Below are 91,479 nucleotides of genomic sequence, written 5' to 3' on the forward strand. Positions count from 1 at the left end.
CGCCCACGAGCTGAACAACCCGGCCGCCGCGGTGGCCCGGGCGGCTCAGGAACTGGCCCCCGCCCTGGAGCGGCTCACCCGTACCGCCCAGGCCTGGGGCGCGGCCGCCACGGGCGCGGAGCGCTCGCTCCTCGACCGGGTCGCCGCCGAACTGGACGAGCTGCCGCCGCCGGCGACCACCGACCCGTTCGCCCAGGCCGACGCCGAGGAGGAGATCGCCGACTGGGCCGAGGAGGCGGGCACCGAACGCCCCGGCCTGCTCGGATCCGGGGTCGCGGACCTGGGACTGGAACTGGGCTGGCTGCGGGAGCGGCTGGCCGGCGTGGGGGAGTCGGCCCTCGCCCCGGCCCTGGACCACCTGGCGGCGCTGCTGGAGATCCGCTCGCTCGCGGCGGAGCTGCGGGCGGCGGGCCCCCGGATCTCCCAGCTCGTCTCCGCCACCCGCGATTACGCCAACCTCGACCGGGCGCCCGAACAGCGCTTCCCGGTGACCGACGGACTGGAGAACACGCTGGTCGTCCTGCGTGCCAAGCTCGCCGGCATCAGCATCGTGCGTGAGTACGAGTCCGGACTGCCCGAACTGACGGGCTATCCCAGCGAGTTGAATCAGGTGTGGACCAACCTGGTCGACAACGCTGCGGAGGCCATGGAGGGCTCCGGCGTCCTGACCCTGCGTGCCCGTGCCGAGGGCGTCTGCATGGTCGTGGAGGTCGCCGACACCGGCCGCGGCATCCCGGCGGAATCCCTGCCGCGGATCTTCGAACCCTTCTACACCACCAAGGACGTGGGCAAGGGAACGGGCCTGGGGCTGCACCTCAGCTACCGCATCGTGACCCAGCGCCACCACGGGTCGATCGCCGCCCGCTCGCGTCCCGGTGAGACCCGGATGGTGGTGCGGCTGCCCTTCGCCGGCAGCGCCCAATCCTGCGCCTCACCTGCGACAACACCCGAAACGGCACCCATCGTGGGCACCTCTCCCAGTTGAAACGGAGTCGACATGGCCAACTACGACATCTCCAAGCTGCACCCGGTGTTCGTCCGCCAGATGGAGGCGCTGGCCGCCCTGGACATCGAGGCGGTGATGAAGAACTACACCGACGACGCCGTGCTCCTGCGCTTCGAGGGGGTCTCGGTCGGCATCGAAGCGGTTCGCGAGACGTTCACCGGCTATCTCACGGTGAAGCCCACGCTCGTCGAACTCCAGGAGTACATCGAGACCGAGGACACCATCTTCTATCGGGCGATCATGAGCCTGAACGGTGAACCGGAGCACGCGTTCGGGACGCTTGTCGTCCGCGATGGCCGAATCTGGCGCCAGACCGCCGGATTCGGCAGCTGACGGCCGGAATCTGGGTAGCGTGTGCGGGGAGGGCGCCGCAGCGCCCTCCCCGTATGTGTGGGCCGGCCGCGGACGGCCGCCGAGTCGCATATATGCGAGGCGTGGTAAAGGGGAGGTCATGGAAAACGAAACCGGTCGGATCGAGGCATTCAGTGACGGCGTATTCGCCATCATCATCACGATCCTCGTTCTGGAATTAAAGGTTCCGGAAGAAACCGGGTCGGACTTCTGGCACGGAGTCCGGGAACAGTGGCCGCATTACGCCGCCTATGTGGTGAGTTTCCTCATCATCGGCGTCATGTGGGTGAATCACCACACCATCTTCAGCCACCTCAAGCGGGTCGACCGTCCGCTGTTGTTCCTGAATCTGATGGTGCTCATGGTGGTGTCGGTGATTCCGTACACCACCAACGTCCTGGCCGAGCACCTCACCGAGGAGGGCGACTCCGCCAGCCCGGCCGCGGTCCTCTACAGCGGCGTCACCGTGGCCTACGCCCTGGCGTTCCTGGCCTTCTGGTGGTACGTCACCCGGGTCGGTCACCTCTTCCACGAGCAGGTCGACAAGGAGGGCGCACGCGCCACACGGGTGCGCTTCGGCCTCGGCGCCATCGCCTACCCCCTCACCGTCCTGCTGGCCTTCTACTCCGCACCACTCACACTTGTCGCCCACTTTCTGATCGCGATCTACTATGCGGCGAACCAGATCCCCATCCCCCTCGTGGTAGAGGAAGAGCGGCTCGAAACTGCCAGCGACCTCAGGAAGTAGCCGCCGGGGCCTACGGCCGTTCTATGCGGTCAAGTAGGGTATTGGATCTAGCTGGTCGCGGGGGAGGCCCAGATGGCTCGCGTAGTCCTGCCGGAGGATTCCACGACGGAAATCTCCGAATTGATCGACGTCCTGATCTCTCTTCTCTTCGAATCATTACCCCGGCGGGACCAGCGAAACTGGGCCCGCGTTTATCTGAACGGCCTGGTGCGGACCGCCGGGAAGAAAACAATTCGTAACATCGCCGGAACAGGGGCCAGTTCCGTCGAGCAGAGCCTCCAGCAGTTCATCAGCAAGTCCCCCTGGGACTGGACCCCGGTCCGCCGCTCCCTCGCCCAGCACCTCGAACGCACCGCGCAGCGCCCCCTGGCCTGGGTGCTCCAACCCATGGTCATAGAGAAGGCGGGGGACCGCTCCGTCGGCGTCGGCCGGCAGTTCGTCCCCCAGCTCGGCCGCACCGCCAACTGCCAACAGGCGAGCGGGATCTGGCTCGCCTCCAGCGAGGCCAGCTTCCCGGTCGAGTGGACCCTCACCCTCCCCGGGCCCTGGACCAACGAACTCCTGCGCCGCCGCCGCGCCGGCATCCCCGACACGGCACGCTCCCTCACCCCCGCCCAGGACGCCGTACACGCCGTCCAGCGGATGGCCGCCGGCTGGCAACTCCAGCGCCGGCCCGTGGTGATGGAGGTCGCCAACGGCGATCTCCCGCAGAGCATCGAGTCCTTCACCCTCCAGGACATCCCCTTCGTCTTCAAGGTCGACGGCTCACTGCCCGTCTCCTTCGGCGGCGCCGGCCGCCACAAGCCCGGACCGCACACCGCCCCCGCCCGTGAGCTCATCGACTCCCTGCGCTCCCAGCGCCGCGTCGTCGAATGGACCCGCCACGGCCGCGCCGAGGGCGCCGTGACCCTGCTGACCTCGGCCTCGATCTTCGCCACCCCCTGCGAGGACCGCCCCGTACCCGCGCCGCCCACCCCGCTGCTGCTGGTCGGAGCCTGGACCGAAGCCGCCCTGCTGCCCTCCGAGTTCTGGATCACCAACATCGGAGACCGGCCGCTCGCCCAGCTGTTCCTGCTCGCCAAGCTCACCGACCGCGTCTCCCTCGACTTCGCCGAGACCTGCGAACCCGTGGGCATCCGGGACTTCGAGGGCCGTTCCTTCCGCGGCTGGCACCACCACGCCACCCTCGCCAGCGTCGCCCACGCCGCGAAGCTGCTCGGCGCGCGCCCGCGGCTCCCCGACGGCTACCCCGGCCCCACCCGGTCGGCCGCCGCCACCGTCGTACCGCCCCGACAGGCCACGGCCCGGCCGGCGACCCCGGCCGTCCTGCCGCCGCGCCCGCACCTGCCCGGACAGACCCCACGCCGCGAATACATCCGCTGATGCTCGACATCGCCGAGCAGCTACGCGCGTGGTGCGCCGCGCAGCGGGAATTCGCGCTGGCCACCGTCGTCGCCGTCACTGGGAGCGCTCCCCGCGGCCCCGGCGCCTCCCTCGCCGTCGACGCCGAGGGCACCGCGCTCGGCTCCATCTCCGGAGGCTGCGTGGAGTCCGCCGTGCACGCGCTGTGCCTCGACGCCATCGCCTCCGGCGAAGGCGGCCTGCACCGCTTCGGCTACAGCGACGACGACGCCTTCGCCGTGGGCCTGACCTGCGGCGGAGTCCTCGACGTCCTCGTCACCCCGGTGCGCGGGCTCGACCCGGTCCGACCCGTGCTCGGCTCGGTCCTCGACGCCGCCGCCGGGGGCACCCGGGCCGCGCTCGCCCGGGTCGTCTCCGGACCACCGCCCCAACTGGGTCGGGCGCTCGCCGTCCACGCCGACGGCTCCTACGAGGGCGGGCTCGCCGGCGGCCCCGACCTGGACCGGGCCGCCGCCCGCCGGGTACGGGCGCTGCTGCTGGCCGGACGCACCGGCACCGCCGAGCTCGGCACCGCCGGCGGGCTCTGCGGCCGGCCCCTGACCCTGCTCGTCGAATCGGCCGCCGAACCGCCCCGGCTGCTGGTCTACGGGGCCATCGACTTCGCCGCGGCCCTCGCCCGGATCGGCGCCTTCCTCGGCCACCGGGTCACCGTGTGCGACGCCCGGCCCGTCTTCGCGACCCCGGCCCGCTTCCCCGACGCCGACGAGGTGATCGTCGACTGGCCGCACCGGCACCTGGCCGCCGAGTGGGCCGCGGGCCGCCTGGACTCCCGTACCGCTGTCTGCGTCCTCACCCACGACGCCAAATTCGACATACCGCTGCTCGAACTGGCCCTGCGCCTGCCCCTGGGGTACGTGGGCGCCATGGGATCGCGGCGCACCCACGCCGAACGCGAGAGACGGTTGCGGGCCGAGGGCGTCACGGACGCCGCCCTGGCCCGCTTGCGCTCACCCATCGGACTCGACCTCGGCGGCGCCACCCCGGAGGAGACCGCGCTGGCCATAGCCGCCGAGTTCACGGCCGTCCGACACGGCGGATCGGTACTCCCGCTGGCCCGCCGCCACGGCCCCGTCCACCGCCGGGCACGGCCCTACGGGACCAAGGTCCCGTAGGAAAGGACCACCCGGCCCGGTATGTCCTGGACGATCAGCCCGGGCGGCGTGAACGCCAGGTCGTGGGAGAATGAAGTACGTGCGTTTCCTCGGCTGTCCTGCCGGGGCGTAGACGGATCCTTCGATCGACTGGGATGTTCAGCACGTGCGTTTCCTCAATGACCTGAAGCCGCCGTACGACCTGACGTACGACGATGTGTTCATGGTGCCGAGCCGCTCCGCGGTCGGTTCCCGTCAGGGTGTCGACCTGTCCTCGCCCGACGGCACCGGCACCACCATTCCCCTCGTCGTGGCCAACATGACCGCCATCGCGGGCCGCCGGATGGCCGAGACGGTCGCCCGCCGCGGCGGAATCGTCGTCATCCCGCAGGACATCCCGATCGAGGTCGTCACCGACGTCATCTCCTGGGTGAAGACCCGCCACCTCGTCCTCGACACCCCGATCACGCTGGCGCCCAGCCAGACGGTCGCCGACGCCCTGTCCCTGCTGCCCAAGCGCGCCCACGGCGCCGGTGTCGTCCTCGACGCCGAGGGCCGCCCGGTCGGCGTCGTCACCGAGCACGACCTGACCGGCGTCGACCGCTTCACCCAGCTCTCCGAGGTCATGTCGAAGGAGCTGCTGCTCATCGACGCCGACATGGACCCCCGCGAGGCCTTCAACCAGCTCGACGCCGGCCACCGCAAGCTGGCCCCGGCCGTCGACAAGGACGGCAAGCTCGTCGGCATCCTCACCCGCAAGGGCGCCCTGCGCGCGACGCTCTACACCCCCGCCACCGACGCGAACGGCAAGCTGCGCATCGCGGCCGCCGTCGGCATCAACGGCGACTTCGTGGCCAAGGCCAAGCAGCTGCTCGACGCGGGCGTGGACACGCTCGTCATCGACACCGCACACGGCCACCAGGAGTCGATGATCAACGCGATCAAGGCCATCCGCGCCCTGGACCCGCAGGTCCCGATCGTAGCCGGCAACATCGTCGCCGCCGAGGGCGTCAAGGACCTCATCGACGCCGGCGCGGACATCATCAAGGTCGGTGTGGGCCCCGGCGCCATGTGCACCACCCGCATGATGACCGGCGTCGGCCGCCCGCAGTTCTCCGCGGTGCTGGAGTGCGCGGCCGAGGCCAAGAAGTACGGCAAGCACGTGTGGGCCGACGGCGGTGTGCGGCACCCCCGCGACGTGGCGATGGCGCTCGCCGCCGGCGCTTCCAACGTGATGATCGGCTCCTGGTTCGCCGGTACGTACGAGTCCCCGGGCGACCTCCAGCAGTCCGCCGACGGGCGCCTCTACAAGGAGTCCTTCGGCATGGCCTCCGCCCGCGCGGTGCAGAACCGCACGAGCGAGGAGTCGGCCTACGACCGCGCCCGCAAGGGCCTGTTCGAGGAGGGCATCTCCACCTCGCGCATGTTCCTCGACCCGGCCCGCCCGGGCGTCGAGGACCTGATCGACTCGATCATCGCGGGCGTCCGCTCCTCCTGCACCTACGCCGGTGCCGGCTCCCTCGCGGAGTTCGAGGAGAAGGCCGTGGTCGGCATCCAGTCCGCCGCCGGCTACGCCGAGGGCAAGCCGCTGCACGCCAGCTGGAGCTAGAGCTGGATCCGGTACCGTCCCGCGACCCCGGACCGTCCTTGAGGGACGGTCCGGGGTCGCGGGCGTTCCCGGGGCGGGGCTCCGCCCGCCCTCAGGGCCGGGGAGGACGCTGTCCCGAGGGCGAACTGTGCACCCCCACCCGGTACTTCGGGATGCGCAAGGTGACCTTCATGCCGGCCCCGACGCCCGTCTCCATCACCGGACCGTAATCGTCCCCGTACACCTGCCGGATCCGCTCGTCGACATTGGGCAGCCCGATCCCGGAGGAACCCCCGTGCTCCCCGGCCAGGATCCGGCGCAGCAGGGCCGGATCCATCCCGACCCCGTTGTCCTCCACCGTGATCACCGCCTCCGCGCCCGCGTCCCGCGCCGTGATCGTGATCCTGCACTCCTCGGTGGAGTCCTCCAACCCGTGCTTGACGGCGTTCTCCACCAGGGGCTGCAGGCACAGGAACGGCAGCGCCACCGGCAGCACCTCCGGCGCCACCTGCAAGGTCACCTTCAACCGGTCGCCGAACCGGGCACCGGCCAGCGCCAGATACTGCTGGACCGACCGCAACTCGTCGGCGAGCGTGGTGAAATCACCGTGCCGCCGGAAGGAGTACCGGGTGAAGTCCGCGAACTCCAGCAGCAGCTCCCGGGCCCGCTCCGGATCCGTCCGGACGAACGAGGCGATCGCGGCCAGCGAGTTGAAGATGAAATGCGGGGAGATCTGTGCCCGCAACGCCTTGATCTCCGCCTCCATCAGCCGGGTCCGCGACCGGTCCAGCTCGGACAGCTCCAGCTGCACCGACACCCACCGCGCGACCTCCGTCGCGGCCCGCACCAGCACCGCGGACTCCCGCGAGCCGTACGCCACCAGCGCGCCCAGCACCCCGTCCTCACCGGTCAGCGGGGCCACCACCGCCCACTTCAGCGGACAGTCCGGCCGCTGGCACTCGGTCCGCACGCTCTGGCTGCGGCCCGACGCCAGCATCACCGCCACCCGGGCCATCGCCCGCCGCTGATGATGGTCCGCGCCCGGACCGTCCCAGGCCAGCACCGACTCCCGGTCGGTGAGGCACAGCGCCTCCGTGCCCAGCAGCGACCGCAGCCGCCGGGCCGCCTTGCGGGCGGCGTCCTCGGTCAGCCCGGCGCGCAGCGGCGGAGCGGCCAGCGAAGCCGTGTGCAGGGTGTGGAAGGTGGCCCGCTCCACCGGGGTCCCCAGATCCATGCCGGCCGCCCGCTCCCCGTGCCGGGCGTGCCGCATGCCCGCCGCCCAGCCCACGCCCAGCAGCAGCACCGCGCCCGCCACCGCCAGCACGGCCACGACCGCCGGGGCCACCCCGCTCACCGCGCACCCCCCGCGCGCTCCCCGGCCACGACCTCCGGCAGGTGCAGCCGCGCCAGGGTGGCCGCCGTGCCCGCCGGGATCCGCGACCGCGTCGCCAGCGACACCGCCACCATCGTCAGGAACCCCAGCGGCACCGACCACGCCGCCGGCCACGCCAGCAGCGTGTGCGTCCACCCCGGCGGTGCCAGCTCGGCCCGGGTCGCCAGCACGGCGCCCAGCGCCGCCCCGCCGCCCGTGACCAGCCCGGCCACCGCACCCGGCGGGGTCAGCCCGCGCCACCAGATGCCCAGCACCAGCAGCGGACAGAACGAGGACGCCGACACGGCGAAGGCCAGGCCCACCGCGTCCGCGACCGGCACCTCCGTCGCCACCGCGCTCCCGGCCAGCGGCACCAGGATCGCCACGACCGCCGCCGACCGGAAGCTGCGTATCCCGCGCGCCGGCAGCACGTCCTGGTGCAGCACCCCCGCCACCGCCATGGTCAGCCCCGACGCCGTCGACAGGAACGCGGCGAAGGCACCCCCGGCAAGCAGCGCGCCCAGCAGATCGCCGAGCGACCCGCCGAGCATCCGCTCGGGCAGCACCAGCACCGCCGCGTCCGCGTCACCGGTCAGGGCGAGCTCGGGCGTGTAGATCCGGCCCAGCGCCCCGTACACCGGCGGCAGCAGGTAGAAGACGCCGACCAGCGCGAGCACCACCAGCGTGGTGCGCCGCGCGCTCCGCCCGTCGGGGCTGGTGTAGAACCGCACCGCGACGTGCGGCAGGCCCATCGTGCCGAGGAAGGTCGCCAGGATCAGCCCGTACGTGGCGTACAGCCGGTACGCGCGCAGCCCGTCCGAGGTCGCCGCCGTCCAGGTGGACACACCGGGCCGCGCCTCGGCCAGGGTGTCCGGGACGGGCGTGTCCGGGGCGAACTCCAGCCGCGCGTGCGCCCGTACGACATGCTCACCGGCGGTCAGGGTCAGCGGCGCCGACAGGTGGTCGCGCCCGTCCACCCGCCCGGTCACCGTCACCGTCAGCGGATCGGCCACCGACAGCCGCACGTCCTGGGCCACCGTCACCGAGGTGTGCTCGCGGAAGACGGCCGGGGCGTCGAAGGTGGCCCGCGGCGCCCCGTCCCCGACCCAGGCCGCGATCAGGAAGAACGCCGGCACCAGCAGGGCCGTCAGCTTCAACCAGTACTGGAAGGCCTGGACGAAGGTGACCGAACGCATCCCGCCGCACCCCACCGCCACCGTCACCACGAACGCGACGACCAGCCCGCCGACCCAGTGCGGGGCCCCGGTCAGGATCTCCAACGTCAGCCCGGCGCCCTGCAACTGCGGCAGCAGGTACAGCCAGCCGACCCCGACCACGAACAGCACCGCGATCCGGCGCACCACCAGCGAGTCCAGTCGCGCCTGCGCGAAGTCGGGCAGCGTGTAGGCGCCCGAGCGGCGCAGCGGGGCCGCCACGAGCACGAGCAGCACCACGTACCCGGCGGTGTAGCCCACCGGGTACCAGAGCATCTCCGGCCCCTGGAGCAGCACCAGCCCCGCCACCCCGAGGAAGGACGCGGCGGACAGGTACTCGCCGCTGATGGCCGCCGCGTTCAGGCGGGGCCCCACCGTGCGTGAGGCGACGTAGAAATCGGAGGTGGTCCGCGACATCCGCAGGCCCAGCGCGCCGACCAGGATCGTCACCAGGACGACGACGGCGACCGCGGTCAGCGCGTACGTCTGGTTCACCGGGGCGGTCCTTCGGCAGGGGAGAGGTGACCGGAGTCTACGCACGCCCCTGACCGGGCGACAGACGCGATTCGGACCCACCGGAGCCGCCGGATCCGCCAGGCCGGACCAGCCCTGTCACAGTGCCGGGTCGCGGTGTTCCGCGCAGTCGCGCAGGGCGATCTCCAGCTCCACGTACGACTCCTCCGCCCGCCGGAACGCCAGCGTCAAGGCCGCTTCCGCGCGCGGCGGCACCTGCTCGCGGACGCCCTCGCGGGCCTCGTAGAGGATGTCGGCCCAGCGGGCGGCCGCACTGCGCAGTCGGGCCAGCAGCACCTCGGCCTCGGCGGGCCCGGCCGGCCGGGCCCGGGGCAGCCCGCTCAGAGCGTCGACCAGCGCCTGGATCTCGGACATCTCGCTCCTCCCGCGCCGGAAGATCCACGATACGAGAGGGGTGACGCGGCCGAGCGCCGATCGGAACGGCCGTGCGGCCGACGGTTCCGGCGGATCGCCGTACGCCCTTCCCGGCGCGACGAACGGCGCTCCCGAGCGCCGGACGGTCAGGGGTGAACGGCCCGAGGCGCCTGGGACGGCGGCCGGTTTCAGCCGGTCGCGTGCCGCATCAGCAGGTCCCGCAGCTCCCGCGCGTGTCTTCGGCTCACCTGGAGCTCCGCGGTTCCCACCCGGACACTGGTGGTCCCGGCCTCCAGCCGCAGTTCGTCGATCCGGGCCAACGCCACCAGATGACGGCGGTGGATCCGTACGAACCCGCGCGGCGCCCAACGCTCCTCAAGTGTGGACACCGGGATCCGCACCAGGTGGCTGCCCTCGTCGGTGTGCAGGCGGGCGTAGTCGCCCTGCGCCTCCACGTAGGAGATGTCCGCGATCGCCACGAAGCGGGTGACCCCGCCCAGTTCGACGGCGATCTGGTCCGACGCCCGGTCGGCGACGGTGACCTCGGTGACCGGGCGGCGCGGCGCGGGAACGGCCGGGCCACCCGCCGCCGGGGCGTCACCCGTCGGCATGCCCGCCGGGCCCTCCTCGGACCGGCCCAGCTGCGCGCAGGCCCGTCGGACGGCCTCGGCCAGTCGCTCCGGGCGCACGGGCTTGAGCACGTAGTCCACGGCCTTCAGGTCGAAGGCCTGTACGGCGAAGCCCTCGTGGGCGGTGACGAACACGATCAGCGGGGGCCGCGCGAACCCGGCCAGCAGCCGGGCGATGTCCAGCCCGGTCAGCCCGGCCATGTGGATGTCCAGGAACACCACGTCGATGGCGTCGGCCCCGTCCGGGCCGGACTCCAGCGCCCGGGTGACCCGACGCAGGGCCTCGGTGGCGTCCGAGGCACCCTCCGCGCTGCGCACCCGGGGGTCCGAGCGCAGCAGGTAGAGGAGTTCCTCCAGGAGCGGCTTCTCGTCGTCGACGGCCAGTACGCGCAGCATGCGGCCGAGTCTAGAGAGGACTTGCCGGGGGCGGAACGGGAACGGGCGCGGCCCCCGCCCAGGGGGGATGTGGGCGAGGGCCGCGCGAACGGGGTGGGGGGAGTGCGGGGACGGAGGGGAGGGGCGCCGGCTACTGGACGGTGATGAGCTTGCCGTCGGGGGACACGGCGTACCAGGTGCCGCCCACGCCCTGGCCGTTGACGTCGCCGGGCTTCTTGTCACCGGTGAAGGTGTAGACGGGCCAGCAGTCGACGCTCTGCTGCTTCTGGCCGTCCGGGCGGTTGAGCACCGTGTAGTTCTTCTCGACGATCCCCTTGTCCTTGGCCTTCTCCAGCGGTGCGACGACCGGCCACTTGGCGAGGCAGTCGCCCACGCACTTGGAGGTCATCGGCCACTGGGTGTCCGGCTTGAACCGGTAGACGGTCATGCCCTTGCCGTCGACGATGTGCTCGCCCAGCTTGGGGTCCTTGGCCACCGACAGCTTCCCGTCGGCCTCAGCGGCGCCACCCGCCGGAGCCTCGCCCCCGCCCTCGGCCGGGGCCGCGGGCGCCGGGGCCGCGGTCGGCGCCCCCTTCGCGGCCTTCTTGCCGTCCGCTCCGAGCGCGAACCACACGCCGCCGACGCCCTGGCCGTTGACGTCGCCCGCCTTGGTGTCCTTGCTGTAGCGGTACGCGGGCCAGCCACCCACCGTCAGCTGCTTGCTGCCGTCGGTGCGCACCACCTCGCCCAGCAGCGCCGGGTCCATGCCGGCGGCGGCGGTGACGTCACCGGCGGCGACCACCGGCCAGGTCTTCTCGCAGTCCCCGTCGCAGTTGGACTTCGGCGGCTTGGCGGTGTCCTTGTCGAAGCGGTAGAGGGTGAAGCCGGCGCTGTCGGTCAGGACCGGCCCGACCTTGTCGTTGGAGGCCATCGCGAGCTGTCCGGCCGGCTTGGCGTCCGTGGCGGGCGCGGCTCCGGAGCCTCCGCCCGCGGCGCCGTAGCCTCCGTCGGAGCCGTAGGCGCCGTCGGCGGCGGGCGGGGCCTTGCTGTCCTGAGCGGCTGCGGCGGCCCCGACCGGCTTGGTCGTGTCCGCGGCCTTGTCGTCCGTGGGGCCGCAGGCCGTCGCCGCGAGGACGACGACGATCGCGGCCGCGGCCAGGGTGGTTCCGCGCTTGATGCCCATCTTGATCTCTCCCACGTGTGGTGTCCGGTGTCCGCCACCGTGGTGGCGTCAACTGTGCTCAGGACACGCTCCGATGGGAGAGATCTGTTCACCCGGTCCGGTGTGGGGTGTTTCACTCACCCGACACCGAACCCGCTGCGCCGCAGAGCCGTGGCCACAGCGAGGCCGAGAACCTGATGTCCGCTGTCGTTGGGGTGCAGCCCGTCCGCCAGGTGCTCGGGACCGAGCAGGTCCCGGCCCGGGAGGACGGCCAACCGGTCGTCCCCGGCGGCGATCCGGTCCCGGGTGGCCCGCTCCATCGCGTCCCGCAGGGCGCCGAGGGTGGCGCCGAGCTTGTTCGGGGTGCGCTCGGCGTCGGGCCGTAGGACGGGCGAGACCAGCAGGATCGGGGTCCGCGGATGCCCCTGGCGGACCAGTTCGAGGAACGCGCGCGTGGTCTCGTACAGCAGGGGGGCCGAAAACGGCACCCGGGACCAGCAGTTGGTGCCGAAGGCCAGGGTGAGGACGTCGGCGGGCAGGCCCGCGAGCTGTTCGGCGGTGGTCAACTCGCCGCGCGCGGCCCCCGCGTAGCCGAGGTTGACGGTGTCCCAGCCGAGCGCCCGGCCGGTGACGGCGGGCCATCCGTGCGCGGGGCGGGTGGACCACCAGCCCTCGGTGATGGAGTCGCCGTGCACCACCCAGCGCGGCCCCGGCGGCGCCGGGGTGAGCGGGCCGCCGATCCCGCGCAGCCCGAGGATCAGCGGGGACTGGGTCTCGGGCGGGTGGAGGGTGAAGGGGCCGGTGCCGCCGCCCAGGTCGATCCGTACGACGGCTTCGGCGGCCGGGTCGGTGAACACCTCGGTGACCACCCCGTGCCGGTCCCACAGCGCGAAGCCGTGCGCGAGGTCGCGCAGCGCGTCGGTGGGGCCGGGCACGGTCGCCCGGTAGCGGACCTCCACCGCCCGCGCGGTCTCGGTGGTGAACTCCAGCCGGACGCCGATGGGCAGGGTGGAGCGCTCACCGGTGTCCCAGGGCAGCCGCATGGTGTCGGCCGGATCGGCGCGGACCGGCCGCCCCCGGTCCAACCAGGCGACCCCGCGCAGGAAGGGCAGCGCGTCCTGCCAGGGCGCCGGCTCGTCCGGATGGCGCTGCAGCCCGAGTACGGGCTCCGCCGGCAGTTCCGGTCCTGCCGGCACCGCTGGTCCCGGTGGTCTCACTGGTCGCCTCCGATCGTCGGGTAGGGGACTTCAGGCCGACCCCGCCGTCCACCACGAGCCTCTGCCCCGTGAGGTACGAGGGCCACGGCGAGGCGAGGAGGTGCGGGGCGGCCGCGATGTCCGCGGTCTCGGCGACCCGGCCCGGCGGGGCGTTCTCCGCGTCGCGCCACCGTCCCTCGGCGCCCGGCAGGGCGGCGACCCGCGGGGTCCGCACCACCCCCGGTGCCACCGCGTTCACCAGTACCCCGCTCGGACCCGGTTCCACCGCCGCGGAGCGCACCAATGCCATCGATGCGACCTCCGCGGCTCCGTACGCCGCGCGCCGGGGGCGTCCATCTCGTGGCGCACGTCCGGATCCATGGCGGCACGCTGCGGCAGATCTGACGAAGTGTCAAGAAAAGGGGTCGGGGGTGACCTGCGCAGCGATCGATCATCCCTACGCAACAAACGACTGTCCGTGACCGATCCGCGCAATGATCGTGCGCCAATGTGCAAGGATGGTCCATTACGGGCGGTATCACTCAGCTCGTAGGCTCACTCGCTGTACGTGGAGTGGCGCGGATCGCCTGCTCGGCGGTCCCCCATGAGCAGACCCTTCTTCCGATGGGCCCTGCCCTGCTCCGGATCGTCGCGGTCGACGCCTCCCCTGACCTCCCCGATCCGCAGTGACAAGGAGTCCCCTCGTGCTCGACCACGGCCAGGCGCCACCCCTCGCTTCCGAGGCCAAGAGGCCCGTCAACCCGCTGCTCCGCCGCAAGCCGGTGGAGCAGTTGGTCTCCGAGGGCGGCCAGGGTGAGGGCGGCGCGCTGAAGCGTTCGCTCACGATGTGGCAGCTGACCATGATCAGCATCGGCGCGACCCTGGGCACCGGCATCTTCGTCGTCCTCGGCGAAGCCACCCCGATCGCCGGCCCGGCCGTCTTCATCGCCTTCATCGTCGCGGGCCTGACCGCGCTGTTCTCGGCGCTCTCCTACGCCGAGCTCGCGGGCTCCATCCCCGTCTCCGGCTCCTCGTACTCCTACGCCTACGCCACGATGGGCGAGCTCATAGCCTGGATCTGCGGCTGGTGCCTCGTCCTGGAGTACGGCGTCTCCGTCGCGGCCGTCGCCGTCGGCTGGGGCCAGTACCTCAACGAGCTGCTCGACGGCACCCTCGGCATCACCATCCCCGAGGGCTTCTCCGCCCCGCTGGGCGAGGGCGGCTACATCAACATGCCCGCCCTGGTCGTCGTGATGCTCTGCATGGTCTTCCTGCTCCGCGGGGCCAAGGAGAGCGCCCGGATCAACTCGATCATGGTCGGCGTCAAGATCGTGACGCTGGCGCTCTTCATCGTCATCGGCTTCATGGGCATCAAGGCCGGCAACTACACCCCGCTGGCCCCGCTCGGCATCACCGCCATCAGCACCGCCGCGTCGATGCTCTTCTTCTCGTACATCGGCTTCGACGCCGCCTCCACCGCCGGTGAGGAAGCCAAGAACCCGAAGAAGGACCTGCCGCGCGCGATCATGCTCTCGCTCGGCATCGTCACCGTGATCTACTGCCTCGTCGCCCTGGTCGCCGTCGGCGCCATGCCGTGGCAGGAGTTCGAGGGCAGCGAGGCCGCCCTGGCCCAGATCATGGAGAACGTCACCGGACACTCCTTCTGGAGCGTCATCCTCGCCGCGGGCGCCGTCGTCGCCATCGCCAGCGTCGTCTTCGCCGTCCTCTACGGCCAGACCCGCATCCTGTTCGCCATGTCCCGCGACGGCCTGATGCCCAAGGCCTTCGCCAAGGTCGACCCGAAGTCCGGCACCCCGCGTGTCAACACGATCATCGTCTGCCTCTTCTGCGGACTGCTCGCCGCCTTCATCCCGCTGGGCGAGCTGGCGAACGCCACCAGCATCGGCACGCTCTTCGCGTTCGCCCTCGTCAACGTGGCCGTCATCATCCTGCGCCAGACCCGCCCCGAGATGAACCGCACCTTCAAGGTCGCGCTCTTCCCGGTCACCCCGATCGTGGGCTTCCTCCTCTGCGCCTACCTGATGACGGAGCTCCCCGGAATCACCTGGCTGGTCTTCGGTGGCTGGATGGCCGCCGGGCTCGTGATCTACTTCTTCTACGGCATGCGCCGCTCCAGCCTGGCCACTGTGGCCGCCTTGGCCGACACGGCCGAGGAGGTCGCTGAACAGAAGTGATTCACCCCCCGTGCGACTGAACGATCTCGACGAACGCATCGTGCACGCCCTCGCCGAGGACGCCCGCCGCTCCTACGCGGACATCGGCTCCGAGGTCGGGCTCTCCGCGCCCGCCGTCAAGCGGCGCGTGGACCGGCTACGCGCCGAAGGAGCCATCACCGGCTTCACCGTCCGCGTGGACCCGGCCGCCATGGGCTGGGAGACCGAGGGCTTCATCGAGATCTACTGTCGGCACAACACCTCGCCGGACGACATCCGGCGAGGACTGGAGCGATACCCCGAGGTGGTGTCCGCGTCGACCGTCACCGGCGACGCGGACGCCCTCGTCCAGATCTTCGCCTCCGACATGCGCCACTTCGAGCGGGTCCTGGAACGCATCGCCGGCGAGCCCTTCGTGGAACGCACCAAGTCGGTACTCGTCCTCTCCCCGCTCCTGCGCCGCTTCACCTCGGGCGCGCCCGCCTAGGGCCCTGGAGCTACGGCCGCGGGGTGCGCAGGCCCAGGAACAGGGGGCTGCGGCGCAGGGTGAAGCCCATCGCCTCGTAGAGCCGCACCGCCCCGGTGTTCGCCTCCGCCGCGTGCAGGAACGGGCGGTCCCCGCGCTCGCGGACCTCCGCCGCGACCGCGCGCACCAGCCGACCCGCCAGGCCCCGGCCCCGATGGTCCGGGTGCGTGCACACCGCGCTGATCTCCGACCAGCCCGTCGGCCGCATCCGCTCCCCGGCCATCGCGACCAGCCGGCCCTCGTGGCGGATCCCGAGGTACGTGCCCAGCTCCACCGTCCGGTCCAGGAACGGGCCGGGCCGGGTCAGCCCCACCAGCTCCAGCATGTCCTTCACATCGCCGGGCCCCAGCCGTATCGCCTCCGGCTCGGCCCCGGCCCGTACCGCCCGGCCGTCCAGCTGCACACCCGGCACGCTCACCTGCGTCTCCCACCCCGGCGGCGGGGTCAGCAACCCGGTCACCCACACCTCCTCCCCGGGACCGACCAGCGCGGCCAGATCCGCCCACGCCCGCGGATCCCGCGGATCGGCGAGCGCCGCGAACGGCGACGTGTCCAAGGTGTAGCGGGCCGCCAGACCCGCGGGCGCGAACTCGGCGAACTCGCGGTGCGGCCCCGTCAGCGCGGCCCAGACCGGATTGTCGAGTACCTCACTGCCGCACAGCGTGCCGCTCTCGGGGGACATCGGTGCGTGACTCCTTCCGTAAGGCGACGGCGTCCAGGTCGTGACCGCCTTCTTGACGACCCCCGGCGCCACCACGAAACTGCGGGGGACGGCCATGACGGACGACGCCCGCCACCGGAAGCCTAACCAGCACCGGACGGCGGCGGCCGAGGACGAGGGACGGGGGTGGGCGGCAGTGGACACGGCCCCGACGGCACACGCGGACAAGCACACGGACACGCGGGCCCGGACCCTACGGCGCTGGTGGCTCACCCGGCGCCTGCACATCGACCTCCTGCGGGTGTGCAGCGCATTCGGCCCGCGCGGCTGACCCCCCACAGAGACGAGTGACCCGGACCGGGCGCGCACCGCGCCGCCCGGGGCCCAGCCGTGTTGTCCTCCACCCCAGGAGAGTCATGTCGCACACCGTCCTGCCCCGCACCCCGCTGCCCCGCACCGGCCCGGCGCCCGCCCCGCGCGGCCGCATCGGAGCCGGCTTCTCCCCCGTACCGCACCGCTACCACCTCTACCTCCGCGTCGCCTGTCCCCACTCGCTGCGGATCACCGACACCCTCACCGAGCTGGGCCTGGCCCACACGATCACCGCCACCGTCCTCGGCACGGACCCCCGAGCCGCCGAGTACACCGCACTGCGCCTCGCCTACGAGGCCACCGGCCACCACTTCGAGGGCACCCTGACCGTCCCCGCCCTCGTCGACGGCTGGAGCGGCCGCGTCGTCTCCGACCACACCCCCGACATCCTCGACGACCTGCGCTTCCTGGCCGCCCACCCGGCCTTCCGCGCGAGCGCCTAGAGGAAGGCCGCGACAGGGGCCGCACAGGGCCCGTACGGGGTCCACGAGGGGGGCCCGGGGCGCCCGCGCAACGAATCGCCGCGTCGGTGGTGGAACACGCAACGAATCGATGCGCGGAGCGCAACGCTCACGGCTTGTCCGGGTCGAACGCGCGAACGTACCGTTTTATGACCCCCTCCCCGCCTGTCACAGAGGTAGCCCATGCCCCCGCTGCGCACCGCCCTCCTCCAGAGCTCCGGAGTTCTCGGCGACACCGCCGAGAACCTCAAGGCGCTCGACGAGGCAGCGGCGCGCGCCGCACAGAGCGGGGCCGGGCTCCTCGTGACCTCGGAGATGTTCCTGACCGGCTACGCGCTGGACCTCCAGGACATCCCCGGCCTCGCCGAACCGGCCGACGGAGCCAGTGCCCGGGCCATCGGCGAGATCGCCCGCCGCCACGGGATCGCCGTCCTGTACGGCTACCCGGAGGGCGCGGACGGCGTCGTCTACAACGCCGCCCAGCTCATCGGCCCCGACGGCGCGGCGCTGGCGAACTACCGCAAGACCCACCTCTTCGGCTGCTTCGAACAGGACGCCTTCACCCCCGGCGACACCCCCGTCGTCCAGGCGGACCTGAACGGCCTCCGCATCGGCATCATGATCTGCTACGACGTGGAGTTCCCCGAGAACGTCCGGGCGCACGCGCTCGCCGGCACCGACCTCCTCCTGGTGCCGACCGCGCAGATGCACCCGTTCCAGTTCGTCGCCGAACAGCTGGTCCCGGTAAGGGCCTTCGAGAACCAGATGTACATCGCGTACGTCAACCGCACCGGCCCGGAAGGCGAGTTCGAGTTCGTCGGACTCAGCTGCCTGGCGAGCCCCGACGGGGTCACCCGGACCCGGGCCGGACGCGGCGAGGAGCTGGTGTTCGGCGAGGCCGACCCCGAGCTGCTGTCCGCATCGCGCGAGAACAACCCGTACCTGCGCGACCGCCGCCCCGGGCTCTACGCCTCCCTCGTCTGAGTCCCCCTTCTTCCCCCAGCCCTGCCGCCCAGCCCTGCCGCAAGGAGACGTACCCCCATGACGTCCACGGTGCCCACCACCGCCGTCCCGCACAGCGACGGACAGCCGCCGATCACCATGTTCGGTCCGGACTTCCCGTACGCGTACGACGACTTCCTCGCCCACCCGGCGGGCCTCGGCCAGATACCGGCGACCGAGCTCGGCACCGAGGTCGCCGTCATCGGCGGCGGGCTCTCCGGCATCATCTCCGCCTACGAGCTGATGAAGATGGGCCTGAGGCCCGTCGTCTACGAGGCCGACCAGATCGGCGGCCGCCTGCGCACCGTCGGCTTCGAGGGCGCCGAGACCGAGGGCCTCACCGCGGAGATGGGCGCCATGCGCTTCCCGCCCTCCTCCACGGCCCTGCAGCACTACATCGACCTCGTCGGCCTGGTCACCGAGCCCTTCCCGAACCCGCTCGCCGAGGCCACCCCCTCGACGGTCGTCGACCTCAAGGGCGAGACGCACTACGCCGAGACGATCGCGGACCTCCCGCAGATCTACCGCGACGTCGCCGAGGCCTGGAACGCCTGCCTCGACGAGGGCGCCGACTTCTCCGACATGAACACCGCGATGCGCGAGCGGGACGTCCCGCGCATCCGCGAGATCTGGGCCAAGCTCGTCGAGAAGCTCGACGACGAGACCTTCTACGGCTTCCTCTGCAAGTCGGAGGCCTTCAAGTCCTTCCGCAAGCGCGAGATCTTCGGCCAGGTCGGCTTCGGCACGGGCGGCTGGGACACCGACTTCCCGAACTCCATCCTGGAGATCCTGCGCGTCGTCTACACCGAGGCCGACGACCACCACCGCGGCATCGTCGGCGGCTCGCAGCAGCTGCCGCTGCGCCTGTGGGAGCGCGAGCCCGAGAAGATCGTCCACTGGGCCCAGGGCACCTCGCTGTCCTCCCTGCACGACGGCACCCCGCGCCCGGCGGTCACCCGCCTGCACCGCACGGCCGGCAACCGCATCACGGTCACCGACTCCTCCGGCGACATCCGCACGTACCGCGCCGCGATCTTCACGGCCCAGTCCTGGATGCTGCTGTCGAAGATCGAGTGCGACGACACGCTGTTCCCGATCGACCACTGGACGGCGATCGAGCGCACCCACTACATGGAGTCGTCCAAGCTGTTCGTCCCCGTCGACCGGCCGTTCTGGCTGGACAAGGCCGTCGACGACAGTGGCGAGCCGACCGGCCGCGACGTCATGTCGATGACCCTCACGGACCGCATGACCCGCGGCACGTACCTGCTGGACAACGGCCCGGACAAGCCCGCCGTCATCTGCCTCTCGTACACCTGGTGCGACGACAGCCTCAAGTGGCTGCCGCTGTCCGCGAACGAGCGGATGGAGGTCATGCTGAAGTCCCTCGGCGAGATCTACCCCAAGGTCGACATCCGCCGCCACATCATCGGCAACCCGGTCACCGTGTCCTGGGAGGACGAGCCCTACTTCATGGGCGCGTTCAAGGCCAACCTCCCGGGCCACTACCGCTACCAGCGCCGCCTGTTCACGCACTTCATGCAGGAGCGCCTCCCCGAGGACAAGCGCGGCATCTTCCTCGCGGGCGACGACATCTCCTGGACGGCCGGCTGGGCCGAGGGCGCGGTCCAGACCGCCCTCAACGCCGTCTGGGGCGTCATGCACCACCTCGGTGGATCCACGGACTCCACCAACCCGGGCCCGGGCGACGTCTACGACGACATCGCCCCGGTCGAACTCCCCGAGGACTGATCCTCCGGGTACGCAAGGCCACGGGCCGTCCCCGCGTGAGCAGCGCGGGGACGGCCCGTTCTCAATGCCCCGGGCGTCCGCGCCCGGCGACGCGCCGCCCCGCCACGTGCCGTCCGGCGACACGCCGGCCGACGAGGTGCAGCCCGGCGACGTGCCGCTCGGGCTGCGCGATGTCGTGGAACACGTCGATCAGGTCCTCGATCTCCTGCCCGTGCGACGTCACCGCCCAGTTGTCGGTGAAACCGGTCCGCATCAGCTCGTCGGACAGGAAGTGCAGCATCGTCTCCGCGGCGTAGTCGTCCGGGACCGTGGCGGAGGTGGCGATCTCCGTCGCCTCCGGGTGCCACTCCGCCAGCTCCAGCAGGGACCGGTAAAGCTTCGTGTCGCCGCGAAACCAGTCGGGGACGGTGTGGTTCTGCTCGCTCATTCTTCCTGCCATCACGTAGCGCGTCATGGAACGGGGCCGTCCGCGGACCGTGATCAGCTCGGCCGCGGAGATGATCACCACCGTAGCCTTCTTTCGGCCGATGGCCCGATGCCGTCCGCGCCGCGCCTCAGCCCCGCGGGGTCAGCAGGCAGCGCCCCACCAGGCCCACGCCCGCGTCCAGGGAGTCCGTGAACTCCTCGGCCAGTTCCGGCGCCCGGCGCAGCGTCCACAGCAGGCGGGCCGCCGACCAGGCCCCGGCGCGAGCGCGCTCCAAGCTCCACGAGCCGACCAGGTGGGTCAGCGGGTCGGCGATCTCCAGCAGGTCCGGGCCGGGCATCAGATCCTCCCGGATGTGCTCCTCCAGGGAGACCAGCGTGTCGCCGACCCGGTCGAAGTCCGCCTCCAGGGCCCGCGGTTCACAGTTCAGCTCCCCGCACGTGGCCACCACCGCCAGCGCCAGGTCATGGCCGATGTGCGCGTTGATCCCGGCCAGCGCGTGCTGGAGCGGACGGATCCCGGGGTGCCGGCGGTACTGCAGCAGGGGCCGCCAGCAGGCCGGGGCCCGGTCCGCCTCGACCGCCGTCAGGTACCGCTCGGCGAACCGCACGCTGAGCGTCTCGGCCCGCCGGGGGGCGGGGAAACCGCCGTGCTCGATCCGCCGGTGCAAGGTCTCCGTCACGGTCAGGTAGACCCGGTTGAAGACGGCGACACCGTCCTGCGGCGGGAGCCGCTCCTCCAGGGCGCGCATCCGCGCCAGCACCGCATCCATGGGGGCAGAGTCGCAGGCACCGACGTGGATCCGGGGAACTTGGCCGTACGCTTCCCCGGTTCGGGCGAAACCCCGTCAACGGGGCTTGTCCTGGCCGTCCCCGGGCTCGTCGTAACCGGAGGTGCCCTCGTCGAGCAGGGGCTCCTGCTTGAGGTGCGCGGGCGCCATGAACCGCAGCGCGTGATAGCCGGTGATCACCACGATCGTGCCCAGCGCGATACCGCCCAGCTCGAAGGTGTCGGTGATCTGCAGCTTCACACCGCCGATGCCGATGATGATGCCCGCCGCGGCCGGCACCAGATTCAGCGGATTACGCAGGTCCACCCCGCCGTTGATCCAGATCTGGGCGCCGAGCAGGCCGATCATCCCGTACAGGATGACCGTGATGCCGCCGAGCACCCCGCCCGGGATCGCGGCGACGACCGCGCCGAACTTGGGGCACAGCCCGAAGAGCAGCGCGAAGCCCGCGGCCGCCCAGTAGGCCGCCGTGGAGTAGACCCGGGTGGCCGCCATGACACCGATGTTCTCGGAGTACGTGGTGTTCGGCGGGCCGCCGACCGCCGTGGACAGCATGGACGCCGCACCGTCCGCCGCGATCGCCGTACCCAGCTTGTCGTCGAGCGGGTCGCCGGTCATCTCGCCCACGGCCTTGATGTGCCCGGCGTTCTCCGCGATCAGCGCGATCACCACCGGCAGGGCGATCAGGATCGCCGACCACTCGAACGCGGGCGCGTGGAAGGACGGGAACCCGATCCAGTCGGCCTTCGCGACCGCCGACAGGTCCAGCCGCCAGTGGTCGACGGCCGCCTCCCCGCCCACCGTGGTGTGGATCTTCCCGAAGAGCAGGTCGGAGAGCCAGGAGATCCCGTACCCGAAGAGCAGCCCGAGGAAGATCGCGATGCGCGACCAGAACCCGCGCAGGCAGACCACGGCCGCCCCCGTGAACAACATGGTCAACAGCGCGGTCCACTGGTCCTGCGGCCAGTACGTGCTCGCCGTCACCGGCGCCAGGTTGAACCCGATCAGCATCACCACCGCGCCCGTCACGATCGGCGGCATCGCCGTGTGGATCACGCGGGCGCCGAACCTCTGGACCACCAGGCCCGCCAGGAACAGCGCCACGCCGACGACGAACACGGCGCCCGTGACCACCGCGCTGTCCCCGCCCGCGGCCCGGATCGCCGCCGCCACACCGACGAACGACAGCGAGCAGCCCAGGTACGACGGCACCCGGCCGCGCGTCGCGAGAAGGAAGATCACCGTCGCGACGCCGGACATCATGATGGCCAGGTTCGGGTCCAGCCCCATCAGCACCGGAGCGACGAAACTCGCGCCGAACATCGCCACGACGTGCTGCGCCCCCAGCCCGGCGGTCCGCGGCCACGACAGCCGCTCCTCCGGGCGGACCACCGCGCCGGGGGCGGGAGTCCGCCCGTCTCCGTGCAGGGTCCAGCCCACGCCGAGGCCCATGTTCCACTCCTCTGCTCCGGACGGCCGCCGCTCCGGCCGCTCACACATCGAGACCGCGGCGCACGGGCTACGTACCGCTGCGGGCGATCGACATGTTACGGGCGGGTTCGGGCCGGTTCGTCGAGGTCGGGGGAGCCGGCCTTCGCCGTCGCCCCGCCGAGATCGTCCCCACCCTGCCCCACCGGAGCCGCCGGGCGCAGTACCGCGGCGCCGGCGATCAGGGCGAACGCCAGCAGGGTCACCAGCCCGAAGGACACCACCAGCGAGGTCGCGTCCGCCACCGCACCGATCGCCGACGGCGCGATCAACCCCGAGGTGTACGTGATCGTCGCGACACCGGCGATGGCCTGCGCCGGGGCCGGGCCGCTGCGCCCCGCCGCCGCGAAGGCCAGCGGGACCACCACCGCGATACCCAGCCCGATCAGCCCGAACCCGGCCAGCGCACCCGCCGGATGCCGGACGCCGACCACGAGCAGCCCGCCCAGGGTGGCCACCACCCCGCCCGCCCGGACCGTGCGCACCGCCCCGAACCGGTCCACCACCCGGTCCCCGACCAGCCGGGCCACGGCCATCGTCAGGGCGAAGGCGGTGGTGGAGGCCGCCGCCAGGCCGGCGTCCGTGTGCAGCACGTCCCGCAGGTAGACGGCCGACCAGTCCAGGCTCGCGCCCTCGGCGAAGACCGCGCAGAAGCCGACGGCCCCGATCAGCAGCGCCGACTTCGGCGGCAGCGCGAAGTGCGGAGGTGCCGGCGCCTCCTGGTCGGCCCTCAGGTCCAGCACCCCTTGTACGGCGAACAGTCCGAACGCCGTGAGGACCAGCGCGGCGACCAGGTGGTGAAGCCGGGCGTCGGCCCCGGTGTGCGCGGCGACGGTACCCGCGGCCGAACCGAGCAGGGCGCCCACGCTCCACATGCCGTGCAGCGAGGACATGATCGAACGGCCCAGCCGGTTCTCCGTCTCCACGCCCAGCGCGTTCATCGCCACGTCCGACATGCCGGCGGTGGCGCCGTAGACGAAGAGCACGAAGCAGAGGGTGGGCAGGTTCGGGGCGAGGCTCGGCAGGATCAGCGAGAGGGTCCACAGCGAGAGCAGCACCCGCAGCGCGGTCCGGGCACCGAGCCAGTGGTTGATCCGGCCCGCCAGCGGCATCGCGAGAGCGGCGCCCACGGCGGGCGCGGCGAGGGCCAGGCCCAGGGTGCCCGCGCTGAGCTGCGCGTGCTCCTGGATCCACGGGATACGGGTGGCGAAGGAGCCGGTGACGGCACCGTGGGTGCAGAAGACGGCGGCGATGGAGTAGCGGGCATGGCGCAGGCGCGCCGGGCTGAGGTCGGTGTCCCCGGTCATGAGGATTAAACTATCAGGGACCCTGCCTGATAGATAATGGGCCCGACTCCCTAGGATGGGCGCCGTGACTCCCGCCCCCACCAGCACCCAGGTACCGGCCCCGGCCTCGCCCAGCACGGCCCGGGCCATCAACGACCGCCTCGCCCTGCAACTCCTCCAGGAATCCGGGCCACTGACGGCCACCCAGCTCAAGACCATGACCGGCCTCTCCCGTCCCTCGGTCGCCGACCTGGTCGACCGGCTCACCGAGGCCGGACTCATCGAGGTCGCCGGCGAATCCGGCGAACAGCGCCGAGGTCCCAACGCCAAGCTGTACGGGATCGTCGCCGACCGCGCCCACCTCGCCGCCCTCGACGTACGCACCGACCGGGTCACCGCCGTCGTCACCGACCTCCTCGGCCGCCCCCTCGCCGAAGCCGCCCTGCCCGTCGGCGCCCCCGAGGACGCGGTGGCCGCCCTGCTGCGCACCGCGCGCGAAGCGGGCGCGGCCGAGCTGCACACCGTCGTCATAGGCGCCCCGGGCCTCGTCGCCCCGGCCACCGGCGAACTCCGCGACACCAGCGGTCTCCCCGCCTGGCACCGGGACCTGGTCACCGCCCTGCAGCGGAGCCTGCCCGCCGTGGTCGTCGTCGAGAACGAGACCAACCTGGCCGCCCTCGCCGAGCAGCGCCTGGGCGTCGCCCGCGACCTGGACTCCTTCGTCCTGCTGTGGCTCGGCGCGGGCGTGGGCGCGGCCGTGGTCCTGGACGGCAGGCTGCGCCGGGGCGCCTCCGGCGGTGCGGGCGAGATCGGCTTCCTCCCGGTGCCCGGCACCGCCGGACTGCCGTCGGCCGAGGACTGCGCGGGAGGATTCCACGCCCTGGTGGGCCGCGAGGCCGTGACCGAGCTGGCGCGCGCACACGGCTTCGCGGGCCCGGCGGAGGAGGCCGTGGCCGGAGCCGCGGGGGAGCCCTTCCTCGAAGCCCTGGCCGAACGGCTCGCCCTGGGCGCGGCAGCGGCAGCGGCGATCCTGGACCCGGGCTGCGTGGTCCTGGCGGGCGAACTGGGCCGCGCAGGCGGCCCGGCCCTGGCCGCCCGGGTCGCCCACCGCGTGGCGAAACTGACCCCGGTCCCGACGGAGATCCGCGCCACGACCCTGGGCGACCCGGCGGTCCTGGCCGGAGCCGAACTGGCAGCCCGCGAAGCCGCCCAGGCGGTGTTGTTCGGGGGGTAGGCGGCGACGGGAGCCGCGGGGCGGGGTCAGGTCGTGGCCCCCGCCTACCGTCGGGCCTTGAGCTTCGCGAACTCCGCGAACGTGAGGTGGCCCACCGCATGGGACGGGGTCAGGTGGCCGCCGCGCTTGAAGCCCGCGTAGGCCTTGCCCGCCAAGGGGAAGGGGATCACCCGGCGGCGGCGGCCCGTCGCGGCCAGGTAGGTGCGGGCCAGGTCCGGCAGGGTGAGGATCTCGGGGCCGCCCATGTCCGTGACCCGGCCCGACGGGGTCGGGACCGCCAGTTCCGCCAGGCGGTCCGCGACCTCGCCGACGGCGATCGGCTGGACCCGTACCCCGCCCGGCACCGGCGCGACGAGCGGCAGCTTCGCCGCCGTCTCCACCAGCCGCGCCACCAGGTCGTGGAACTGCGTGGTGCGCAGGACGGTCAGGCCCAGGCCGGAGGCCTCCAGCAGCCGTTCGACCCGCAGCTTCGTCCGGTAGTAGCCGAGCGGCACCACGTCCACCCCGACGATCGAGATGTAGACGATGTTGGTGACGGTCCCCGCCCGCCGGGCCGCGTCGACGAGGTGCCGGGCGGCGACCTCGTCGTCCTTGCCCCCGCCGCGCGTGTCGCTCGCGCAGTGCACGACCACCTCCGCGCCCGTCATCGCCGCGTCCAGCCCGCTGCCGTCCGTCAGGTCGACCGGGTGGTCGGGGGCGTGCCGGCTCAGCGCACGGACCTCGTGTCCCGCGTCGCGGAGCCGGTCCACGACGAGTACGCCGAGGGTGCCGGTGCCGCCGGTGACGAGGATGGTGCTCATGGGTCCGCCTTTCGCCGATGTGGGTCTTTCGGCAGCGGAGACCGGACAGCCCTCAGGAATGTGACAACTGCCCCCGGAGGAATTCCAGCTTCTCCGGGTTGAGTACTGTGCTGAGCCCGCTGACCAGCCCGTTCTCGAATTCCACCAGAAGAACGGCGGTCTCGCCGAAGAGCAGCGCCGGTACTCCGTTGATCTCCGCGACGCCGACCGGCAGGTCCCCGGCGAACTTCTTGAGCACGCCGACCGCGAAGCGGGCGACCTTCTCCCGGCCCAGGATCGGCCGCAGGGCCGCGTTGACCACGCCGCCGCCGTCCGACACGAAGCGGACGTCGGCCGTCAGCAGTCCTTCCAGCCGGGCCAGGTCCCCGTCGCGGGCCGCCGTCATGAAGGTCTCCACGAGGCTCTGCCAGCGTTCGGGGTCCGGTTCGAAGCGCCGTTCGGGCTCGGCGGCCCGTTCGGCGGCCACCCGGCCGGCCGCCCGCCGGTAGAGCTGTCGGCAGTTCGCCTCGGTCAGGTCGAGGACCGCGGCGATCTCCCGGTGGCTGTAGGCGAAGGCCTCGCGCAGCACGTAGACCGCCCGCTCGACCGGGGTGAGCTGCTCCAGCAGCACCAGCAGGGCCATGGACACACTGTCCCGCTGCTCCGCGGACTCCAGCGGGCCGAGCGTGCCGTCGCCGGTGAGGACGGGCTCCGGGAGCCAGGGGCCGACGTACGCCTCGCGCCGGACCCGCGCCGAGGTGAGGGTGTTGAGGCACAGGTTCGTGACGACCTTGGCGAGCCAGGCGCCGGGGTGTTCGATCTCCTCGCGGTCCGCGGACGCCCAGCGCAGGTACGCCTCCTGCACGGTGTCCTCGGCCTCCGCGGCCGAGCCGAGCATGCGGTAGGCGATGCCGAACATCCGGGGACGGTTTTCCTCGAAGTCCGCGTCGGACGCGGTGATGTGTGTGATCACCGCAGCAGCGTACGAGGCCGGGTGCGCGCGGAACGTGCGAGGACCCGGTGGCCGCCGGGCCACCGGGTCCTCACGTTCACTCACGGATCGGGGCGCAAGGGGTCAGCAGGCGCCCTGGTCCTTCCAGACACCCCAGTCACCGGTGGTGCCGGGCTCCTCGTTCTGCGTCCACCACTGGGCCTTCCAGTTGCGGCCCTTGTGGGAGACGACGTTGCCGCTGTTGTAGATCGTGCCCGCCACGTACGCCGGGTTGGTGCAGGTCCCGCCCGGAGGCGTGGTCGGCGGGGTCGTGGGGGGAGTGGTGGGCGGGGTGGTCGGGGGAGTGGTGGGCGGGGTGGTCGGGGGAGTGGTGGGGGGTGTGGTCGGCGGCTGGGTGCTGCCTGGCTGCACCAGCGTCGTGCCGCGGGCCAGGTCGCCGGCCAGGGCGTAGGTGGTGCCGGAGATGGTCACCGTCCAGTTGGAGGGCGTGGACACCGGCAGGTAGTAGTTGAACGCCAGGTCGACGGAGGCGCCGGGGGCCAGCGTCTGCCAGGCCGGGAGCTTCAGGGAGACCCGCTGGAAGTCGCCCTTCAGGCCGCCGACGTTGTTGCCGGTGTGGCCGCTGCTGATCACGGTCGTGCCGAAGCCGGACTGGTCGGAGGCGTTGTTCGGGGCCGAAGTGCCGTAGTCGAACCGGAACTCGGTGCCGCCGGGCAGGGTGGCGTTCGTGTTGTTGGTGATCTTCAGCTTGGGGGTGAGCGGGTAGTTGGAGTCGCCCAGCTTGAACTCGGTGAACTCCGTCCTGATGTCGACGGCCTGCGTCGGCAGCGCGGTGGCGCCCGCCTTCTTCGCGCCGTAGGGGGAGGCCGACTTGAACTTCTGGTACATCGTGTCGGTGAGCGTGTCGCCGACCTCGTACTGGCCCTTGGCCGCGTTGTAGGCGTAGTCGCCCGCGAGCTCCCAGACCATGGTGCCGCCGATGCCCTTGTCGATCACGTAGTCGGCCTTGGCGGCCACCGACTGCTCGTCCTCGGTGGAGAGGAAGACCTTCTTCTGCGCGTTCCACAGCCACGGCGCCACCAGGGTGGAGTCGTATTTGCGGACGTAGGTGCCGGTCAGGGTGGTGTTCGCCGGGAAGCCGTACTTGGTGACGTAGTCGCCGACGACGCCCTTCTCCAGGTTCTTGGCGTGCCACATCGGGTTGGAACCGGCCGGGGACTCGACCCCGTTGGTGTCCTTGTCGTGCCACAGGTTGTCGATGCCGACGGCGCCGTCACCGCACTTGGTGAGGCCCGCGCCAGCCGGGCAGGTGGTCGCGGGGGCCTTGCCCCACAGGCCGTCGGTGCCGCCCTGCACGTTCTTGAAGCCGCGCGTGTAGTAGGGCAGGCCGATGTTGATGCGGCCGCCGGGCATCGAGCCGCGGAAGTAGTGGTACGCCCAGTCGGAGTTGAGGTAGCCGATGCCGCCGTACTGGGAGGTGGAGTAGACGCCGGCCGCGGCGAGTTCGCCGTCCTTGCCGTCGTCGAAGAGCGAGGCGTTGGGGCCGACGTACTCGTTCCAGGCGCCGTGCAGGTCGTAGGACATGATGTTGACGTAGTCCAGGTACTTCTGGACCTGGAAGGTCTCCATGCCGCGCAGCAGGTAGCCGGAGGAGGGGGCGGCGACGGAGAGCAGGTAGTGCTTGCCGTCGGCGGCGCCCGCGCGGTCGAGCTTCTCGCGCAGGGACTTCATGAGGGCGGCGTAGCCCTGGACCAGGCCGGCGCGGCGGGCGTTGGCCAGCTGCCAGTCCAGCGGGTTGCCGGCGTCCTTCATGGTCGTCGGGTACTCGTAGTCGATGTCGACGCCGTTGAAGCCGTACTTGCGGATGAACTCGACCGAGGAGTCGGCGAAGGTGTCGATGCCGGCCTGGTTGACCGAGCCGTCGGCGTTCGTGGCCATCGAGTAGAAGCCGCCGGAGGCGACCCGGTTGCCGTCGTCGCCGAAGTAGCCGCCGGTCTCCGCCCAGCCGCCGACCGAGATCAGCGTCTTGACGTTCGGGTACTGCTTCTTGAACTTCGTCAGCTGGTTGAAGTGGCCCTTGTAGGGGAGGGCCGGGTCCATCTCGGCGCCGGCGACGCCGGGCCAGGTCATCCCGGTGGCGGCGTTGTTCACGCCGTCCGAGCCGACGGAGATCTTGTTGTCGGCGCCCACGTGGGCGAAGGCGTAGTTCAGGTGGGTGACCTTGGACCACGGGATGTTGTTGGCGAGGTAGGCGGGGGTGCCGTCCTTGCCGGTGCGCCAGCCCGTGAAATATCCGATGACGCGGCGCTGGTGGTCGGCGCCCATCTTCTCGCGGCCTTCGGCGTCGTAGACCGAGCAGTACGGGACGTCGACGCCGGCGGTCTTGTACAGCCCGTCGGGGCGACAGCCCTCGTTGTCGGCCGCGTGCGAGACGCCCGCCGAGAGCCCGCCCACCAGGAGTCCGGCGATCGCTGCGCCGGATGCCAGGAGCATCGCTCTCGTACGTGTGGGGGACAGCATTGTGCCTCCTGGGGAGGGGAGGATGCAGGACACAACTGGACACAACTGGACACGACATGGAGCAACAGGATTGGTGCGCAAGCGTGTTGGCCCGCGATGTGCGCACATCTGACGGGCTGTTCCCGGGAAGATGAAGGGAACGTTAAGAGGACTAGACCACCCGGGTCAATAGGTCTGGACCAACCCCGCCCGACTTGACGAAGTCCACCCCGATGCCGGCCGACTGTGAGCCAGGCCACACCACATCACCCGCATGGCGCCCGATCACCCGTGGCAAACTGGCTGGAGTACCAGTAGCAGCGCACTCCGGGGTCGGTGTAATTCCGAACCGGCGGTTATAGTCCGCGACCCGTCCGCAGCCAGCGGCCGGTTGACCAGGTGAGATTCCTGGACCGACGGTTAAAGTCCGGATGGGAGGCAGTGCGCGGCGGGCCAGTCACCGGTACGCCGCCGTCGGCGGTTCGTCGGCATATCCCTGCGGATATGCCCGGTCGAACCGTTTTTCCGGCCTCGGCGTCCCCTGTGCGCTGTACCGCTTCATCTGTCGTATCCCGACAGGCCCCGGAGTCCGTGCCCGATTGAGGCAGGAGGACCCGGTGGCGACACACGCCGCGCACGCAGCAGCACCCGACGCGGACACCCGTGCCATGCGCCGAGCCATCGAGCTCGCCGCCCGCGGACTCGGCTCCACCAGCCCCAACCCGGTCGTCGGCTGCGTCATCACCGACGCCTCGGGCGTCGTCGTCGGCGAGGGCTGGCACCAGCGGGCCGGCGGCCCGCACGCCGAGGTCCACGCCCTGCGCGCGGCCGGAGCGGCCGCCCACGGCGGCACCGCCTACGTCACCCTCGAACCCTGCAACCACACCGGCCGCACCGGGCCCTGCGCCCAGGCCCTCGCAGGCGCCGGGATCACCCGCGTGGTCTACGCCGTCTCCGACCCGAACCCGCAGGCCAGCGGCGGCGGAGCCACCCTGCGAGCCGCCGGGATCGACACCACGGCCGGACTCCTCGCGGACGAGGCCGAGACCGGCAACGCCGCCTGGCTGACCTCCGTACGCCTGGGCCGGCCCCACGTCACCTGGAAGTACGCCGCCACCCTCGACGGCCGCAGCGCCGCAGCCGACGGCAGCAGCCGCTGGATCACCTCCGCCGAGTCCCGGGCCGACGTCCACCGGCTGCGCGCCGAGAGCGACGCCGTCCTCGTCGGCGGCGGCACCCTGCGCGCCGACGACCCGCACCTCGCCGTCCGCGGCGTCGAAGGCGCCACCCAGCCGCTGCGCATCGCCCTCGACACCCGCGCCGCACTCCTGCCGACCGCCCGCATCCTCGACGACGCCGCGCCCACCCTGCTCGTCGTCGGCGAGGACGCCGACACCCGGCACCTGCCCGGCGTCGAACTGCTCCGGCTGCCCCTGCACGACGGCCGCGTCGCCGTCCACGACCTCCTCACCCCCCTCTTCCGGCGCGGCATCCGCTCCGTCCTGCTGGAAGGCGGGCCCACACTGGCCGGCGCCTTCCTGGAGGCGGACGCCGTCGACCGCGTCATCGGCTACCTCGCCCCGGCCCTGCTCGGCGCCGGCCCCGCGGCCCTCGCCGACGCCGGGATCAAGAACATCTCCGACGCGCAGCGCCTCGACATCACCGAGGCCGTCCGCATCGGCCCCGATCTCCGCATCACCGCAGTCCCCGTCCCCGTCACCACCTCCACCGCCACCAAGGAGCACTGAGTGTTCACCGGAATCGTCGAAGAACTGGGCGAGGTCACCGCTGTCGAGCAGCTCGCGGAAGCCTCCCGCTTCCGGCTGCGCGGCCCCCTCGTCACCGAGGACGCCAAGCACGGTGACTCCATCGCGGTCAACGGCGTCTGCCTCACCGTCGTGGAGACCGCGGACGGCGAGTTCACCGCCGACGTCATGCAGGAGACCCTCAACCGCTCCAGCCTCGGCGCCCTGACCGCGGGATCCCGGGTCAACCTGGAGCGCCCCATGGCCCTCGGCGGACGGCTCGGCGGCCACCTGGTCCAGGGGCACGTGGACGGCACCGGAGAGATCATCTCCCGGACCCCCTCCGAGCACTGGGAGATCGTCAAGGTCGCCCTCCCGAAGAACCTCTCCCGCTACGTCGTCGAGAAGGGCTCCATCACGGTCGACGGCGTCAGCCTCACCGTCGTCGAGGCCGCCGCCGACTGGTTCACCATCAGCCTCATCCCCACCACCCTCGCGCTGACCACCCTCGGCATCAAGCAGAGCGGCGACCCGGTCAACCTGGAGGTCGACGTCCTCGCGAAGTACGTCGAGCGCCTCCTGGCCGCCGGCGTGGACCCGCTGCACGCCGACCCGACGGGAGACCCCCGATGAGCGCCCTGACCTGGCTCAACGCGGAGGCCTTCACCGTCTTCGGCCAGAAGGTCATCTGGTCCGACATGATCGGCAACCTGATGGGCCTGGCCGCGCTCGCCCTCGGCTGGCGCCGCTCCATATGGACCTGGCCCGCCCAGCTCCTCTCCGGCCTGATCCTCATCGCCGCCTACGCCTCCGCCCACCTCGCCGGCGGCGTCGGCAAGCAGCTCCTCGTCATCGGCGTGGCCGTGTGGGGCTGGCGCGCCTGGCAGCTCGGCCGCCAGAAGGCCCAGGACGGCTCCATCGCCGTGCGCACCGCCACCTGGAAGGAGCGCGGGCTGCTCCTGGCCGGCGCGGCACTCGGCACCCTCGCCGTCGGCGGCCTCTTCACGCTCTTCCCGAACCTGTCGTGGAGCCCGTGGGCCGACGCCTACATCTTCGTCGGCACCATGGTCGCGATGGTGGCCCAGGCCCGCGGTCTCGTCGAGTTCTGGTTCGCCTGGCTCCTCGTCGACCTGGTCGGCGTCCCCCTCGCCTTCACCAACGGCCTGGCCTTCTCCGGCCTCGTCTACGTCGTGTACTTCGCCCTCGTGCTGTGGGGCGCCTACGACTGGTACCAGCGTTCTCGCACCACCCCCGCCCCGGCCCTGGAAGGAGCAACGGCATGACCAGCCTCAAGCCCGTGCCCGACATCCCCGAAGAGACCTTCCGCCTCGACCCCGTCGAGCAGGCCATCCGTGACATCGCGGCGGGCCGCCCCGTCGTCGTCGTCGACGACGAGGACCGCGAGAACGAGGGCGACCTCGTCATCGCCGCCGAGAAGGCCACGCCCGAGATCATCGCCTTCATGATGAGCGAGTGCCGCGGCCTGATCTGCGCCCCCATGGAGGGCCCCGAGCTGGAGCGCCTCGAACTCCCGCAGATGGTCCAGAACAACACCGAGTCGATGAAGACGGCCTTCACCGTCTCCGTCGACGCGAGCGCCGCCCACGGCGTCACCACCGGCATCTCGGCCGCCGACCGCGCCACCACCCTGCGCCTGCTCGCCGACGGGGTCTCCGAGCCCGGAGACTTCGTCCGCCCCGGCCACATCTTCCCGCTGCGCGCCAAGCCCGGCGGCGTCCTGGTCCGCAACGGCCACACCGAGGCCGCCGTCGACCTCGCCCGCCTCGCGGGCCTGCGCCCGGCCGGCGCCATCGTGGAGATCGCCGGCGAGGACGGCGTCATGCTGCGCCTGCCCGAGCTGATCCCCTTCGCCCGCAAGCACGGCCTGACGATCATCTCCATCGAGGACCTGATCGCCTACCGCCGCTCCGCCGAACCCACCGTGCGCCGCGAGGCCGAGGTCAGCCTGCCGACGGCCTTCGGCGAGTTCACCGCCTACGGCTACCGCTCCACGGTCGACGGCGTCGAGCACGTCGCCCTCGTCCACGGCGAGATCGGCGACGGCACCGACATGTTGGTCCGCATGCACTCCGAGTGCCTCACCGGCGACATCTTCGCCTCCCAGCGCTGCGACTGCGGCCCCCAGCTGCACGCCTCCATGGAACGCATCAGGACCGACGGCCGCGGCATCGTCGTCTACCTGCGCGGCCACGAGGGCCGCGGCATCGGACTCCTGTCCAAGCTGCGCGCGTACGAGCTCCAGGAGCGCGGCCGCGACACCCTCGACGCCAACCTGGAACTCGGCCTGCCCGCCGACGCCCGCGACTACGGCGCCGGCGCGCAGATCCTCGCCGACCTCGGCGTGCACAGCGTCCGGCTGATGACCAACAACCCCGAGAAGTCCGACGCCCTCGTCCGACACGGCATCGAGGTCACCAGCCGGGAGTCCATGCCGATGGAGGCCGGCGAGCACAATCTGCGGTACCTGCGCACCAAGCGGGACCGGATGGGTCACGACCTGCCCTGGCTGGACGGGCCCGTGACCACCTCCGCCTGCGGCAACCAGTAAGCACGCACCACCACCCGTACATACATCCACACCCGTCACGAACCACCGAGGAGCAGAGCTGTGAGCGGCAAGGGCGCACCCGAACTGAGCGTGAAGAACTGCGGAGACCTGCGAGTCGCCGTGATCGCGGCCCAGTGGCACGAGAAGGTCATGGACGGACTGGTCGACGGAGCCCTGCGGGCCCTGCACGAGCTGGGCATCGACGAGCCCACCCTGCTCCGCGTCCCCGGCAGCTTCGAGCTCCCGGTCGTGGCGAAGGTGCTGGCCGGTCGCGGTTACGATGCCATTGTCGCCCTCGGAGTGGTCATCCGCGGCGGCACCCCGCACTTCGACTACGTCTGCCAGGGCGTCACCCAGGGCCTGGTACAGGTGTCGATCGACACCGGGGTTCCCGTCGGCTTCGGAGTACTGACCTGCGACAACGACGAGCAGGCGCTGGACCGCGCCGGCCTCGAAGGGTCGAACGAGGACAAGGGGCACGAAGCGGTCACCGCCGCCGTCTCCACCGCCATGACCCTGCGCACCGTGAGCGAGCCCTGGCGCTAGGGCCCGTCCTTCGGATCAGGCCGTAGTCCAAGGAGTGAACCCGGGCACCGGGGCACCCGGGTCAGCCCGTACCCTAAGGGCATCATGGCGAACAAGACCCCCAAGACCTTCGAGGAGCTCTTCACCGAGCTCCAGCTCAAGGCCGACGGCGACCCCAGCACCTCCCGTACCGCCGAGCTCGTCCACAAGGGCGTCCATGCCATCGGCAAGAAGGTCGTCGAAGAGGCCGCCGAGGTCTGGATGGCCGCGGAGTACGAGGGCAAGGAAGCCGCCGCCGAGGAGATCTCCCAGCTGCTCTACCACGTCCAGGTGATGATGGTGGCGCGCGGGATCTCCCTCGACGACGTCTACGCCCACCTCTGAGTCGGCACGCACATCCGCCCGCAATTCCCGAACCCACGCACCAAAGGAAGCCCCATGCTGCGCATCGCCGTCCCCAACAAGGGTTCACTCTCCGGACCGGCGTCGGCGATGCTCCATGAGGCCGGCTACCGGATGCGCAAGGAGTCCAAGGAGCTCGTGGTCGTCGACCCCGAGAACGAGGTGGAGTTCTTCTACCTCCGCCCCAAGGACATCGCCATCTACGTCTCCTCGGGCAAGCTCGACATCGGCATCACCGGCCGTGACCTGCTGCTCGACTCCGGCGCCAGCGCCGACGAGATCCTGCCGCTGAACTTCGGCCGCTCCACCTTCCGCTACGCCACCACCCCCGGCACGGCGAAGGGCCCCGAGGACTTCTCCGGGATGACGATCGCGACCTCCTACGAGGGAATCGTCGCCAAGCACCTCGCCGAGAAGGGCATCGACGCCTCCGTCGTGCACCTCGACGGCGCGGTCGAGACCGCCATCCAGCTCGGCGTCGCCCAGATCATCGCGGACGTCGTCGAGACCGGCACCAGCCTGCGCAACGCCGGCCTGGAGGTCATCGGCGAGCCGATCCTCACCTCCGAGGCCGTCGTCATCCGCGGCAACGGCGCCGACGCCGACGACCCGCAGGTCCAGCAGTTCCTGCGCCGCCTGCAGGGCGTCCTGGTGGCCCGCAGCTACGTGATGATGGACTACGACTGCCGCGCCGAGCACCTGGAGCGCGCCGTCGCCCTCACCCCCGGCCTGGAGTCGCCGACCGTCTCCCCGCTGCACAACGAGGGCTGGGTCGCCGTCCGCGCGATGGTCCCCGCCAAGGAAGCCCAGCGGATCATGGACGACCTGTACGAACTCGGCGCGCGTGCGATCCTCACCACCTCGATCCACGCCTGCCGTCTCTGAAAGGGTGACCGGCGTGCCCCACCGGCACGCCCCACCCGCCCCGTAACGCCACCTCCAGAAGGCACCGCACCATGGCCGAGTCCGCCGCCCAGCCCGCCCCACCCACCCTGCCGGTCACCTTCCGGCCGACCCGCACCCGGGTCGTCCTGCTGGGCGTCGGGCTCGCCATGTTCGCCACCATCACGGCGATCGCCCTGCTGCTGGAGAACCTCAGCCCCGGCGAGCGGATCAGCTTCGTCTTCACCGCCGTCCTGCTGAGCTCCGTACTCGTCCTGCTCAGCCGCCCCAAGGTGGTCGCGGACGAGAACGGCGTCACGGTCGTCAACCTGACCACCAGCCGCCGCCTGGAGTGGGCCCAGATCCTTCGGGTCAACCTCCGCCCCGGTGACCCGTGGGTGTTCCTCGACCTGAGCGACGGCACCAGCCTGCCGGCCCTCGGCATCCAGCCGGGCGTCGCCAAGCAGCAGGCGATCGGCGACGCCCGCGCCCTGCGCGCCCTGGCCGAAGCCCGCGGAACGGGTGCCGGCGACCACTGAGTCGGCCCATCCCCACGGCTGCGTACCGTTGCGGCCCGGGCATCAATGACTACCCTGGTGGCGGGGCGCAGCTGTGCGCCCTCCCACCGGCCCCGGGACCTCGTGGCCCGTGGGCACCTGCGACTTGAGGAGTGACTCCCTCCAGCAATGGACGGATCGTCCGGTAGTACCCGCGCCGCCCTCCCCTCGGAGGCGGCGGCATGACCATCCCGCTACTTCTGCTCGCGGCGGCCTTCGCCCTCATCCTCGCCAACGGTTTCTTCGTCGCCGCCGAGTTCGGCCTCGTCACCGTGGAGCGACCCGAGGCCGAACGCGCCGCAGCCGACGGTGACCGCCGTGCCCGCACGGTGGTCAAGGCCCTGGGGGAGCTGTCCTTCCAGCTCTCCGGCACCCAGCTCGGCATCACCATCACCTCCCTCGTGGTCGGCATGCTCGCCGAGCCCGCCCTCGCCGCACTGCTGGCCGGGCCGCTCGCCGCGACGGGCCTGCCGAAGGGAGCCGTCTCCGGCGTCGCCGTCGTCATCGGCATGCTGCTCGCCTCCGCCGTCCAGATGGTCGTCGGCGAGCTCGTCCCGAAGAACTGGGCGGTCTCCCGACCGCTCCAGGTGGCGCGCTTCGTCGCCGGCCCGCAGAACGGCTTCTCCCGCGCCTTCCGGCCGGTGATCGCCGCACTCAACGCCGTGGCCAACCGCCTCGTACGGGCGCTCGGCGTGGAACCGACCGAGGAGATGGCCTCCGCCCGGACCCCCGGCGAACTGCTCTCCCTGGTCCGCCATTCGGCCCAGGCCGGCGCCCTCGAACAGGACACCGCCGACCTCTTCGTACGCACCCTCTCGCTGGGCGAGCTCACGGCCCAGCACGTCATGACCCCCCGGGTGAAGGTCAGCGCCCTGATGCACACGGCCACCGCGGCCGACGTGCTCAACCTGACCCGCGCCACCGGCCTGTCCCGCTTCCCGGTCTACCGCGACCGCATCGACGAGATCACCGGCGTCGTCCACCTCAAGGACGCCCTCGCCGTCCCCGAGTCGGAACGCGACCGCACGTCCGTGAGCCGGATCTGCGTCGCCCCGCTGCTGGTGCCCGGCTCCCTGCCGGTGCAGCCGCTGCTGGAGCGACTGCGCAGCGAGCAGCCGATGGCCGTCGTCGTCGATGAGTACGGCGGCACCGCAGGTGTCGTCACGTTGGAGGACATCGTCGAGGAACTCGTCGGCGAGGTCCGCGACGAGCACGACTTCGCCGAGGACGAGACCCCCGAACTGGCCGCCGTGCCCGCCGAGGACGGCCGCCCCTCCTGGGAGGCCGACGGCAGCTGCCGCGTGCAGACCCTGCGTCGGATAGGCCTCGAAGTCCCCGAAGGCCCGTACGAGACCGTCGCCGGCCTCGTCGCCGACCTGCTCGGCCGGATCCCCGCTCCCGGGGACCGGGCGGAACTCCCCGGCTGGAAGCTGTCGGTCCGTCGGGTCGGACGCAACCGCGCCGAGCGGGTCCGGCTGGTCCGGCTCGCGGCGGTGCCCGCGGCCGGCACGCACCGGTCCGCCGCCGCGGCCGACGGCGCGACCCTGCTCGCACCCGAGCGGGCCGAGCTGGAAGGCGCCACCCGATGAACGCGCTCCAACTCGTCTTCGCCCTGCTGCTGGTCCTCGCCAACGGCTTCTTCGTCGGCGCCGAGTTCGCCCTCGTCTCCGTACGACGCAGCCAGATCGAGCCCCTCGCGGCCGAGTCCGCCCGGGCCCGCCAGGTGCTCCACGGCCTGGAGAACCTGCCCCGCATGATGGCCGCGGCGCAGTTCGGCATCACCGTCTGCTCGCTCACCCTCGGCGCGGTCGCCGAGCCCACCGTGGCCCGGCTGCTGGAGCCCGTCTTCCACGCCGTCCACGTACCGCAGGGCCTGATCCACCCCCTCGGCTACGTCGTCGCGCTGAGCGCCGTGGTCTTCCTGCACCTGGTGATCGGCGAGATGGTGCCGAAGAACCTGGCGATGGCCGCCCCGGAGAAGACCGCCCTGTGGTTCAGCCCCGGCCTGGTCGCCTTCGCCCGCGTGTGCGGGCCGGTCACCACCGCGCTCGGCGCCTGCGCCAAGCTCGTCCTGAAGCTCTTCAAGGTGGAGCCCAAGGACGAGGTCGAGGCCGTCTACACCTCCGCCCAGCTGGGCCGGCTCCTGAAGGACTCCCGGCAGGCCGGGCTCCTGGAACCGGTCGAGCAGGAGCGGTTGGAGGACGCGCTGGAACTGGGCAGCCGCCCCGTCACCGACGTCCTCCTCGGCCCGGACCGGCTGGTCACGGTCGGCCCGGCGGTGACTCCGCGGCAGATCGAACAGCTGACCGTGCGCACCGGCTACTCCCGCTTCCCCGTCCGAGCCGACAGCGGCGCCTTCATGGGCTACCTGCACGTCAAGGACGTACTGGACCTGGAGGACCGGGAGCGCGCCGTCCCGCAGCGGGTCTGGCGCCGGATGACCACCCTGTGCTCCACCGTCCCGCTGGACGACGCCCTCGGCGTCATGCGCCGGGACGCCACACACCTGGCACAGGTGGCGGACCCGGCCGGGCGGGTCCTCGGCCTGGTCGCCCTGGAGGACGTCCTCGAAATGCTGGTCGGCGAGGTCCGCGACCCGTCGCACCGGTCGTACGTGCGGGGCGCGTAGCCAGGACCTGCTGCGCTGCTCCCCGGGGCTCCGCCCCGGAACCCCGCGCCTCGCACGCCGGCGAGGCTGAATCCTTCAGCCCGTCCGGCGTGCGAGGGCCGGGTCCGGGCGGAGCCCGGGGAACGGCGGAGGGGCGGGGAGGGCAGAGGTCCCGCGCAGCGGCTACAGCGTCGGCGGCTCCGGCCGTTCCTGGGGGCCGCGGCCCGACAGGACCTCCCCGTACGCCTGCATCAGGTCCGGCAGCCGGAGCGTCGCCAGGTCGTCCCGCGACGGCTCACCCGCGAAGCCCGCCAGCCGCAGGTCCCGGTACGCACAGCTCTTCTCGTACAGGGTCCGCAGGAAGCGGCCGTTGCCGAGCTCGTCGATCCAGCCCTGCTCCACCACGTGCGCGCTGATGCTGCGCAGCTCCTCCAGCGCCTCCTCGTCCCAGTGGTCGCCGTTCGCGTCCGCCAGCACCCCGCCGATCGCGGTCAGTTCCAGCGGCCGGTAGCTGGGGAAGTCCACCCGGGTGGTGAAGCGCGAGGACAGCCCCGGATTGGCGGCCAGCAGCCGGTCCATCCCGGCCGGATAGCCCGCCAGGATCACCACCAGACGGTCACGGTTGTCCTCGGCCCGCTTCAGCAGCACCTGCAAGGCCTCGTCGCCGTACGCGTCACCCTTGCTGTAGCCCGAGTTCGACAGCGAGTAGGCCTCGTCCACGAACAGCACCCCGCCGATCGCCGAATCGATCAGCTCGTTCGCCTTCACCGCCGTCTGCCCGAGGAACTCGCCCACCAGGTCGGCCCGCTGCGCCTCCACCAGGTGGTCGCCGCCGAGCAGCCCCAGGGCGTAGAAGACCCGGCCCAGGATCCGGGCCACCGTCGTCTTGCCCGTACCCGAGGGTCCCGAGAACACGAAATGCCGCTTCGGCGGCTGCACCGGCAGCTCCTGCTCCGCCCGCAGCCGAGCCATGTGAAGTTGCGCCGAGAGCGCCTTCACCTGCCGTTTGACCGGTTCCAGGCCCACCATCCGCTCCAGCTCCGCGAGGGCCTCGGCGAGCGCCGCCGGGTCCGCCGGCCCGGCCGGCAGCCCCTCGGGCGTGCCCTGCGGCGGGACCGGCGCCTTGCGCCGAGCCCCCTCCACCCGGCTCGTCGGGGGAGTGGGCGGAGCCGGTGGTTCGGGCTCCGGCTGGCCGTCCGCCGCGATGTCCTGGACCGGGCCGCCGCCCAACGCGACCGCCGCGAGGTCCCCACCGGCCGGGGCCGGGCCGTGCCCGCTGTAGCTCCCGTACGCCGCGTACCCCGCCAGGCCGGCCAGATCGGCCACACCGTCGGTGTCGTCGCCGTCCTCGATGGCCGTCAGCCGGGCCGCGGTGTCCATGAACGAGGGATCCACCCGGTGCACCGCCCGGTACAGCGGCAGCGCCGCCGCACTGCGCCCGGTGCCCTCCCGCGCCCGCGCCAGCCAGTAGCGCAGCTCCTTGCGCTGGGGCTGCTCGCTGCGACACCGCATCAGCGCCGCCGCCAGCATCGGCTCCGCCTGCCCGTACATCTCCAGCCGGACCCGCGCCATCCCGCCGAACAGCCCCGCCTCGATGCCCAGCAGCGGATCGTCGACCAGCGGCTCGGTGTGCCGGACCAACTGCTCCCAGTCCTTGACCAGATAGGCCCGACAGGCGTGCAGGAACCGTACCTGCGCGTCGGTGTCCACCGGTGGCAGCGCGGCCAGAGCCTGGTCCAACTCGGGTACGTGGCGGCCGTCCAGCCAGTGCGAGGCATGGGCGAGGAGCAGGTCCCGCCGGCTCTCCAGCACCGGCTGCACCCACCAGCCCAGCCAGTACCAGGAGTTCAGCGTGCGTCGGTGCCGGGCGCGCTGCTCGCCGAACCGGTCCCGGTGGGCGTACATGCGAAGTAACGCGTTGCCGGTGTCCACCCGGAGCGCGTGCAGGCCCAGCCATGCGTCGGCCATGGTGGGGTCGAGTCGTACGGCCGCCCGGAACTCCTCCTCGGCCTGCGGATAGGCGCCCATGGTGCAGGCGTCGACCCCGCGCAGCCAGGCGAGTTCGGCCGGGGCGTGCATGCTGCCCGGCGTGCCGAAATCCATCACGTCCCCCACAAGCCTGCCCCCGTGGTGCGCGGCAACCTCCGTGACGAGCACATGAGTTGCCCACTGCGCCGATGAAATCAGGGCTGCATCGTACCCGCGGTCACGCACCTTACGTAGGGCGCGACGGGCCCGGTTCCGGCGTGCGCCCCTGGGGTGGCCGGTGACTCAGGGTGAAGGATCGGGGAGGATCGACCCCGCGTGACACCGTCGGGGAGGGGGTCGCGGGCAGAACGAAGCCCCCGATCACGGGGGAACAACCGGGGGCTTCGTGTCCGCGGCAGCCTGTGAAGGCCTCGCATTGAGAACGTAAGGCCGCCGCGGGCCACAGGTCAAGCGGGTCGGCCGGGCCTCGGCGGAGCGGAATTCCGGAGGCGTTCAGGCCCGGGGGAGTTCGTCACTCCCGGTGACGGAAGCGGAGGTTCCCGGCGTCGCACGGGCCCCGGAAGTCCACTCGTATCCCGTACCACTCTCGCGCACCAAGGTGTCGGCGAAGGGGCGCGAAGGGTCGTTGGAGAAGTGCGCGCGCTCCGCGCGCTCCCATCCGTCCCAGAAGTCGGAAAGTTCACGCCCGTCCCGGTTCCGCCCCCTTTGCCAGGACTGCTCGCGGGCGGTCTCCATCCACAGCAGCCGCGCCAGCCGCGGCCGCAGCGCCGCCCGCCCCGCCCCGACCCCCTCGATCAGGAGCACCGGCGCCGGCTCCAGCACCCGCTCCGGCCCGAACCTGCGCGCCACCCAGTCGTACGGGGCCCAGTGCGCGGGCCGCCCGGCGGCGAGCGGCTCCAGCACCTGCGTGCGCAGCCGCTCCTCCCAGCCGAACAGCTCCTCATGGGTGGCCACGTCGTCCAGGTGCAGCACGGACGCCCCCAGCACCTCGGCGAGGCGCCCCGCGAAGGTGCTCTTGCCGGATCCGGCGTGCCCGTCGATCCCGATCAGGCGGACCGGGCCGAGGGAGGGCGGCAGGGCCGCGAGCTCCCGGGCGAGTGACTCCAGTGACTGATGTGACTGCTGTGGCTCCACCCGACCAGCCTAGACAGGCCCGACACGGCCCGTGGCTTCGGGCCGCCACCGCCGGGAACTGGAAGGGTGATGCCGGATGGCGGCCGACCGCCACCGACGTACCGACCCACCCTGGGGGAACCCGCGATGACCGAACCCACTCCGCGCAGGGCCGTACTCGTCGCCGCACTCGCGGTCGCCACCGCGGCCACGGCCGCCGCCGTCCCGGGCGGCAGCGCCTCGGCGACCCCTCCCACACCTCCCACCCCACGGGCCCCGAGCCGCACCGTGGACAACCGCTTCTGGTACTCCTACGGCCACTGGCTCGCCGGCACCCACCTGGGCACCACCGCCGTCGGCGGCACCCGCCCCGGCCTGGAGATCGCGACGGCCGTCGGCCGCACCGAGTACGCCGACCCGCACACCGGCCGCAAGAGCACCTGGGAGTACGCCACCTGGACCTCCCCCGTGCACCGCTCCACCGTGCCCGCCACCGAGGCCATCGCCTCCTGGAACGCCCGCACCCCGGCGGGCACCTGGATCCGGATCGAACTGCGCGGCACCTACACCGACGGCACCACCACCCCCTGGTACGTGATGGGCCGCTGGGCCTCCGGCGAGGCGGACATCCGCCGCACGTCGGTGGACGGCCAGAGCGACGGCAGGTCCACCGTCTGGACCGACACCCTCGCCCTCGACGCCCCGACCGCGACCGCCGGCCTGCGGATCGCGGCCTGGCAGTTGCGCCTCACCCTCCACCGCCGACCCGGAGCCCAGCACGGCCCCACCGTATGGCTCGCGGGCGCCATGGTCTCCGACGTCCCGGACCGCTTCACCGTCCCGGCCTCCGCCCCCTCCCGCACCGCCCACGAGCTGAAGGTCCCGCGCTACTCGCAGGAGGTCCACGCCGGCCGGTACCCCGAATACGACAACGGCGGCGAGGCCTGGTGCAGCCCCACCTCCTCGCAGATGATCATCGAGTACTGGGGCGGCCGGGCTCCCGCCTCCGCCCTGGCCTGGGTGAACCCCACGTACTCCGACCCCCAGGTCTGCCACGCGGCGCGCTCCACCTACGACGCCGCCTACAAGGGCTGCGGCAACTGGCCCTTCAACGCCGCGTACGCCGCCACCTACCCGGACCTCGCCGGAGTCGTCACCCGCCTCACCTCCCTGACCGACCTGGAAACCCTGGTCCGGGCCGGCATCCCGGCCATCACCTCCCAGTCCTTCCGCCCCGAGGAACTCACGGGCGCGGGCTACGGCACCGCCGGCCACCTGATGACCGTCATCGGCTTCACCGCCGCCGGGGACGTGATCGCGAACGACCCCAACTCGCGCGACAACACCGCCGTGCGCCGCGTCTACAAGCGATCCGAGTGGGAGAACATCTGGCTGCGCACCAAGCGCGTGGGCACCTCCGGCAAGGTCACCTCCGGCTCCGGAGGCATCTGTTACCTCTACGCGCCGGCCCGTCCGAGCCGGGCGCAGTTCGAGGCGCTGCGCGCGGTGGGGGTGCTGTGAGAAAGCCGCTGGATCGCCGGGAAAATGACCGTTGACCAAGGGGTACGGATAAGCGGAACATAGTGGGGTAAATGGCAGATAAAGGCTTCTCAGTAGGAGGCGGCCCGCCATGACCACCCATCCCAACATCGAGCACCACCCCGACCTCGCCGAGATGCGCACCCGGTTCGAGCGGGTCACCACCACTCCCCGGGCGCAGGCCGTCGAAGCGCTGGCCCTGATCACGGGCCTGTACCTGGCCGCCTCGCCGTGGATCGTCGGATTCAGCGGCCTCACCCCGCTGGCCATCAACAACCTGATCGCCGGCCTCGCCTTCTGCCTGTGCATGAGCGGTCTGGGATCCGCCTACGAGCGCACCCACGCGATGGCGTGGACGGCGGTCGCCCTCGGCGCGTGGACGATCGTCGCCCCGTGGGCCATCGCCGGAGAGATGGACACGACGCGAACGGTGGTCAGCAACGTGATCGCCGGAGGTGTCGCCCTGTGCCTCGGCCTCGCGATGGCGGGCATGGCGAGCCGCGACCGTGGGGCCCGCGCCTGACCGGGGCGCCGAAGGAGGCGCCGGCTGAAGGAACAGCGCGCCGGGTCCCGGCCGAGGAGGTCGGGGCCCGGTCGTCCACCCTCCCGGCCCATGCCCGCTCCTGTCCGTGTATGTAGGTGTTTGCGTGACGCATACCACCCATGACGTCCCTACCGCGAAAGCCGCGAACGCCGGCACATTGGACGCCATGACTGCCGACAGCGCCACTCCCCTCGCCGCCCCCCGGGACCTCGTCCGCACCGGAGGCCCCAAGGACGACTCCACCTGGCTGGAGCACGTCATGGGCTGGACCCTCGTGGTCGTCGTCGCCATGTTCGTCACCCAGGTCGGCTGGCTCTGAGGCCCTCGCCGTCCAGGGCCACGAGACCGTCGGCCCCGGTCCGTCCGCCTCGGCTCACAAGAACGAACTCCCGGTGACACCGAAGCCGATGGAGGAGTTCGTCCCGTAGTGTCCGGCACCTCCCGGCTCCCGAGAGCCGCTCGATCCACTCGGTGATCTTGCCCCGGTGACGGGAAGCCCCTGATCGGGCATACTCAAGCCGCCGCAGCCGCTGAACAGCCCCTTCCGCAACCCGGGAGGGCAACATCGGCTGTGAGAGAACCGAGACCCGGCGGCGCGTCCCACACCTCACGCGTCGCCGCCGTGCCCGACCAGGGAGGAGAGCGCCGCCATGACAGACCGCGCCCCGCAGCCGGTGGACCGACAGCTGCCCACCGAGGAGTCCCGGGACCTCCTCGCCCTCGTACGCGAGATCGCGCAGCGCGAGATCCGCCCCAAGGCAGCCGAGGAGGAGGACTCCGGCCGCTTCCCGCGGGAAGTCTTCACCCTGCTCTCCGAGGCCGGCCTGCTCGGCCTTCCCTACCCCGGGGAATTCGGCGGCGGCGAGCAGCCGTACGAGGTCTACCTCCAGGTCCTGGAGGAGCTCGCCGCGGCCCGCCTGACCGTCGGCCTCGGCGTCAGCGTGCACTCCCTGGCCTGCCACGGCCTCGCCGGCTACGGCACCAAGGAGCAGCAGAGCGCCCACCTGCCCGCGATGCTCGGCGGCGGCCTGCTGGGCGCTTACTGCCTCTCCGAGCCGGCCGCCGGCTCCGACGCCGCCTCGCTCACCACCAAGGCGGTGCGCGACGGCGACGACTGGATCATCACCGGCACCAAGGCCTGGATCACCCACGGCGGTGTCGCCGACTTCTACACCGTCCTCGCGCGCACCGGCGCCGAGGGCCCCAAGGGCATCACGGCCTTCCTGGTCCCCGGGGACGTCGAGGGCCTGACCGCGGCCGTGCCCGAGAAGAAGATGGGCATGAAGGGCTCGCCCACCGCCCAGCTGCACTTCGACGGCGTACGCGTCCCCGACGCCCGCCGCATCGGCGAGGAGGGGCAGGGCTTCAGCATCGCCCTGGCCGCGCTGGACGCCGGCCGCCTCGGCATCGCCGCCTGCGCCATCGGCGTCGCCCAGGCCGCGCTGGACGAGGCCCTCACGTACGCCCTGGACCGCAAGCAGTTCGGGCACCCGATCGCGGACTTCCAGGGGCTGCGCTTCATGCTGGCCGACATGGCCACCAAGATCGAGGCGGGCCGGGCGCTCTACCTCGCCGCCGCACGGCTGCGTGACGCGGGCAAGCCGTTCTCCCGCCAGGCGGCCATGGCCAAGCTGTTCTGCACGGACGCGGCGATGGCCGTCACCACCGACGCGGTGCAGGTCCTGGGCGGATACGGCTACACGGCGGACTTCCCCGTCGAGCGCCTCATGCGCGAGGCCAAGGTGCTCCAGATCGTGGAGGGCACCAACCAGATCCAGCGCATGGTCATCGCCCGCCACCTGGCGGGCCCGGAGACGCGCTGACCGAGGTCAGTACAGCCCGCTGCTGGTGCTGGGCCAGACCGGTGAGGACGTCAGCCGCGACCACTCCGGATCACGCCGGCCGGGCAACGTCCGGCCGGCATCGGCCCACCGCGCCAGCAGATCCCGGTAGATCGGCGGGTCCGGCACCTGCTGCGCCTGCTCACGCGGACGCTGAACCGATTCTTCGAAACCCGGCGCCGCCGGGCGCCGCCTTCGGCCCGTTGAAGACTGAAGCATGGTCATACCCGGCCAACGCGGAACCGAAGGGCCGGGTAATCGCCCCCGGGGTGCGGCTATCCGTTCGAGATGTCGCCGGGGGCGGGGCGGTGGCCGGCAGGGCGGGGGCTTCGGGGAGCGGGGTCCACTCGATCCGCATCAGAGCTGTGTATGGGGGTTTCCCGTCAGTCCCATCGTCCCTCCGGGTCGGGCCGGTCCCTCAAGGGCGCTCCCTCCGGTCGCGTCGCTTCGCGATGTCGCTGCGCTCCACCCTTGACCGACCGTCCCGCCCCGGAGAAACGAAAGACTGCCGAGAAGCCCCCAAAAGAACGAGCCGGTCCAAGGCGTGAAGGACGGGGACATCACAGCCCCCCAGGGCAGCCCCTGGTGAGCACGACCGAGAGGCGAGTCCCACAGAGGGCCGGACCGGTTCGGGGGAGCGCATCCGATCGCCACGCGCTCCTCATCTCTCAGCGTCCGACGACCGTCCGGGGCTGGTCACAGGCCGCCTACGATCCTCGGATGCTCCTCATCGGAGGCGACTGACCCGTGTCCGGGACGGCACGGCGTGGCGGCCGTTTCGTCGTGGTCGCCCCGATCGCCACCGTTCGGGTGCGGTGGCGTCACTCCGGCTTTCGCGACTCGGCCCGCTGCGGATCAGTCCTCCAGCAGCTGCCGCAACCGGCAGGCGTACCACGCGGTCGCCGCGCACACCGCCAGGTAGATGACGACGCCTTGGAGAGCGAAGTGCACGTAGTGGAACTCCCACTGCGTCGCACCCGGTTCAGTGCCGTACAGCGGGTTCTCCCAGATGTACGGAAGGAACTGGGCGACGAGCCCACCCAGGAGCTGGGCGGCGGTGTAGAGGGCGGTCAACTCCCCGAGCCGCAGCAGCCAGGCCCGTCGGTCGGTGCGGATCAGGGCGCGGACTCCGGCGAGCGCGTTCCCGGGCTGCCATCGCGGGCCCGCCGGGGCGACCCGGGCGCAGACCGCGGGCACCAGGATCACGGCCGCGATGACGAGCCCGACCAGGAGCGCGTTCAGTAATCCAGCCGTGCTTTCCGAGCTGACCCGGCTGCGGCCCTGGGGCGCGAGGAGCACCGCCAAGATCGGCAGGTGGGTGATCAGGGCGGCGAGGTACACGCGGCCGAGCAGCGAAGCCGAGGGCGGACCGGGGTGACGCGGGCGCGAACGGGTCGGTGCCTGGGGTGTGGTCATGCGACTGATCCCATCACATCCTTTCACTTTGGTGAAGGAGTTTTCTTCACCAAAGTGAAAGACTTGTACGCTGGCCGGCATGAGTACCGAACGGGACGGCGCCACGCTGGGCCACGAGCTCAGCCTGTGGGTGGTGCTCTACCACGAGCAGCTCGCGGCCCGGCTGCACGTCAACGCCACCGAGCACAAGGTGCTTGGCATCATCGCCCGCACCCCCGGCACCACCCCGGGTCGGCTCGTCGGCGAAACCGGCCTCAGCAACGCCGCCATCACCAAGATCATCGACCGGCTTGCCGCTCTCGGATACGTCGAACGCGCCAGAGATCCCGGCGACCGCCGCCGGTTCACCCTGACCGCCACAGCCGCGCACCGCCGCGTCGTGGGTGCGGCCATGGCCCCGATGACGGCAGGGATGGCCGAAGTGGTGCAAGGTCTCGACGAATCCGAACTGGCCGCCGTCGGCCGCTGGCTCACCGGAACCGTTGCCGTCATGCGCGAGGCCGCGCTCGCCCTGGCTGAGGAGAACCGCAGCGGTGATCCGAAGGGGACGGCCCAGGGCCTGTGATGGTCACCCGTTGTGGGGCGTGGGGATCCGACTCCCCGCAGTTCGGGCCCGTCCTGGAGGTGATCCGGGTGCTCGGCGGACCGGGTGAGGCGTGCGACTGGTCGCAAACGTCAACGAATGGCTGTGACCGGCGCTTTCGTGCCCGACCCTAGTCCTCGAAGGGGACGAACTCGGCGAGCGAAGGCCAGTCCAGGGGTGCATGCACATGCGGCGTCGACGCCATCGCCTTCTCGATGCCCATAAGGCGAATGCGGCGATGTAGTTGCGGCAAGACCGTCCGGCAAGCGGACCAAGCGACTTTGTCACGTCCCAGCCCCTGCCGGACTGCAGCCCCCAACAACGGTCGGTCGCGGTCATGGAGGCGCGCGTAGCGATCCGAGGCGGCCTATGTCCAGCCCAGGACGGGCTGGAGGCGCTGAGAGATGAGGAGCGTGTAGCGATCGGATGCGCGTCCCCGGCGCGGGCCGTGGTCCGGATGGGCCTCGTCTCGGGGTCGTGCCCACCTGGATCTCCCTGAGGGGCTGTGATGTCCCCGTCCCTGAAAGCTTCGACCGGCTCGTTCTTCTGGGGGCTTCTCGGCAGTCTTTCGTTTCTCCGGGGCGGGACGGTCGGTCAAGGGTGGCCGCAGGCCATCGCGAAGCGACGCGACGAAGGAGCGCCCTTGAGGGACCGGCCCGACCCGGAGGGACGATGGGACTGACGGGAAACCCCCGTACCCCACCCTGATGCGGATCGAGTGGACCCGCCGTCCCCACCCCCGCCCCGCCGGCTCCCGCTTCCCCCGCAGCCCCCCGGCACGTCGCGCCGCTCTGTCAGAGCGTGCCAGAAGGGTGGCCTCAGAGATGGTTTCTGACGTACCGTCATATCCAGCCGAGCCGCACCTCGGAGCCGTTCCGCAGCCGTCAACGGCCGCCCGCAGCCGCCCCGAAATCCCCGAAGCCGTCCGTCCAGGAGGTTCGCCATGTCCGCCGACCGGCCCGTCGCGCTCGACGAATACCCCATCCATCAGGCGCCCTTGTCGATGAAGCACGTCGTCAGCGGCGACCGCAACGCCTACGACCGGTGCATCTTCCACGTCTTCGACCACGCCGGCCGCGCCGTCCTGATACTCGGCCTCGGCGTCTACCCCAACGCCGGGGTCATCGACGCCTACGCCACCCTCCGCGTCGGCGATGAGCTGCTCGCCGTCCGGGCCTCCGACGCCCTCGGCGACGACCGGACGAACCTCTCGGTGGGGCCGTTGTCCATCACCGTCGACGTGCCGCTCAAGCAGCTCACGCTGCGCTGCGCCGCCGACCCGGCCGACCCGCGCGGCCTCTCGTACGACATCACCTGGACCGCCGAGTTCCCGGCCGTCTGGGAGCCGCACCACGTCCAGCGGCGAGGTGACCGCCTCATGCTGGAAGGCCGCCGCTTCGTACAGGCCGGCCAGGTCACCGGCACCATCCGGGCCAAGGGGGAGGAGTTCACCCTCACGCCGGGGGAGTGGACCGGGACCCGCGACCGGAGCTGGGGCGTGCGGCCGATCCCCGGCGAGGAAGGGGGGCGCGCGGCCGAGGAGTACCGCCCCGAGGGCTTCCATTGGCTGTGGATCCCGGTCCGGTTCGAGGACCGCTTCGTCATGGTCATCGCCCAGGAGGACGCCGACGGCCACCGCACCCTGAACGAGGCCGTGCAGGTCTTCCCCGAAGGCAGTGGCCGCCACGACGTCCAACTCGGCTGGCCGCACACCGAGATCCGCTACCGGCCCGGCAGTCGGCACCCCGAGCGGGCCGTGGTCCACCTGACGGACCCCTCCCGCAAGCCCCTCGAACTGGGTGTGGAGATCCTCAACTCCTCCCCCCTCGCCGTCGGCGCCGGCTACCCGCCCGCCGGCGACTGGCAGCACGGCACCTGGCAGGGCCGTGGCTGGAGCGACCGCCGCGTCTACGACCTCTCCGACCCCGCGGCGCATCCGATGGCCGCCTTCGGGGTGACCGACCACTCGGCTCGCTTCACCCTCGACGGGCAGATCGGCCACGGCATCTTCGAGCACGGCAGCTTCGGACGCCACGACCCGAGCGGCTTCGCCGACTACTCCTCCGTCGCCCAGTAGGACCAGGACCCGTAGCACCAGGACCCGTAGGAAAGGGGCTCAACCATGGCCACCGCACCACGTCCGCGCACCTCCACCCGGGAGCCCGAGGAACTCGGTCGGCGCCTCGCCGCCTGGCTGGACGTCAGGCTCCCCGGCGCGCGGGTCACGAACGTCTCCGTCCCCGGATCCAACGGGATGTCCAGCGAGACCCTGCTCTTCGACATAGAGCACCCCGACACCCCGCTGCGGGCCTGCGCGCTGCGACTCGCCGCCGACCCGGCCGCCTACACCGTCTTCCCCACGTACGACATGCCGCGCCAGCACCGCGTGATGAGCCTGGTCGGCAAGCACACGGACGTGCCCGTCCCGCGGGTGCAGTGGCTGGAGGCGGATCCGGGGCCGCTCGGGGCGCCGTTCTTCGTGATGGCCCGCGCGGAGGGGCGGGTCCCGCCCGATGTCATGCCCTACACCTACGAGGGCAACTGGCTGCACGCCGCCACCGACGCCGAGCGTGCCGCCCTCCAGGAGGAGAGCATCTCGCTGCTGGCCCGGCTGCACGACCAATTCCCGTCCAAGGAAGCCGAGTTCCTCCTTCCCGACAGCGAGGGCACACCCCTGCGTCGGCACGTGGACGCCCAACGCGCCTACTACGCGTGGGTGGTGGGCGGACTCGCCCCGTCCCCGCTCATCGAGCGGGCGTTCGCCCGGCTGGAGGAGCTGTGGCCGCAGGACGAGGGTCCCGCCGTCCTGAACTGGGGCGACGCCCGGATCGGCAACGTCATCTACGACGGGTTCACGCCGGTGGCCGTCCTGGACTGGGAGATGGCGGCGTACGCCCCCCGCGAGGTGGACCTCGGCTGGACCGTCTACCTGCACCGGTTCTTCCAGGACCTCACGGTCGGCTTCGGCCAGCCCGGCCTGCCGGACTTCCTGCGCCGTGAGGACCTGGAGCGCCGCTACGCCGAACTCACCGGCCACACCCCGCGGGACATGGAGTTCCACACCCTCTACGCGGCCCTGCGGCACGGGATCGTCATGCTGCGCATCGCCTACCGGCAGGCCCACTTCGGCGAGGTCGAGGTCCCGGCGGACCCGGACAGCCTGATCCTGCACCATGCCACTCTGGCCGCCATGGTGCAGGGAACGTACTGGTAGGGGAGCGGAGCGGCCGTCAGGCCGCCTGCGCGTGCTGCTGCCGCGTCTGCGCCTGCGGCCGCGGCAGCGCGGGGCTCACCACACGGACCGGACGCGAGCCCGGGCCGCCGACGTGCGAGAACGGCTGCGTCCGCCAGTCCAGGCCCTGGGGCAGGGTCGACAGGACGACGGATTCGAACTCCTGCGCCTCCACCGGCTGGATCATGCCGACGGTGGGCAGCGCGTCGCTCGCGGGCCGGCCGGTGCCCGCGCACACGGTGAGGCCGAAGGGGTTCCACGGGGTCAGGCAGAGGGCGTGCTGGGGCAGGTACTCCTCGTCCGCGACGAGGGCGATCGACTGGCCGCAGTCGGGGCAGATCGCGTGATGGATCTCGAATCCCTCGATCTCGTCGAGGTAATCGCCGTCGTCCGGGTACGTTCCGTTCCCTGGATCGAGCGGTTCCAGGGGCTCCGGTTCGGTGCGACCGGCGCGCTTGGTGTTCAGCATGGATGTACTCCCCCTTGGGTGGGCCGGGCGGGCAGGTTCTTCGGCCTCGGCCACAGCAACCAATTCCCGTCGAGCGTCACGAGTAACCACAACAGACAGGCCTCCACCTGCATACCCCTGTGGCCTTGGTCACATGCCTGCCGCAGATGCCTCCAGTGGGCGGACAGCACTGGGCCTGGAGTGCCCTTGGGCCTTAAGTTGAGCGGCTATGAGCGCAATGGAGGAGCTGGACCGCCAGATCGTTGATCTGCTCGTGCGGGACGGGCGGATGAGTTACACGGATCTGGGCAAGGCCACGGGACTGTCCACGTCGGCAGTCCATCAGCGAGTACGACGTCTGGAGCAGCGCGGGGTCATCCGCGGCTACGCGGCCGTGGTCGATCCGGAGGCCGTGGGCCTGCCGCTGACCGCGTTCATCTCGGTCAAGCCCTTCGACCCGAGTGCTCCCGACGACATCGCCGACCGGCTGGCCGGCGTCCCCGAGATCGAGGCCTGCCACAGCGTCGCGGGCGACGAGAACTACATCCTGAAGGTGCGCGTCGCCACCCCCCTGGAGCTGGAAGACCTCCTGGGCCGCCTGCGCGCCCTCGCCCACGTCTCGACGCGCACGACGGTCGTCCTGTCCACCCCCTACGAGGCGCGCCCGCCCCGCGTCTGAACCGAGCCCGAGCGGGGACCCGGTGGTGGGGCCGGGGTGGGCGACGCGGGACACTGGTCGGCATGACTGACCGCACCGCCCACTCCGCCGACGCCGCCGGAGCATCGACCAGGACCGTTCTCCTCCGCGGGGGCGAGGTGCACAGCCCCGCCGATCCCTTCGCCACCGCGATGGTCGTCGAGCGCGGCCGCATCGCCTGGGTCGGTTCCGAGGGCGCCGCGGACGCCTTCGCGCAGGGCGTGGACGAGGTCGTCGACCTCGGCGGTGCGCTCGTCACTCCGGCCTTCACCGACGCCCACGTCCACACCACCTCCGCGGGTCTGGCCCTCACCGGGCTGGACCTCTCCGGCGCGCGCACCCTGTCCGCCGCGCTGGACCTCGTCCGCGCGTACGCCGCGAGCCGTCCGGCCGACCGGGTGCTCCTCGGGCACGGCTGGGACGCCGCCCGCTGGCCCGAGCGCCGGGCCCCGTACCGCGCCGAGCTCGACGAGGCCACGGGCGGCCGCCCGCTCTACCTCAGCCGTGTCGACGTGCACTCGGCCGTGGTCACCACCGCCCTGCTCGCCCTCGTCCCGCAGGTACGGCCCGACGGCGACCGGCCGCTGACCGCCGACGACCACCACGCCGTACGGCGGGCCGCGCTGGCCGCCGTCACCCCCGCGCAGCGGGCCGAGGCGCAGCGGGCCGCCCTCGAACGGGCCGCGTCCCTCGGGATCGGCTCCGTCCACGAGTGCGGCGGGCCCGAGATCTCCTCGGCCGAGGACTTCACCGGCCTGCTCGCCCTGGCCGCCGAGCGGCCCGGGCCGCGCGTCTTCGGGTACTGGGCCGACCGGGACCTCGCGCTGGCCAAGGAGCTCGGGGCCGTCGGGGCCGCCGGAGACCTGTTCGTCGACGGAGCCCTCGGCTCGCACACCGCCTGCCTGCACGCCCCGTACGCGGACGCCGCGCACACCGGCACCGAGTACCTCGACGTGCGCGCCGTCACCGAACACGTGGCCGCCTGCACGGAGGAGGGTCTCCAGGCCGGGTTCCACGCCATCGGGGACGCGGCGATCACCGCCGTCGTCGAGGGCGTCCGGGCGGCCGCCGAGAAGGTCGGCCTGGCCCGTGTCCGCGCCGCCCGGCATCGGGTGGAGCACGCGGAGATGATGACGCCCGCCACCATCGCCGCGTTCGCGGAGCTGGGGTTGACCGCCTCGGTGCAGCCCGCGTTCGACGCGGCCTGGGGCGGCGAGGACGGTATGTACGTCGACCGGCTCGGCGCCGCGCGCGCCCGCACCCTCAATCCGTACGCGGCCATGCTCAAGGCCGGTGTCCCGTTGGCCTTCGGCTCGGACGCGCCGGTCACCCCGCTCGACCCGTGGGGCACCGTCAGGGCGGCGGCCTTCCACCGGACCCCCGAGCACCGGATCTCCGTACGGGCCGCCTTCACGGCCCACACGCGGGGCGGTTGGCGGGCGCTGGGGCGCGACGACGCGGGCGTTCTCGTCCCCGGCGCGCCGGCCGACTACGCCGTCTGGCAGACGGGTGACCTGGTGGTCCAGGCCCCCGACGACCGGGTGGCCCGCTGGTCCACCGATCCCCGTTCGGGCACCCCCGGACTGCCCGACCTGACCCCCGGATCCGACCTGCCGGTGTGTCTCGCCACCGTCGTCGGTGGGCGGGAGGTATTCGTACGCCCACAGGGGTGATCCGGCGGGCCTCGGTTCGGTACGGGCGGTCGGACCCGGATAGGTTCGGCCGGGTCCACCACAGGATGTCCGTGCCGGACGGCTCCGTCTGCGCAGCGCGCCCGCGCCTCGGGGGCGAGGGAAGGTTTCGCCGGGCGGCGGGTGGCCCCATGTCGGGGTCCGCGGTCCAGTAGACAACGGTCACGGCGGCCCGCAGCCAGCGGGCGTCCGACCGGCCCGAAGGACCGCGGGCCCCGGCCACTGTTCTAAAGTCATCCTCTGCGACCAGACGTACAGGATGTGCGAGAGCACAAAGGGGGACTCGGTGAGCGACGGCGGAAAGCGGAGCTACGGACCGCTCGGTACGGCCTTGGTGATCATTCCGACCTACAACGAGGCGGAGAACATCGGGCTGATCGTCGGGCGTGTGCGCGCGGCCGTGCCCGAGGCCCACATTCTCGTCGCGGACGACAACAGCCCGGACGGCACCGGCAAGCTCGCCGACGAGCTGGCGGCCGGTGACGACCACGTCCACGTGCTGCACCGCAAGGGCAAGGAGGGGCTGGGCGCCGCCTACCTGGCGGGCTTCGTCCGGGCTCTGGAGCAGGGCTACGGGGTGATCGTCGAGATGGACGCCGACGGCTCCCACCAGCCCGAGGAACTGCCCCGCCTGCTGACCGCGCTGGCCGGCGCGGACCTGGTCCTGGGCTCCCGCTGGGTGCCGGGCGGACGGGTGGTGAACTGGCCCAAGAGCCGCGAGTTCATCTCGCGCGGCGGTTCGACGTACTCCCGGCTGATGCTGAACCTCCCGATGCGGGACGTGACCGGCGGCTACCGGGCCTTCCGCCGGGAGACCCTGGAGGGGCTGGGCCTGGACGAGGTGGCCTCGGCGGGCTACTGCTTCCAGGTCGACCTGGCGCGCAGGGCCGTGCAGAAGGGTTTCCGCGTGGTGGAGGTCCCGATCACGTTCGTCGAGCGTGAGTTCGGCGACAGCAAGATGAGCAAGGACATCCTGGTCGAGGCGCTGTGGCGGGTCACCCAGTGGGGCCTCAAGGCCCAGGCCTCCAAGCTGCTCGGCAAGGACGGCGGCAAGGACAGTGGCAAGGGCGCCGGGGCCTGACCGGTACGACGCCCCCTAGGGGGTGTCCGGTACCTCCGGCTGAGGTCGCTTTTATGCGGGCCCAGGCACACTGGATGGTATGACGACCGGCATTTCCACGGCCCCCCGGCGGCGCTCGCCCGCCCGTACGTTCCTCCCCCTGGCGATCGCCGCCTGGCTGATCCTGGAGATCTGGCTGCTCACCCTGGTCGCGGACGTGGCCGGCGGGCTCGCCGTGGCCGCGCTGCTCGCGGGCGGCATGGTCCTGGGCGCGGTGGTGATCAAGCGGGCCGGACGGCGTGCCTTCAAGAACCTGGCGAGCACCTTCCAGCAGGCGCAGCAGGGGCAGCAGCCCACGCCGCAGCAGCCCGGCCAGGGCAACGGCCTGACGATGCTGGCGGGTCTGCTCCTGATGCTCCCCGGGCTGATCTCCGACGTGGCCGGGCTGGTCCTGCTGCTGCCGCCCGTCCGGGCCTGGATCGGCCGCCGGGCGACCCGCTCGCTGGAGCGGAAGATGGCCTCGGCCCCCGCCGGTAGCTTCGGTGACGCCTTCCAGCAGGCCCGGATCCACTACCCCGACGGCAAGGTCGTCCAGGGCGAGGTCATCCGCGAGGACCGCCCGGGGCAGCAGGACGGACCGGATGCCGCCTACCGGCCGCCGCTGACCCCGTAAGGCCCGTCCAGGCCCGTCCAGGCCCGTCCGTCCACGGAGCCTGTCCACGGAAAAGCCCAGGAGAAAGCCGAGGGGCCCCGCCACACACTGTGTGGCGGGGCCCCTCGGCTTGTGTATCCGTCCGGCTGTCAGGCGGACTTGCGGCTGTCCCGCGGATGCACGGCAATGTTCATGGCGCCGGAACGCAGGACCGCCAGCCTTTCGGCCAGCACTTCCTCCAGCTCCTCGCGGGTGCGTCGCTCCATGAGCATGTCCCAGTGCGTTCGCGCAGGCTTGCCCTTCTTCTCTTCGGGCCCATCCCCGTCCACCAGGAGTGCCATGGCGCCGCACGCCTTGCACTCCCACTCCGGCGGAATTTCTGCCTCAACCGAGAACGGCATCTCAAATCGATGTCCGTTCTGGCATGCGTACTCCACCGCCTGGCGCGGGGCCAGATCGATGCCGCGGTCCGTCTCGTAGCTGGTAACCACGAGGCGCGTACCGCGGAGAGCTCGCTCACTCATGAATCGTGCCTCCCGGGCTTGTCGCCCACAGGACAGGTGTCGCTGTCGTCGTCATCCGGTCAACGTCCGGTCGGCGGTATAGATTCCCGCTCCGGGTCGTGCGTCGCCCGTCGTGCCGCCCCTTGTTGTACCCACCAGTGCCCGTTTTGTCACATCTGGCAGCAGATGTCACCCAACGTCCACGCTTCTTGAGCGCGCAGTAACGGTCCGCCTGGCAGGCCAAAGGCGTACACTACCGGCCCTTTGCTTCGACGTCTAAATTCGTTCGGAATTCGTTCGTAGATCCGGGCGGGGCGCACTCGCGGACCCACGCTCAGATCCGCTCCGGTACAGGATTGCCTGCCGCCTCCACCGCGCGCCGCACCGGCACTCGCGCCAGGAGCACGAATCCCAGTGCGAAGAAGACCACCAGCGAGATGATCGCGTCCCGGTAGCTGCCCGTGAGCTGGTACGTCAGGCCGAACACCAGGGGCCCCACCCAGCTCAGGCCGCGGTCGCTCATCTCGTACGCCGAGAAGTACTCGGCCTCCTTGCCCGCCGGCACCAGGTGCGAGAACAGCGAGCGCGACAGGGCCTGGCTGCCGCCCAGCACCAGCCCGATCATCGCGGCGAGCGCGAAGAACCACACCGGCGTCCGCGCCGGCAGGAAGTATCCGGCCGCCAGCGTCACCGCCCACGCGGCCAGCGAGCCCAGGATCGTCCGCTTGGCTCCGTAGATCCGGGCGAGACGGCCCATGCCCAGGGCGCCCGCCACCGCCAGGATCTGCACCAGCAGCACCGCCCCGATCAGGGTGGACTGCTCCAGCTCCAGCTCCTCCGAGCCGTAGATGGAGGCCTGGGAGATCACGGTTTGCACGCCGTCGTTGTAGATCAGGTACGCCAAAAGGAACGACAGGGTCAGCGGGTAGCGCCGCATGTCCTTCAGGGTGGCCACGAGCTGCTTCCAGCCGCTGACGGCCGGCGCCGCGCCCGGCTCCCGCACCACGGCCCGGTCCCGCAGCCGGCGCAACGGGATCAGCGCGAAGGCGCCCCACCACAGACCGGCGGAGGCCAGACAGATCCGGATCGCCATGCCCTCGGACAGGCCGAAGGAGTCGTGCCCCATGTAGAGCACCAGGTTCACCACCAGCATCACCGAGCCGGCGGTGTAGCCGAAGGCCCAGCCCCGCGAGGAGACGGTGTCCCGCTCGTCGGGGGTGGAGATCTGCGGCAGATAGGCGTTGTAGAGCACCATCGAGACGGACAGGGAGGCGTTCGCCACGACGAGCAGCAGGCCGCCCAGCAGATAGCGCTCGCCACCCAGGAAGAACATCGCCGCGGTCGCCCCGGCGCCCGTGTACGCGGCCGCCGCCAGCAGCGGCTTCTTGCGCCCGGTCCGGTCGGCGACGGCCCCCACCAGCGGCATCAGCAGGACGGCCAGGATCACCGAGGCCGAGACCGAGTAGGCGAAGAAGGATCCGGCGCGCACCGGGATGCCCAGCGGGTGCACGAAGCCCTCGGCGTCCGCGGCCGACTTGGCCACGGCCGTCAGGTAGGGCCCGAGGAACACCGTCAGCACGCTCGCCGAGTAGACCGAGACGGCGAAGTCGTAGAAATACCAGCCCCGCTGCTCGCGCTTGCGCTCGGCGGCCCCGGCCGCGGTGGCCGCCACCGTGCCGGGCGCGGCTCTCCCGTCCTCAGCCCCGGGTTCCGCTTCCTCGGTCCTGCTGCTCTCGTCCGCACTCATGCGGCGTCCCCCTCGCTGGTCCCGTTCCGCAACGGCATTCCGGCCCGGGCAGGGGGTGGAGGGCGAGTCAGGCCCAGGCCCCGCGCCCGTCCAGCACCGTGCGCAAGATGTCGATCCGGTCGGTCATGATGCCATCGACACCCAGGTCGAGGAGAGCCTCCATACGTTCCGGTTCGTTCACGGTCCACACGTGTACCTGGAGTCCCCGCTCGTGCGCGGTCCGTACGAACCGGCGGTCGACCACGCGGATGCCCGCCTGGGTCTCCGGCACCTGCGCGGCCACCGCGCCCACGCGCAGCGCCGCGGGGATCGCGTACGAACGCAGCCGCAGGCCGAGCACCCCACGTACGCCGTAGGAGGTCGCCAGCCGGGGCCCGGCGATCTTCTGGGCGCGGGCCACCCGGCTCTCCGAGAACGAGCCCACGCAGACCCGGTCCCAGAGCCTGGCCCGAGCGATCAGGTTGACCAGCGGGTGCAGCGCCGACTCGGCCTTGATGTCGATGTTCCAGCGGGCGTCCGGGAACTCCTCCAGCAACTCCTCGAAGAGCGGCAGCGGCTCGGTGCCCCCCACCCGGGCCTCGCGGATCCGCTTCCAGGGCAGTTCGGCGATCCGGCCCTGGCCGTCGGTGACCCGGTCCAGCGTGGAGTCGTGGAAGGCGACGAGTTTCCCGTCCACCGTGGCGTGCACATCGGTCTCGAAGTACCGGTAGCCCGCTTCGGCGGCCCGTCGGAAGGCGGCGGCGGTGTTCTCCAGCCCGTCCGCGGCGCCGCCCCGGTGGGCGAAGGGGATCGGAGCCGGGTGGTCCAGATACGGATGGCGAAGGCGTACGTGCGTCACGGCGGCAGTATGCCTCTTGTCACCCGTGGGGAGGGTGCGGCCCGATGGCTGCGTGATGAACGGCGCGCCGTCGCGGCCGTCGGGAACGCGCCACCGGGGACGCGGATACCCCCACCCCTGGTCCGGGTGGCCTCCGGCGTGACAGGGTGGAGGGGCGGAAGCAATCCAATACGGTGGCGCGCCCCGGTAGGGCGAGGCCAATTCGACGAAGGTGGACCGGACAGCATGGCCGAATGGACCTCGGCGGTCGGTGCCGCACAGCTCGCCCGTCTCATCACCTCCCAGCAGGAGCGGCCCAGCGTCCCCGGGACGCGCAAGCTCCCCGCCTACCGGACCCTCGCCGACGGCATCCGCCTGCTCGTCCTCGAAGGCCGGGTCCCGGTCGCCGCCCGGCTGCCCGCCGAACGGGAACTGGCCGTCGCCCTCTCCCTCAGCCGCACCACCGTCGCGGCCGCCTACGAGGCCCTGCGCGGCGAGGGTTTCCTGGAGTCCCGTCGCGGCGCCGGCAGCTGGACCTCCGTCCCGGCCGGGAACCCGCTGCCCGCCCGAGGCCTGGAGCCGCTGCCGCCCGAGTCCCTCGGCTCGATGATCGACCTCGGCTGCGCCGCGCTCCCGGCCCCCGAGCCCTGGCTCACCAAGGCCGTCCAAGGCGCCCTGGAGGAGCTGCCGCCGTACGCCCACACCCACGGGGACTACCCGGCGGGGCTGCCCGCGCTGCGCCGGATGCTCGCGGACCGCTACACCGAGCAGGGCATCCCGACCATGCCCGAGCAGATCATGGTCACCACGGGCGCGATGGGCGCCATCGACGCCATTTGCAGCCTCTTCGCCGGCCGCGGTGAGCGGATCGCCGTCGAGTCCCCCTCCTACGCCAACATCCTCCAGCTGATGCGCGCCGCCGGGGCCCGCCTCGTCCCCGTCGCCATGGCCGACGGCCTCGGCGGCTGGGACATGGACGTCTGGCGGCAGGTGCTGCGCGATTCGGCCCCCCGCCTCGCCTATGTGGTCGCCGACTTCCACAACCCGACCGGGGCGCTGGCCTCCGAGGACCAGCGTCGGGCGATGGTGGAGGCCGCCCGCTCGGCCGGCACGGTCCTGGTGGCGGACGAGACCATGCTGGAGCTCCAGCTGGACCCGGAGCTGGAGATGCCCCGCCCGGTGTGCTCCTTCGACCCGGCCGGCAGCACGGTCATCACCGTCGGCTCGGCCAGCAAGGCCTTCTGGGCCGGCATGCGGATCGGCTGGGTCCGCGCCGCCCCCGACGTGATCCGCAGCCTGGTCGCCGCCCGCGCCTACGCCGACCTGGGGACGCCTGTGCTGGAACAGCTCGCGGTGAACTGGCTGATGCGGACCGGGGGCTGGCAGGAGGCCGTCGGGATCCGCCGCGAGCAGGCCCGGGAGAACCGCGACGCGCTGGTCGCGGCGGTCCGCCGGGAGCTGCCGGACTGGGAGTTCGAGGTGCCCCGGGGCGGGCTGACCCTGTGGGCCCGCGCGGGCGGGCTCTCCGGTTCGCGGCTGGCCGAGGTGGGGGAGCGGGTCGGCGTACGGGTGCCCTCGGGGCCGAGGTTCGGTGTGGACGGCGCCTTCGAGGGCTACGTCCGGCTGCCGTTCACCGTGGGCGGGCCGGTGGCCGACGAGGCCGCCTCCCGGCTGGCGGCGGCGGCCCGGCTGGTGAGCACGGGCGCGGGCGGCAGCGGGGCGGAGCCGCCGCGCACGTTCGTGGCGTAGTCGGCCCGGCCCCGCCCGGCCCGGCTACGGAGCCTCCGCCGCGACCTCCGGCTGCGCGTCGAGGGCGGCCGGTGCCCGGAGCGACTTGGCCGACAGGAGGCGGTGCGGGCCCGGCTGGCGCTCCGGCAGCAGTTCCAGTACGGCCTGGCGGTAGGCCGGGTGAGTGGCCTCGTCGTAAGGGTCCGGGGTGGCGGGCACCTGCAGCCGGTGCACGGGCCCGGTGCCGAGCCTGGCGTACCCGCGCCCCGGCGGCACCTGGGCCGTCGGGGTGGTGTGCGGCGGCAGCCCCAGGACGTCCGCGACCTGCTGGACGGCGGCGGGGCCGAGCACGACACGGGCGCGGGTGTGCTGCCAGACGGCGTCGTTCAGCAGTTCCAGGTGCCCGAACTGCTCGGCCACCACCACCGTGACGTGCGCGGGCCGTCCGTGCCGTAGCGGCACCTGCAGCTGGGCCAGCGGGTCGGGGCCGCCCTCGGCGACGGAGAGATGGGCCAGCACGCTCGGCTGGTCCAGCAGGATCCACAAGGGGCGCCGGGTGTCCTCGGGCGCGGGCCGGCCGACCTCCCGGGCCCGGTGGGTGGCGATGAGCCGCCGTTCGGTCTCCTGCGCGGCCCATTCCAGGGTGGCCTGCGCCCCGGTCGGCCCGCATTCCACGGCGAGGACGCCCGCCCGGCCGGACAGGCAGGAGTACTCGCCGCTGCCGCCGCCGTCGACGATCAGTACGTCGCCCCCCTGCCGCAGGGCCTGCAGGGCCACGGAGCGCAGCAGGGTGGAGGTACCGCTGCCGGGTTGACCGACGGCCAGCAGGTGGGGCTCGGCGGAGCGGGGCCCGGTGCGCCAGATCACCGGAGGTACGTCCCGGGGCTCGTCGCCCTCCAGGACGGGCAGGGTGCGCTGCACGCCGCCGGCGTCGGTGAAGCCGAGAACGGTCTCGCCGGGGGAGGTGACGAACGGCTGGGCGGCGATGCCCGTCGGCAGCGCCGCCAGCACCCTCAGGTCGAGCTGGTTGCCCTCCTCGTCCCAGTCGAAGAGATACTCCCGTCCGCGCCCGGACTTGGCGTGCAGCAGTGACTCGATCCGGGCCCGTGAGGTGGCCTCGCCGTCGGTGAAGTAGGCCGGGTAGCGGATGTGGAGCCGGGTGATGCGGCCCGCCTCGTCGAACTCGTAGCCGCTGAAGGCCTTGTCCCAGTCCCCGCCGTGGGCGAAGAGCGGACTCGGGTCCTCCGGGATGGAGAAGTACGGCACGAGGGCTTCGTAGAGGGAGCCGAGCCGTTCGGTCTCGGCATCGCTGGGTCCGGTCTTCGCCGGGGTGCGGTCGCGTCCGTGCCAGGCCGCCGCCGCCATGAGGGTGATCAGGGCGAGGAGGGGACCGTAGGGGACGAGTGCGACCACGAGGACGCAGGCCGCTCCGAGGAACAGCGCGGGACCACGCTTGTCCTTGGGGGTCTGCGACCACCGGCGCCGTCCGGTCGCGGCCAGGATGCGCAGGCCGCGTCCGATGACGAGGAGCGGATGGAGGACGTCCGTGGCACTGTCGGCGGCCGTGCGAGCGAGGTCGCGGCCCCGGGCCAGCGACATGGTGCCGCTGCTGAGGATGCGGGGAAGTGGGCGCCGGGCCACGGGCGTCTCCTGGAGTTGTGGGTGTGACGTGTTCCGGGTGCTGCTGGTGTCGCTGGGTGACGGCCGGGCTAGAGCTTGATCCCGCCGAGCAGGCTCGCGAGGCTCGCCGTACTGGCCGTGATGCTCGGGGCGATGGCGGAGCCTGCGAGGAAGAAGCCGAAGAGCGAGCAGACGAACGCGTGCGTCAGCTTCATCCCGTCCTTCTTGAAGAAGAGGAAGCAGATGATGCCGAGCAGGACCACGCCTGAGATGGACAGGACCATGAGGTTTTCTCCTGGTTGGTGGGGACAGTCACCATCAGTTCTTCCAGGCTCACAGGAAGTATCAATGCGACAAAAGGTGCATTTGGGTGAATTCAGGGGTTTTTCACTTGACCGGCTCAGCCTGGGTGGCGTGCCCGGCGCGCGGCGCGTCGAGGGTGATCATTGCCTCGGCCCGACCCGGACATGTGCAGGCCAGGGCGCTACTCTGGCGATTCACCCGTACGGACGCAGCGCCGTGCGCCCCCCTGCCCGCCCGGCCCCGGCCGGGTCCTCGACGTCGTGACGGGCGGGCGGACCATGTCAGCAACGAGTGAAAGGCGGTACGAACCATGAGCGAGCACGCAGCGGAGGGCTCCGGTTCCCAGGACGTCCCCGACGAGGACGTCATCGAGCTGGCCACCAAGATCTTCGACCTCGCCCGCCAGGGTGAGACCGAGGCGCTCACCGCCTACCTGGACGCCGGGGTCCCGGCGAACCTCACCAACGACCGCGGTGACACCCTGGTCATGCTCGCCGCCTACCACGGCCACGCCGACGCCGTGTCGGCCCTGCTGGCCCGCGGCGCCGAGGCCGACCGGGCCAACGACCGCGGCCAGACCCCGCTCGCCGGCGCCGTCTTCAAGGGCGAGGGGGCCGTCATCCGCGCGCTCCTCGCCGGCGGGGCCGACCCGAAGGCCGGAACCCCCTCCGCCGTGGACACGGCGCGCATGTTCGCCAAGGCCGACCTGCTGGAACTTTTCGGAGCTGAGTAGTCCGGTTTTGCCTGGGATCTGGCGCGGCCTGGGCACATCCGGACCTCACAGGTTGGTCACGGCGGCCATAAATGTGGTCGCGGCGCACAAACCGGCTGGGTCATCATGGCGTCGGATTCGATTCGCGAGCACGGGGGACGGGCAGAAGCGGGCAGGACACGAAGGGTGTGCCGGCCCGGCCCGGCCTCCATGGTCACGAAGCACCGACGAGAGTGAGAAGGCAATGGTCAACATCGAGCGGAACATGACGGCGGACGTCCTCACATGCTGTTACGCGGCCCTGTGAATCCCGATTCCCGGTTGCGTCCCCAGCTTGATTTGAGGCCATTCCCATGTTCGAACCAGTCATAGCACCGAGCGGTACCCTGCTCGGGCTCCTTCAGCGGGGCCGTGGCGACGGCACGCTGCACGCACTCGCGGCACCCAGGGCGGAGGCCCTGGAGGCCCTCAACCAGTGCGTGCTCCGCGACCCGCGCCAGGACTGGCAGGTCGAGAACCGCTCCTTGTACTACGCCCGGCTGTACCTGGACCTCGCCGGTCCCCTGGGCGAGATCGAGGCACACCTCTTCAGCGCCGACGACCTCGTCGACGAGAAGGACCACCGCACGGGCCTCGCCCTGTCCGTCCTGGGCCACCTGGCCTCCTACGGCCGCGACGACGCGCTCATGCTGCTGCGCCGCTACGCCGCCTCCGGGGCCAACTGGGCCTGGGCACTCGACGAGCTGGCCCTGCGCGACGACGACGAAGGCCTGCGGTCCCTGGCCGCGGCCGTCCTCGCCCGCTTCCCCGCCACGGCGGAGGGCGAGGCGCGGCTGGCCGCCGCCGTCCGCGACGCCTACGAGCCCCGCCCGTGGTGCCTGTGGGAGGAGACCCCCCAGTACGGGGAGCGCCTGCGCGCCGCCCGTCAGCAGGGTTCCTTCGACCGCTGGCAGCGCCAGATGACCCCGAGCGGGCCCCGTCCCGGCTGGGGCGTCCAGGCCGTCTTCGACTGGGCTGCCGACGGCCTGCGCCGCGGCACCCCCCTGCACGTCCCCGCCGCCCGCTGCCTGGCCGCCGTGGCCCAGCCGGAGGACCGCTCCGCGATCCTCGCGGCCGCCGCCGGCGCCGACGGCGAGGCCGCCCGGGCCACCGCCCTGCACCACCTGGTCCTCGCCGAACCGGACAACCCGGCCGTGCTGGACCTCATCGAAGCCGCCGCCGACGAGCCCGCCGTGGCCGCCTACGAGCGCATGTGCGGCCCCGAGGCCGTCGAACGGGCCCGACGTTGGGTCCACCGCCCCGACGCGCTCGGCGAGGCCGCCGCGGCCGTCCTGGCCGCCCGCGGCGGCGCCGAGGACGCCGGCCTGGTCCTGGGCGCCCTGCGCTCCACCGTGCGCGGTGCGGGCCCCGACACCCGGCGCCTGTTCGCCCTGGTGGACGGCGCCGGCCGGCTCGCCATCGGCTGCGCGGCCCCGGTGCTGCGCCACATCTACCGCGAGACCGCCTCGTCCCACCTGCGCGGCCGGGCCGCACGGGCCCTGGCCAGCACCGACCCCTCCTTCGCGGCGGGCTTCGCCGTGGAATGCCTGTGGGACTGCGAGGAGACCACCCGCGAGGTGGCCGCCCGCCACGCCGAGACGGCCGACGCCCGTGTGGCGCCCCGGCTGCGTCGCCTCGCCTCCGACCCGGCGGAGGAGGAGGACGTCCAGTCGGCCGTCCGCAGCCGCATCGCCCCGGAATCGGCCGTGTAGCCGCGCCGGCAGCCCCACCGACAGCACGAGGCCCGGCCCCCTGACCGAGGGGGCCGGGCCTCGTGCTCTCGACCTCGTGCGACCGCGGAGCGCGATCAGGGCGCCGTGCCGGGCGGGCCGGGCGCTGCACGATCCGAAAGAGACGGCCCGAGCCCCCTCGAACGTTTCACCGGGCCGCCGAGAACCGCACCGGAACACCCGGCCGGGCCTGGGCCGCCGCGTCCAGGGCCGGGCCCGGCGGGACCACGCCCACCACCGGGTAGCCGCCCGTCACCGGGTGGTCCGCCAGGAACACCACCGGCAGCCCGTCCGGCGGCACCTGGACCGCGCCCAGCACCATGCCCTCGCTCGGCAGCTCGCCCGCCCGGGCGCGGACCAGCGCGGAGCCCGCCTCCGTGCGCAGCCCGATCCGGTTCGACAGCGCCGAGACCTGGAACGCCGACCGCCACAGCCCGGCGAGGGACGCCTCGGTGAACCAGTCCGCTCGCGGCCCGAGCCGCAGCGGGAGCACCAGCTCCGAAGGGGGCCCGGGCAGGCCGCACGCATCCGCCCCCGGAGCCGGATCCGGGCCAGGCGGGCCCACCGGCAGCGCCGTCCCGGCCGCCAGGACCGGTGGCCCCAGCCCCGACAGCAGGTCCGTGGAGCGACTGCCCAGGACCGGCGGGACGGCCAGGCCTCCCCGCACCGCGACGTAGCCGCGCACTCCCGACTCCGCCCGGCCCACCTCCAGCTCCGCCCCGGCCGGGAGCCGGACCGGCGCCCCCCAGGCCACCGGGCGACCGGAGATCCGTACCGGACAGGGCGCGCCCGTGACGGCCACGGTGGTCGCAGCCAGGGCCCGTAGCCCGACCCCGTCCAGGGTCGTCTCCAGCACCGCCGCGTCCGGCGCGTTGCCGACCAGTCGGTTGGCCAGCGCGTACGCCGCCGTGTCGAGCGCTCCCGAGCGCGGAACCCCCAGGTGCGCGTACCCGGGGCGGCCCCGGTCCTGGACCGTCGTGAGCGCCCCCGGCCGCAGCACCAGCAGCCCCTCAGCCACGACCGTCCTCCTCCGTGAACCGGACCCGTACCCCGGGCGCGAACAACGCCGCCGGTTCCCGCAGCGGGTCCCAGAGCACCGCGTCCGTGGAGCCGATCAGCTGCCAGCCGCCGGGCGAGGAGCGCGGGTACACGCCCGCGTACTCCCCGGCCAGCGCCAGCGAGCCCGCCGGGACGGCCGTACGGGGCGACGCGCGGCGGGGGACGTGGAAGCGCTCCGGCAGCCCCGTCAGATAGCCGAAACCAGGTGCGAACCCGCAGAAGGCCACCCGGAAGTCGGTGGCGCCGACGATCCCCGGGACCTCCTCCGGGACGACCCCCCACAGCCGGGCCACCTCCGCCAGGTCCGGGCCGTCGTACCGCACCGGGACGGTGACCCGCGGCCCCTGCGTCGGCGCGAGCCGCGGCACCTCCCACCGCGCGATCCGGGCACCGAGCGCGGCCGGGTCCCGTACGCCGTCCACCAGCACCGTCCGCGCCGCCGGCACCAGATCCCGTACGGGCCCCAGCTCGCCGGCGTCCCGGCGGCGCGACAACTCGGCGTGGAGCGCGACGACCTCGTCCGCCGAGTCCAGCTCGATCAGCAGCGCCTCGCCCCCCACCACCAGGGGCCTCACGCGAAGGCCTCGACCCGGACCCCGGCCGCGCCCAACGCCTCCCGGACCCGGCGGGCGAGCCCGGCCGCGCCCGGGGTGTCCCCGTGCAGGCACAGCGAGCGCGCGGCCACCCGGACCGCCGACCCGTCGGCCGCCGTCACCGCGCCCTCGGCGGCCATCCGGACGGCCCGTGCCACGACCGCGTCCGGGTCGTGCAGCACGGCATCCGGCTCGCCGCGCGGGACCAGCGTCCCGGCCGGCGTGTAGGCGCGGTCGGCGAAGGCCTCGGATACGGGCGCGAGCCCCGCCTCCGCGGCGGCGACCAGCAACAGCGACCCGGGCAGGCCGAGCACCGGCAGGCCCCCGGTGGCCCCGGACCCGGCCGCCAACCGGACACCCGCGACCACGGCGGCGGCCTGGTCGGCGTCGTGCACGGTGCGGTTGTAGAGCGCCCCGTGCGGTTTCACGTAGGACACCCGCGAGCCGGCCGCCCGCGCGAACACCTCCAGGGCCCCGATCTGGTAGGCCACCTCGTCGGCGAGCTCGCCGGGCGGCACGTCCATGGAGCGCCGCCCGAACCCGGCCAGATCGCGGTAGGACACCTGCGCGCCGATCCGTACGCCCCGCTCCGCGGCCGTCTCGCAGACCCGGCGCATGATGGACGGATCACCGGCGTGGAAGCCGCAGGCCACGTTGGCGCTCGTCACGACGGACAGCAGGGCCTCGTCGTCGGTGAGCGCCCAGCGCCCGAAGCCCTCGCCGAGGTCGGCGTTGAGGTCGATCACAGCAGCGGATGCGATCATGGAATCCATGCGCCGAGCGTAGAGCAGGCGACCGGAGCGAGGGTCGGGACGATCCGGCCGAACCATGCCGTTTGGGATGTTGTCAGCAACAGGACCTAGTCTTTGTCCGTGACTCTCCCTGCCCCGGCGAAGACCCTTCCGTCCCCGGCGCCGGGCCCGGCCGCCGACGAGGGCCTGGCCCGGCGGCTGCGTGCCCTCGCCTGCACCGCCCCGCTGCACGACCTCGACGTACGCAAGGCCAATCTGGCCGGCGAGTACGGGGTCTACGCGATGGCGGAGGTCGCGCTGGCCGCGATCGACCTGGTCACGCTCAACATGGACTTCGACACGGGCGCCGACCACGAGCAGATAGTGGCCAGGCTGCTGCCGCGCGTCGCGGCCCAGGCCCCGAACCGCCCGGCGGCCGAGCACGAGCGGGTGGCCCGCTGGGTGCTGGAGAACCTGATCAACGTCGGCAGCGTGGACCGTGGCTTCCGCGCCATCTACGGCACCTTCGGCCCCGACGGCGTCTACGTGCGCCGGGACTACGACTTCAAGCTGATCGAAGAGGTCCCCGGCTACGGCGGCGTGGTCTACCTGCGCACCACCGACGAGGCCGTCAACGTCCTCGTCGGCGCCCTCGACACCGACGTCACCAGCGCCCAGATCGCCGCCGAGGTCAAGCTGGAGGTGCTGATCAGCCGCGGCCGGCTGGCCGACGCCCAGCTCGCCGCCGAACAGGCCCGCTACCGGACCGTCCAGTACGCCGAGACCCTGCGCCGCACCCTGGACGCGACCCGCCGCAACGTCCGGGCGGTGGACTGGCTGCAGGCCGTGCCCGACATGATCGCCGAGGCCCTGGACCACGTCGCCGACCGCTACCGGCACGAGAACGCGATCCTGACCAACATCCGCAAGGCGCGCGACGAGGCGGAGGAGCCGGAGAACAAGCGGCGCGCGGCCGAACTCGTCGACATCGTCAAGGACTGCATCCGCCGCCACACCCAGCTCCAGTCCCGACTGCTGGACGCCGGCCCGCTCTTCCGCGCCGAACAGGACCGCCAGGCCTTCGCGGCCCCGGCGCCCCGCTCCGGCATCGACCTGTACGGCCAGCTCGTCGCCCCGCTCCTGCCGCTCCCCGTGGAGCAGGCGAGCCGCGTGACCGCCGCCTTCTTCGCCTCCGGCGCGGGGCTGCGCACCCCCGTCTCGGTGCGGGTGGCCGACCTGGTCGAAATCCTGCTGACCCCGCCCGTGGAGCGCGAGCACCTCGGCGCGGAGATGCCCGAGCCGGACCTCATCGCCACCCCGGACGACAGCCGCTTCAGCGAGGAGCAGCTCGCCGCCGCGATGCGGCTCCTGGACCTCCCGCACGACGCCCCGCGCCGGCTGTCCGGACTCCTCGCGGAGGCCCGCCGCAGCGATCCCGAACTGCCGTACCTGGTCGCCCTCCTGGCCGTCCACGCGGCGAGCCCGGCCGTCGGCACGGCCTACCGGCAGGGCGAGGAGCGGCTGCTCTTCGCCGTGGACGACGGCACGCAGCTCGACGACCACGAGTTCGGCGGCGCCGACCTCATCGTCGGCACCGCCCTCCTGGACGCCGCCGGCATGGCCGCGGACCGAGCGGAGGCGGTGTGACCAGCCGCGCCCTTGCTCTGGCCGGGCCACATTCAGCCCCGCCGGCGAGGCTGGATCGGCCGCCCGCCGCCGCACGGTCACGCGGCGCCACACAGCCCGCCCTCATCACCCGTACGGCCCGTACAGCCCGCACCGCCGAGGAGACCCACCCGTGAGCGACCACCACGCCGAGCACCCCGCGTGGAGCGAGCCCGACGCGCCGTCGGCTCCCGTCGCGCCCGCCACCACAGGGTCCGTGACCCCGGCGGACGCCGCCGACGCGGCCCGGCTCGTGGCCTTCGGGCTGCAGCCCAAGCTGCTCCCGGCCCGGGACGCCGAGTACGGGGAACTCCTGCGCCGCTACCGCGAGGACCCCGCCTTCGGCCGGCTCGCCGACGCCGTCGCCACCGGTCTCGGCCTCGTCGTCCTGGAGGTGTCCCCGCGCGCCGGCATGGCCGTCGCCGCCGGCGAGGACTCCGTCTTCGCCGTCCGGATGGGCGACTACGCCCGCCGCACCGCCGCCGACTCCGCCGACCGCTTCCTGCACGGCCTCGCGCACCTCGCCGTGGCCGCCCTGGCCTTCCCGCGCCCCGAGGACCTCGCCGACGACGGCTACATCGGCCGCATCACCGTCAACGGCGTCGACGCCTTCGTCCGGCAGACCTGCCGCCGCCTGGAGGAACGCGCCGAGGAACTCGGCGAGAACACCGACCCGGCCTCCGACGCCCCCGGCCTGGAGGCCGCCTGGCGCGTCTACGCCCGCCGCAGCGCGACCGGCGCCACCAAGGACGCCCGCCGCCTCGCCGGCTCCACCACCGGCATCGTCGGCAAGGCGGCCGCCTTCCTCACCGACTCCGGCTTCCTCCAGCGCACCGGCGACGAGGCCGGCGGCACCTACCGCACCACCCCCCGCTACCAGCTCCAGGTCCGTGACATGGCGGGCAGCGCGGCGATGGCCGAGCTGCTGGAGCTCGGCGTGGTCCCCGTCAGCGACGGCTCCGCCACCCTGCTGCCGCCGCCCGAGGGCGACGACCTGGACCTGGCCGCCGACGCCGGCCTGCCGTTCCACGCCTGAGCCCCCGGGCCCCGCGGCCCGCGCCCCGATCCCCGTACGTCCTGCCTCACCAAGACACCACGAGAGTCCGCCGCCATGTACGAGCTGTCCCGGATCCGCCTCTACTCCATCGGGCCCGCCGGCGCGCGCTACGCCGACACCGTGCTCGACCTGCGCGGAGTCGGCGAGCCGGTACCCCACCCGGCGCCGACCCAGGCGGAGTTCTTCGAGGACGAGCCCACCGGCCCGCCGCGCCGGCCCGCGCCCGCCGGTGTGCTCTTCCTGGAGAACGGCGGCGGCAAGTCCGTCCTCCTCAAGCTGATCTTCTCGGTGATGCTCCCCGGCCACCGAAACACCCTCGGCGGCGCCAGCTCCGGCGTGCTGCGCAAGTTCCTGCTCGCCGACGACTGCGGCCACGTCGCCCTGGAGTGGCAGCACACCCAGACCGGCGAGTGCGTGGTCGTCGGCAAGGTCAGCGAATGGCGTGGCCGCCAGGTCTCCAACGACCCGCGCAAGTTCGCCGAGGCCTGGTACTCCTTCCGCCCGGGCCCCGGCCTGAGCCTCGACAGCCTGCCCGTCGCCGAGGCCACCTCCGTACGCCCTCCCGTCGAAGGCGCCTCCGGGGCCCAGGGCCGCCGCCGCACGATGAAGGGCTTCCGCGACTCCCTCACCGAGGCCGGCAAGGCGTACCCGCACCTGGAGGTCTCCTTCGAGGAGATCCACGACCGCTGGAACGAGCACCTCACCGAACTCGGCCTCGACCCCGAACTCTTCCGCTACCAGCGCGAGATGAACGCCGACGAGGGCGAGGCGGCCGGCCTCTTCGCGGTCAAGAAGGACTCCGACTTCACCGACCTCCTGCTGCGCGCCGTCACCGACACCCGCGACACGGACGGCCTCGCCGACCTCGTCCACGGCTTCGGCAACAAGCTCGGCCGCCGCGCCGAGCTCATGGCCGAACGGGACTTCACCGCCGGCTCGGTGGACCTGCTCACCCGCATCGTCGAGGCCGCCGGAGCCCGCTCCCGGCTGCGTGACGTGCACGCGGGCGCGGAACGCCGTACGCGCACCCTCGCCCGGCGGCTGTCCGCCCGCGCCGCCGAGGACCGCGGCCGGGCCGCCGAACTCGCCCAGCAGGTCACCGCCGCCGCCCACCAGGTCACCGCCGCGGAATCCGCCCGTACCCGCAGCGCCGCCGTCTCCGCCGAACTCGCCTACCGGCACGCCTCGCTGGCCCTGACCGTCGCCGACAAGGCCGCCGCCGCCCAGCGCCGCGAACTCCTCGAAGCCCGCACGCTGCACTCCGCCTGGCAGGCCGCCGAGAACGTGCTGCGCCACCGGGCCGCCGCCGACCGCTCCGCCCGCGTCGCCGCCGCGATCCTGGAGGCCGAGCGGGACGCCGCCCCGGCGCTGGCCGCCCGCGCCACGGCCGCCGGTGAGCTCGTCCGGGCCCTGCACACCGCCGCCGAGCACGGCGAGCGGCTCGCCAACGAGGAGGAGGAGCGTTCCGCCGCCCTCCAGGCCACCGGCGAGGCCTCGCACCGCGACGCCACCGCCGCCGCCACGGCCGCCCAGCGGGCCCGCAGCGAGGCCGAGCACCTGCGCTCCCGGCTGGCCGAGGTCCAGCAGGAGACCGCCGAGGCGGTCCGCGCCGGCTGGCTCGACGACACCGCCCCCGACGCCGACCCGGCCCGCGCGGCCCTCGCCGCCACCGACGCCGAGAAGACGGCCGTGGCCGCCTGGGACGAGTCCCGGGAAGCCGCCCGAGCCGCCGCCGAGGCCGCCCGCGAGGCCGCCGCCGCGGAATCCCGCGCCGAACTCACCGCCGCCCGCGCGGCGGACGCCGCCGACGCGGCCGAGGCCGCCCACGAGGCGGAGCACCGGGCCGCGGCCTCCCTGGCCACCGCCCCGCGCCTGGCGGAGCTGCTGGGGCTGCCCTCGGTCCCCGACGCCTTCCTCCCGCACCCGCGCGCGGGCGCGCGGGCCGACGCCACGGTCGCGGCCACCGCCTCCGGGACGGTCGGGCGCCCCGGAGCCGCCGGCGCCCAGGCCCCCGGCCACCCCGGGAGCACCGGGACCGCCGGGGGCGAGGGCCTGACCGTCGCCGACCTCGACCGCAACGCCGACGACCTGCGCACCCTGCTGACGGACGGGGTCGCCGCGGCCGAACGCCAGCTCTTCGAGCTGCGCACCGCCGCAGCCGACGACGCCCGCATCCTCGGCGCGCTCGGCGACGGCGGCCTGCTGCCGCCCGGCCCGGACGTCCTGGCCACCGTGGAGTACCTCGGCGAGCACGGCATTCCCGCCCTCCCCGGCTGGCGCTACCTCGCCCAGTCCGTGGACCCCGCCGACCACGCCGCCGTCCTCGCCGCCCGCCCCGAACTCGTCGACGGCGTCGTCATCACCGACCCCGACACCCACGGCCGGGCCCGCGAGGTGCTGTCCGGCGCCGCCCTGTTGCCCCGCTCCACCGTCGCCGTCGGCACGGCCGCCGCCCTGCTGGCCCCGCTGCCGCCGGCCGGCGACACCGACTCCGCGGTGTCCAGCGTCTTCATCGTTTCGCCGAACCCGGCCATGCACGACGAGGGCGCCGCCGACGAGGAGCGCCAGGCGCTGCGCGCCCGCGCCGCCGTCCGTGACACCGAGATCCGTGACCTCGCGGCCCGCCTCGGCGGTGACCGCGAACTCGCCGCCCGCCTCGGCTCCTGGCGCACCGGCTGCCCGCCCGGCCGCCTGACCGAACTCGCGGAAGCGGCCGCCGCCGCCCGGATGTTCGCCGAGGAGGCCGACGCCGAACTCGCGGAGGCCCGTACCGTACGCGCCGAGGCCGACGAGGCGGCGGCCGACGCGTCCCGGGTCCGCGAGGAGCGCCAGGACACCGCCCAGCGCGCCCGCCGCGTCGCCGACGCCCTCGCCGGGCTCGCCTTCCGACTGCGTGAGCGCGCCGGCTGGCAGGCCAAGCTCCGCGAACTCGCCGACGACGCCGCCGAGTCCGAGGCCCGCGCCGAGGTGTGCCTGGACCGGGCCCGCGCCGCCGACGAGGACCGCCGCGCCGCCCAGCGTGCCGCCGACGACGCCCGCCGCACCGCCCGCGCCCTGCGCGCCGAACGCGCCGAGATCGCCGGCGCCCCCGACCAACTGCCCGACAACGACGGTGACACCCCCCGGGCGCCCCTGCCCGACCTGCGCGAGGCCTACCGCGCGGCCTCCCAGCTCTACGAGAAGGTCGGGGTCGGCGCCGACCTGCGCGCCGAGCAGGCCCGCGCCGAGAGCGACGAGAGCGCCGCCCTCGCCGAACTGGACCGCCTCACCAACAAGGTCCGTACCCGGGCCGCCCAGCTCCTCGAAGGCACCGACGGCGCCGACGGCCCCTCCCGGCAGGCCGCGGCCGCCCGTGCCGAGGCCCTCGTGCAGATGCTGGAGACCCGCGCGTCCACCGCGAGCGAGCAGCTCGGCCGACTGCGCGGCGAGGCCGAACGGCACGCCCCCAGCGAGGGGGAGGCGCACACCGAACTCCCCGAGGAGCTCGTCCCCGAGGACGTCGACCAGGCCCAGGCCCTGCTGCGTACGGCCACCGCCCAACTCGCCGCCCACACCGCGGCCGTGGAGAGCGCCCGGACCACCCACGCGGACCTGCTGCGCGCCCACCGCACCGCCGAGGACGGCGCCGGGGGCTTCGACGAGACCGCGGCGATGCTCCGGGACCTGCTGCGCGACCACACCCACCAGGACGACGAGCAGGAGCCCGTACCGCACGCGGGCACCCTGGAGGAGGCCCGCCAGTCCGCCACCGAGGCCCGCCGCTCCCTGCGCGGCTGCGCGGCGGAGCTCTCGGCCGCCGACTCCGCGGTGCGCGAGGCGAGCGACATCCTGGTCCGGCACGCCAACGCCACCCGCTACGAGCAGGTACGCACCCCCGCGCGCCAGCAGATCCGCGAACTGCCCGCCTCCGCGCTGCCCGAGCACGCGGCGGCCTGGGCCGCGGCCTTCGCGCCGCGGCTGCGCGTCCTCACCGACGAACTGGCGCAGCTGGAGCGCAACCGCGACAGCATCGTCGACCGCCTGCGCGGCCTCGTCGAATCGGCCCTGGCCACGCTCCGCTCCGCGCAGCGGCTCTCGCAGCTCCCCGAGGGCCTCGGCGAATGGTCGGGCCAGGAGTTCCTGCGGATCCGCTTCGAGGAGCCGGACCAGGCCACGCTCACCGAGCGGCTCGGCGAGGTCATCGACGAGGCGACCCGCACGGCCGTGAAGAAGAACAGCAGCGCCTCCTTCGGCGAGGGCCGCCGTGACGGCATGTCCCTGTTGCTGAGGGGCGTCCAGGCGGCCCTGGAGCCCAAGGGCATCTCCGTGGAGATCCTGAAGCCGGACGCCGTGCTGCGCGCCGAGCGGGTGCCGGTGGGGCAGATGGGCGACGTGTTCTCCGGCGGGCAGCTGCTGACCGCCGCGATCGCGCTGTACTGCACGATGGCGGCGCTGCGCAGCAACGACCGCGGCCGTGACAAGCACCGGCACGCGGGCACGCTGTTCCTCGACAACCCGATCGGCCGTGCCAACGCCACGTACCTGCTGGAGCTCCAGCGGGCCGTCTCGGACGCGCTCGGCGTCCAACTGCTCTACACGACCGGTCTGTTCGACACCACGGCCCTCGCCGAGTTCCCGCTGGTGATCCGCCTGCGCAACGACGCGGACCTGCGGGCGGGCCTGAAGTACATCAGCGTCGAGGAGCACCTGCGCCCGGGTCTGCCGCAGCAGTCCGCGGAGGCGGAGACCATCCACGGCGAGATCACGGCCACCCGGATGTTCCGCCGCAGCGGCGTTTCCTGACACGAGAGGACAGCCGGCGCGCGCACGTCGACGGGAGACGTCCTCGCGGGAACGCGGGGGCGACCACGTCGGCGTACGGCGTCCCCGTGGGGTCGCACCGGCGCGCGGGCGCACGTACGCCGGTGCGGGCGCGGTCAGCGCGCCGGGTAGCGCCCGGAGGCCGCCAGAGGGCCGTCCTCGCGGGGTATTCGGCCCGCTGAGGCCTCCCGGGCCGCCCGGGAAGCCCTCCGGGCCTCCTTGCGGCGGCTGCGCGCCGTGCTGCTCGGCTCCGACAGGACCCCGTACCGCTGGTTCCAGGTCTGCCGGGTGATCCACACGTCCAGCACGCCCCAGGTGGCCACGATCGTCCCGGCTATCGCGCCGAGCCCCATCGGGAGGGCCAGCCAGGACCCGGTCAGGGTCAGGAAGAACGTGATCGTCGCCTGCGTCAGGGTCACGGCCACGATCAGCACCGCCCGCACCGCCGACGTCCGTACCGAATCCGGCATCCGGCGCCGCCGGGCCGGCTCCTCGACCCACAGTCCCCGCCCGGCCGGGTCGGCACCCTGGCCCGCACCCACACCGTCGCCCTCGTCACTGCTCATGGTCCGCTCACTCCCCACCGCGCGGTCCGTCATGCCTGCTCGCCCTGCTCACTTGCCATATGACGCGTCTGCCCCGCCACATCCGTCCCGCACGTCCGTTCCGACGTGCCCCCTCGCACAGACAGACGTTCGGCGGGGCCGGGAGATTCCCGCATCGCGGATACCTTCTCGCCTCGGAATGATCGCGGAACGAATAATTCCAGCCATCCATCGGGTTGCGGGAACTGACGCCCCACCAAGTGTCATCTGCCACATATCGGGCCGCTCTTGACCGGAAGTGTCGGACAACTGGTGATCTTCCTCCCGGGGTCAGGCCGAAAACGTCCGGACACGCCTTCGAAGCTGCCCCCCAGCAGTAGTAGGCTCACGCCGTTTAAATGACGGAACACCGACCCCCGGTAACGGGGTTGACCTGGGGGAGGCTGGGGAGGCCATGCGCTTTCGCGGGAAGTCCATCCGCCGGAAGATCGTGGCGTTGCTCCTTGTGCCGCTCGTCTCCCTGACCGCCCTCTGGGGCTTCGCGACAGTCATCACCGGCCGTGAGGCCATCCAACTCTTCGACGTGGCCTACATCATCGACAAGGTGGGCTACCCCGTCGAGGACGTCGCCCGAGTCATCCAGAAGGAACGGCGCCAGACCCTGGTCGTCCTCGGCGACCCCCGGGCCGCCGCCGCCACGGCCGAACTCACCAAGCGCCGCGCCGAAACCGACCGGGCCGTCGAGCGGATCACCGTCAGTGCCCGCGACTCCAAGGTCGTCGACGAGCTGAGCCCGCAGAGCGCCCAGCGCCTGCGCTCGATCGTCTCCGCCTTCCAGGGCATCGGCACCATGCGCCGCTCCGTCGACCAGAACGCCCTGGACCCCACGCAGGCGCTGGATCTCTACAACCGGCTGGTCGACCCCTGCTACGACTTCCTCATGAACCTCCACGGCCTGGACAACGTGGAGGTCGACAAGGAAGGCCGCGCACTCGTCGGCATCAGCCGCGCCCGCGAACTGCTCTCCCGCGAGGACGCCGTCATCGCCTCCGCCCTCGCCGCGGGCAAGATCACCGCTCCTGACGTCCGCCACGTCTCCGACTTCGCGGCCAAGCGCACCCTGCTCTACGAGTTCAACCTCGTGACCCTCCCCGCCGAGGACCGGCAGGACTTCGAGCAGTACTGGAAGAACCCCGAGACCCAGCCCCTGCGCGACGCCGAGGAACGCTTCATATCCGGCGGCGCGGTCAACAAGCCGCGCAACCTCACCGCCGCCCAGTGGGACGAGGCCTCCACCAAGGTCCTCGACGACCTGGCCGCCATGAACACCGCCGCCGGCAACCGCTACCAGGAACGCATCGAGCCCGTCGCCATGGACGTCATGGTCCAGGCCGCGGCCGCCGGCATCCTCGGCTTCCTCGCCCTGGTCTTCTCCCTCGTCCTGTCCGTGCGCATCGGCCGCGACCTCGTCCGCGACCTGTCCCGGCTCCGCAAGGAGGCCCACGAGGCCTCCGGCGTCCGACTGCCCAGCGTGATGCGCCGCCTCGCCGCCGGCGAACACGTCGACGTGGAGACCGAGTCGCCCCACCTCGAATACGAGAAGGACGAGGTCGGCCAGGTCGGCCAGGCCCTCAACACCCTCCAGCGCGCCGCCGTCGAGGCCGCCGTCAAGCAGGCCGACCTGCGCCGCGGCGTCTCCGAGGTGTTCGTCAACCTGGCCCGCCGCAACCAGGTGCTGCTGCACCGCCAGCTGACCCTCCTCGACACCATGGAACGCCGCACCGAGGACACCGAGGAACTGGCCGACCTCTTCCGCCTCGACCACATGACCACCCGCATGCGCCGGCACGCCGAGGGCCTCGTGATCCTCTCCGGCGCCGCACCCTCCCGCCAGTGGCGCAAGCCCGTCCAGCTGATGGACGTCGTACGCGCCGCCGTCGCCGAGGTCGAGGACTACGAGCGCATCGAGGTACGCCGACTCACCCGCCTGGGCATCGTCGGCCCGGCCGTCGCCGACGTCACCCACCTCATCGCCGAACTCCTGGAGAACGCCACCGTGTTCTCGCCGCCGCACACCGCGGTCCAGGTGCACGGCGAGCGCGTCGCCAACGGCTTCACCCTGGAGATCCACGACCGCGGCCTCGGCATGACGCCGGAAGCGCTGCTCGACGCGAACCTCCGACTCGCCGAGACCCCCGAGTTCGAGCTCTCCGACACCGACCGCCTCGGCCTGTTCGTCGTCAGCCGCCTCGCGCAGCGCCACAACGTCAAGGTCGTCCTCCAGCCCAGCCCGTACGGGGGCACCACCGCGGTGCTCTTCCTGCCCGCGGCCCTGCTGACCGAGGCCCCCGAGACCAACGGCGCCGGCGCCCGGTTCGACGGCGCCCGCGCCGCGGCCAAGCCCCTGCGATCCGACAAGGCCGGCCACCTCGGCCGCGCCGGGTCCGAGCGGCCCACGCCCGCCGCCATGGAGCGCGCGACGTCCGGCCGCCGGCTGCCCGTCGCCGAACTGCGCGGACCCGTCGAGCTGGAGGCCCCGCTCCCGGCCGGCGGACTGAACGGCCTGGACGGCCTCGACGACCCCGCCGCGCTCGACGACGCCCCCACCGCGATCACGAGCCGCGCCGGCGGGGCCGCCCGCCCGGTCATGGCCACGCTCGACGACGAGACCCCGCCGAACGGCATCCCGCGCAGCGCCCTCCTGGGCCTGCGCCCGGCGGACCGGCCGCACACCGACCGGCACGCGGACCGGGGCGGCTCCCGCCAGGGCGACCGCGACCGCGAGTCGCTCGCGCCCACCGGCCCCGTCCGACTGGACACCCAGCGGGTGGAGGCCCCGCGTGCGGACGGCTCCCGCTCCCAGGGCGCCGTACCGCTGCCGCGTCGCCGCCCGACCCCGACTCTGGTCGCCGACCACGGCCGCCGGGTGGAACCCCGCCCGGTGTCCGTGGTCCCGCAGCCCGCCCCGGCCGCCGCGGCCGGACCCGAAGCCGGATCCGACGCGGGGGCCGCCGCACCCGGCCCCGGCATCGGCGGGCTGCCCCGCCGGGTCCGCCAGGCGAGCCTGGCGCCCCAGCTCAAGAAGTCCCCGTCCGCCGCACCCGCCGAAGCCGCCCCCGACCAGGTGGCCGACCGCGACGCGGATGACGTACGTACGCGCATGTCCGCACTCCAGCGTGGCTGGACGGCGGGCCGCAACCAGCACGCACAGCAGAAGTCCGAGACCGAGGCGGGCACATCCGCCGCCGGCGGTCCCGCGAACGAGAACGAAGGGGACGGTCGATGACCGCACCGCAGACCGGCAACGACACCAGGGGCCGCGGCTCCGGCCCGCTCAACTGGCTCCTCGACGAGCTCGTCGACCGGGTCGGCTCCATCCGCAAGGCGGTGGTCCTCTCCGGCGACGGCCTGCCCACCGGCAGCTCCAAGGACCTGACCCGTGAGGACAGCGAGCACCTGGCCGCGGTCGCCTCCGGCTTCCACAGCCTGGCCAAGGGCGTGGGCCGGCACTTCGACTCCGGCCGTGTCCGCCAGACCGTCGTCGAGCTCGACGAGGCCTTCCTCTTCGTCATGGCCGCGGGCGACGGCAGCTGCCTCGCCGTCCTGGCCGACGCCGACTCGGACGTCGGCCAGGTGGCGTACGAGATGACGCTGATGGTCAAGCGCGTCGGCGACCACCTGGCGACCGCCCCGCGCACCGGGCTGCCAGCCGGAGGGTGAGTCGTAGGGCATGAGTGATTCAGGCCAGGACCACCCCACGGACATCTCCGCCGGTTTCCCCGTCGACCCGTCCTACCCCGACCAGCAGGACCCCGACCCCGACCAGCTGGACCCCGACCACGCGCACTGGTTCGACGACGACGCGGGGCCGGTCGTCCGCCCGTACGCCATGACGCGCGGCCGGACCAGCCACGCGGGCCAGCACCGACTCGACCTGATCGCGCTCGTCGTCGCCGAACCGGCGGCCGACGATCCGGTCTGGGACATGACCCTCTCCCCGGAACACGCCCACATCCTCGGGCTGTGCCGGGGCCGACCACAGTCGGTCGCCGAACTCGCGGCCGATCTCGACCTCGCGGTCGGGGTCGTCCGTGTCCTGATCGGCGACCTGGTCGATGAAGAACTGGTCCACGTGACCAGGCCGGTACCACCGGCAGAACTGCCCGATGAATCCATTCTGCGTGAGGTGATCGATGGCCTTCGGGCGCTTTAGCCGCACCGGTGCCATGCACGCGGTGTCGCCGGTCGAGCCGCTGACCTTGAAGATCTTGGTCGCGGGCGGCTTCGGGGTGGGCAAGACCACCCTGGTCAGTGCGGTGAGCGAAATCAGACCCCTGCGCACCGAGGAACGGCTCTCCGAGCCGGGCGTCGGTGTCGACGACACCGGGGGAGTGGAGGGCAAGAGCACCACCACCGTGGCCATGGACTTCGGGCGCATCACGCTCCGTGAGGACCTGGTGCTGTACCTGTTCGGCACGCCCGGGCAGGACCGCTTCTGGTTCCTGTGGGACGAGCTGGCGCAGGGTTCGCTCGGCGCCGTCGTCCTCGCGGACACCCGTCGCCTCGCCGACTGCTTCGCCGCCATCGACTACTTCGAGCGGCGCGCGATCCCGTTCGTCGTCGCGGTCAACTGCTTCGACGGAGCCGACCGGCACCCCGTGGTGACCGTACGGACGGCGCTGGACCTCGATCCCGGGGTGCCGGTGCTGCTGTGCGACGCACGGGACCGGGAATCCGTGAAGGACGTGCTGGTGGGGGTCGTGGAACACGCGATGTCCCTGGCGCGCGAACGGCGCCGGAGCCTTTCGGCGGGAGCCTGACACGGAGGCGGCCCGTACCCCCGCCGACTGGGGTACGGGCCGCAGCTCTCACGGGGGGACCAGGGTCCCGGTCGCGGCGCGGGACTGTGGAGCGAGTGTGAACCTGCCGCCGGGGGTCGTCAAGCCTTCGGACGACACCGGTCGTTCAGCGCACGGCGACGACGGCCGAGCCGTGGCCGAACAGCCCCTGGTTCGCGGTGATCCCGGCCCGCGCACCCGGCACCTGCCGCTCCCCGGCCGTACCGCGCAACTGCCAGGTCAGCTCACACACCTGCGCGATCGCCTGCGCCGGCACCGCCTCCCCGAAGGAGGCCAGCCCGCCACTGGTGTTGACCGGGATCCGGCCGCCCAGCGCCGTCGCCCCCTCCCGGACGAGCTTCGCCCCCTCGCCCTCCCCGCACAGCCCGATGTCCTCGTACCACTCCAACTCCAGGGCGGTGGACAGGTCGTACACCTCGGCGAGCGAGAGGTCGTCCGGGCCGAGCCCCGCCTCCTCGTAGGCGGCGCGCGCGATCGAGGACCTGAAGGACCCGGCCGCCGGCGCCACCGCCACCGCCGAATCGGTCGCGATGTCCGGCAGGTCCAGCACCGTACGCGGATACGTGGGCGTCACGGTGGAGACGGCCCGGATCCGCACGGGATCGGCCACCCCGCGCGATCGCGCGAAGTCCATGCTCGTGAGGACCAGGGCCGCGCCCCCGTCGGAGGTGGCGCAGATGTCGAGCAGGCGGAGCGGATCCGCGACCACGGCCGAGGCGGCGACCTCCTCCGCCGTCACCCTCTTTCGATAGCGGGCGTGCGGATTGAGCAGCCCGGCCGCCGCGTTCTTCACCTTGACCTGGGCGAAGTCGTCCAGGGTGTCCCCGTGGAGGGCCATCCGCCGCCGCGCGTAGAGCGCGAAGTAGGCGGGGTTGGTGGCGCCGAGCACGCGGAAGCGGAGCCAGTCCGGATCGTCGGGCCGGTCGCCGCCCGCCGGTGCGAAGAACCCCTTGGGCGCGGCGTCCGCGCCGACGACGAGCACCACGTCGGCCAGGCCCGCCAGGATCTGCGCGCGGGCGGCCCCGACGGCCTGGGCGCCGGACGCGCAGGCCGCGTAGACGCTGGTGACCCGCGCCCCCTGCCAGCCGAGGGCCTGGGCGAAGGTGGCGCCCGCCACGTAGCCCGGGTATCCGGAACGCACGGTGTCGGCGCCGACGATCGACTGCACCTGCGTCCAGTCCAGCCCGGCGTCGTCCAGCGCCGCCCGCGCGGCGGCCCGCCCGTACTCCACGAAGCTGCGGCCCCATTTGCCCCAGGGGTGCATACCGGCCCCGAGGACGGCGACGTCGGCGCTCACGCGGGCCCTCCCACCGGCCGGAACCGCCAGGTGGTCCATACGGTCCCGGTGGCCTCGGCGGTGCCCAGGTCCTCGTTCAGCACGCCCCCGACCACCTCGACCTCCATCCCGACCGCCAGATCGGCGACCCCCACCCCGGGCGCGGCCTGCCCGAGGACCACCATCCGCTCGGCCTCCAGCTCCACCGCGACCAGCGTGTACGGCTCCCAGGGCACGGCCGGGTCGGACACGTACGGCGCGGGCGGCCGGTAGCGCCCGTCGGTGTAGGACCAGATCCGGCCCCGCGAGGACAGCGGCACCTCGGCCGGCTCGCCGCCGCCGGGACAGTGCGGATTGCGGCAGTACGCGTCCTCGCGCGGGAAGAACACCGCGGTACAGGCCGAGCACCGGGTGCCGAGCAACCGGAAGCCCCCGCCGTCCGGCGCGTCCTCGGTGAACCACCCGCTCACGACGGGTGTGCGTGTGCGTGCCACGATGCCCCTCCCAGGTCAGCAATCTGACGGATCGTCAGAAGTCTGCCACGGGGGAACGGCCTTGACACGGGTTCTCGGCAAGCCACTTCCGTGCGATCTCGCCCAGCTCCGCGTCGCGGCCGGCGAGCATCATCCGGATCATCTGCGCGTCCCCGCGCAGGGACCACGCGGGATGCCCGAAGGTGGCCGGATTGTTCCCCTCGATCAGGAAGTGCGCGGGCCAGGCGGTCCCGTACCCGATCAGGGGGAGTGCGGCGAGGTAGCGCCTGCGGCCGCGCGCCAGCCCGTAGGCGGTCACCGCCAGACCGGTGAGGGTGCCGGTGAGATGGACCCACCGGGTGGCGGCGCGCGAGTGCATCGCGACGTAGTACGGCCAGAATTCCTCGTACGAGGTGAAAGTCATGCGGGCACGGTACTCACGGCCGGGCGACGGCGACAGCGGCGAGGAGGTCGCGATCCGCGGCGGTCGCGGCGGCCGGTGCGGGTCCCACGGCGGGTCTTGGTGCGGCTCCCGGTGCGGGTCCATGGGGGAGCCCGGGTGGGGACCCGCAACCGCCGCCGTCCGCACCCCCCTTGGCATACGATCGCCGGATGTCGGCACACCTGAAGGACTCGCACTGCTCCACCTGCGGAGCGCCCCACTCCACCTCTGAGTGGCCCCGCACCTGCGCGGCCTGCGGGGTGACCGCCTACCGCAACCCGCTCCCGGTGGCCGTCACCCTCCTCCCCGTCGAGGACGCGGACGGCACCGGCCTCGTGGTCATCACCCGCACCATCGAACCGGCCCTCGGCGGCGTCGCCCTCCCCGGCGGATTCATCGACTTCGGCGAGGACTGGCGCGACGCGGTCGTCCGTGAGCTCTTCGAGGAGACCGGCATCACGGCTCCCGCCTCGGAGGTCGTGCTGGCCGACGCCCTGAGCTCCCCGGCGGGCCATCTCCTCCTCTTCGGTCTCCTCCCGGCCCGCCCGGTCGCGGAACTCCCCGCCTCGAAACCGACGGACGAGACCACGGGCTGGCACATCCTGCGCACCCCGTCGACGCTGGCCTTCCCCCTCCACACCCAGGCGGCCGCGTCCTGGTTCGCGGGCACCTACGCCTGAGCCCGGAGCCGCCCGGACGTGGTGGGTCGGACCGGTCTCGGCCGGTCCGACCCACCACGTCCGCTTCCCGCGAGAGGGGCGTCAGTGCCAGTCGCTGATCTGCACGTCGCGCGGATGCGGCGCGCCGCAGCCCGTCTCCACCAGGGACTTCAAGCTCATCAGGAAGATCGCCCACTTGGTGCTGCAGTGGTTCATGAACGCGACCGGTTCGCGCCAGCCCGCGTGCGCGAACATGAGGATCGTCCACTCGCCTTCCTGGGTCAGGTCGAAACTCACCGTCGTCCCGACCCACTCGGCCGGACCGTCGACGACCTCCCACAGCACCCGTTCGTTCGGCCGCAGGTCGAGCACCTTCATGTCGAAGCCGCCGACGTCGCCGAACCGGAACTCCAGGACGCCGTCGCCGGACCCGCTCGTGTCGGTCGTCCACCACGCGGCCAGGCCCTCGACCGTGGTGAGCGCTTCGTACACCTTCTCCGGGGTCGCGGTGATCCCTATCCGGTGCAGGATGTCCACCATCTCGCTCTCCTCCTTCTCCGTCTCCGTGTCACTGCTCCGTGTTCTTGGCCCGTTGGATCGCTTCGGCGAGGTCCTTGACGCGCCGCAGGCGGGCGTCCCACAGCTCACCGACGGAGTTCAGCTGCGCCACGGCACGCGCCAGCTGCGCCTCGTCCACCTGGTAGCGCTTCTCCCGTCCCGCCGGCGCGGACCGGACCAGGCCGACCCGGTCGAGCACGGCCAGGTGTTTGGTCACGGCCTGCCGCGTCACGGGCAGGTGCGCGCTGAGCGTCGTCGCCGTCCCCTGGCCGTCGGCCAGCAGGAGGTCGATCATGCGGCGCCGGGTCGGGTCGCCTATCGCGGACCAGAGGTCGTCGTCGACGGCGGTGCTCATCGCGTGGCCGCCAGTCGGTCGGCCGTCGCGACCAGGCGCGACAGGTAGAAGTCCCAGCCCTGCCGGTGGTCGTTGTAGTGGGCTTCGAGCACGGCGGCCTCCCAACCCCGCTCGCGGTAGCCGCTCTCGCGGAAGCGGACCGTGGTCCCCTTGTCCGTGGGGACGAGCTCGAAGGTCACCAGCAGGGAGTTGCCCGGACCCGCCGCCTCCGTCTCCGTCTCGTCGTAGGTCCAGCGGAACGAGAACGACCGCGGCGGGTCGGCCTCCACGACCGTGAACGGCGAGGACTGCTGTCGACCGGTGTCCTCGTCGGTCCATGTGAGCCGGGCCGTCGCGCCCGCGACCGGCTCGAACGCGGTGTCGGCGCTCCACCACTCCCGGATGTGCTCGGGGCTGCTGAGCACCTCGAACACCACCTCGGGCGAGGCGTCGATGTGCAGCTCGCGCTCGATGCTCCCGTACTCCATGGCCGTCTCCATCTATCGCAACCTTCGGTTGCATATAAAGCTAGTCCCCCTGCGACGAATGTGCAACCGATGGTTGCGTATCTGCCGGAGGGGGCAAGGGAGCCCCGCCCCATCCGCCGGAGGGGGCAAAGGAGCCCCGCCCCCCCTCACGGTCACCGGGGCCCGCGCACCCCCACCGCCTGCCGGGCCCCGCGTGCCTACAGCCCCCGTACGGTGACCCCCTCCACCCGGTTCCCCGCCTCGTCCTCCACCACCACCGCGTCCCCCACCCACCGCACCGTGTACCGCTCCACCTCGCCCGGCTCGAAGCCCGGCCCCGGATCCCGGATCACCACCCCGCCTCCCGTACGCCCCCGCGCCGGCGCCCAGACCTCCAGCTCCACCCCGCCACCGGAGCCCGCACGCACCGGCAGCACGGACCCCGCCCGCGCCAGCACCGGGATCCGGCCCTGCGGCGCGGCCAGCAGGATCTGGCCCGGCCCCTCGTACGCCGCCCCCGTCGCCGTGTCGTACCAACGCCCCCGCGGCAGCCGTACCGCCCGCCGGTCCGCCCCGCACTCCAGCACCGGCGCCACCAACAGCGCGTCACCCAGCAGGAAGGTGTCCTCGCAGTCCCGCAACCGCCGCTCCTCCGGCGCCCCCCACCACAGCGGCCGCACGTACGGGGCCCCCGTACGCCGCGCCAGATGCGCCAACGTCACGAAGTACGGCCGCAGCCGCTCCCGCTCCGCCATCACCGCCGCGGCCTGCTCCGCCACCTCCGGCCCGAACTCCCACGGCTCCCGCCGCCCCGCCCAGATCGCCGAGTGCGTCCTGAACAGCGGCAGATAGGCGCCCAGTTGCAGCCACCGCACGTACAACTCCGGCGACGGCGACCCCCCGAACCCGCCGACGTCCGGACCCGAGTACGGCACGCCGCACAGCCCGAGCCCCAGCACCAGCGCCAGCGAGGCCCGCAGCCCCTCCCAGCTCGACTCCACATCCCCCGACCACGTGCCCCCGTACCGCTGCATCCCCGCCCACCCCGACCGCGAGAACAGGAACGGCCGCTCGTCGGGCCGCAGTCGCACCAGCCCCTCCCACCCCGCCCGCGCCATCCCCAGCGCGTACACGTTGTGTCCCTCGCGATGGTCACCGCCCGCCCCGTCCAGCGCGTGCCGCGCCGACCTCGGCAGCGTCGTGTCACCGAACGGCGCGAAGGACACCGGCTCGTTCATGTCGTGCCAGAAACCGGCGAAGCCCTGCTTCAGCCGCTCCTCGTACAGCCCGCCCCACCACTCCCGCACCGCCGGATCCGTGAAATCCGGGTAGGCGCACTCGCCCGGCCACACCTCACCGCGCACCTCCGCGCCCCGCGCGTCCCGTACGAAGGCCCCGCCCGCCCCCACCGTCAGCCCCGACGCGTGCACCCCGTCGCCCGCCTTCACCGCCGGGTCCACGATCGACACGAGCCGCACCCCGATGTCCCCCAACTCCCTCGCCAGACCCGGAAGGTCGGGGAACCTCTCCGCATCCACCGTGAACACCCGGTGCCCGTCGTAGTGGTCGATGTCCAGGTGTACGGCCGACAGCGCGAGCCCGCGCGACGCGTACCCCGCCACCACCCGCCGCACCTCCTCCGCGCTCCCGAACCCCCACCGCGCGTGCTGGTACCCCAGCGCCCACTCCGGCGGCACCGCCGCCGCACCCGTCAGCCCCGACCAGCCCTGCAGCACCCGCGCCGGCGTCCCCACCAGCACCCAGCACCGCAGCGGCCCGCCCTCCATCCGCAGCTCGCTCGCCCCCGGCCGGTCCGCCCCCGAACCCGCGCCCTCCTCACCCTCCCGCAGCACCACCCGCCCGTCCCACGAGTTGTCGTGGAACACCAGATGCGTCCCCGCGTCCGCGACCACCATCTGCACCGGCATCGTCAGGTACAGCGGATCGACCCCCGGCCCGAAGCCCCCCTTCGGATCGGTGTTCCACAGCCGGTACGCCCCGTCCCGCAGCCGAGGCCCCGCGGCCCGCCCGCCCAACCCGAAGAACCGCGCGTCCGCCGGCACCTCGCTGCGCTGCAGCCACCGCGCCGCGCCCATCCGCGGATCCACCGGCTCCCACCACCGAGGCGGCGCCTCCCGCCGCAACACCGTCCCGCCCGGCGTACGCACCTCCAGTGCCCCGTGCCGCGACACCGCCACCGTCACCCGCTCCGACACCACCCGCCAGCCACCCCCGGTGTCCGGCTCCAGCACGGCCCGCGGATCCGGTTCGGGGCCCTCGCCCACCACCGCGTACGACGGCGTCGGCCCGGCCCCGTCCCAGCTCCAGAACACCGCGCCGCCCACCATCACCCGTACCAGCAGCTCGGAGCGCGCGAACCGCAGCACGCCCCCGCCCGGCCGGGCCTCCGTACCGGTCAGCAACCCCGGCACCCGCGCCCGCTCCGCGCCCCGGCGTGGCAGCCCCACCGCGTCCGAGCGCCGATGGCGCCAGGCCGAGCGCCAGGCGCGCCGACCGCGCTCCGTACCGATGTCCTTCACCGCACGTACCAGATCACGACCGTTCATGCCGCTCACCCTGCCACCGGCCCCCGGCCGAGGGGACGGCGTTCAACTGCCGTTCACCCGGCAGCGGCACCCCCGAGTCGATCACCCGACCCGCCAGGACAGCCCTGGTGCAGCGGACGATCACATGGCATGGTCCCTGTGAGCCGCCGCGCCCACACCCCCGCGCGACGGCACCGTACGCACACGAAGCGCGAGCCGCAGACTTGACCGGGAGCCGACCCATGACCTCAGCCACGCAGCCGGAACCCCTCTGGGCGCCGGGCCCCGACCGGATCGCCGCGGCCCGGATCACCGCCTTCCAGGCCTGGGCCGCCGAGCGCCACGGAGCCCCGGCCGACGGCGGCTACCCCGCCCTGCACCGCTGGTCCGTCGACGAGCTCGACACCTTCTGGCAGGCCGTCGCCGAGTGGTTCGACGTCCGCTTCACCACCCCGTACGAGTCCGTCCTCGCCGACCGCTCCATGCCCGGCGCACGCTGGTTCACCGGAGCCACCCTCAACTACGCCGAGCACGCCCTGCGCGCCGCCGAGGACCCGGCACGCGCCGCCGAGCCCGCCCTGCTGTACGTCGACGAGACCCACGAGGTCGTCCCCGTCACCTGGGCCGAGCTCCGCCGGCAGGTCGGCTCGCTCGCCGCCGAACTGCGCGCCCTCGGCGTCCGCCCCGGCGACCGGATCAGCGGCTACCTCCCCAACATCCCCCAGGCCGCGGTCGCCCTCCTCGCCACCGCCGCCGTCGGCGGGGTCTGGACCTCCTGCGCCCCCGACTTCGGCGCCCGCAGCGTCCTCGACCGCTTCCAGCAGGTCGAGCCGGTCGTCCTGTTCACCGTCGACGGCTACCGCTACGGCGGCAAGGAGCACGACCGCCGCGAGACCGTCGCCGAACTCCGGGCGGACCTCCCGTCCCTGCGCGCCGTCGTCCACATCCCGCTCCTCGGCACACCCGCCCCCGCCGGCGCCCTCGAATGGTCCGACCTGACCTCGGGCGACACCGAGCCCGTCTTCGAGCCGGTCCCCTTCGACCACCCGCTCTGGGTGCTCTACTCCTCCGGCACGACCGGCCTCCCCAAGGCCATCGTCCAGTCCCAGGGCGGCATCCTCCTCGAACACCTCAAGCAGCTCGGCCTGCACTGCGACCTCGGCCCCGAGGACCGGTTCTTCTGGTACACCTCCACCGGCTGGATGATGTGGAACTTCCTCGTCTCCGGCCTGCTCACGGGCACGACCGTCGTCCTCTACGACGGCAGCCCCGGCTACCCCGACACGGGCGCCCAGTGGCGCATCGCCGAGCGGACGAAGGCCACCCTCTACGGCACCTCCGCCGCCTACGTCATGGCCTGCCGCAAGGCCGAGGTCCACCCGTCCCGCGACTTCGACCTCTCCGCCGTGAAGTGCGTGGCCACCACCGGCTCCCCGCTCCCGCCCGACGGCTTCCGCTGGCTCCACGACGAGGTCGCCGAAGACCTCTGGATCGCCTCCGTCAGCGGCGGCACCGACGTGTGCAGCTGCTTCGCGGGCGCCGTCCCCACCCTCCCGGTGCACATCGGCGAACTCCAGGCCGCCTGCCTCGGTACGGACCTCCAGGCCTGGGACCCCTCCGGCAAGCCCGTCACCGGCGAGGTCGGCGAGCTCGTCGTCACCAACCCGATGCCGTCCATGCCGATCCACTTCTGGAACGACCCCGACGGCAGCCGCTACCGCGACAGCTACTTCGAGATGTTCCCGGGTGTCTGGCGCCACGGTGACTGGATCACCATCACCGACCACGGCTCGGTGATCATCCACGGCCGCTCCGACTCCACCCTCAACCGGCAGGGCGTCCGCATGGGCTCCGCCGACATCTACGAAGCCGTCGAACGCCTCCCCGAGATCAAGGAATCCCTGGTCATCGGCCTGGAGGAGCCGAACGGCGGCTACTGGATGCCGCTCTTCGTCCACCTCGCCCCCGGCGCGACCCTCGACGACGACCTGCGCGCCCGGATCAAGGCGACCATCCGCGAGGAACTCTCCCCGCGCCACGTCCCCGACGAGATCATGGAAGTCCCCGCCATCCCGCACACCCTCACCGGCAAGCGCATCGAGGTCCCGGTCAAGCGCCTCCTGCAGGGCACCCCCCTTGCCAAGGCGGTCAACCCGGGCTCCGTCGACAACATCGGCCTCCTCCACTTCTACGAGGAGCTGGCCTGCACCCGCGGCTGAGGCCACTGTCAGTAGCGATGATTACTCTGAGTGAGCAAGTGATTGCGACACTCAGGGGGAGTCATGCCACGCAAGAACGACACCGGTACGCACACGGGAACGCCCACCGGCACGAGCACGCGCACGCACCGGACCCGCACCGCCGACCGGCGCCGCCTGCTGCGCCGTGAGGTCCCCGGCACCGTCGGCCTCCTGGCCGACGCCGGGGACTTCGCGGCCATGCGCGGCTACCGCAGCTTCACCTTCGACGACCACCAGGACTACCTCCACCACGTGGACGGCCTGCTCAGGTCCCTCGCCGCCCAGGGCATCCACACCACCGTCGCCCTGTTCGACCCCGAGGAGTACGCCGAGTTCTGCGGGGAGACCGGCCTCGACCCGGACACCGTCGAAGCCCGCGCCCGCTTCACCGCCGAACTCGCCGGCAGCGGCGCCCTCCTGCCCTACGACGGTCAGCCGATCGACGAGCTCGTGCCGCTCCTCGTCGACGAGGCCGTCCGCCAGGCCACCTGGGAGTACGCCACCGGGGTCCTCGCCGAGGTCGGCCACTGCGCGGACTGCGGCGAGGACATCGGCCACGCCTCCTTCGACCGCGCCACCGACGCCCTCAAACGCCTCGTGGCCGGCGCCGGACCCGGCCACCACCACTTCGTCTGCAGCATCCCGACCGAGGCGCAACAACTCGTCGCCGTCCTGCACGCCGACACCACCGACGACCCGGACGCACCGCCGCGCGTCGACGCCCGGGAAGGCCTCGACTTCGTGACGGTCCTCGCCGCCGGACTCGCCCTCGGCGGCCCCGGGGGACTGGTGGTACGCACCACCGGTCAGGGCGGCCGGGCCCGGGTCCACGGCTGGCGCCTTGACCGCGGCCGGCTCACCGTCCTGTCGGCCGCCGCCGTCTTCAACGCCTACTGCACCGACGCCGACACCGGAGACCCCGTCGCCCCCGAATCGGGCGTCGAATACTGCCCGGGCTACGAGGTGGACGCACCCGGACCGCACCACTGACCGCACCACGACCGGGCCGGGACGTACCGAGGGGCCCTCGCCACCGGCGAAGGCCCCTCGAAACGAACACCGCGATCCGGCTACCGGCTACTCGCCGGACAGCACCGCCTGAGCGGCCTTACGGGCCTCCTCGGCGGTGTCCGACGCACGAGCCGCAGCCGCGGCCCGCTCGCACTGGGCCAGCGTGTACTTGGCGAGCGTCGCCCGCACATAGGGGATCGAAGCGGCACCCATCGAGAGAGAGGTGACACCCAGACCGGTCAGCACACAGGCCAGCAGCGGATCGGAAGCGGCCTCGCCACACACACCACAGCTCTTGCCCTCCGCCCTGGCGGCATCCGCCGACATGGCGATCAGGTCGAGGAGCGCCGGCTGCCACGGATCCTGGAGCCGCGAGACGGCGCCGACCTGACGGTCGGCGGCGAAGGCGTACTGGGCCAGGTCGTTCGTGCCCAGCGACAGGAACTCGACCTCCTGGAGGATCGAGCGCGCCCGCAGCGCGGCGGAAGGGATCTCCACCATCGCCCCGAACTTCGCCTTCAGACCGGCCTCCCGGCACGCGTCCGCGAAGGCCTTGGCGTCGATCCGGTCGGCGACCATCGGGGCCATGACCTCGAGGTGGACCGGCAGTCCCTGGGCCGCCTTGGCCAGCGCGGTCAGCTGCGTACGCAGCACGTCCGGGTGGTCCAGCAGCGAGCGCAGCCCGCGCACACCCAACGCGGGATTGGGCTCGTCGCCCGGCGTCAGGAAGTCCAGCGGCTTGTCGGCGCCGGCATCGAGCACCCGCACCACGACCCGACCCTCGGGGAAGGCTTCGAGCACCTTGCGGTAGGACTCGAACTGCTTCTCCTCGGACGGCGCCTTCTTGCTGTCGTCCAGGAACAGGAACTCGGTGCGGAACAGACCCACACCCTCCGCCCCGGCCTCGACGGCCGCCGGCACGTCCGCGGGACCGCCGACATTGGCCAGCAGCGGCACCTTGTGACCGTCGGAGGTCGCACCCGGACCGGACGAGGCGGCCAGAGCCGCCCTGCGCTCGGCGGCCGCGGCCTCCAGCTCGGCCCGCTTCTGCGGCGACGGGTCCACGAACAGGTCACCCGTGCTGCCGTCCACCGCGATCATGGTGCCCTCGGCGATCTCACCGGCACCCGGCAGCGCCACGATCGCCGGCACGCCCAGCGCCCGCGCCAGGATGGCGCTGTGGCTGGTCGGCCCGCCCTCCTCGGTCACGAAACCGAGGACGAGCGCCGGGTCGAGCAGCGCCGTGTCGGCGGGAGCCAGGTCCCGTGCGATCAGCACGTACGGCTCGTCGCTGTCGGGCACACCCGGCATCGGCACACCCAGCAGCCGCGCCACGATGCGGTTGCGTACGTCGTCCAGGTCGGCCACCCGACCGGCCATGTACTCGCCGGCCCCCGCGAGCAGGACGCGGTACGCGGCGAAGGCGTCGT

At 72.6% G+C, this 91,479-nt stretch carries 82 protein-coding genes, 1 pseudogene and 1 riboswitch (2 of these 84 running past the window's edge); of the genes and pseudogenes, 47 read left to right on the plus strand and 36 right to left on the minus strand.

The window, feature by feature from the left end; all coding sequences use genetic code 11:
• The 6 genes from ACWG52_RS30545 to ACWG52_RS30570 all read left to right on the plus strand — a co-directional run.
• Window positions 1–985: the 3' portion of an ATP-binding protein gene (locus ACWG52_RS30545; RefSeq protein WP_453126495.1), read on the plus strand. It extends 542 nt beyond the left edge of the window; 985 of the gene's 1,527 nt are visible here — the last part of the coding sequence; its start codon lies off the left edge, out of view; it ends in the stop codon at window positions 983–985.
• Window positions 986–997: 12 nt separating this feature from the next.
• Window positions 998–1,339, plus strand: a complete 342-nt coding sequence (locus ACWG52_RS30550) for a nuclear transport factor 2 family protein (RefSeq protein ID WP_033226107.1) — start codon at window positions 998–1,000, stop codon at window positions 1,337–1,339.
• A gap of 118 nt (window positions 1,340–1,457) precedes the next feature.
• Complete coding sequence (locus ACWG52_RS30555; protein ID WP_389812729.1) at window positions 1,458–2,105, plus strand: TMEM175 family protein; 648 nt, start codon at window positions 1,458–1,460, stop codon at window positions 2,103–2,105.
• 72 nt (window positions 2,106–2,177) lie between these two features.
• Complete coding sequence (locus ACWG52_RS30560) at window positions 2,178–3,488, plus strand: IS701 family transposase (protein WP_390140452.1); 1,311 nt, start codon at window positions 2,178–2,180, stop codon at window positions 3,486–3,488.
• The gene (locus tag ACWG52_RS30565) at window positions 3,488–4,639 is read left to right on the plus strand and encodes an XdhC family protein (protein WP_453126497.1); all 1,152 of its coding nucleotides are present in this window, start codon (window positions 3,488–3,490) and stop codon (window positions 4,637–4,639) included. Before ACWG52_RS30560 ends, ACWG52_RS30565 begins: the two co-directional genes overlap by 1 nt.
• Window positions 4,640–4,784: 145 nt before the next feature.
• Window positions 4,785–6,227 carry a GuaB1 family IMP dehydrogenase-related protein gene (locus ACWG52_RS30570; RefSeq protein WP_389812723.1) on the plus strand — a complete coding sequence of 481 codons (1,443 nt, stop codon included), beginning with the start codon at window positions 4,785–4,787 and terminating at the stop codon, window positions 6,225–6,227.
• Window positions 6,228–6,318: 91 nt separating this feature from the next.
• Here the strand turns inward: ACWG52_RS30570 and ACWG52_RS30575 are convergent, their stop codons facing one another.
• The 7 genes and pseudogenes from ACWG52_RS30575 to ACWG52_RS30605 form a co-directional block, all read right to left on the minus strand.
• Entirely contained in the window at window positions 6,319–7,551 is a 1,233-nt protein-coding gene (locus ACWG52_RS30575; protein WP_389813210.1) for a sensor histidine kinase, read from the minus strand.
• Window positions 7,552–7,556: 5 nt separating this feature from the next.
• Window positions 7,557–9,287: a sodium/solute symporter gene (locus ACWG52_RS30580; RefSeq protein ID WP_453126498.1), complete on the minus strand. Its 1,731-nt coding sequence runs from the start codon at window positions 9,285–9,287 to the stop codon at window positions 7,557–7,559.
• A 117-nt stretch (window positions 9,288–9,404) separates the two neighbouring features.
• On the minus strand, window positions 9,405–9,680 hold the full coding sequence (locus ACWG52_RS30585; protein WP_030769309.1) for a hypothetical protein: 276 nt from the start codon (window positions 9,678–9,680) through the stop codon (window positions 9,405–9,407).
• A gap of 188 nt (window positions 9,681–9,868) precedes the next feature.
• On the minus strand, window positions 9,869–10,705 hold the full coding sequence (locus tag ACWG52_RS30590) for a LytR/AlgR family response regulator transcription factor (RefSeq protein ID WP_389812717.1): 837 nt from the start codon (window positions 10,703–10,705) through the stop codon (window positions 9,869–9,871).
• Between the two features lie 130 nt (window positions 10,706–10,835).
• Window positions 10,836–11,867, minus strand: a complete 1,032-nt coding sequence (locus ACWG52_RS30595) for an SCO0930 family lipoprotein (protein WP_389813207.1) — start codon at window positions 11,865–11,867, stop codon at window positions 10,836–10,838.
• 116 nt (window positions 11,868–11,983) lie between these two features.
• Complete coding sequence (locus ACWG52_RS30600; RefSeq protein WP_389813204.1) at window positions 11,984–12,958, minus strand: GDSL-type esterase/lipase family protein; 975 nt, start codon at window positions 12,956–12,958, stop codon at window positions 11,984–11,986.
• Window positions 12,864–13,391, minus strand: a pseudogene (locus ACWG52_RS30605) (SDR family oxidoreductase); the annotation flags it as partial. The pseudogene ACWG52_RS30605 and the gene ACWG52_RS30600, both read right to left, overlap by 95 nt.
• Window positions 13,392–13,746: 355 nt before the next feature.
• Here ACWG52_RS30605 and ACWG52_RS30610 point away from each other — a divergent pair.
• Together ACWG52_RS30610 and ACWG52_RS30615 are read left to right on the plus strand one after the other, a co-directional pair.
• Window positions 13,747–15,237, plus strand: coding sequence for an amino acid permease (locus ACWG52_RS30610; protein WP_389812714.1), 1,491 nt, complete (start codon window positions 13,747–13,749; stop codon window positions 15,235–15,237).
• 10 nt (window positions 15,238–15,247) lie between these two features.
• Window positions 15,248–15,703 carry an Lrp/AsnC family transcriptional regulator gene (locus ACWG52_RS30615; RefSeq protein WP_030027017.1) on the plus strand — a complete coding sequence of 152 codons (456 nt, stop codon included), beginning with the start codon at window positions 15,248–15,250 and terminating at the stop codon, window positions 15,701–15,703.
• Between the two features lie 10 nt (window positions 15,704–15,713).
• On the opposite strand, the gene ACWG52_RS30620 is transcribed toward ACWG52_RS30615, so the two are convergent.
• The gene (locus ACWG52_RS30620) at window positions 15,714–16,424 is read right to left on the minus strand and encodes a GNAT family N-acetyltransferase (protein ID WP_389812711.1); all 711 of its coding nucleotides are present in this window, start codon (window positions 16,422–16,424) and stop codon (window positions 15,714–15,716) included.
• A gap of 40 nt (window positions 16,425–16,464) precedes the next feature.
• Between ACWG52_RS30620 and ACWG52_RS30625 the strand changes: the two genes are divergently transcribed.
• The 4 genes from ACWG52_RS30625 to ACWG52_RS30640 all read left to right on the plus strand — a co-directional run bounded on the left by ACWG52_RS30625 (window position 16,465) and on the right by ACWG52_RS30640 (window position 19,990).
• Window positions 16,465–16,734: a hypothetical protein gene (locus tag ACWG52_RS30625; RefSeq protein WP_390140456.1), complete on the plus strand. Its 270-nt coding sequence runs from the start codon at window positions 16,465–16,467 to the stop codon at window positions 16,732–16,734.
• A gap of 85 nt (window positions 16,735–16,819) precedes the next feature.
• Complete coding sequence (locus tag ACWG52_RS30630) at window positions 16,820–17,218, plus strand: glutathione S-transferase family protein (RefSeq protein WP_389812706.1); 399 nt, start codon at window positions 16,820–16,822, stop codon at window positions 17,216–17,218.
• 201 nt (window positions 17,219–17,419) lie between these two features.
• Complete coding sequence (locus ACWG52_RS30635; protein WP_375940627.1) at window positions 17,420–18,220, plus strand: carbon-nitrogen hydrolase family protein; 801 nt, start codon at window positions 17,420–17,422, stop codon at window positions 18,218–18,220.
• Between the two features lie 57 nt (window positions 18,221–18,277).
• Window positions 18,278–19,990, plus strand: coding sequence for a flavin monoamine oxidase family protein (locus ACWG52_RS30640; RefSeq protein ID WP_389812703.1), 1,713 nt, complete (start codon window positions 18,278–18,280; stop codon window positions 19,988–19,990).
• A gap of 61 nt (window positions 19,991–20,051) precedes the next feature.
• Here the strand turns inward: ACWG52_RS30640 and ACWG52_RS30645 are convergent, their stop codons facing one another.
• From ACWG52_RS30645 to ACWG52_RS30660, 4 genes are all read right to left on the minus strand, one after another.
• Window positions 20,052–20,498 (minus strand): hypothetical protein, encoded by a 447-nt coding sequence (locus ACWG52_RS30645; protein ID WP_390140458.1) that lies wholly within the window; start codon window positions 20,496–20,498, stop codon window positions 20,052–20,054.
• 46 nt (window positions 20,499–20,544) lie between these two features.
• A complete protein-coding gene (locus tag ACWG52_RS30650; RefSeq protein WP_266358707.1) occupies window positions 20,545–21,186 on the minus strand; it encodes a DUF5995 family protein in 642 nt (213 codons plus the stop codon).
• A 75-nt stretch (window positions 21,187–21,261) separates the two neighbouring features.
• Entirely contained in the window at window positions 21,262–22,656 is a 1,395-nt protein-coding gene (locus ACWG52_RS30655; protein ID WP_389812698.1) for a uracil-xanthine permease family protein, read from the minus strand.
• 95 nt (window positions 22,657–22,751) lie between these two features.
• Window positions 22,752–23,999: an MFS transporter gene (locus ACWG52_RS30660; protein WP_453126504.1), complete on the minus strand. Its 1,248-nt coding sequence runs from the start codon at window positions 23,997–23,999 to the stop codon at window positions 22,752–22,754.
• 55 nt (window positions 24,000–24,054) lie between these two features.
• Here ACWG52_RS30660 and ACWG52_RS30665 point away from each other — a divergent pair, with 55 nt between their 5' ends.
• Complete coding sequence (locus tag ACWG52_RS30665; RefSeq protein WP_389812693.1) at window positions 24,055–25,212, plus strand: ROK family transcriptional regulator; 1,158 nt, start codon at window positions 24,055–24,057, stop codon at window positions 25,210–25,212.
• Between the two features lie 44 nt (window positions 25,213–25,256).
• Here the strand turns inward: ACWG52_RS30665 and ACWG52_RS30670 are convergent, their stop codons facing one another.
• The 3 genes from ACWG52_RS30670 to ACWG52_RS30680 form a co-directional block, all read right to left on the minus strand.
• Window positions 25,257–26,012, minus strand: a complete 756-nt coding sequence (locus ACWG52_RS30670) for an SDR family oxidoreductase (protein WP_389812691.1) — start codon at window positions 26,010–26,012, stop codon at window positions 25,257–25,259.
• A 52-nt stretch (window positions 26,013–26,064) separates the two neighbouring features.
• Window positions 26,065–26,964 (minus strand): RNA polymerase sigma-70 factor, encoded by a 900-nt coding sequence (locus ACWG52_RS30675; protein WP_390140464.1) that lies wholly within the window; start codon window positions 26,962–26,964, stop codon window positions 26,065–26,067.
• Window positions 26,965–27,066: 102 nt separating this feature from the next.
• A complete protein-coding gene (locus tag ACWG52_RS30680; RefSeq protein WP_453126506.1) occupies window positions 27,067–29,463 on the minus strand; it encodes a chitinase C-terminal domain-containing protein in 2,397 nt (798 codons plus the stop codon).
• A 297-nt stretch (window positions 29,464–29,760) separates the two neighbouring features.
• Window positions 29,761–29,891, plus strand: a riboswitch (FMN riboswitch).
• 219 nt (window positions 29,892–30,110) lie between these two features.
• Here ACWG52_RS30680 and ribD point away from each other — a divergent pair.
• From ribD to ACWG52_RS30730, 10 genes are all read left to right on the plus strand, one after another.
• Window positions 30,111–31,190 carry a bifunctional diaminohydroxyphosphoribosylaminopyrimidine deaminase/5-amino-6-(5-phosphoribosylamino)uracil reductase RibD gene (ribD, locus tag ACWG52_RS30685; RefSeq protein ID WP_390167928.1) on the plus strand — a complete coding sequence of 360 codons (1,080 nt, stop codon included), beginning with the start codon at window positions 30,111–30,113 and terminating at the stop codon, window positions 31,188–31,190.
• Window positions 31,191–31,820 (plus strand): riboflavin synthase, encoded by a 630-nt coding sequence (locus ACWG52_RS30690; RefSeq protein ID WP_389812682.1) that lies wholly within the window; start codon window positions 31,191–31,193, stop codon window positions 31,818–31,820. It abuts the gene before it with no gap.
• Entirely contained in the window at window positions 31,817–32,470 is a 654-nt protein-coding gene (locus tag ACWG52_RS30695; RefSeq protein WP_390167914.1) for a nicotinamide mononucleotide transporter family protein, read from the plus strand. The genes ACWG52_RS30690 and ACWG52_RS30695 overlap by 4 nt, the downstream gene beginning before the upstream one ends.
• A complete protein-coding gene (locus ACWG52_RS30700) occupies window positions 32,467–33,756 on the plus strand; it encodes a bifunctional 3,4-dihydroxy-2-butanone-4-phosphate synthase/GTP cyclohydrolase II (protein WP_389812677.1) in 1,290 nt (429 codons plus the stop codon). The genes ACWG52_RS30695 and ACWG52_RS30700 overlap by 4 nt, the downstream gene beginning before the upstream one ends.
• Window positions 33,757–33,816: 60 nt before the next feature.
• On the plus strand, window positions 33,817–34,302 hold the full coding sequence (gene ribH, locus ACWG52_RS30705; RefSeq protein WP_007262951.1) for a 6,7-dimethyl-8-ribityllumazine synthase: 486 nt from the start codon (window positions 33,817–33,819) through the stop codon (window positions 34,300–34,302).
• Window positions 34,303–34,386: 84 nt separating this feature from the next.
• A complete protein-coding gene (locus tag ACWG52_RS30710; protein ID WP_371587463.1) occupies window positions 34,387–34,665 on the plus strand; it encodes a phosphoribosyl-ATP diphosphatase in 279 nt (92 codons plus the stop codon).
• Between the two features lie 54 nt (window positions 34,666–34,719).
• Entirely contained in the window at window positions 34,720–35,568 is an 849-nt protein-coding gene (gene hisG / locus ACWG52_RS30715; RefSeq protein WP_375940599.1) for an ATP phosphoribosyltransferase, read from the plus strand.
• Between the two features lie 71 nt (window positions 35,569–35,639).
• Window positions 35,640–36,104, plus strand: a complete 465-nt coding sequence (locus tag ACWG52_RS30720; protein ID WP_389812673.1) for a PH domain-containing protein — start codon at window positions 35,640–35,642, stop codon at window positions 36,102–36,104.
• A gap of 200 nt (window positions 36,105–36,304) precedes the next feature.
• Window positions 36,305–37,711 carry a hemolysin family protein gene (locus ACWG52_RS30725; protein ID WP_389812671.1) on the plus strand — a complete coding sequence of 469 codons (1,407 nt, stop codon included), beginning with the start codon at window positions 36,305–36,307 and terminating at the stop codon, window positions 37,709–37,711.
• A complete protein-coding gene (locus ACWG52_RS30730) occupies window positions 37,708–38,751 on the plus strand; it encodes a hemolysin family protein (protein WP_033226165.1) in 1,044 nt (347 codons plus the stop codon). The genes ACWG52_RS30725 and ACWG52_RS30730 overlap by 4 nt, the downstream gene beginning before the upstream one ends.
• Window positions 38,752–38,913: 162 nt before the next feature.
• Here ACWG52_RS30730 and ACWG52_RS30735 read toward each other — a convergent pair whose 3' ends face one another.
• Together ACWG52_RS30735 and ACWG52_RS30740 are read right to left on the minus strand one after the other, a co-directional pair.
• On the minus strand, window positions 38,914–40,833 hold the full coding sequence (locus ACWG52_RS30735) for an AAA family ATPase (RefSeq protein WP_389812668.1): 1,920 nt from the start codon (window positions 40,831–40,833) through the stop codon (window positions 38,914–38,916).
• A gap of 378 nt (window positions 40,834–41,211) precedes the next feature.
• The gene (locus tag ACWG52_RS30740; protein ID WP_390167918.1) at window positions 41,212–41,853 is read right to left on the minus strand and encodes a uridine kinase family protein; all 642 of its coding nucleotides are present in this window, start codon (window positions 41,851–41,853) and stop codon (window positions 41,212–41,214) included.
• A gap of 126 nt (window positions 41,854–41,979) precedes the next feature.
• On the opposite strand from ACWG52_RS30740, the gene ACWG52_RS30745 reads away from it, so the two are divergent.
• The 4 genes from ACWG52_RS30745 (at window position 41,980) to ACWG52_RS30760 (ending at window position 45,738) form a co-directional block, all read left to right on the plus strand.
• Complete coding sequence (locus tag ACWG52_RS30745; RefSeq protein WP_389812663.1) at window positions 41,980–43,353, plus strand: peptidase C39 family protein; 1,374 nt, start codon at window positions 41,980–41,982, stop codon at window positions 43,351–43,353.
• 109 nt (window positions 43,354–43,462) lie between these two features.
• Window positions 43,463–43,894, plus strand: a complete 432-nt coding sequence (locus ACWG52_RS30750) for an SPW repeat protein (protein ID WP_033226171.1) — start codon at window positions 43,463–43,465, stop codon at window positions 43,892–43,894.
• A 187-nt stretch (window positions 43,895–44,081) separates the two neighbouring features.
• Window positions 44,082–44,234, plus strand: a complete 153-nt coding sequence (locus tag ACWG52_RS30755) for an SCO1431 family membrane protein (RefSeq protein WP_106971550.1) — start codon at window positions 44,082–44,084, stop codon at window positions 44,232–44,234.
• Window positions 44,235–44,565: 331 nt separating this feature from the next.
• On the plus strand, window positions 44,566–45,738 hold the full coding sequence (locus ACWG52_RS30760; RefSeq protein ID WP_033226172.1) for an acyl-CoA dehydrogenase: 1,173 nt from the start codon (window positions 44,566–44,568) through the stop codon (window positions 45,736–45,738).
• Between the two features lie 873 nt (window positions 45,739–46,611).
• Here ACWG52_RS30760 and ACWG52_RS30765 read toward each other — a convergent pair.
• Window positions 46,612–47,172, minus strand: coding sequence for a hypothetical protein (locus tag ACWG52_RS30765; RefSeq protein ID WP_389812658.1), 561 nt, complete (start codon window positions 47,170–47,172; stop codon window positions 46,612–46,614).
• 79 nt (window positions 47,173–47,251) lie between these two features.
• On the opposite strand from ACWG52_RS30765, the gene ACWG52_RS30770 reads away from it, so the two are divergent.
• The 3 genes from ACWG52_RS30770 to ACWG52_RS30780 all read left to right on the plus strand — a co-directional run bounded on the left by ACWG52_RS30770 (window position 47,252) and on the right by ACWG52_RS30780 (window position 50,969).
• Window positions 47,252–47,737, plus strand: coding sequence for a MarR family winged helix-turn-helix transcriptional regulator (locus tag ACWG52_RS30770; protein WP_390140474.1), 486 nt, complete (start codon window positions 47,252–47,254; stop codon window positions 47,735–47,737).
• Between the two features lie 961 nt (window positions 47,738–48,698).
• Window positions 48,699–49,832, plus strand: coding sequence for a hypothetical protein (locus tag ACWG52_RS30775; protein ID WP_390140476.1), 1,134 nt, complete (start codon window positions 48,699–48,701; stop codon window positions 49,830–49,832).
• A 45-nt stretch (window positions 49,833–49,877) separates the two neighbouring features.
• The gene (locus tag ACWG52_RS30780) at window positions 49,878–50,969 is read left to right on the plus strand and encodes a phosphotransferase family protein (RefSeq protein WP_389812652.1); all 1,092 of its coding nucleotides are present in this window, start codon (window positions 49,878–49,880) and stop codon (window positions 50,967–50,969) included.
• A gap of 16 nt (window positions 50,970–50,985) precedes the next feature.
• Here the strand turns inward: ACWG52_RS30780 and ACWG52_RS30785 are convergent, their stop codons facing one another.
• A complete protein-coding gene (locus ACWG52_RS30785) occupies window positions 50,986–51,456 on the minus strand; it encodes a hypothetical protein (RefSeq protein WP_389812649.1) in 471 nt (156 codons plus the stop codon).
• A 217-nt stretch (window positions 51,457–51,673) separates the two neighbouring features.
• Between ACWG52_RS30785 and ACWG52_RS30790 the strand changes: the two genes are divergently transcribed.
• The 4 genes from ACWG52_RS30790 to fxsA all read left to right on the plus strand — a co-directional run bounded on the left by ACWG52_RS30790 (window position 51,674) and on the right by fxsA (window position 55,556).
• The gene (locus ACWG52_RS30790; protein WP_030011705.1) at window positions 51,674–52,114 is read left to right on the plus strand and encodes an Lrp/AsnC family transcriptional regulator; all 441 of its coding nucleotides are present in this window, start codon (window positions 51,674–51,676) and stop codon (window positions 52,112–52,114) included.
• 62 nt (window positions 52,115–52,176) lie between these two features.
• Entirely contained in the window at window positions 52,177–53,805 is a 1,629-nt protein-coding gene (locus ACWG52_RS30795) for an amidohydrolase (protein ID WP_389812646.1), read from the plus strand.
• A gap of 277 nt (window positions 53,806–54,082) precedes the next feature.
• A complete protein-coding gene (locus tag ACWG52_RS30800; protein WP_389812643.1) occupies window positions 54,083–54,904 on the plus strand; it encodes a polyprenol monophosphomannose synthase in 822 nt (273 codons plus the stop codon).
• 79 nt (window positions 54,905–54,983) lie between these two features.
• On the plus strand, window positions 54,984–55,556 hold the full coding sequence (gene fxsA / locus ACWG52_RS30805) for an FxsA family membrane protein (RefSeq protein ID WP_389812642.1): 573 nt from the start codon (window positions 54,984–54,986) through the stop codon (window positions 55,554–55,556).
• Window positions 55,557–55,684: 128 nt separating this feature from the next.
• Here fxsA and ACWG52_RS30810 read toward each other — a convergent pair whose 3' ends face one another.
• The 3 genes from ACWG52_RS30810 to ACWG52_RS30820 all read right to left on the minus strand — a co-directional run bounded on the left by ACWG52_RS30810 (window position 55,685) and on the right by ACWG52_RS30820 (window position 58,623).
• Entirely contained in the window at window positions 55,685–56,059 is a 375-nt protein-coding gene (locus ACWG52_RS30810) for an RNA polymerase-binding protein RbpA (protein WP_007262928.1), read from the minus strand.
• Between the two features lie 313 nt (window positions 56,060–56,372).
• The gene (locus ACWG52_RS30815) at window positions 56,373–57,785 is read right to left on the minus strand and encodes an MFS transporter (RefSeq protein WP_390140478.1); all 1,413 of its coding nucleotides are present in this window, start codon (window positions 57,783–57,785) and stop codon (window positions 56,373–56,375) included.
• 67 nt (window positions 57,786–57,852) lie between these two features.
• Window positions 57,853–58,623: a glycerophosphodiester phosphodiesterase family protein gene (locus tag ACWG52_RS30820; RefSeq protein ID WP_389812635.1), complete on the minus strand. Its 771-nt coding sequence runs from the start codon at window positions 58,621–58,623 to the stop codon at window positions 57,853–57,855.
• A gap of 225 nt (window positions 58,624–58,848) precedes the next feature.
• Between ACWG52_RS30820 and ACWG52_RS30825 the strand changes: the two genes are divergently transcribed.
• Window positions 58,849–60,351, plus strand: coding sequence for an SCO1417 family MocR-like transcription factor (locus tag ACWG52_RS30825; RefSeq protein ID WP_389812631.1), 1,503 nt, complete (start codon window positions 58,849–58,851; stop codon window positions 60,349–60,351).
• Between the two features lie 24 nt (window positions 60,352–60,375).
• Here ACWG52_RS30825 and ACWG52_RS30830 read toward each other — a convergent pair whose 3' ends face one another.
• Window positions 60,376–61,971 (minus strand): hypothetical protein, encoded by a 1,596-nt coding sequence (locus ACWG52_RS30830; RefSeq protein WP_389812628.1) that lies wholly within the window; start codon window positions 61,969–61,971, stop codon window positions 60,376–60,378.
• 68 nt (window positions 61,972–62,039) lie between these two features.
• Window positions 62,040–62,234, minus strand: a complete 195-nt coding sequence (locus tag ACWG52_RS30835; protein ID WP_030031218.1) for a hypothetical protein — start codon at window positions 62,232–62,234, stop codon at window positions 62,040–62,042.
• A gap of 329 nt (window positions 62,235–62,563) precedes the next feature.
• Here ACWG52_RS30835 and ACWG52_RS30840 point away from each other — a divergent pair, with 329 nt between their 5' ends.
• Both ACWG52_RS30840 and ACWG52_RS30845 read left to right on the plus strand, forming a co-directional pair.
• The gene (locus ACWG52_RS30840) at window positions 62,564–62,986 is read left to right on the plus strand and encodes an ankyrin repeat domain-containing protein (RefSeq protein WP_389812625.1); all 423 of its coding nucleotides are present in this window, start codon (window positions 62,564–62,566) and stop codon (window positions 62,984–62,986) included.
• 332 nt (window positions 62,987–63,318) lie between these two features.
• A complete protein-coding gene (locus tag ACWG52_RS30845; RefSeq protein ID WP_453126516.1) occupies window positions 63,319–64,716 on the plus strand; it encodes a HEAT repeat domain-containing protein in 1,398 nt (465 codons plus the stop codon).
• Between the two features lie 166 nt (window positions 64,717–64,882).
• On the opposite strand, the gene ACWG52_RS30850 is transcribed toward ACWG52_RS30845, so the two are convergent.
• Genes ACWG52_RS30850 through ACWG52_RS30860 form a run of 3 tightly spaced genes read right to left on the minus strand, consistent with a single transcriptional unit; the run spans window position 64,883 to window position 67,159 of the window.
• Window positions 64,883–65,752: a 5-oxoprolinase subunit C family protein gene (locus tag ACWG52_RS30850; protein WP_389812620.1), complete on the minus strand. Its 870-nt coding sequence runs from the start codon at window positions 65,750–65,752 to the stop codon at window positions 64,883–64,885.
• Window positions 65,745–66,368, minus strand: a complete 624-nt coding sequence (locus ACWG52_RS30855; RefSeq protein ID WP_453126517.1) for a 5-oxoprolinase subunit B family protein — start codon at window positions 66,366–66,368, stop codon at window positions 65,745–65,747. The genes ACWG52_RS30850 and ACWG52_RS30855 overlap by 8 nt, the downstream gene beginning before the upstream one ends.
• Window positions 66,365–67,159 (minus strand): LamB/YcsF family protein, encoded by a 795-nt coding sequence (locus ACWG52_RS30860; protein ID WP_389812616.1) that lies wholly within the window; start codon window positions 67,157–67,159, stop codon window positions 66,365–66,367. Before ACWG52_RS30860 ends, ACWG52_RS30855 begins: the two co-directional genes overlap by 4 nt.
• Before the next feature lie 99 nt (window positions 67,160–67,258).
• Here ACWG52_RS30860 and ACWG52_RS30865 point away from each other — a divergent pair, with 99 nt between their 5' ends.
• The 3 genes from ACWG52_RS30865 to ACWG52_RS30875 all read left to right on the plus strand — a co-directional run bounded on the left by ACWG52_RS30865 (window position 67,259) and on the right by ACWG52_RS30875 (window position 74,621).
• Window positions 67,259–68,764, plus strand: a complete 1,506-nt coding sequence (locus ACWG52_RS30865) for a hypothetical protein (RefSeq protein ID WP_389812614.1) — start codon at window positions 67,259–67,261, stop codon at window positions 68,762–68,764.
• Between the two features lie 151 nt (window positions 68,765–68,915).
• On the plus strand, window positions 68,916–69,818 hold the full coding sequence (locus tag ACWG52_RS30870) for a membrane protein (protein WP_033226195.1): 903 nt from the start codon (window positions 68,916–68,918) through the stop codon (window positions 69,816–69,818).
• Between the two features lie 75 nt (window positions 69,819–69,893).
• Complete coding sequence (locus tag ACWG52_RS30875; protein WP_389812610.1) at window positions 69,894–74,621, plus strand: hypothetical protein; 4,728 nt, start codon at window positions 69,894–69,896, stop codon at window positions 74,619–74,621.
• 134 nt (window positions 74,622–74,755) lie between these two features.
• Here the strand turns inward: ACWG52_RS30875 and ACWG52_RS30880 are convergent, their stop codons facing one another.
• A complete protein-coding gene (locus ACWG52_RS30880) occupies window positions 74,756–75,205 on the minus strand; it encodes a hypothetical protein (RefSeq protein ID WP_390140484.1) in 450 nt (149 codons plus the stop codon).
• A gap of 433 nt (window positions 75,206–75,638) precedes the next feature.
• On the opposite strand from ACWG52_RS30880, the gene ACWG52_RS30885 reads away from it, so the two are divergent.
• From ACWG52_RS30885 to ACWG52_RS30900, 4 genes are read left to right on the plus strand one after another with little or no spacing between them, the layout of a single operon-like run.
• Window positions 75,639–78,470, plus strand: a complete 2,832-nt coding sequence (locus ACWG52_RS30885) for a nitrate- and nitrite sensing domain-containing protein (protein WP_453126519.1) — start codon at window positions 75,639–75,641, stop codon at window positions 78,468–78,470.
• Window positions 78,467–78,904, plus strand: coding sequence for a roadblock/LC7 domain-containing protein (locus tag ACWG52_RS30890; RefSeq protein ID WP_030016314.1), 438 nt, complete (start codon window positions 78,467–78,469; stop codon window positions 78,902–78,904). The genes ACWG52_RS30885 and ACWG52_RS30890 overlap by 4 nt, the downstream gene beginning before the upstream one ends.
• Before the next feature lie 43 nt (window positions 78,905–78,947).
• Window positions 78,948–79,397: a DUF742 domain-containing protein gene (locus tag ACWG52_RS30895; protein ID WP_389813197.1), complete on the plus strand. Its 450-nt coding sequence runs from the start codon at window positions 78,948–78,950 to the stop codon at window positions 79,395–79,397.
• Window positions 79,378–80,004 carry a GTP-binding protein gene (locus ACWG52_RS30900; RefSeq protein WP_030016310.1) on the plus strand — a complete coding sequence of 209 codons (627 nt, stop codon included), beginning with the start codon at window positions 79,378–79,380 and terminating at the stop codon, window positions 80,002–80,004. The genes ACWG52_RS30895 and ACWG52_RS30900 overlap by 20 nt, the downstream gene beginning before the upstream one ends.
• A gap of 145 nt (window positions 80,005–80,149) precedes the next feature.
• Here the strand turns inward: ACWG52_RS30900 and ACWG52_RS30905 are convergent, their stop codons facing one another.
• Genes ACWG52_RS30905 through ACWG52_RS30915 form a run of 3 tightly spaced genes read right to left on the minus strand, consistent with a single transcriptional unit; the run spans window position 80,150 to window position 82,216 of the window.
• A complete protein-coding gene (locus tag ACWG52_RS30905; protein ID WP_390140488.1) occupies window positions 80,150–81,340 on the minus strand; it encodes a lipid-transfer protein in 1,191 nt (396 codons plus the stop codon).
• A complete protein-coding gene (locus tag ACWG52_RS30910; protein ID WP_389812600.1) occupies window positions 81,337–81,813 on the minus strand; it encodes a Zn-ribbon domain-containing OB-fold protein in 477 nt (158 codons plus the stop codon). The genes ACWG52_RS30905 and ACWG52_RS30910 overlap by 4 nt, the downstream gene beginning before the upstream one ends.
• A 34-nt stretch (window positions 81,814–81,847) precedes the next feature.
• Window positions 81,848–82,216: an Mpo1-like protein gene (locus ACWG52_RS30915; RefSeq protein WP_390140490.1), complete on the minus strand. Its 369-nt coding sequence runs from the start codon at window positions 82,214–82,216 to the stop codon at window positions 81,848–81,850.
• A gap of 188 nt (window positions 82,217–82,404) precedes the next feature.
• On the opposite strand from ACWG52_RS30915, the gene ACWG52_RS30920 reads away from it, so the two are divergent.
• A complete protein-coding gene (locus tag ACWG52_RS30920) occupies window positions 82,405–82,914 on the plus strand; it encodes an NUDIX domain-containing protein (protein ID WP_453126521.1) in 510 nt (169 codons plus the stop codon).
• A gap of 81 nt (window positions 82,915–82,995) precedes the next feature.
• On the opposite strand, the gene ACWG52_RS30925 is transcribed toward ACWG52_RS30920, so the two are convergent.
• From ACWG52_RS30925 to ACWG52_RS30940, 4 genes are all read right to left on the minus strand, one after another.
• A complete protein-coding gene (locus ACWG52_RS30925) occupies window positions 82,996–83,433 on the minus strand; it encodes an SRPBCC family protein (RefSeq protein WP_453126523.1) in 438 nt (145 codons plus the stop codon).
• Between the two features lie 28 nt (window positions 83,434–83,461).
• Window positions 83,462–83,806 carry an ArsR/SmtB family transcription factor gene (locus ACWG52_RS30930; RefSeq protein WP_389812589.1) on the minus strand — a complete coding sequence of 115 codons (345 nt, stop codon included), beginning with the start codon at window positions 83,804–83,806 and terminating at the stop codon, window positions 83,462–83,464.
• Window positions 83,803–84,285: an SRPBCC domain-containing protein gene (locus tag ACWG52_RS30935; RefSeq protein ID WP_390140492.1), complete on the minus strand. Its 483-nt coding sequence runs from the start codon at window positions 84,283–84,285 to the stop codon at window positions 83,803–83,805. Before ACWG52_RS30935 ends, ACWG52_RS30930 begins: the two co-directional genes overlap by 4 nt.
• A 185-nt stretch (window positions 84,286–84,470) precedes the next feature.
• Window positions 84,471–86,819, minus strand: a complete 2,349-nt coding sequence (locus ACWG52_RS30940) for a glycoside hydrolase family 31 protein (RefSeq protein ID WP_390140494.1) — start codon at window positions 86,817–86,819, stop codon at window positions 84,471–84,473.
• A 221-nt stretch (window positions 86,820–87,040) separates the two neighbouring features.
• Between ACWG52_RS30940 and ACWG52_RS30945 the strand changes: the two genes are divergently transcribed.
• Together ACWG52_RS30945 and ACWG52_RS30950 are read left to right on the plus strand one after the other, a co-directional pair.
• Window positions 87,041–89,017 (plus strand): acetoacetate--CoA ligase, encoded by a 1,977-nt coding sequence (locus ACWG52_RS30945; RefSeq protein ID WP_453126525.1) that lies wholly within the window; start codon window positions 87,041–87,043, stop codon window positions 89,015–89,017.
• Between the two features lie 63 nt (window positions 89,018–89,080).
• Window positions 89,081–90,028, plus strand: a complete 948-nt coding sequence (locus ACWG52_RS30950; RefSeq protein ID WP_390140496.1) for a hypothetical protein — start codon at window positions 89,081–89,083, stop codon at window positions 90,026–90,028.
• Window positions 90,029–90,115: 87 nt separating this feature from the next.
• Here ACWG52_RS30950 and ptsP read toward each other — a convergent pair whose 3' ends face one another.
• A protein-coding gene (gene ptsP / locus ACWG52_RS30955; protein WP_033226215.1) for a phosphoenolpyruvate--protein phosphotransferase crosses the window boundary here: on the minus strand, window positions 90,116–91,479 show its 3' portion. Its footprint extends 307 nt past the window's final position; 1,364 of the gene's 1,671 nt are visible here — the last part of the coding sequence; its start codon lies beyond the right edge, outside the window; the stop codon is at window positions 90,116–90,118.

The sequence above is a fragment of the Streptomyces sp. CLCI03 genome (assembly GCF_053615355.1).

Coding starts and splice junctions, on each gene's coding strand:
- ACWG52_RS30890 (WP_030016314.1), top strand. CDS start 78,467: ATGACCGCACCGCAGACCGGCAACGACACCAGGGGCCGCGGCTCCGGC.
- ACWG52_RS30790 (WP_030011705.1), top strand. CDS start 51,674: ATGGAGGAGCTGGACCGCCAGATCGTTGATCTGCTCGTGCGGGACGGG.
- ACWG52_RS30885 (WP_453126519.1), top strand. CDS start 75,639: ATGCGCTTTCGCGGGAAGTCCATCCGCCGGAAGATCGTGGCGTTGCTC.
- ACWG52_RS30945 (WP_453126525.1), top strand. CDS start 87,041: ATGACCTCAGCCACGCAGCCGGAACCCCTCTGGGCGCCGGGCCCCGAC.
- ACWG52_RS30555 (WP_389812729.1), top strand. CDS start 1,458: ATGGAAAACGAAACCGGTCGGATCGAGGCATTCAGTGACGGCGTATTC.
- ACWG52_RS30835 (WP_030031218.1), bottom strand. CDS start 62,234: ATGGTCCTGTCCATCTCAGGCGTGGTCCTGCTCGGCATCATCTGCTTC.
- ACWG52_RS30620 (WP_389812711.1), bottom strand. CDS start 16,424: ATGTCCCCCGAGAGCGGCACGCTGTGCGGCAGTGAGGTACTCGACAAT.
- ACWG52_RS30680 (WP_453126506.1), bottom strand. CDS start 29,463: ATGCTGTCCCCCACACGTACGAGAGCGATGCTCCTGGCATCCGGCGCA.
- ACWG52_RS30635 (WP_375940627.1), top strand. CDS start 17,420: ATGCCCCCGCTGCGCACCGCCCTCCTCCAGAGCTCCGGAGTTCTCGGC.
- ACWG52_RS30875 (WP_389812610.1), top strand. CDS start 69,894: ATGTACGAGCTGTCCCGGATCCGCCTCTACTCCATCGGGCCCGCCGGC.
- ACWG52_RS30585 (WP_030769309.1), bottom strand. CDS start 9,680: ATGTCCGAGATCCAGGCGCTGGTCGACGCTCTGAGCGGGCTGCCCCGG.
- ACWG52_RS30825 (WP_389812631.1), top strand. CDS start 58,849: ATGGCCGAATGGACCTCGGCGGTCGGTGCCGCACAGCTCGCCCGTCTC.
- ACWG52_RS30735 (WP_389812668.1), bottom strand. CDS start 40,833: ATGGATTTCGGCACGCCGGGCAGCATGCACGCCCCGGCCGAACTCGCC.
- ACWG52_RS30775 (WP_390140476.1), top strand. CDS start 48,699: ATGTCCGCCGACCGGCCCGTCGCGCTCGACGAATACCCCATCCATCAG.
- ACWG52_RS30930 (WP_389812589.1), bottom strand. CDS start 83,806: ATGAGCACCGCCGTCGACGACGACCTCTGGTCCGCGATAGGCGACCCG.
- ACWG52_RS30750 (WP_033226171.1), top strand. CDS start 43,463: ATGACCACCCATCCCAACATCGAGCACCACCCCGACCTCGCCGAGATG.
- ACWG52_RS30710 (WP_371587463.1), top strand. CDS start 34,387: ATGGCGAACAAGACCCCCAAGACCTTCGAGGAGCTCTTCACCGAGCTC.
- ACWG52_RS30630 (WP_389812706.1), top strand. CDS start 16,820: ATGTCGCACACCGTCCTGCCCCGCACCCCGCTGCCCCGCACCGGCCCG.
- hisG (WP_375940599.1), top strand. CDS start 34,720: ATGCTGCGCATCGCCGTCCCCAACAAGGGTTCACTCTCCGGACCGGCG.
- ACWG52_RS30695 (WP_390167914.1), top strand. CDS start 31,817: ATGAGCGCCCTGACCTGGCTCAACGCGGAGGCCTTCACCGTCTTCGGC.
- ACWG52_RS30730 (WP_033226165.1), top strand. CDS start 37,708: ATGAACGCGCTCCAACTCGTCTTCGCCCTGCTGCTGGTCCTCGCCAAC.
- ACWG52_RS30720 (WP_389812673.1), top strand. CDS start 35,640: ATGGCCGAGTCCGCCGCCCAGCCCGCCCCACCCACCCTGCCGGTCACC.
- ACWG52_RS30780 (WP_389812652.1), top strand. CDS start 49,878: ATGGCCACCGCACCACGTCCGCGCACCTCCACCCGGGAGCCCGAGGAA.
- ACWG52_RS30560 (WP_390140452.1), top strand. CDS start 2,178: ATGGCTCGCGTAGTCCTGCCGGAGGATTCCACGACGGAAATCTCCGAA.
- ACWG52_RS30700 (WP_389812677.1), top strand. CDS start 32,467: ATGACCAGCCTCAAGCCCGTGCCCGACATCCCCGAAGAGACCTTCCGC.
- ACWG52_RS30915 (WP_390140490.1), bottom strand. CDS start 82,216: ATGACTTTCACCTCGTACGAGGAATTCTGGCCGTACTACGTCGCGATG.
- fxsA (WP_389812642.1), top strand. CDS start 54,984: ATGACGACCGGCATTTCCACGGCCCCCCGGCGGCGCTCGCCCGCCCGT.
- ACWG52_RS30565 (WP_453126497.1), top strand. CDS start 3,488: ATGCTCGACATCGCCGAGCAGCTACGCGCGTGGTGCGCCGCGCAGCGG.
- ACWG52_RS30765 (WP_389812658.1), bottom strand. CDS start 47,172: ATGACCACACCCCAGGCACCGACCCGTTCGCGCCCGCGTCACCCCGGT.
- ACWG52_RS30655 (WP_389812698.1), bottom strand. CDS start 22,656: ATGGGCCTCGGCGTGGGCTGGACCCTGCACGGAGACGGGCGGACTCCC.
- ACWG52_RS30840 (WP_389812625.1), top strand. CDS start 62,564: ATGAGCGAGCACGCAGCGGAGGGCTCCGGTTCCCAGGACGTCCCCGAC.
- ACWG52_RS30760 (WP_033226172.1), top strand. CDS start 44,566: ATGACAGACCGCGCCCCGCAGCCGGTGGACCGACAGCTGCCCACCGAG.
- ribD (WP_390167928.1), top strand. CDS start 30,111: ATGCGCCGAGCCATCGAGCTCGCCGCCCGCGGACTCGGCTCCACCAGC.
- ACWG52_RS30800 (WP_389812643.1), top strand. CDS start 54,083: ATGTGCGAGAGCACAAAGGGGGACTCGGTGAGCGACGGCGGAAAGCGG.
- ACWG52_RS30665 (WP_389812693.1), top strand. CDS start 24,055: ATGGGCGCCGTGACTCCCGCCCCCACCAGCACCCAGGTACCGGCCCCG.
- ACWG52_RS30925 (WP_453126523.1), bottom strand. CDS start 83,433: ATGGTGGACATCCTGCACCGGATAGGGATCACCGCGACCCCGGAGAAG.
- ACWG52_RS30935 (WP_390140492.1), bottom strand. CDS start 84,285: ATGGAGACGGCCATGGAGTACGGGAGCATCGAGCGCGAGCTGCACATC.
- ACWG52_RS30590 (WP_389812717.1), bottom strand. CDS start 10,705: ATGCTGCGCGTACTGGCCGTCGACGACGAGAAGCCGCTCCTGGAGGAA.
- ACWG52_RS30650 (WP_266358707.1), bottom strand. CDS start 21,186: ATGGATGCGGTGCTGGCGCGGATGCGCGCCCTGGAGGAGCGGCTCCCG.
- ACWG52_RS30920 (WP_453126521.1), top strand. CDS start 82,405: ATGTCGGCACACCTGAAGGACTCGCACTGCTCCACCTGCGGAGCGCCC.
- ACWG52_RS30785 (WP_389812649.1), bottom strand. CDS start 51,456: ATGCTGAACACCAAGCGCGCCGGTCGCACCGAACCGGAGCCCCTGGAA.
- ACWG52_RS30670 (WP_389812691.1), bottom strand. CDS start 26,012: ATGAGCACCATCCTCGTCACCGGCGGCACCGGCACCCTCGGCGTACTC.
- ACWG52_RS30595 (WP_389813207.1), bottom strand. CDS start 11,867: ATGGGCATCAAGCGCGGAACCACCCTGGCCGCGGCCGCGATCGTCGTC.
- ACWG52_RS30755 (WP_106971550.1), top strand. CDS start 44,082: ATGACTGCCGACAGCGCCACTCCCCTCGCCGCCCCCCGGGACCTCGTC.
- ACWG52_RS30880 (WP_390140484.1), bottom strand. CDS start 75,205: ATGAGCAGTGACGAGGGCGACGGTGTGGGTGCGGGCCAGGGTGCCGAC.
- ACWG52_RS30640 (WP_389812703.1), top strand. CDS start 18,278: ATGACGTCCACGGTGCCCACCACCGCCGTCCCGCACAGCGACGGACAG.
- ACWG52_RS30950 (WP_390140496.1), top strand. CDS start 89,081: ATGCCACGCAAGAACGACACCGGTACGCACACGGGAACGCCCACCGGC.
- ACWG52_RS30940 (WP_390140494.1), bottom strand. CDS start 86,819: ATGAACGGTCGTGATCTGGTACGTGCGGTGAAGGACATCGGTACGGAG.
- ACWG52_RS30770 (WP_390140474.1), top strand. CDS start 47,252: ATGAGTACCGAACGGGACGGCGCCACGCTGGGCCACGAGCTCAGCCTG.
- ACWG52_RS30660 (WP_453126504.1), bottom strand. CDS start 23,999: ATGACCGGGGACACCGACCTCAGCCCGGCGCGCCTGCGCCATGCCCGC.
- ACWG52_RS30810 (WP_007262928.1), bottom strand. CDS start 56,059: ATGAGTGAGCGAGCTCTCCGCGGTACGCGCCTCGTGGTTACCAGCTAC.
- ACWG52_RS30745 (WP_389812663.1), top strand. CDS start 41,980: ATGACCGAACCCACTCCGCGCAGGGCCGTACTCGTCGCCGCACTCGCG.
- ACWG52_RS30845 (WP_453126516.1), top strand. CDS start 63,319: ATGTTCGAACCAGTCATAGCACCGAGCGGTACCCTGCTCGGGCTCCTT.
- ACWG52_RS30795 (WP_389812646.1), top strand. CDS start 52,177: ATGACTGACCGCACCGCCCACTCCGCCGACGCCGCCGGAGCATCGACC.
- ACWG52_RS30860 (WP_389812616.1), bottom strand. CDS start 67,159: ATGGATTCCATGATCGCATCCGCTGCTGTGATCGACCTCAACGCCGAC.
- ACWG52_RS30725 (WP_389812671.1), top strand. CDS start 36,305: ATGACCATCCCGCTACTTCTGCTCGCGGCGGCCTTCGCCCTCATCCTC.
- ACWG52_RS30900 (WP_030016310.1), top strand. CDS start 79,378: ATGGCCTTCGGGCGCTTTAGCCGCACCGGTGCCATGCACGCGGTGTCG.
- ACWG52_RS30815 (WP_390140478.1), bottom strand. CDS start 57,785: ATGAGTGCGGACGAGAGCAGCAGGACCGAGGAAGCGGAACCCGGGGCT.
- ACWG52_RS30550 (WP_033226107.1), top strand. CDS start 998: ATGGCCAACTACGACATCTCCAAGCTGCACCCGGTGTTCGTCCGCCAG.